Source organism: Streptomyces sp. NPDC050548 (genome assembly GCF_044457385.1).
GTDB lineage: Bacteria > Actinomycetota > Actinomycetes > Streptomycetales > Streptomycetaceae > Streptomyces.
The window spans coordinates 368568-482612 of record NZ_JBITGV010000005.1 but is presented as its reverse complement, the minus strand read 5'-3'; the positions used below and the strand labels follow the sequence as shown (position 1 = coordinate 482612).

The 114045-nt window shown below is 70.8% G+C and carries 99 protein-coding genes and 1 pseudogene (1 of these 100 cut by a window edge); 44 read left to right on the top strand and 56 right to left on the bottom strand.

Annotated features, from left to right (window positions below; genetic code table 11):
* Both ACIBJH_RS17805 and ACIBJH_RS17800 read left to right on the top strand, forming a co-directional pair.
* Nucleotides 1–28, top strand: partial view of a family 43 glycosylhydrolase gene (locus ACIBJH_RS17805; RefSeq protein WP_399117776.1) — the final stretch only. 1043 nt of this gene lie to the left of the window's left edge; only the last 28 of its 1071 coding nucleotides appear in the window; its start codon lies beyond the left edge, outside the window; the stop codon is at nucleotides 26–28.
* Nucleotide 29: 1 nt separating this feature from the next.
* Entirely contained in the window at nucleotides 30–1442 is a 1413-nt protein-coding gene (locus tag ACIBJH_RS17800; RefSeq protein ID WP_399117775.1) for an RICIN domain-containing protein, read from the top strand.
* Nucleotides 1443–1450: 8 nt separating this feature from the next.
* Here the strand turns inward: ACIBJH_RS17800 and ACIBJH_RS17795 are convergent, their stop codons facing one another.
* Nucleotides 1451–2524: a pectinesterase family protein gene (locus ACIBJH_RS17795; RefSeq protein ID WP_399117774.1), complete on the bottom strand. Its 1074-nt coding sequence runs from the start codon at nucleotides 2522–2524 to the stop codon at nucleotides 1451–1453.
* Between the two features lie 39 nt (nucleotides 2525–2563).
* A complete protein-coding gene (locus ACIBJH_RS17790; protein ID WP_399117773.1) occupies nucleotides 2564–4243 on the bottom strand; it encodes a rhamnogalacturonan lyase B N-terminal domain-containing protein in 1680 nt (559 codons plus the stop codon).
* A gap of 187 nt (nucleotides 4244–4430) precedes the next feature.
* On the opposite strand from ACIBJH_RS17790, the gene ACIBJH_RS17785 reads away from it, so the two are divergent.
* Entirely contained in the window at nucleotides 4431–5474 is a 1044-nt protein-coding gene (locus ACIBJH_RS17785; RefSeq protein ID WP_399117772.1) for a rhamnogalacturonan acetylesterase, read from the top strand.
* A gap of 87 nt (nucleotides 5475–5561) precedes the next feature.
* Complete coding sequence (locus ACIBJH_RS17780) at nucleotides 5562–7268, top strand: DUF2264 domain-containing protein (protein ID WP_399117771.1); 1707 nt, start codon at nucleotides 5562–5564, stop codon at nucleotides 7266–7268.
* On the opposite strand, the gene ACIBJH_RS17775 is transcribed toward ACIBJH_RS17780, so the two are convergent.
* The gene (locus ACIBJH_RS17775) at nucleotides 7213–8787 is read right to left on the bottom strand and encodes a hypothetical protein (RefSeq protein WP_399117770.1); all 1575 of its coding nucleotides are present in this window, start codon (nucleotides 8785–8787) and stop codon (nucleotides 7213–7215) included. The genes ACIBJH_RS17780 and ACIBJH_RS17775 overlap by 56 nt on opposite strands.
* 170 nt (nucleotides 8788–8957) lie before the next feature.
* Between ACIBJH_RS17775 and ACIBJH_RS17770 the strand changes: the two genes are divergently transcribed.
* Entirely contained in the window at nucleotides 8958–9380 is a 423-nt protein-coding gene (locus ACIBJH_RS17770; protein ID WP_399117823.1) for an NUDIX hydrolase, read from the top strand.
* Here the strand turns inward: ACIBJH_RS17770 and ACIBJH_RS17765 are convergent.
* The 3 genes from ACIBJH_RS17765 to ACIBJH_RS17755 all read right to left on the bottom strand — a co-directional run bounded on the left by ACIBJH_RS17765 (nucleotide 9367) and on the right by ACIBJH_RS17755 (nucleotide 12290).
* Entirely contained in the window at nucleotides 9367–10092 is a 726-nt protein-coding gene (locus ACIBJH_RS17765) for a hypothetical protein (protein WP_399117769.1), read from the bottom strand. The genes ACIBJH_RS17770 and ACIBJH_RS17765 overlap by 14 nt on opposite strands.
* A 22-nt stretch (nucleotides 10093–10114) precedes the next feature.
* A complete protein-coding gene (locus ACIBJH_RS17760) occupies nucleotides 10115–11458 on the bottom strand; it encodes a hypothetical protein (RefSeq protein ID WP_399117768.1) in 1344 nt (447 codons plus the stop codon).
* A gap of 250 nt (nucleotides 11459–11708) precedes the next feature.
* Nucleotides 11709–12290, bottom strand: coding sequence for a TetR-like C-terminal domain-containing protein (locus ACIBJH_RS17755; protein ID WP_399117767.1), 582 nt, complete (start codon nucleotides 12288–12290; stop codon nucleotides 11709–11711).
* 126 nt (nucleotides 12291–12416) lie between these two features.
* Here ACIBJH_RS17755 and ACIBJH_RS17750 point away from each other — a divergent pair, with 126 nt between their 5' ends.
* The 3 genes from ACIBJH_RS17750 to ACIBJH_RS17740 all read left to right on the top strand — a co-directional run bounded on the left by ACIBJH_RS17750 (nucleotide 12417) and on the right by ACIBJH_RS17740 (nucleotide 15669).
* A complete protein-coding gene (locus ACIBJH_RS17750) occupies nucleotides 12417–13697 on the top strand; it encodes a YhgE/Pip domain-containing protein (RefSeq protein WP_399117766.1) in 1281 nt (426 codons plus the stop codon).
* Between the two features lie 65 nt (nucleotides 13698–13762).
* Nucleotides 13763–14380, top strand: a complete 618-nt coding sequence (locus ACIBJH_RS17745) for an ArsR/SmtB family transcription factor (protein WP_399117765.1) — start codon at nucleotides 13763–13765, stop codon at nucleotides 14378–14380.
* A complete protein-coding gene (locus ACIBJH_RS17740) occupies nucleotides 14377–15669 on the top strand; it encodes an MFS transporter (RefSeq protein ID WP_399117764.1) in 1293 nt (430 codons plus the stop codon). Before ACIBJH_RS17745 ends, ACIBJH_RS17740 begins: the two co-directional genes overlap by 4 nt.
* Nucleotides 15670–15791: 122 nt before the next feature.
* Here the strand turns inward: ACIBJH_RS17740 and ACIBJH_RS17735 are convergent, their stop codons facing one another.
* From ACIBJH_RS17735 to ACIBJH_RS17665, 15 genes and pseudogenes are all read right to left on the bottom strand, one after another.
* The gene (locus tag ACIBJH_RS17735) at nucleotides 15792–16286 is read right to left on the bottom strand and encodes a hypothetical protein (RefSeq protein WP_399117763.1); all 495 of its coding nucleotides are present in this window, start codon (nucleotides 16284–16286) and stop codon (nucleotides 15792–15794) included.
* A pseudogene (locus ACIBJH_RS17730) lies at nucleotides 16283–16852 on the bottom strand (SigE family RNA polymerase sigma factor). Before ACIBJH_RS17730 ends, ACIBJH_RS17735 begins: the two are co-directional and overlap by 4 nt.
* A gap of 90 nt (nucleotides 16853–16942) precedes the next feature.
* Nucleotides 16943–17749 carry an ABC transporter permease gene (locus ACIBJH_RS17725; protein WP_399117762.1) on the bottom strand — a complete coding sequence of 269 codons (807 nt, stop codon included), beginning with the start codon at nucleotides 17747–17749 and terminating at the stop codon, nucleotides 16943–16945.
* A complete protein-coding gene (locus tag ACIBJH_RS17720) occupies nucleotides 17749–18552 on the bottom strand; it encodes an ABC transporter permease (protein WP_399117761.1) in 804 nt (267 codons plus the stop codon). Before ACIBJH_RS17720 ends, ACIBJH_RS17725 begins: the two co-directional genes overlap by 1 nt.
* Nucleotide 18553: 1 nt before the next feature.
* Nucleotides 18554–19582 (bottom strand): ATP-binding cassette domain-containing protein, encoded by a 1029-nt coding sequence (locus ACIBJH_RS17715; RefSeq protein WP_399117760.1) that lies wholly within the window; start codon nucleotides 19580–19582, stop codon nucleotides 18554–18556.
* Nucleotides 19583–19616: 34 nt separating this feature from the next.
* A complete protein-coding gene (locus ACIBJH_RS17710; protein ID WP_399117759.1) occupies nucleotides 19617–20774 on the bottom strand; it encodes an MFS transporter in 1158 nt (385 codons plus the stop codon).
* Nucleotides 20771–23626, bottom strand: coding sequence for a glycoside hydrolase family 2 TIM barrel-domain containing protein (locus ACIBJH_RS17705; protein WP_399117758.1), 2856 nt, complete (start codon nucleotides 23624–23626; stop codon nucleotides 20771–20773). Before ACIBJH_RS17705 ends, ACIBJH_RS17710 begins: the two co-directional genes overlap by 4 nt.
* A gap of 27 nt (nucleotides 23627–23653) precedes the next feature.
* A complete protein-coding gene (locus tag ACIBJH_RS17700; RefSeq protein ID WP_399117757.1) occupies nucleotides 23654–24520 on the bottom strand; it encodes a carbohydrate ABC transporter permease in 867 nt (288 codons plus the stop codon).
* A complete protein-coding gene (locus tag ACIBJH_RS17695; RefSeq protein ID WP_399117756.1) occupies nucleotides 24517–25485 on the bottom strand; it encodes a carbohydrate ABC transporter permease in 969 nt (322 codons plus the stop codon). Before ACIBJH_RS17695 ends, ACIBJH_RS17700 begins: the two co-directional genes overlap by 4 nt.
* A gap of 21 nt (nucleotides 25486–25506) precedes the next feature.
* On the bottom strand, nucleotides 25507–26772 hold the full coding sequence (locus tag ACIBJH_RS17690; RefSeq protein ID WP_399117755.1) for an ABC transporter substrate-binding protein: 1266 nt from the start codon (nucleotides 26770–26772) through the stop codon (nucleotides 25507–25509).
* A gap of 213 nt (nucleotides 26773–26985) precedes the next feature.
* Nucleotides 26986–28842, bottom strand: coding sequence for a glycoside hydrolase (locus tag ACIBJH_RS17685; protein ID WP_399117822.1), 1857 nt, complete (start codon nucleotides 28840–28842; stop codon nucleotides 26986–26988).
* An 11-nt stretch (nucleotides 28843–28853) separates the two neighbouring features.
* Complete coding sequence (locus tag ACIBJH_RS17680; protein WP_399117754.1) at nucleotides 28854–30098, bottom strand: ROK family transcriptional regulator; 1245 nt, start codon at nucleotides 30096–30098, stop codon at nucleotides 28854–28856.
* 176 nt (nucleotides 30099–30274) lie between these two features.
* The gene (locus tag ACIBJH_RS17675; protein ID WP_399117753.1) at nucleotides 30275–31519 is read right to left on the bottom strand and encodes an FAD-binding protein; all 1245 of its coding nucleotides are present in this window, start codon (nucleotides 31517–31519) and stop codon (nucleotides 30275–30277) included.
* On the bottom strand, nucleotides 31516–31842 hold the full coding sequence (locus ACIBJH_RS17670; RefSeq protein WP_200714388.1) for a hypothetical protein: 327 nt from the start codon (nucleotides 31840–31842) through the stop codon (nucleotides 31516–31518). Before ACIBJH_RS17670 ends, ACIBJH_RS17675 begins: the two co-directional genes overlap by 4 nt.
* 5 nt (nucleotides 31843–31847) lie before the next feature.
* Nucleotides 31848–32387, bottom strand: coding sequence for a TetR/AcrR family transcriptional regulator (locus tag ACIBJH_RS17665; protein ID WP_399117752.1), 540 nt, complete (start codon nucleotides 32385–32387; stop codon nucleotides 31848–31850).
* Between the two features lie 127 nt (nucleotides 32388–32514).
* Between ACIBJH_RS17665 and ACIBJH_RS17660 the strand changes: the two genes are divergently transcribed.
* From ACIBJH_RS17660 to ACIBJH_RS17630, 7 genes are all read left to right on the top strand, one after another.
* Complete coding sequence (locus ACIBJH_RS17660; protein WP_399117751.1) at nucleotides 32515–33174, top strand: pyridoxamine 5'-phosphate oxidase family protein; 660 nt, start codon at nucleotides 32515–32517, stop codon at nucleotides 33172–33174.
* 277 nt (nucleotides 33175–33451) lie between these two features.
* Nucleotides 33452–34771: a radical SAM protein gene (locus ACIBJH_RS17655; protein ID WP_399117750.1), complete on the top strand. Its 1320-nt coding sequence runs from the start codon at nucleotides 33452–33454 to the stop codon at nucleotides 34769–34771.
* Between the two features lie 214 nt (nucleotides 34772–34985).
* Nucleotides 34986–36482 (top strand): cellulose-binding domain-containing protein, encoded by a 1497-nt coding sequence (locus ACIBJH_RS17650; RefSeq protein ID WP_399117749.1) that lies wholly within the window; start codon nucleotides 34986–34988, stop codon nucleotides 36480–36482.
* A gap of 153 nt (nucleotides 36483–36635) precedes the next feature.
* Nucleotides 36636–37079 carry a MarR family winged helix-turn-helix transcriptional regulator gene (locus tag ACIBJH_RS17645; protein WP_399117748.1) on the top strand — a complete coding sequence of 148 codons (444 nt, stop codon included), beginning with the start codon at nucleotides 36636–36638 and terminating at the stop codon, nucleotides 37077–37079.
* Between the two features lie 380 nt (nucleotides 37080–37459).
* Nucleotides 37460–38059 carry an isochorismatase family protein gene (locus tag ACIBJH_RS17640; RefSeq protein ID WP_399117747.1) on the top strand — a complete coding sequence of 200 codons (600 nt, stop codon included), beginning with the start codon at nucleotides 37460–37462 and terminating at the stop codon, nucleotides 38057–38059.
* A complete protein-coding gene (locus ACIBJH_RS17635) occupies nucleotides 38056–38619 on the top strand; it encodes a YbhB/YbcL family Raf kinase inhibitor-like protein (protein WP_399117746.1) in 564 nt (187 codons plus the stop codon). Before ACIBJH_RS17640 ends, ACIBJH_RS17635 begins: the two co-directional genes overlap by 4 nt.
* Nucleotides 38620–38758: 139 nt before the next feature.
* A complete protein-coding gene (locus ACIBJH_RS17630) occupies nucleotides 38759–39751 on the top strand; it encodes an Ig-like domain-containing protein (RefSeq protein WP_399117745.1) in 993 nt (330 codons plus the stop codon).
* Here ACIBJH_RS17630 and ACIBJH_RS17625 read toward each other — a convergent pair.
* The 6 genes from ACIBJH_RS17625 to ACIBJH_RS17600 are packed head-to-tail and all read right to left on the bottom strand — an operon-like array spanning nucleotide 39735 to nucleotide 46851.
* Nucleotides 39735–40967 carry an MFS transporter gene (locus ACIBJH_RS17625; RefSeq protein WP_399117744.1) on the bottom strand — a complete coding sequence of 411 codons (1233 nt, stop codon included), beginning with the start codon at nucleotides 40965–40967 and terminating at the stop codon, nucleotides 39735–39737. The genes ACIBJH_RS17630 and ACIBJH_RS17625 overlap by 17 nt on opposite strands.
* On the bottom strand, nucleotides 40964–42193 hold the full coding sequence (locus tag ACIBJH_RS17620) for an ATP-grasp domain-containing protein (RefSeq protein WP_399117743.1): 1230 nt from the start codon (nucleotides 42191–42193) through the stop codon (nucleotides 40964–40966). Before ACIBJH_RS17620 ends, ACIBJH_RS17625 begins: the two co-directional genes overlap by 4 nt.
* Nucleotides 42194–42252: 59 nt before the next feature.
* Nucleotides 42253–43335 (bottom strand): hypothetical protein, encoded by a 1083-nt coding sequence (locus tag ACIBJH_RS17615; protein ID WP_399117742.1) that lies wholly within the window; start codon nucleotides 43333–43335, stop codon nucleotides 42253–42255.
* Nucleotides 43332–45179 (bottom strand): B12-binding domain-containing radical SAM protein, encoded by a 1848-nt coding sequence (locus tag ACIBJH_RS17610; protein ID WP_399117741.1) that lies wholly within the window; start codon nucleotides 45177–45179, stop codon nucleotides 43332–43334. The genes ACIBJH_RS17615 and ACIBJH_RS17610 overlap by 4 nt, the downstream gene beginning before the upstream one ends.
* A complete protein-coding gene (locus ACIBJH_RS17605) occupies nucleotides 45176–46072 on the bottom strand; it encodes a homocysteine S-methyltransferase family protein (RefSeq protein ID WP_399117740.1) in 897 nt (298 codons plus the stop codon). Before ACIBJH_RS17605 ends, ACIBJH_RS17610 begins: the two co-directional genes overlap by 4 nt.
* Nucleotides 46069–46851: a hypothetical protein gene (locus tag ACIBJH_RS17600; RefSeq protein WP_399117739.1), complete on the bottom strand. Its 783-nt coding sequence runs from the start codon at nucleotides 46849–46851 to the stop codon at nucleotides 46069–46071. Before ACIBJH_RS17600 ends, ACIBJH_RS17605 begins: the two co-directional genes overlap by 4 nt.
* Nucleotides 46852–47051: 200 nt before the next feature.
* Between ACIBJH_RS17600 and ACIBJH_RS17595 the strand changes: the two genes are divergently transcribed.
* Nucleotides 47052–47558, top strand: coding sequence for a response regulator transcription factor (locus tag ACIBJH_RS17595; protein ID WP_399117738.1), 507 nt, complete (start codon nucleotides 47052–47054; stop codon nucleotides 47556–47558).
* A 145-nt stretch (nucleotides 47559–47703) separates the two neighbouring features.
* Nucleotides 47704–50781, top strand: coding sequence for a BTAD domain-containing putative transcriptional regulator (locus ACIBJH_RS17590; protein WP_399117737.1), 3078 nt, complete (start codon nucleotides 47704–47706; stop codon nucleotides 50779–50781).
* Here the strand turns inward: ACIBJH_RS17590 and ACIBJH_RS17585 are convergent.
* From ACIBJH_RS17585 to ACIBJH_RS17530, 12 genes are all read right to left on the bottom strand, one after another.
* Nucleotides 50771–50926 (bottom strand): hypothetical protein, encoded by a 156-nt coding sequence (locus ACIBJH_RS17585; RefSeq protein WP_399117736.1) that lies wholly within the window; start codon nucleotides 50924–50926, stop codon nucleotides 50771–50773. The two genes, ACIBJH_RS17590 and ACIBJH_RS17585, sit on opposite strands and share 11 nt — an antisense overlap.
* Before the next feature lie 90 nt (nucleotides 50927–51016).
* Nucleotides 51017–52153 (bottom strand): acetyl-CoA carboxylase biotin carboxylase subunit family protein, encoded by a 1137-nt coding sequence (locus tag ACIBJH_RS17580; protein WP_399117735.1) that lies wholly within the window; start codon nucleotides 52151–52153, stop codon nucleotides 51017–51019.
* A 47-nt stretch (nucleotides 52154–52200) separates the two neighbouring features.
* Nucleotides 52201–52683: an SAM-dependent methyltransferase gene (locus ACIBJH_RS17575; RefSeq protein WP_399117734.1), complete on the bottom strand. Its 483-nt coding sequence runs from the start codon at nucleotides 52681–52683 to the stop codon at nucleotides 52201–52203.
* A 31-nt stretch (nucleotides 52684–52714) separates the two neighbouring features.
* On the bottom strand, nucleotides 52715–54010 hold the full coding sequence (locus tag ACIBJH_RS17570; protein ID WP_399117733.1) for an ATP-grasp domain-containing protein: 1296 nt from the start codon (nucleotides 54008–54010) through the stop codon (nucleotides 52715–52717).
* Between the two features lie 28 nt (nucleotides 54011–54038).
* The gene (locus ACIBJH_RS17565) at nucleotides 54039–54788 is read right to left on the bottom strand and encodes a class I SAM-dependent methyltransferase (RefSeq protein ID WP_399117732.1); all 750 of its coding nucleotides are present in this window, start codon (nucleotides 54786–54788) and stop codon (nucleotides 54039–54041) included.
* 30 nt (nucleotides 54789–54818) lie between these two features.
* The gene (locus ACIBJH_RS17560) at nucleotides 54819–56141 is read right to left on the bottom strand and encodes a hypothetical protein (RefSeq protein WP_399117731.1); all 1323 of its coding nucleotides are present in this window, start codon (nucleotides 56139–56141) and stop codon (nucleotides 54819–54821) included.
* Nucleotides 56135–57205 (bottom strand): PLP-dependent transferase, encoded by a 1071-nt coding sequence (locus ACIBJH_RS17555; protein ID WP_399117730.1) that lies wholly within the window; start codon nucleotides 57203–57205, stop codon nucleotides 56135–56137. Before ACIBJH_RS17555 ends, ACIBJH_RS17560 begins: the two co-directional genes overlap by 7 nt.
* Before the next feature lie 2 nt (nucleotides 57206–57207).
* Nucleotides 57208–58680 carry a radical SAM protein gene (locus ACIBJH_RS17550; protein WP_399117729.1) on the bottom strand — a complete coding sequence of 491 codons (1473 nt, stop codon included), beginning with the start codon at nucleotides 58678–58680 and terminating at the stop codon, nucleotides 57208–57210.
* Between the two features lie 70 nt (nucleotides 58681–58750).
* Nucleotides 58751–59257 (bottom strand): SAM-dependent methyltransferase, encoded by a 507-nt coding sequence (locus ACIBJH_RS17545; protein WP_399117728.1) that lies wholly within the window; start codon nucleotides 59255–59257, stop codon nucleotides 58751–58753.
* Between the two features lie 32 nt (nucleotides 59258–59289).
* Nucleotides 59290–60378 carry a thioesterase domain-containing protein gene (locus ACIBJH_RS17540; protein WP_399117727.1) on the bottom strand — a complete coding sequence of 363 codons (1089 nt, stop codon included), beginning with the start codon at nucleotides 60376–60378 and terminating at the stop codon, nucleotides 59290–59292.
* A gap of 58 nt (nucleotides 60379–60436) precedes the next feature.
* Nucleotides 60437–61675 (bottom strand): MFS transporter, encoded by a 1239-nt coding sequence (locus ACIBJH_RS17535; RefSeq protein ID WP_399117726.1) that lies wholly within the window; start codon nucleotides 61673–61675, stop codon nucleotides 60437–60439.
* Complete coding sequence (locus ACIBJH_RS17530) at nucleotides 61672–62421, bottom strand: alpha/beta fold hydrolase (protein ID WP_399117725.1); 750 nt, start codon at nucleotides 62419–62421, stop codon at nucleotides 61672–61674. Before ACIBJH_RS17530 ends, ACIBJH_RS17535 begins: the two co-directional genes overlap by 4 nt.
* Before the next feature lie 196 nt (nucleotides 62422–62617).
* Here ACIBJH_RS17530 and ACIBJH_RS17525 point away from each other — a divergent pair, with 196 nt between their 5' ends.
* From ACIBJH_RS17525 to metK, 3 genes are all read left to right on the top strand, one after another.
* On the top strand, nucleotides 62618–64138 hold the full coding sequence (locus tag ACIBJH_RS17525) for an amino acid adenylation domain-containing protein (RefSeq protein WP_399117724.1): 1521 nt from the start codon (nucleotides 62618–62620) through the stop codon (nucleotides 64136–64138).
* Between the two features lie 442 nt (nucleotides 64139–64580).
* Nucleotides 64581–65036: an SAM-dependent methyltransferase gene (locus tag ACIBJH_RS17520; RefSeq protein WP_399117821.1), complete on the top strand. Its 456-nt coding sequence runs from the start codon at nucleotides 64581–64583 to the stop codon at nucleotides 65034–65036.
* 8 nt (nucleotides 65037–65044) lie between these two features.
* On the top strand, nucleotides 65045–66253 hold the full coding sequence (metK, locus tag ACIBJH_RS17515; protein ID WP_399117723.1) for a methionine adenosyltransferase: 1209 nt from the start codon (nucleotides 65045–65047) through the stop codon (nucleotides 66251–66253).
* Nucleotides 66254–66314: 61 nt separating this feature from the next.
* Here the strand turns inward: metK and ACIBJH_RS17510 are convergent, their stop codons facing one another.
* Nucleotides 66315–67214, bottom strand: a complete 900-nt coding sequence (locus ACIBJH_RS17510) for a LacI family DNA-binding transcriptional regulator (protein WP_399117722.1) — start codon at nucleotides 67212–67214, stop codon at nucleotides 66315–66317.
* A gap of 116 nt (nucleotides 67215–67330) precedes the next feature.
* On the opposite strand from ACIBJH_RS17510, the gene ACIBJH_RS17505 reads away from it, so the two are divergent.
* From ACIBJH_RS17505 to ACIBJH_RS17470, 8 genes are all read left to right on the top strand, one after another.
* Nucleotides 67331–67861, top strand: a complete 531-nt coding sequence (locus ACIBJH_RS17505; protein WP_399117721.1) for a dihydropteroate synthase — start codon at nucleotides 67331–67333, stop codon at nucleotides 67859–67861.
* A 122-nt stretch (nucleotides 67862–67983) separates the two neighbouring features.
* Nucleotides 67984–69324, top strand: a complete 1341-nt coding sequence (locus ACIBJH_RS17500) for an aminomethyl transferase family protein (RefSeq protein ID WP_399117720.1) — start codon at nucleotides 67984–67986, stop codon at nucleotides 69322–69324.
* Between the two features lie 153 nt (nucleotides 69325–69477).
* On the top strand, nucleotides 69478–70350 hold the full coding sequence (locus tag ACIBJH_RS17495) for a methylenetetrahydrofolate reductase (protein ID WP_399117719.1): 873 nt from the start codon (nucleotides 69478–69480) through the stop codon (nucleotides 70348–70350).
* Nucleotides 70347–71255: a formyltetrahydrofolate deformylase gene (gene purU / locus ACIBJH_RS17490; protein WP_399117718.1), complete on the top strand. Its 909-nt coding sequence runs from the start codon at nucleotides 70347–70349 to the stop codon at nucleotides 71253–71255. Before ACIBJH_RS17495 ends, purU begins: the two co-directional genes overlap by 4 nt.
* 197 nt (nucleotides 71256–71452) lie before the next feature.
* Entirely contained in the window at nucleotides 71453–72316 is an 864-nt protein-coding gene (locus tag ACIBJH_RS17485; RefSeq protein ID WP_399117717.1) for a bifunctional 5,10-methylenetetrahydrofolate dehydrogenase/5,10-methenyltetrahydrofolate cyclohydrolase, read from the top strand.
* 375 nt (nucleotides 72317–72691) lie between these two features.
* The gene (rsgA, locus tag ACIBJH_RS17480; protein WP_399117820.1) at nucleotides 72692–73759 is read left to right on the top strand and encodes a ribosome small subunit-dependent GTPase A; all 1068 of its coding nucleotides are present in this window, start codon (nucleotides 72692–72694) and stop codon (nucleotides 73757–73759) included.
* 112 nt (nucleotides 73760–73871) lie between these two features.
* Nucleotides 73872–75299, top strand: a complete 1428-nt coding sequence (locus ACIBJH_RS17475) for a bifunctional transcriptional activator/DNA repair enzyme AdaA (RefSeq protein ID WP_399117716.1) — start codon at nucleotides 73872–73874, stop codon at nucleotides 75297–75299.
* The gene (locus tag ACIBJH_RS17470; RefSeq protein ID WP_399117715.1) at nucleotides 75296–75781 is read left to right on the top strand and encodes a methylated-DNA--[protein]-cysteine S-methyltransferase; all 486 of its coding nucleotides are present in this window, start codon (nucleotides 75296–75298) and stop codon (nucleotides 75779–75781) included. Before ACIBJH_RS17475 ends, ACIBJH_RS17470 begins: the two co-directional genes overlap by 4 nt.
* Here the strand turns inward: ACIBJH_RS17470 and ACIBJH_RS17465 are convergent.
* Nucleotides 75778–76149: a PPOX class F420-dependent oxidoreductase gene (locus ACIBJH_RS17465; RefSeq protein WP_399117714.1), complete on the bottom strand. Its 372-nt coding sequence runs from the start codon at nucleotides 76147–76149 to the stop codon at nucleotides 75778–75780. The two genes, ACIBJH_RS17470 and ACIBJH_RS17465, sit on opposite strands and share 4 nt — an antisense overlap.
* A 172-nt stretch (nucleotides 76150–76321) precedes the next feature.
* Between ACIBJH_RS17465 and ACIBJH_RS17460 the strand changes: the two genes are divergently transcribed.
* Nucleotides 76322–77542, top strand: a complete 1221-nt coding sequence (locus ACIBJH_RS17460) for an SGNH/GDSL hydrolase family protein (protein WP_399117713.1) — start codon at nucleotides 76322–76324, stop codon at nucleotides 77540–77542.
* A gap of 13 nt (nucleotides 77543–77555) precedes the next feature.
* Here ACIBJH_RS17460 and ACIBJH_RS17455 read toward each other — a convergent pair whose 3' ends face one another.
* Together ACIBJH_RS17455 and ACIBJH_RS17450 are read right to left on the bottom strand one after the other, a co-directional pair.
* A complete protein-coding gene (locus tag ACIBJH_RS17455; RefSeq protein WP_399117712.1) occupies nucleotides 77556–78038 on the bottom strand; it encodes a DUF456 domain-containing protein in 483 nt (160 codons plus the stop codon).
* A gap of 36 nt (nucleotides 78039–78074) precedes the next feature.
* Nucleotides 78075–79055, bottom strand: coding sequence for a helix-turn-helix transcriptional regulator (locus ACIBJH_RS17450; protein WP_399117711.1), 981 nt, complete (start codon nucleotides 79053–79055; stop codon nucleotides 78075–78077).
* A gap of 471 nt (nucleotides 79056–79526) precedes the next feature.
* Between ACIBJH_RS17450 and ACIBJH_RS17445 the strand changes: the two genes are divergently transcribed.
* Complete coding sequence (locus ACIBJH_RS17445) at nucleotides 79527–81689, top strand: protein phosphatase 2C domain-containing protein (protein ID WP_399117710.1); 2163 nt, start codon at nucleotides 79527–79529, stop codon at nucleotides 81687–81689.
* A gap of 73 nt (nucleotides 81690–81762) precedes the next feature.
* Entirely contained in the window at nucleotides 81763–83505 is a 1743-nt protein-coding gene (locus ACIBJH_RS17440; protein ID WP_399117709.1) for a pyruvate dehydrogenase, read from the top strand.
* On the opposite strand, the gene ACIBJH_RS17435 is transcribed toward ACIBJH_RS17440, so the two are convergent.
* Nucleotides 83502–84581, bottom strand: a complete 1080-nt coding sequence (locus ACIBJH_RS17435) for a helix-turn-helix domain-containing protein (RefSeq protein WP_399117708.1) — start codon at nucleotides 84579–84581, stop codon at nucleotides 83502–83504. The genes ACIBJH_RS17440 and ACIBJH_RS17435 overlap by 4 nt on opposite strands.
* 183 nt (nucleotides 84582–84764) lie before the next feature.
* On the opposite strand from ACIBJH_RS17435, the gene ACIBJH_RS17430 reads away from it, so the two are divergent.
* Together ACIBJH_RS17430 and ACIBJH_RS17425 are read left to right on the top strand one after the other, a co-directional pair.
* Nucleotides 84765–85235, top strand: coding sequence for a hypothetical protein (locus tag ACIBJH_RS17430; RefSeq protein ID WP_399117707.1), 471 nt, complete (start codon nucleotides 84765–84767; stop codon nucleotides 85233–85235).
* A 446-nt stretch (nucleotides 85236–85681) separates the two neighbouring features.
* The gene (locus ACIBJH_RS17425) at nucleotides 85682–86134 is read left to right on the top strand and encodes an ATP-binding protein (protein ID WP_262056427.1); all 453 of its coding nucleotides are present in this window, start codon (nucleotides 85682–85684) and stop codon (nucleotides 86132–86134) included.
* An 81-nt stretch (nucleotides 86135–86215) separates the two neighbouring features.
* Here the strand turns inward: ACIBJH_RS17425 and ACIBJH_RS17420 are convergent, their stop codons facing one another.
* On the bottom strand, nucleotides 86216–87247 hold the full coding sequence (locus tag ACIBJH_RS17420; protein WP_399117706.1) for a DUF2637 domain-containing protein: 1032 nt from the start codon (nucleotides 87245–87247) through the stop codon (nucleotides 86216–86218).
* Between the two features lie 302 nt (nucleotides 87248–87549).
* Nucleotides 87550–88398 carry a (2Fe-2S)-binding protein gene (locus tag ACIBJH_RS17415; protein WP_399117705.1) on the bottom strand — a complete coding sequence of 283 codons (849 nt, stop codon included), beginning with the start codon at nucleotides 88396–88398 and terminating at the stop codon, nucleotides 87550–87552.
* A gap of 157 nt (nucleotides 88399–88555) precedes the next feature.
* On the opposite strand from ACIBJH_RS17415, the gene ACIBJH_RS17410 reads away from it, so the two are divergent.
* Nucleotides 88556–89368 carry a GntR family transcriptional regulator gene (locus ACIBJH_RS17410; protein ID WP_399117704.1) on the top strand — a complete coding sequence of 271 codons (813 nt, stop codon included), beginning with the start codon at nucleotides 88556–88558 and terminating at the stop codon, nucleotides 89366–89368.
* Between the two features lie 128 nt (nucleotides 89369–89496).
* Nucleotides 89497–89766 carry a hypothetical protein gene (locus ACIBJH_RS17405; RefSeq protein ID WP_399117703.1) on the top strand — a complete coding sequence of 90 codons (270 nt, stop codon included), beginning with the start codon at nucleotides 89497–89499 and terminating at the stop codon, nucleotides 89764–89766.
* A gap of 1 nt (nucleotide 89767) precedes the next feature.
* Here ACIBJH_RS17405 and ACIBJH_RS17400 read toward each other — a convergent pair whose 3' ends face one another.
* Together ACIBJH_RS17400 and ACIBJH_RS17395 are read right to left on the bottom strand one after the other, a co-directional pair.
* Nucleotides 89768–90535, bottom strand: a complete 768-nt coding sequence (locus ACIBJH_RS17400; protein ID WP_399117702.1) for a hypothetical protein — start codon at nucleotides 90533–90535, stop codon at nucleotides 89768–89770.
* 143 nt (nucleotides 90536–90678) lie between these two features.
* Complete coding sequence (locus tag ACIBJH_RS17395; protein ID WP_399117701.1) at nucleotides 90679–92352, bottom strand: PucR family transcriptional regulator; 1674 nt, start codon at nucleotides 92350–92352, stop codon at nucleotides 90679–90681.
* Nucleotides 92353–92663: 311 nt separating this feature from the next.
* On the opposite strand from ACIBJH_RS17395, the gene ACIBJH_RS17390 reads away from it, so the two are divergent.
* The 5 genes from ACIBJH_RS17390 to ACIBJH_RS17370 all read left to right on the top strand — a co-directional run bounded on the left by ACIBJH_RS17390 (nucleotide 92664) and on the right by ACIBJH_RS17370 (nucleotide 99296).
* A complete protein-coding gene (locus ACIBJH_RS17390; RefSeq protein ID WP_399117700.1) occupies nucleotides 92664–93554 on the top strand; it encodes an FAD binding domain-containing protein in 891 nt (296 codons plus the stop codon).
* On the top strand, nucleotides 93554–94126 hold the full coding sequence (locus tag ACIBJH_RS17385; protein ID WP_399117699.1) for a (2Fe-2S)-binding protein: 573 nt from the start codon (nucleotides 93554–93556) through the stop codon (nucleotides 94124–94126). Before ACIBJH_RS17390 ends, ACIBJH_RS17385 begins: the two co-directional genes overlap by 1 nt.
* Nucleotide 94127: 1 nt before the next feature.
* Nucleotides 94128–96524 carry a xanthine dehydrogenase family protein molybdopterin-binding subunit gene (locus tag ACIBJH_RS17380; protein ID WP_399117698.1) on the top strand — a complete coding sequence of 799 codons (2397 nt, stop codon included), beginning with the start codon at nucleotides 94128–94130 and terminating at the stop codon, nucleotides 96522–96524.
* A 113-nt stretch (nucleotides 96525–96637) separates the two neighbouring features.
* Nucleotides 96638–98098 carry an NCS2 family permease gene (locus ACIBJH_RS17375; RefSeq protein ID WP_399117697.1) on the top strand — a complete coding sequence of 487 codons (1461 nt, stop codon included), beginning with the start codon at nucleotides 96638–96640 and terminating at the stop codon, nucleotides 98096–98098.
* Between the two features lie 46 nt (nucleotides 98099–98144).
* Entirely contained in the window at nucleotides 98145–99296 is a 1152-nt protein-coding gene (locus tag ACIBJH_RS17370; RefSeq protein ID WP_399117696.1) for an XdhC family protein, read from the top strand.
* Here ACIBJH_RS17370 and ACIBJH_RS17365 read toward each other — a convergent pair.
* Nucleotides 99223–99669: a hypothetical protein gene (locus ACIBJH_RS17365; RefSeq protein WP_399117819.1), complete on the bottom strand. Its 447-nt coding sequence runs from the start codon at nucleotides 99667–99669 to the stop codon at nucleotides 99223–99225. The two genes, ACIBJH_RS17370 and ACIBJH_RS17365, sit on opposite strands and share 74 nt — an antisense overlap.
* 125 nt (nucleotides 99670–99794) lie before the next feature.
* Between ACIBJH_RS17365 and ACIBJH_RS17360 the strand changes: the two genes are divergently transcribed.
* Complete coding sequence (locus ACIBJH_RS17360) at nucleotides 99795–100436, top strand: LysE family translocator (RefSeq protein WP_399117695.1); 642 nt, start codon at nucleotides 99795–99797, stop codon at nucleotides 100434–100436.
* On the opposite strand, the gene ACIBJH_RS17355 is transcribed toward ACIBJH_RS17360, so the two are convergent.
* Genes ACIBJH_RS17355 through ACIBJH_RS17340 form a run of 4 tightly spaced genes read right to left on the bottom strand, consistent with a single transcriptional unit; the run spans nucleotide 100344 to nucleotide 104600 of the window.
* Nucleotides 100344–101465, bottom strand: a complete 1122-nt coding sequence (locus ACIBJH_RS17355; RefSeq protein ID WP_399117694.1) for a hypothetical protein — start codon at nucleotides 101463–101465, stop codon at nucleotides 100344–100346. The two genes, ACIBJH_RS17360 and ACIBJH_RS17355, sit on opposite strands and share 93 nt — an antisense overlap.
* Nucleotide 101466: 1 nt before the next feature.
* Nucleotides 101467–102447, bottom strand: coding sequence for an AAA family ATPase (locus ACIBJH_RS17350; protein ID WP_399117693.1), 981 nt, complete (start codon nucleotides 102445–102447; stop codon nucleotides 101467–101469).
* Entirely contained in the window at nucleotides 102444–103733 is a 1290-nt protein-coding gene (locus ACIBJH_RS17345; RefSeq protein ID WP_399117692.1) for a toll/interleukin-1 receptor domain-containing protein, read from the bottom strand. The genes ACIBJH_RS17350 and ACIBJH_RS17345 overlap by 4 nt, the downstream gene beginning before the upstream one ends.
* 12 nt (nucleotides 103734–103745) lie before the next feature.
* Nucleotides 103746–104600, bottom strand: coding sequence for a DUF4231 domain-containing protein (locus ACIBJH_RS17340; protein WP_399117691.1), 855 nt, complete (start codon nucleotides 104598–104600; stop codon nucleotides 103746–103748).
* A gap of 91 nt (nucleotides 104601–104691) precedes the next feature.
* Between ACIBJH_RS17340 and ACIBJH_RS17335 the strand changes: the two genes are divergently transcribed.
* On the top strand, nucleotides 104692–109509 hold the full coding sequence (locus tag ACIBJH_RS17335; protein ID WP_399117690.1) for a DNA/RNA helicase domain-containing protein: 4818 nt from the start codon (nucleotides 104692–104694) through the stop codon (nucleotides 109507–109509).
* A gap of 4 nt (nucleotides 109510–109513) precedes the next feature.
* On the opposite strand, the gene ACIBJH_RS17330 is transcribed toward ACIBJH_RS17335, so the two are convergent.
* On the bottom strand, nucleotides 109514–109954 hold the full coding sequence (locus ACIBJH_RS17330; RefSeq protein WP_399117689.1) for an SRPBCC family protein: 441 nt from the start codon (nucleotides 109952–109954) through the stop codon (nucleotides 109514–109516).
* A 114-nt stretch (nucleotides 109955–110068) separates the two neighbouring features.
* Between ACIBJH_RS17330 and ACIBJH_RS17325 the strand changes: the two genes are divergently transcribed.
* Together ACIBJH_RS17325 and ACIBJH_RS17320 are read left to right on the top strand one after the other, a co-directional pair.
* Nucleotides 110069–111082 (top strand): DUF2278 family protein, encoded by a 1014-nt coding sequence (locus tag ACIBJH_RS17325; protein WP_399117688.1) that lies wholly within the window; start codon nucleotides 110069–110071, stop codon nucleotides 111080–111082.
* Between the two features lie 87 nt (nucleotides 111083–111169).
* On the top strand, nucleotides 111170–112384 hold the full coding sequence (locus ACIBJH_RS17320; protein ID WP_399117687.1) for a cytochrome P450: 1215 nt from the start codon (nucleotides 111170–111172) through the stop codon (nucleotides 112382–112384).
* Between the two features lie 22 nt (nucleotides 112385–112406).
* Here the strand turns inward: ACIBJH_RS17320 and ACIBJH_RS17315 are convergent, their stop codons facing one another.
* Both ACIBJH_RS17315 and ACIBJH_RS17310 read right to left on the bottom strand, forming a co-directional pair.
* Nucleotides 112407–113141: a polysaccharide deacetylase family protein gene (locus tag ACIBJH_RS17315; RefSeq protein ID WP_399117818.1), complete on the bottom strand. Its 735-nt coding sequence runs from the start codon at nucleotides 113139–113141 to the stop codon at nucleotides 112407–112409.
* A gap of 144 nt (nucleotides 113142–113285) precedes the next feature.
* Nucleotides 113286–113864, bottom strand: a complete 579-nt coding sequence (locus tag ACIBJH_RS17310; protein ID WP_399117686.1) for a histidine phosphatase family protein — start codon at nucleotides 113862–113864, stop codon at nucleotides 113286–113288.
* Nucleotides 113865–114045 lie beyond the last annotated feature (181 nt).

Sequence of the window (114045 nt, the reverse complement as noted above, 5' to 3'; positions counted from 1 at the left end):
GGCCGACACGGTGAAGGAGAGTGTGTGAGATGAGACGTGCGTACGCCATCCTGCTCGCCCTGGTCTGCGTCCTGGCCGCCGCCCTGGCGACGGCGGGCCCGGCCCAGGCCGCCGCCCAGACCATCACCAACGGCGTTCAGTTCACGGACACTTCGGGCAACGCCCTGCACGCGCACGGCGGCGGGGTGATCAAGGTCGGCAGCTACTACTACTGGTTCGGCGAGGACCGCAACGCCGACAACACCTTCAAGTACGTGGACGCCTACCGCTCCACCGACCTGAAGAACTGGGAGTTCCGCAACCACGTCCTGACCCAGTCCAGCGCCTCCGAACTCGGCACCGCCTACATCGAGCGGCCGAAGGTCATCTACAACGCGTCCACCGGCCAGTTCGTGATGTGGATGCACAAGGAGAACGGCGTCGACTACAGCGAGGCCAGGGCCGCCGTCGCCGTCTCCTCGACCGTGGACGGCAGTTACACCTACCAGGGCAGCTTCCAGCCGCTCGGCGACAACATGTCCCGGGACATCACGACCTTCGTCGACACCGACGGCACCGCCTACATGGTCTCCGCCGCCAACGAGAACTACGACCTGCACATCTACAAGCTCACCGCCGACTACACCGCCATCGACAGCCTGGTCGCCAACCCGTGGGTCGGCGGACACCGCGAGGCACCGGCCCTCTTCAAGCGCAACGGCGTCTACTTCATGCTGACTTCGGCCGCCACCGGCTGGAGCGCCAACCAGCAGCAGTACGCCACCGCCACCAGCATCACCGGCCCCTGGACGGCCTTCACCAACGTCGGCGACTCCACGGCATACAACTCGCAGACCGCCTACGTCCTCCCGATCACGGGGACTTCGGGCACCTCCTACCTCTACATGGGCGACCGCTGGGGCAACTCCTTCGGCGGCACGGTCAACGACTCCCGTTACGTCTGGCTGCCGTTGACCTTCCCGACCACCACCTCGATGTCCATGGCGTCCTGGTACCCGGAGGTGTCGATCGACACGGCCGCCGGCACGATCACCGGGACGAGCGCGACGTACAACACGCTCATCGCCCGCAACAGCGCCAAGTGCGCGGACGTACCGAACCAGTCCCTGTGGCAGGGCATCGCGATCAGCCAGTACACCTGCAACAGCGGCACCAACCAGAAGTGGTGGTTCAAGGACCTCGGCACCGGCTACTACGAACTCATGGGCCGGGGCAGCTCGTTGTGCCTCCAGGAGAACTCGACCAACGTCACCCAGGAGAACTGCACCGGCGCCACGACCCAGCAGTGGAGCCTGACCACGTCCGGCAGCTACGTCCTGGTCAAGGCGAGGACCAGCGGCGAGTGTCTCGACGTGAACGGCGCGTCCACCGCCAACTCCGCCGCGATCATCACGTACACGTGCAGCGGGGCGACCAACCAGCAGTGGACGCGCGGTAGTTGAGAGACCGATTACCGGACCGGACTCCAGCCGTCCGTGCCCGCCAGATACTTCTGGGCCGTGTAGTTCGCGGCCTGGGAGTCGGTGAGCTGCGGGCGGTTGGAGTTCACCGTGGCGCCCGCGCCGGTGTTCTTGTACTCGAAGAAGCGGGCGTTCTTCCAGGAGTAGCCGCTCATGTCCGTCCAGGGCCCGGCGACCTTCACGGCGGCGGGCAACGAGGTCTGGCGGACGACCAGTTGGCCGACCGCGTCCGCCGTCGGGTGCCAAGGGCGGCCCAGGTAGTACGTGTTGGCCGCCGCCGAGCTGGTGATCGAACTGCCGGTGACCAGGAGGCCGTACGTCTTCGCGGAGCTGGTGTTGGGCGCCGACAGGAAGCCGTTGAGACCGCCCGCCGCCGCGCCCGAGTTGCGCAGCTGGATGTTGACACGGTCGTAGACGGCGGTGGCGTTGCCGAAGACGAAGTCCACGTCGCCCGATATGAACGACGAGTAGAAGTACTGCCGGTACTGGCCGGTCGACGAGGGCGACCAGTTCAGGACGGTGTCCTGGCGGCTGATGAACCGGTCGTTGGTGAAGGTCTGCCGGTCGCCCTGCGCGGTGATCGCGACGGCCTGCGTGTCCGTGATGTCGGGGTGGGCCGCCTTGTCGAAGGTGTTCTGGACGGTGATCCCGGTGACGGTGAGACCACTCGCCGAGAACGTGGCCACCGAACTCCCCAGCGTCCCGTACTTGTTGCCACTGGCGTCGGTGTAACCGGCGGCCCGGTCATAGGTGATGACGACGTCCTCGGCGTTGCCGGTGGCGCCTTGGATGGTCAACCCGGTCTTCCCGGAAGGGACGTTGACGATCTCCGCGTACGTGCCCTTCGCGACGGAGATCGTGTCTCCGGCGGCCGCCGCGTTCACGGCGGCCTGCACGGTGGTGAAGCGGCCCGAACCGTCCTTGGCGACGGTGATGACGGTGGCGGCCCGTGCCTGGGTCACCAGCGACACCACGACCAGCCCGAGGGCGGCCGCGGCACCGGTCGCCACGGCGGCGGCTCGACGCCGGGCGGGGGAGCGGCGATGCGTGTTCGGCTCAGTCATGCCTACCAGTCGCCGTCCCCCGCCCGGAAGTTGCCGCCCCTAGGCGAGAAGGTCGATCGCGTCGATCGACGTGCCGGCGCTCAGGAACGACGTCGATCCCGAGCCGCTCGCCACATAGATCTTCAGCGTGTTGTAGGCGCTCGCGTCCGTCAGCCAGGCGGACGCGGGGACGCTGTACGTGAACGTGTTGTTGTTGCCCCGGTAGGAGCCCACGGTCAGCGACCGGGTGCTCGGCTGGGTGGGCGGCGACGGGACGGCCGAGGTCCAGGTGTCGTTGACCACGATCTGCGGCCGGCCGTTCGCGTATGCCGTCGTCACGCCGATGCGCAGGGTGTGCGCGGCGGCGAGCTGAGCGGCCGTCAGCCTGAAGTACACCATGATGCCGCTGTTGACGTCCTTCCACAGATAGCAGGGGAACGCCGAGGTCTCCGTCCCGCTGCCGATCACGACATTGCCGGTCCAGGACGCGGCCCGTACGTCCGAGGGATGCGCGTACGTCATCAGGTCCGCGTTCTTGAACCCGCCCGGTGTGCCGTCCCAGTTGCCGATCCGCCAGATCGCGCTCGCGTTGGACGGGTCGTTCGAGGAGGGGATCGCGATGCTGTTCAGCGTCGTCGTGCCGCCCGCCGTGACCGCCACCGACCCGGTGTGGACGGCGAGTTCACCCTTGAACACGGTCAACATGTAGGTCCCCGGCAGGACTCCGGCGATGGAGAAGTAGCCGTCCGAGGCCCGCGCCGAACCCCAGTACTGGGCCGCCGAGTTGGCGAGCCCGACCGTGTACGCGTACGCCGTGTCCCGCCCGGTGATCCCCACGCCCGCCACCCGGCCCCTGCCGCTCGCGGCCGTGTACCCGGAGATGCCGAGCGAATCGGCCCACGAGGTGGTGAGGTTGGCGTGGTAGAGCGAGGACGCGGGCGCGCCGCCGTCCGTGAACGCGATGACGTACGGCCCCTGGAGACCGAAGCGCTGAGCCTCCGTCTGGTTCTCGCCGTAGTACAGGATCTCGTACAACCCGCCGCCGTCCGCGCTCTGGTGGCGCAGCAGGGAGCGGTAGAACGGGCCGCCGGACGCCTTCTCGTGGTTGCTGCGCACGACCCACAGGCCGACGCTGCCGGTGGTCCAGCCGATGTAGTCGTAGTCGATGACGCGGTTCTTCGAGTAGTGCTTGGAGCGGGTCTGGCCGTCGGACTTCGCGAAGACGTCGGCGGACTCGATGGTGGTCGGCGCGTAAGTGTAGGAATCCGGCTGGTCGTTGAGGAACAGGCCGGCCTTGACGCGCACGATGTAGCGGGTCGCGCTGACCGAGGTGTCGGCCTTGTTGGTCCACAGGTAGACGTTGTTCTCGCCGCTGCGGGCCGCGTAGTAGTGCTTCAGGGTGCCGTGCGTGACGGAGATCAGGATGGTCGTGCCGGACTGCGCGATCGTCACCGTGGACGCGCCGAGGCCGGACTCCACATGCGAGTTCATGCCGCCGTAGCCCTGGTACTCGGTGCCCTTGTAGACCAGCGAGGTCAGATCGCCGTTCGTCTTGCTGACCTCGAAGACGAGACTCGCGCCGGTGTCGACGACGTAGTTCGAGCCGTCGTCGGTGTAGCCGAAGCTCGCGGCCGAGGCGGTCTCGGCGAGCGGCCCGGCGAGCGCCGCCGTACCGGCCACGGCCGCCGTGCCGAGGACGAAGGTGCGGCGACGGACCGGTCTGTTCACAGAACCGGACATGGGGGTGCCTCCTTCGGGAGGTGGGGGTGCGGGTGCTTTGGAGGGTGACAGTTGAATCGATTTCGCGAAAGGGCTTTCGCAGCCTGGGAGTCGGTGAGGAAAGGAAATCCGGCACGGGTCTAGAAAGCGCTTGTCCGGAGCGGTACGGTCCACCGCCAGGCCATGTCGTCGGACGGAGGAGCCACGGATGAGACGTTTCAACATCGCCCTGCTGGCCGCGGTGACCCTGAGCACCGCCCTGTCGGCCGCCCCCGCACAGGCCCACGACCGCACGCCCCCGCTCGGCATCGCCAACTGCACCGCCACCGCCTGCCACTTCGACGTCCCGCCCGGCACCTACGACGTGACGGTCCGCCTCGGCGGCGAGAGCGCGGCGAGCACGGCCGTCACCGCCGAGACCCGGCGCTCCCTGCTCCCCGAGACGGCCACCGCCGCCGGGCAGACCGTGACCCGCAGCTTCACCGTGAACGTCCGCACCCCCGAGGGCGAACCCACCGGCCCCGACGGCACCCCCGGCCTCGACCTCACCCTCGGCGGCGCCGCTCCCGCCCTCGCCGACATCAGGGTCACCCCCGCCCGCCGTGCCCACCAGATCATCCTGATCGGCGACTCCACGGTCTGCGACCAACCGGGCGACCCGTATTCCGGCTGGGGCCAACAGCTCCCGCAGTTCCTGCGCAAGGGCGTGTCCGTCGCCAACTACGCCGATTCCGGGGAGAGTACGGTCACCTACCTGGAGAATCCCTTGCTCTGGGGCACGGTTGAGCCGCTGATCCGCCCCGGTGACCTGGTCCTCGTCCAGCTCGCCCACAACGACAAGACGACCGACGAGGCCACCTACCGGGCGAACTTGGAAACCCTTGTAACGGGTATACGGGACATGGGCGGTCGTCCGGTTCTGGTGACACCGATCGTCCGACGCTGGTTCAATGCCGACGGCACACTGAACAACGGCACAGCACTGCTGGTGAACGGACTCGGCGTGGACCTGCCGGGCGTCATCCGCTCGGTCGCCGCCGCCGAGGGGGTAACACTGATCGATCTCACGGCGCAGACCAAGGCGCTGGTGGAATCGCTGGGAGTGGAAGGCTCCAAGGCGATCTATCTCTACAACGAGAAAAAGGACAACACGCACACCTCCGTGCACGGTGCCACGGTGTACGCGGGCCTGGTCCGCGACGCACTCGTCGCCGGGCATCTGCTGCCGGAGGACCGGGTACGGGTGGGTTGAGACCCGAAAGACCCCTGGGGCGTTCCGACCGGAACCGGGGCGCCCCAGGCTTCACCCGCCGCACCCGTCGCCCGTGAGAGTGAGCCGATGCAACTGCCCGCCGACGACCGCGTGTTGAGCCCCCGCACCGGCTACACCCGGGCCCACTGGGAGACGGCCGCCGACGCCCTCCTCGCCGCCGTGGAGCCCTACGCCACCGAGGACCGCGCGCTCTACCACCTCCCCGGCACGCACACCAGCTGGTCCGGCAGGCTCTCCGACGGCCTGGAGGGCTACGCCCGCACACTCCTGCTGGCCGCCTTCCGCCGCGACGAGACGGCCCTGGAACGCTACGCCGACGGACTCGCCGCGGGAGTCGCGGGCGTCTGGCCCCGCATCGAGGACCGCGGCCAGCCCCTGGTCGAGGCGGCCTCGATCGCCCTCGCCCTACGCCTCACCCGCCCCCTCCTCTGGGATCGCCTCGACGAGCCCGTACGACAGCGCGCGGCGGCCTGGCTGGCAGACGCCCTCACCGCCCAACCCTGGCCCTGCAACTGGGAGTTGTTCCCCGTCACGGTCGGCGGCTTCCTCCAGGAGATCGGCCACGAACCCGACGCCTCCGGCAAGGCGATCGACCGGGGCCTGTCGCGCATCGAGGACTGGTACGTCGGCGACGGCTGGTACACCGACGGCGACGGCCGCAAGTTCGACTACTACAACGGCTGGGCCATGCACCTGTACCCGGTCCTGCACGCCTGGCTCGCCGACGACACCCGACTCCTCGACCTCTACGGCACCCGCCTGGAACGCCATCTCGCCGACTACGCCCGCCTGTTCGGCACCGACGGCGCCCCCATGCACCAGGGCCGCTCCCTCACCTACCGCTTCGCGACGACGGCTCCGCTGTGGCTCGGTGTGCTGACGGGCCGCACACCACTGGCCCCGGGTGAGACCCGACGGCTGGCCTCCGGGGCGCTCCGCTACTTCCTCGACCGGGGCGCGGTGGACGACCGCGGCCTGCTGACCCTCGGCTGGCACGGCCCCAACGAGGCGGTCCTGCAAGGCTATTCGGGCCCCGCGTCCCCGTACTGGGCCGGCAAGGGATTCCTCGGCCTGCTTCTCCCACCGGACCACGAGGTCTGGACGGCGGTCGAGGAACCGGGCCCGACGGAACGAACGGACGCGACCAGGGCGATCGCCCCCGCCAACTGGCTTCTCCAGTCGACGAGTTCGGACGGCCTGGTCCGCCTCCACAACCACGGCAGCGAGGACGTCCGCTACGACCCGTACTACACGCGCCTCGCCTACTCCACGGCTACGGCGCCCTCGTCGTCCTACGACAACAGCGTGTTCGTGGGCGGGGATCCGAGCCGGACGGGGATCGTGCCGTTGGGGGTGGGGGAGGGCTTGGTGGCCTCCCGGCACACGGCGGCTTCCGGGGCCCGGGTGACCAGCGTGGTGATGGCCGAGGGTGCGGTGGAGGTGCGGGCACATCTGGTGGTGGGCGCCGCTGCCGGGACGCCGGTGCGGGTTACGGGCTGGTCGGCGGAGGACGGACTGAGCGCCGAACTCGTGTCCCTGCACGGCCTGTTGGACGGTGAGGGTGTCGTCGGTGACGGGCCCACCCTGTTCGTCGTCCTGGTCCGGCTCACCGGTGAGCCGGACCCCCGTCCCCTCGCGGAACTGGTGTCCGTGGAGGTCGACGGGGATCACGGCGTGTCCGTTCGCTGGGCCGGCGGCGGGCGCGTGAACTACCGGTTCACGGAGTCAGCCGGGCGATCCGGAGGCTCGTGGCGGTCGGTGACGCCCCGGTGAGCGGGCTCGCGTAGGTCGGGGTGACCGGTGCGTACGCCCAGGTCAGTGTGCCGTTCTTGAGGACCGCCATGTCACCGGTGATCCGGGCGCTCACCACCTTGTCCGCGCTCTGGAACTTGCCGTTCCAGTCGATGAGCCGCAGGTGGGTGCCCGTGAAGGTGCCGGTGCAGGTGCCGGCCGCGCACTTGGCGCCCTTCAGGGACTCCCAGGAGACCAGGAGGCGGTCCTTGCCGTACGGGGCGATGTGCACGTTGACGTTCTCGGTGCCGGCCGCGCTCGTGAGGTAAATCGCCTTGCCGGGGCCGGAGTTGCGGTTCGCCATGAAGGCGACGGCGACCTGGTGGGTGCTCGTCTTCGGGGTGACCGTCCAGCCGCGCCCGCTGGAGTCGGCGGAGTTCTTCTTGGCCGAGGCGGCACCGCGGGAGGCGAAGGCGGTGGCGTACCGGCCGCTCGCCGACTTCACCAGGTCACCCGTGCGGCCGGGGAAGGTACCACCGCAGTACCCTGCCCAGCACTGCTCGCGCTGCACGACCGGCGCCACGTCCGGGGCGCCGATCCCGGTGGAGACGAACAGACCCGAGCGCCAGTCGTCGAAGCAGAGCGAGGTGAACGCGCCGGTGGTCTCCGCGTGCAGCGCGATGCCCTCGTTGTGGCTGCAGCCCCAGCTCCAACCACCGCTCAGCTTCGCGCCCTTGGCGCTGATGTACGCCAACTTGTCGCCGAAGTGGCCGTCCGCGAAGCCGCCCGCGCCGTGCACCACGAAGTACGCGCCGTACTTGCTGCCGTTCCAGGTGAGTTGGCCGTCGAGACCGGGGGAGGTGTCGTTGGAGGCGGTGCCGGTGAGCTTGGTGCGGAAGGTCTGCCTGCCGTTCGTGTAGCGGATGATCGCGGCGGCCGTCTCCTTCCACTTGTTGGTGTCGGCCACCCGGGTGAGCAGCGCGAAACCGTCGTTGTGCGCGACCAGACCGCCGACCTCCTTGGCACCCTTGACGACCGTGTCGGCGCCCGAGCGCACTCCGGCGGTGTTCAGTGGGGTGACATGGACTCCGTCGGCGGCCGGCCAGGCCACGCGCAGGGTGCCGTTGGGTGCCACGGCCGTGGTGGTGCGGGTCCACTGGCGGGTGTTGTTGTAACCGGCCGTCAGATAGGGGAACTTGGCGGCGAGCGCCACCGTGGTACTGGTCGGGGTGAGCGTGCCGGTCACGGTCTTGGCGGCGGCGGCCGGGGTCTTCGCGACCGCCTTCGGGGTGGACTTCGCGGGGGAGGCGGTCGGGGTCGTCGTGGCCGCGGTGGATGCGGAGCCGTCGGTGCCGGCGTCGTTGGACGGGGAGGCCGAGGTGGTCGTCGTCCCGGCCGCGGTCGAGGTGCCGCTTCCGCTGCTGCCGCTGTCCGTCGCCGCGGTCGCGTACCACGCGCCGCCCAGCAGGGCCGCGACGGCGAGCGAGCCCGCGAGCGGCTTGCGGGCGATGCGGCGGGGCTCGCGGCGACGGTGCGAAGTGGTGCGTCTTGCGTTGGTCATGCCCCCAAGTCGCCGCCCGCGCGAAGGAGGTTGCCGTGGTGCCTGTCGCAATGTTCTGGAGGTGAGACCGGCTCCACAGACCGGGCGGGCGGATCCTGGTACGTTGGATGCTTTCCTGGGTATCAGACCCTTTGGACTCATCTCCGGCGAGGGACCGAGGAACCATGACCATGGACCCCGGCGAGAAGCGGCTGGCCGCTGCCGTCGTGATGGACGACGACGGGTGCGTGCTTCTGGTGCGCCGCAGCGCGACCGAGCGATTCCTGCCCCGGGTGTGGGGCGTCCCCTGCGGGAAGCTGGAGCCGGACGAGCGGTCCGAGGACGGCGCGCTGCGCGAGCTGAAGGAAGAGACCGGGCTCCTCGGCGAGATCGTCCGCAAGATCGGTGAATCGTCCTTCGTCAGCGAGTATCAGGGCCGCGAGACCAAGAACTGGCAGGACAACTTCCTGGTCAGGCCGCTGACCCGGGACATCACTCTCCCCGAGCCCGATCAGGCGTACCGCTGGCTGCGGCCCTCCGAGCTGGCCGACTCCGGCCTCGACATCGACGCGTACAACCTGGACGTCGTACAACAGGCCCTCACGAACTTCTGAGCGACTCCGCGAGATCGTTCAACGCGCCGAGATAGTCCTTCACATCGAGCGGCACCTTCGCCACCGCGCCCGGATGCGGGCCCGCGGCCGTGAACACGTCGGTGTGGCGCCGCCGTTCGGCCCCCGTCTCCAAGAACAACGTCACCGTCGGTGCGTCCGTGTCGCACCAGGCCCGGTGCAGGACATTCGCCGGCAGGGCGTAGGCGCTGCCCGCCGCGTACTGGCCCACATGCGTCAGCCGCAGCCGCGCCGGTCCCGTCGGCCGCAGCGTCCAGTCGGCACTGCGCTCGGCGAGGGACTCCTCGTACCGGTCCGCAGTGATCCCACCGTCGCCACGCGCCTCGTACAGCTCCATCGCGAGCCGCCCCCGCACCACGTAAGAGGCAAGCGGGGAACGGTGGTTGTGGATGTCCTCCGCGCCGATCGCCGCCGCGTCGGGATGCCAGAGGTGCGCGCGCAGCATGTGGCGGGGGCCGCCGTCGATCAGCAACAGCTTGTCGAAGCCCAGGACATGACGGTACGACAGCCCGGCGCAGTGCTCGGGATCGCCCTCGCCGGAGGCGAGTTCGGCCACCAGCTCCAACAGCCGCTCGGGAGAGCCCAGTTCGGCGATGACGGCACGGGCCGCGGTCACCGTCTCGTGGTCGGACAGGTCGCCGTCCAGCGCCTCGGTCAGCAGCCGTCGCGCCGCCAGGATCTGCCGACCACCCATGCACTCACTCCCCGACTCGCCCTCACACCGGCCTCGTTCGAGTATCCGGCGTATCCGGTCTGTACATCCATACGGCATGTGCGCGCAGCGCCGAAAGCCCTTGATAGGTCATCCAGATCGGTTGGCGCAGTTCTTCCGTCGTCGTGAACATGGACCCGTCCCGGCTCCAGGACCAGATCCCGTCGGTCTGTGCCGCCCACACCGCGCCCGCCGCCCCGTTCAGCCGCTCCTGCCAGGCCTCCTCCAGGCCGTCCTGCCGGGCGATCTCCAGGGCGCCGGGGGTGAGCAGGGCGCGCAGGATCCAACTCGCGGTGAAATGGCGGACGTTCAGCACCTCGTGGTGCGAGGAGTCGTCCGGGTGACGGCGGCGCACCTCCTCCCGCAGGTTCGCCAGATCGGCGCAGGCGTCGTGCGTGGTCGCCGGGCAGGCCAGCAGCCAGCGCACCCCGTCCTCGCGCGCCGCACGCTCCACCGGCCCCTCGCCCAGTACCCGGGCCGCCCGGTCCAGGGCCACCACGGCCTGCGCGGTGTGCACGGCGGAGGGCTGCGCGGGCTGCCGGACGACGGGTCGGCCCGGGTGCGCGGGCCACGGCAGTGCCGACAGGCGGTGGCTCCAGCAGCGGCGGTGCTGGCGCTGCGGGTCGGAGAGCGCGCCGTCGACCAGGGCCTCCCGCAGCACGGGAAGGATCGGCGCGTCCGGTGCCGCGCGCAGCAGCCCCCGCATCACGGTGGTCACGACATGGGTCAACGCCCGCCCCGTACTGTCGAGTTCGGGCGTGAACCCGGCCTCGCAGCGTGCCACCTCGTCCGCCAGCCGCTCCCGCGAGGCACCCGCCCGGGCCAGCGCGCCCAGCACCATCGCGGTGACCTCAGGGCGGGCCACCGCCCCCTGCGAACGTGCCGACCAGCCGCCGCCCTGCAACCGCAGCCGCCACAGCGTGTCGATGAGATCGCCGGTGTGCAGCCGTCCGTCCGGCACGCCCAGGTCCAGCACGATGTGCAGGCCGTACGCCGTGGCCAGCGAGGTCGGCCGGGCCGGGCCGTCCATCTCCAGGAGGGAGTGCGGCCAGCCGATGAGACGGCCGCGCACCGGGTCGTCGACCTCGGCGACCTGGGCGACGAGGGTGTCGTAGGCCGAACCGAACACCTGTGGCAGCGGGCCGGGGACGGCCGGTGCCGGGGGAGCGGGGGCGGTGAGCGGTGCGGGGCCGGCCGTGCGGGCCCGGAGCAGGGCCGCCGCCAGCCAGGTCATCCCGGCGGTGGCGAGGCCGCTCAGCCCGGAGATCAGATACTTGGCGGGCGCGCCGTCGATCGAGTCGGGCAGCACCTCGAACAGGAACTGGAACACCGCGTATCCGGCGGCCACGCACCCGAACCGGCCGAGCCAGCCCACGAACCGGGCCGGCGGACTCCCGCCCGGCGGCACCGGACCGGGCGCGCCTGGCGTTCCCGGCGTTCCCGGCGTTCTCAAGGGACCACGTCCGAGCTGCTGTTGAGACAAGTCGCGCTCCCTCCCCCCCAGGGTGGCACGTGGCATTCGCGAAGCTTCCAGTCTAAGTGGTCAGCGATGCGCCTGGGGCGCGGACCGGAACCACCGTCTCCGTGAGCCGTCTCCGTCAGCCGTCCGCGGCTTCGCGCGGCCAGTGCGTCAGGGCCGTGTGCAGCGCGTCGACCACCCGCTCCCACGACCGCCGCACATCACGCGGCGCACCGAAGCCTCCGGTGGACTCCAGGGCGCAGTAGCCGTGGAACGTACTGCGCAACAGGCGTACGGCGTCGGTGAGATCGGGTTCCTCCAGGCCGTAGGCGCGCAGCAGGCCGTAGGTGATGTCGGCGGTGCGGCGCAGGGCGGGGGAGGCGGCGACCAGGGACTGGTCGATACGGATCTGGGTGGCCGCGTACCGGCCCGGGTGCGCCAGCGCGTAGGCGCGGTACGCGTCGGCGAACGCGGCCAGCGCGTCCCGGCCGGAGCGGCCCTCGACCGCGACGGCGATCCGGTCGACCAGCTCGCCGCCCGCGAGGAACGCGACCCGGGTGCGCAGGTCCTGGAGGTTCCTGACGTGCGAGTACAGGCTCGCGTCCTTCACGCCGAAGCCGCGGGCCAGCGCGGACAGGCTGACGTTCTCGAAGCCGACCTCGTCGGCGAGGTCGGCCGCCGCCGCCACGACCCGGTCGGCGGTGAGTCCCGCACGCGGCACCGTGGACCACCACCTCTCCGTGACCTGCGAAAACCGAGGAGGCCAGAGTAGTCGCAGGCAACAAGTGGGACGTCCGCCGTGTTTCCACACCGCCACCGCCGGATTCCGGCACCAGACTTGACCACCATGGACGACGACTCCGGCACCCCCGCCCCCACCGGCCTCCGCGCCACCGCACTCCTCGGCCGCCCCAAGCTGTGGCTCATCCCCACCGTGCTGACCGGCCTGCTCGCTTTCCTGCTGTCCCTCCTCTACATGGGCGGCATCGTCAACCCCAACCGCGAGCTGAACGACCTGCCCATCGCCCTCGTCAACAGCGACACGGGCAACCCGCTCCCCGGCCAGCGGCAGAACCTGGGCACCCAGATCGCCCACTCCATCGTCACCGACACCAGCAGCCGCGCGGCCGGCTGGCGCCAACTCACCAGAGCCCAGGCCCAGCAGGAACTCGACTCCGGCAAGGTCTACGGCGCTCTTGTCATCCCCGCTGGCTTCACGGACTCCGTCGCCGCGCTGACGACCACGAACGCCACCGCCCGGCCCACGATCACCGTGCTCACCAACCCCGGCAAGGGCAGCCTCGGCTCGTCCCTCGCGAGCAAGATCTCGACGACCGCGGCCCAGCAGGCCTCCCTGACCATCGGCAAACAGCTCATGGCGGCGGCCACGAAGGCCGACTCCACGCAGAAGCTGCTGCTGGCCGACCCGGTGCGGATCGCCACCCAGGTCGGCCACCCCATCGGCAACAACAGCGGGATCGGCCTGACCGCCTTCTACTACACCCTGCTGCTGGTCCTGGCCGGTTTCATGGGCGGCAACGTCATCAGCAACGGCGTCGACACGGCCCTCGGCTACGCCGACAACGAGATCGGCCCCTGGCACACCCGCCGCCCCACGGTCCCGATCAACCGCACCCAGACCCTCCTCCTGAAGATGGTCATGACGGCCGGCATCACCCTCCTCAGCGTCTCCCTGATCATGCTCGCCAGCGTCAGCATCCTCGGCATGGACGCCACGCACATCCCGCTCCTGTGGATCTACTCCTACTGCGCGGCCCTCGCCGTCGGCATCGGCGTGCAGGCCATCAACGCCGCGTTCGGCGGGATCGGCCAGCTGGTCTCCATGTTCGTCTTCATCGTCCTGGGCCTCCCCTCCTCCGGTGCCACCGTCCCCCTCCAGGCCGTCCCCGGCTTCTACCGTTTCCTCTCCCACTTCGAGCCCATGCGCCAACTCAGTGACGGAGTAAGGGCGATCCTCTACTTCGACGCCCGCGGCGACGCGGGCCTCACCCGCGCCTGGACCATGATCGGCGTCGGTGCGGCGATCGGCCTGCTCTTCGGTTTCGCGATGGTCCAGTACTACGACAGGAAGGGGCACAAGCGGCTGACCCCGCAGCCGATGGCCTGAGGGTCGACTGGACGGCCAGATCTGAGAGTTGACTCTCAGGATTTCTGAGAGAACACTCTCAGACCATGGATGCCGGCAATCGCTTCGGCGACATGGAGATATCCGACCCGAAGACCATGCGGGCACTGGCCCACCCCGTGCGGCTCGCCATCCTCGAACGCCTTCAGCGCTACGGCCCGGCCACCGCCTCCCGGCTCTCGCCGCACGTGGGTGCCACCCCGTCCGTCACCAGCTGGCATCTGCGCCATCTCGCCGGCTTCGGCCTGGTCCGCGATGCCGAGGGTGGGACGGACCGGCGGGAGCGGCGCTGGGCGGCGGTGGCGCGGGGCTTCCGGTTCGAGATGCCGGAGGACACCGATGACGCGGAGGGGTGGTCGGCCGCGCGGGTGCTGGCCCGGGAGATGTTCGCGCGCAACGCCGACCTGCCCCTGCGCTGGCTCACCGAGACGGCGCCCGGCCTTGAGCCGGAATGGTCGAGGCTGGCTGCCGCGAACAACACCCGGATCGTGGTCACGGCAGCTGAACTGGCCGCGCTGAAGGACGCGTTGGAGGCACTGATCGCGCCGTACGTCATCCGCGAACCGGACCGACGGCCACCGGACGGCCGGGATGTCCGCCTGCTGATGTACGCGCTGCCGGAAGCGGCGGGTGACGAGGCCCCTGACACGGACCCGGCGGAGTGAGCGGCCGTCGGATCACTCGGCCCGCGCCGGACTCGCTGTGGCGGGATCGCCGTTTCGTACGGTTCTGGTGCGGGCAGTCCGTCTCCCAGTTCGGCGACCGCATCTCCGAACTGGCCCTGCCCCTCATAGCGGTTGGCGCGCTGCGGGCCTCCGCGAACCAGGTCGCCTGGCTGACCGCACTGGCCTGGACCCCGAACCTGCTCGGCCTGTTCCTCGGCGCCTGGGTCGACCACCGCCCCGGCAAACGCCAACTCATGCTGCTGGCCGACCTGTTCCGAGCGGCCGTACTGCTCACGCTCCCGATCGCCTACGCACTCGGCACGGTGACGCTGGGGCAGCTGTACACGGTGGCGCTGCTGACCGGCACGGCGGCGGTCGTGTTCAACACGGCCTACTCGTCCTTCTTCGCCCACCTCGTACCGCCGACGGCGTACGTCGAGGCGAACAGCAGGCTCAGCGCGAGCAGATCCGCGTCCTTCGTCGCGGGCCCCGCGATCGGCGGTGTCCTGGTCCAGGCGCTGACGGCACCGGTCGCGGTGCTTGCCGACGCGCTGTCGTTCGTGGTGTCGGGGCTGCTGATCGGGCGCACGCGGGTCGACGAACCCACGAACACCGAGGCGGCCGGCCCTTCTCTGCTGCGGCGGGCGAAGGAGGGCCTGGCCTTCGTGCTGGGCGATCCCGTCATGCGGGCGGGCCTCCTCTGCGCCACCACCCTCAACTTCTTCACGTTCCTCTCGGGCACCGGCCTGCTGGTCCTCTTCGCCGACCGGGTGCTCCAACTGACGCCCGGAGCCATCGGGTTGGCGTTCGGAGCGGGCGCAACGGGCGGCCTGTTTGGTGCGCTGGCGTCCCCCGCGATCGCCCGCCGGATCGGCGTCGGCCGCGGCATCGTCATGGGAGCCGTCCTGTTCCCGGCCCCTTTCGCCCTCGTCGCGGCGGCGACCGGATCGACCTGGGCCCGCCTCGGCATCCTGGGCGCCGCCGAGTTCCTCTCCGCCTTCGGCGTCATGCTCTTCGACGTCAACCTCAACTCGCTCCAGGCATCGGTTGTCCCGGACAACCTGCGCAGCCGCGTGGCCGGTGCGTACAGCACGGTCAACTACGGGATACGCCCGCTCGGCGCGCTGGCCGGCGGCGGGCTCGCCACCCTGCTCGGCCTGAGGGTCACCTTGACGGTCGTCGGGGTCGGGGGAGTGCTGTCGGTGCTGTGGTTGCTTGCTTCGCCGATACCGGGGATACGGGTGCTGGGACAAGGATCGACCGCGGAGGTCGTCAGCCATCCGGAGTGACCGAGGCGCAGCGGCCCAACCCCTCTGGTGGCAAAGGGACTTCACCGGTCCTGAGCGGCTCGCGCGCGCACGCCCAGGACCGGGCCCTCAACCGGTCGAACCGATCGAACCGGTCGACTCCGTCAGCCCGCGCAGAGCTTCACGTTCACCGTGTCGCCCTTGACCACGATCTTCGGGCTGTGGGGAGTGAGCTCGACGACCGAGGCCGGTTTGCAGCCGGGGCTGACCATCTTGACGATCGTGCCGAGCTTGAGCTGGGCCTTCTCGAACTGGCCCTTCGCCGTGGCCAGGTCCTGGCCCGTGAGGTCGACCGCGATGGGCTCCTTGGTGAGGCCGCCCAGGAGGAAGGTGGCCTTCGCGTGGTCGACGGTGGTGGCGGCCGGCGTCGTCTGCGAGGTGCTGCCGGAGATGGAGGCCAGTGCCGTGCCGCCGCCGGCCGCGATCAGGACCGCGGAGAAAGCGGCGACGAGGGTGGTCCGCCTGCGGCGGGTGCGGTGGACCATGCCGACCGTGTCGAAGGCCGGGGAGTCGGTGGAGCGCGCGAAGTCGTTCATGGCGTTGATGAGTTCCTCTTCGAAAGGTGTGCAGCCGGAGGACCGCGGGTCGTACGAACTCATCGGGTTCCTTCCGTGAGCTGCTGTGGTGAAGGGGCGGAGAGTGCGGGGAACTGGCTTCTCAACTGCCCGATTCCGCGGGCCAGTTGGGAACGGACGGTGCTCTGCGAGATCTTCAGGTCCGCCGCTGTCTCGGCGTCGGACAGATCGTGGAAGTACCGCAGCACCACCACCGTCCGCATCCGCATGGGCAGTCGCTGCAGAGCGCGCACCAACTGGTCACGGCTGTCGATCCGTCCGTACTCGTCACCCGGCGCGGCAGGCTCGCCGTCGACCGGGTGCTGAGCAGTACGGCGGAATCTTCGCCAGCGGTCGTTGGCGAGGTTGACCATGATCCGTCGTACGTACGCGTCCGGGGCGTCCTTGGCGCTGATGGTGCGCCACTTGCGGCAGGCCCGTTCCAGGGTCTCCTGGACCAGGTCCTCGGCCGCGTCGCGGCTGCCCGTCAGGACGAAAGCGCCCCGGAACAGCGCGGCCGACCGGGCGGCGACGAATCCATGGAAGTCTCCCTCCGCCGATCCAACTCCGTTGTCTCCCGCGTCCGTTGCCTACTTGGCTGCCAGATCCACACGCTCCTCCCTTCCTGTCACCCCTCCTCGACGGGAAAGCCCATGGATCTGCTGCACGGGTCTTGAGTGACGTGAGTCACTCCATCGCGGTCATCCGTTCACCCCCGTGTAGTTGCTGAGGCTCCACCGCCACAGCAGCCGCGCCCCGAGATATGCCAGCAGGCCCACGAGGGGTGAGCCCGCCGCCAGCCAGTACGGCACCCCGATGTCGTGGCCGTGCCCGGTGAGGACGGCCGCCGGGAGGAAGGCGACGAACGCGAGCGGAAGGCCGTAGGTGAGGAAGCCGCCGACCGCGCGGGGCAGGACGTTGAGCGGGTAGTTGCCGAAGGTGCCGAGGAGGTCCTCGATCCAGCGGCTCCAGTAGTCCGCGGACGGGAAGCGGAGGGAGGCGGAGGCCACGGTCGTGAAGAGGGCCGCTTCCACGAGCATGCCGCCGATGAGCGCGGCGATCAGATACGCGATCCGGCCCGCCGTCCAGTCGAGGTGGCTGCGGCTGAGCGCGCCGACCATGAGGCCGCCCGCCACCGTGAGGTCGCCGATCGCGTTGGTGGGGAAGTACTCCAGCTGCGCCTGGCGGTGGACCGGCATCGGCCGCACCAGGTAGATGTCGATGCGGCCTTCCTGGATGTACCGGCCGAGGCCGTGCATACGGCCCAGGAACAGCACCATCAGCCCGTGCGCCATCATCCGGGTCGCCGGGATCAGCAGCACGTCCGAGCTGTCCCAGCCGCCCATTCCGGAGAACCGGGTGAGCAGCACCGTCGCGAACACGATCACCGACACCTGCCAGATCGCGCCGATCGCGATCATCAGCAGGAACTCGGTGCGATATTCCAGCTGGGCACGGAAGTTGAGGCGCGTGATGCGCCATACGATCCGGACGGCTCTCACACGCATCAACCTCCTTGGGCCACGACCCGGCGGGCGGCGCGCCGCCACAGGAACCGGGTGAACAGGGACAGGACCGTCACCCAGACCGCCTGCAGGGCGAGTTGGGCGCCCGCGTCGGACAGCGGGATGCGGCCCACGTAGATCGAGAGCGGGACACTGAGCGTCGCCTGGAACGGCAGGAAGCGGCTCATCGTGATGAACCAGTCCGGGAAGTACCACAGCGGCGCGTACACACCGGACAGCAGGTTCTGCGCGAAGATCAGGATGAGCATCGCGGCCCCGTTGCGGAGCGTCCAGAAGCACAACTGGTCGATGATGAGCATGACGTAGTAGAGGACCAGCTGGCCCAGCAGCATGCTCAGTGCGAACACCCCTGCCACCGCTGGTGACTCGGGGGGTTCCACGACCCCCGCCGCGAGGCAGACGACATATCCCGTCAGTGCCCAGGCCAGTCCGTACAGCTGCTCGCCGAACGCTCGGAGCGCGTAGTAGCGCTGGGGCGCCAGCGGGCGCAGATACCAGTAGATGATCGTGCCGAAGTGCATGTGCTGCATGACTGTGTCCCGGCCCGCGTACTGGTCCAACTCCCGCAGCCGGGAGGCGAGTACGGCCAGTACGGCGTACGTCACCGCCTGGTCGCGGGTGAGTCCCGCGGTGGTGCCGGTCTGGGAGTACAGGCCGCGCCACAGGGACGCCACCAGCACGATCTGCACCGTCAGCCGGAGCAGGGCGGCGGTGATGCGGGGCGGGGCGAGGAGTTCGCCGAGCGGGGTGACACGGGCGGCGCGCCAGGCGTGCAGGGCGGCCATCTCAGGTCTCCTCTGCGCGCGGGCCGGCCTGGACGTACGCGGCCCGCATCACGTCCTCCAACTCGGCCTCGTCCATGGCGATCTCCGTGACCTCGTACCGCTCGATGACCTGTTTCAGCGCCTGGTGGACTGTCGGCCCCTCGCTCCCGTCCGGGCCGAAGACGAGCTGCGGTCCGTCCCGCCGCACCAGCGCGATGCCCGGCAGGGACACCGCCTCGGCGTGCGCGTCGGCCAGCGTCGCGCGGATCTGCCAGGTCGAGCCGAACTTGCGGCGGATCTCGTCGAGGGTGCCGTCCAGCACCAGTCGGCCGTGGTTGATGAGGACGACCCGCTCGGCGAGCCGGGCCACCTCCGTCATGTCGTGCGTGGTCAGCAGGACCGTACGGCCGCGCTCCTCCACCTGATGGCGCAGGAACTCCCGCACCTGCTCCTTCACGACCACGTCCATGCCGATGGTCGGCTCGTCGAGGAAGACGACCGGCGGGTCGTGCAGCAGCGCGGCGGCCAGGTCGCAGCGGACGCGCTGGCCGAGGGAGAGATGACGGACGCGGGTGTCCCAGAAGGAGGACAGTTCGAGGAGGTCGTCGAACTCCCGCAGGCGGGCCGCGTGTTGGGCCTTCGGCACCTCGTAGATGTCCCGCAGGATCGAGAACGACTCGCGCACCGGCAGGTCCCACCACAGCTGGGTGCGCTGCCCGAACACCGCCCCGATGTTACGGGCGTTGCGCTCCCGCTCCTGGTACGGCACCACGCCCGCGACCCTGGCCTCCCCGGAGGTGGGCGTCAGGATGCCGGTGAGGATCTTGATGGTGGTGGACTTGCCGGCGCCGTTCGGGCCCAGCAGGGCGAGGAGTTCACCCGGGGCGACATCGAACGAGACGTCGGAGACGGCGTACTTGGGTACGCGGTCCGGATTGACGAGCGAGCGCAGGCCGCCGACGAAGCCGGGGCGGCGGACAGTGGTGTGGAAGGTGCGGGACAGCCCCCGGACCTCGATCTGGTTCGCCGTTCGCGTGTTGCTCGCGTTCACTCGATCAACTTTCGCGTGAGCAGGAACAGGGCCTTCATGATGCGGACCTCCTAGTCAGTCGGATCAGCCGGAGCGTCGCCAGCAGCGACGCGCCCGACATCGCGGTCAACAACCAGGGCACCGCGTGGATCCCGGCGGCCTCGATCCCGACGCCGAGCAGCGGTGGAGCCGCCACCCCGCCGACGTTCGAGGCCGCCATCACCCACGCCCCGGCCCGCTCGGCCTGGGGGAGCGCCCTGTTGAGCCAGGAAAGTCCCGTCGGGAAGACCGGTGCGATGAACAAGCCAACACCGGCGTACGCCACCGGTGCCACTCCTTTAACCAGCGTCAACAGCAGACACACCGTCATCCCGACCGCGCACACCGCGAGGATGCGCTCGGGGGAGTACCGCAGGGTGATCGGGACGACGAGGAAGCGGCCCGCCGTCATCATCAGCCAGTAGACGGAGGTCGCCGACGCCGCGACGGCCGCCGTGTAGCCGACCGTCTCCAGATGCGTGGGCTCCCAGCCGCCGACGCTCGCCTCGACCGCCACGTTGAGGATGTAGAGGACGAGGAAGCCGACGAGGACCCGCGACAGGCCCAGGCCGACGCCTCCCATCTCTGCTGGTGGATCGTCAGATACACGTGTACGTACGCCACTTGGGCCCGCGAACGCCAGCACCGCCGCCAGTGCCGCGCACACCCCGAACGCGTACGGATAGTCGTCCGGGCCGAGCCACGCCACCATGACCGGGCCGAGCACCGCGCCGATGCCGTAGTGGGCGTTGAGCACATTCAGCATGGCCGTGGAACGGTTGCCGAAGCCGACGGCGAAGAGCTGGTTGAGGCCGTAGTCGATGCCGCCGAAGCCGAGCCCGCACAGGAACGCGGCGGCCAGGGCCAGGGGCCAGTTCGGCGCCAGCGCGAAACCCGCGCCGCCCACCGCCATCAGGCCGTAACCCCACACCAGCAGCGCCCTGTTGCTGATCCGGGAGTGGATCGCGTTGAAGGCGAGCACACCGGCGACCCCGCCCGCGAAGTGCAGGCTCAGGCCGAGCCCGGCGGCGGACGGGGAGAGCCCGAACTCGTGGCGCAGGCCCGGTATCGCGGGGCCGTAGAGGGCCTGGATCATGCCGATGAGGACGAAGCCGACGCAGGACGCGACCGCGGCCGACCGGCTGAAGAGTCGGCCGGCCACAGGTGATGTCACGGCCGCGCCGAGAACACGAAGGAGAATTCGGCGGGTTCGGCGTTCAGGAAGTACTGCGGGAGCGGGCCCGGGCCGCAGGACTGCGAACCGATGCCGTGCTGCCCGTGATCGAGGTTCACCCACACTGTGTCGCCGGGCGTGAGGTCCGTACGGTGGGCGGCGGCGTCCAGCTGTTCCGTCGTCCAGCGGCGGGCCGTGAACCAGAACTCCGGGTCGCCGTCGATCCGCAGCCCGCCCAGCTCCGCCCAACGGACGTCCGCGCGGGCGCCGTTCTCCTGCGGGCGGACGTAGGGGGTCTGGAGGTCGTCGACCGTGGACACCCAACGGCCCAGCTGCGAGGCCGACTTGGTGTCCGGGTAGCCCTCGCCGGGTCCGCCGCCGAACCACTTCACCCGGTCGGCGCTCGCGTCGAGTCCGAAGCGGATGCCGAGCCTGGGCAGCGGTACGGTCCAGTCGCCCTCGGGTGCCACGGACACCGTCAGCCGCAGCCGCTCGCCGTCCGAGGTCCAGCGGTACACCGTGGCGAGCCCGATCTCCCAGGCGGCGGGTGCCACCCGGGTGCGTACGGTCAGCGCGTCCTCGCCCGACTCCACGCCGTCCAGGCGGTGCCGCATCCGGTGCAGGCCCAACTTGCGCCAGAGCAGGCCGCGGCGGATGTCCGTCTGCCAGGACGCGCCGTCGTCGTTGTCGGTGGTCGCCCGCCACACGTCCAGCCGGAGACCGGTGACGTCCACCGCGCCGATCGACTTCAACTCGCCGGTACGGGCGTCGAAGGAGGCCGGGCCGAGAGTGATCCGCCGCTCGCCGAGGACGGGAGCGGAGGTGGCGGAGACGTACGGCGACGGGCGCGCCGAGACCGGGATCCGGCCCCAGCCCACCACATGGCCGGCGGGAGCCCACGCAGTGTCGGCCGCCAGCAACGCCCTTACGGTCCACTGGGATTCGGCGCCCTCGGACTCCACGGGCGGTGCGGGCAGCTTCACGTCGGCCGACTCGCCGGGTGCGAGCGGCGGCACCGTCAGCGGGCCCGACTCGACCGTCTCGCCGTCCACTTGGTAGGACCACTGGAAGGCGAATGCGGACAGGTCGGCGAAGTCGTGCTTGTTGGTGATCCGTACGGAGCCGTCGTCGGGGCTGCCGACGGAGACCGGCTCGACGACCTTCTTGTACTCGATCAGGCCGGGGGAGGGGACGCGGTCCGGGAAGAGCAGGCCGTCGCAGACGAAGTTCCCGTCGTGCAGCTCCTCGCCGAAGTCGCCGCCGTAGGCGAAGCCGTGGCGCTCGTCCTTGATGCCGTGGTCGATCCACTCCCAGATGAAGCCGCCCTGGAGCCGGTCGTACGACTCGAAGAGGCGCTGGTAGTCGGCGAGTCCGCCGGGGCCGTTGCCCATGGCGTGGCCGTACTCGCAGAGGATGAAAGGGAGTTGACGGCGTTTGTGGGTGCCGCCGTCCAGGTCCTGGCCGATGCGCTCGACCTCGGCGTGGGAGGCGTACATCCGTGAATGGACGTCCGTGTCACGGCAGTCGATGTCGCCCTCGTAGTGCACGAGACGTGAGCGGTCACGGGCGTGGATCCACTCGGCCATGGCGGTGAGGCCGCGGCCGGTGCCGGCCTCGTTGCCCAGCGACCAGACGACGATCGACGGGTGGTTCTTGTCCCGTTCGACCATGCGGGCGGCGCGGTCCAGCAGGGCCGGGGTCCAGCGGTCGTCGTCAACGGGGTTGTCGCGCCAGGCCTGTTCGGTGAAGCCGTGGGTTTCGAGGTCGCACTCGTCGATGACCCACAGGCCGTACTCGTCGCACAGGTCGAGGAAGGCCGGGTGCGGCGGATAGTGCGAGGTGCGGACGGCGTTGATGTTGTGCCGCTTCATCAGCAGCACGTCCTCGCGCATGGTCTCCAGGTCGAGGGCGCGGCCCTTCTCGGGGTGCCACTCGTGGCGGTTGACGCCCTTGAAGAGGATCGCCCTTCCGTTGACCTTGATCAGGCCGTCGGAGAGTTCGACGGTCCGGAAGCCGATGCGGAGCGGGACGCGTTCGCCCTCCGTCGTCAGCAACCCGTCGTACAGGTAGGGGAGTTCGGCCGTCCAGGGCCGCACCGGCATGGTGACCGACTCGCCGGTCGCGACATCGATGTCCAGCGCGGGCACGGTGATCCGGCCGTCGACGTCGGAGTCGACGCGCAGGGTGCCCGCGCCGCCGAGGTGGTCGTAGGAGGCGTGCACGAAGAAGTCGAGGGCGCTGCCCGGCGGGCGGTGCAGCAGGGTGACGTCACGGAAGATGCCGGGCAGCCACCACTGGTCCTGGTCCTCCAGGTACGAGCCCGCCGACCACTGGTGGACACGGACGGCCAGCACGTTGCCGCCGGGCTTGAGCAGGTGTCCGACCGCGAACTCGTGCGGCAGCCGGGACCCCTTGAACTCCCCGATGTCCGTGCCGTTCAGCCAGATCCGGGCGCAGGACTCCACGCCGTCGAAGCGGAGCACCGCCCCGCCGTCCGAGGGCCACTCGGACGGCAGGTCGAAGACGCGCAGATGGTCGCCTGTCGGGTTCTCGGTCGGGACGTGCGGCGGGTCGACCGGGAAGGGGTAGAGGTGGTTGGTGTAGATGGGGGAGCCGTGTCCTTGCAGGACCCAGTGGCCGGGGACCGTGACCTCGGCCCAGTCCCCGGCGTCGTAGCCCTCCTCGGCGAACGAGTCGTCCTCGGCGTCGGCCGTCGCCGACACACGAAGACGCCAACTACCGTTGAGGGAGAGTGACTTCGCGTCCGAGGACGCGTACCGGGCGCGGGGCGGGAGAGCGCCGCTGCCCGGTGAGACGTCCTCGATGTAGTCGGCGGCGGTGCTGGAAGTCATCGGTCTCCAGGTCGTGAGATGCGGGTGTCAGCCCTTGATTCCGGTCTGCGCGATCCCCTGCACCAGCCAGCGCTGGAGGAAGAGGAACACGAACACCAGGGGCAGGATCGAGAAGGCGGTGGCCATGAAGATGAGGTGGTAGTTGACGGTCTGGCTCGTCATGTACGAGGAGAGCGCCACCTGGACGGTCCAGGAACTGGGGTCCTGGCCGATGACCAGGGGCCACAGGAAGGCGTTCCAGCCGCTGATGAAGGTGATCGTGGCGATCGCCGCGAAGAAGTTCAGCGAGTTGGGCACGACGATCCGCCAGTACGCGCCCCAGTAGCCGAGTCCGTCCACGCGTGCCGCCTCCTCCAGCTCCTTGGGGAACCCCAGGAAGTACTGCCGGAAGAGGAAGCAGGTGAAACCACTGAAGAGGCCCGGGATGATGAGGCCCCGGTAGGTGTCGACCCAGCCGAGGGAGGAGACGAGCACGAAGCTGGGTACGAAGGTGACGGACGTCGGCACCATCAGGGTCGCGAGAACGGCGTAGAAGACCTTGTTGGAGTGCTTGTAGGGGATACGGGCCAGGCCGTATCCCGCCAGTGAGCAGATCAGCAGAATGCCGGCGGTCACCAGGACGGCGACGACCAGCGAGTTCCACAGGGACTGGCCGAAGTCGACCAAGGTGTCGGTGAACAGCTCGTGGATGTTGCCCCACTGGAAGGAGGGCAGCAACTTCCAGTTCTCGCCCGTGATCTCCGGGTCCGTGGAGAGCGCGTTGCGGACGATCAGGTAGAAGGGGATCAGAAACAGGAGCGCGGCGATGCTGACGGAGACGTAGAGCCCCGTGTTGCTGAGGACGCCGCCGCGCTTCCTGCGCTTCTTGCCCAACTGCGGTGCGGTGGTCGTCACTTGGCTTCCTCCGCCCGTCCGAAGCCCATGATCCTGCCCTGGAACAGGGTGACGACGCAGATCAGCACCGTCAGGATGACCGCGCCCGCGCTGCCCGCGCCGTAGTCCTGGCCCGAGCCCAGAGCGGTCTTGTAGAGGACCATGAGGGGTGTCTGGCCCCAAGTGGCCCTGGTGGTGATGATGTTGAAGAACTCGTCGAAGGCCTGGTAGGCGGCGACGAGCAACAGCAGGATCACCGCGGTCGAGGTGGCCCGCAACTGCGGCAGCGTGATGAAGCGGAACGTCTGCCAGCCGGGCTTGGCCCCGTCGATCGCGGCGGCCTCGTACAGCTCCGGCGGGACGTTCTGCAGCGCCGCCAGGAAGAGGATCATGTAGAAACCGGCCTGCAGCCACAGGCGTACGGTCACGATGACCAGCCAGTACCAGGGCGGGCTCGGGTTGGACACCCAGGCGATGTTGCCGACACCGAACCAGCCGACCACGGTGTTGGCGAGTCCGAAGCGGACGCCGTTGAAGAGGGACATCTTCCAGATCAGCGCGGCGGCGACATAGCTGCACGCGGTCGGCAGGAAGAACACGGACCGGAAGAACGCCCGCATGAACCGCAGTCGGTTCACCAGCAGGGCGAGACCCAGCGAGAGCGCCCACGTGGTGGGCACGATGAACGCGGCGAAGACCGTGAAGGTCACCAGTGAGCCGGTGAAGTCGCTGTTCGTCAGCATCTGCCGGTAGTTGTCGAACCCGATGAAGTGACTCGGCGTCACGGTGAAGCGGGCGTCGAAGAAGCTGAGCCAGATGCTCCATCCGATCGGGACGAAGACGAAGACGACCAGGCCGATGAGGAACGGCCCGGTGAAGATCCAGAAGTTGAGGGTGCTGTTGGCCCTGAGACCCCGCCGCGGCCGGGCCTTGGAGGCCTGGGCCGGGGCGGGGTGGGCGACCCCGCGTGTGGTGGTGGTCGACATGTCGTGGTCCGTCCGCCCGGCCTATCCGAAGAGCTTCTTGAGCTCGCGGTTGATCGTCTTGTCGGCCTTGTCGAGGGCGGCCTCGGGGTCACCGCCCTTTCGGACGGAGTCGGAGATGATGCCGTCCCAGGCGCTGTACATGGCCTGGGTCCAGCTGATGTTGTCGAAGTGGCCGTAGGTGTTGAACAGCTTCACGCCCTCGGCGGGCAGGCCCGTCTTGAGCTTGTCGGCCTGCGCGGCGATCGATGTGCGCGGCGGGATGTGGAATCCGTAGGAGGTGGCGAAGTCCTCCTGGTCCTTCTTCTGGTCGATCCACAGCCACTTCACGTACTCCTTGGCTGCGTCCACGTCACTGCCCTTGGCGTTGACGAACATCGACCAGCCGCCGTTGTAGACCGAGGGCCTTCCGTTGCTGCCGACCTTCGGGAAGGGGAAGATCCCGAGGTCGTCGCCGAGGGCCTTCTGCATGACGGGCATGGCCCACATGCCGCAGAACTGCATGGCGCACAGTCCCTGGTCGAGCGCCGACGGGTCCCAGTAGTCGGCCGGGGCGTCGAGCAACAGGTGGCCACTGGTGAACAGTTGGCGGAGCTGGCGCAGGCCGCCGACGACCTCGTCGGTGTGGTAGCCGATCTCGTTCTTCGCGGTGAGGGGCTCGGCGCCGGCCGACCAGACCAGCGGCAGTTCGATGGCGTGCAGGTCGTTGCCGAGGAAGAGGCCCTTGACCTTGGAAGTGGTCAACTTGGCGGCGGCCTCGATGAGTTCGTCCATCGTGGTCGGGACGGCGACCTTGGCCTTCTCCAGCATCGACTTGCGGTAGAAGAAGAACTGCGGGTCGTCGATCATCCGGACGCCGTAGATCTTTCCGTCGACCGTGTGCGAGGCGATGTCGGCCGGATTGAAGTCGTCCTTGACCGGGTTGATGATGTCGCTCAGGTCGGCGACCTGTCCGCTCTTGACCAGCTGGATCTGCGGGTGGAACTCGAAGACGTCGGGTGCCTGCTTGGTGAGCAGGGCCGAGAAGAGCTTGGTCTCGTAGTCGGCACTGGTGATCCACTGCGTGGTCACGTTGGCCTTCGAGTACCCCTTGGCGTACCGCTTGACGGCCTGTTCGACTCCGGCCTCGCCGTAGGCGTGGAAGTACTGGCTCAGGTTCTTGCCCGAACCGGAGCCCCCTCCCCGCCCGTTGTTGCCGCCGCACGCGGCCAGCGTGCCGGCCGCGGCCATTCCCGCTGCCGCCCGGAATATCGATCGGCGGGACCAGTTGCTGTTGCTCATTGCCGACATGGTGACGTCCTTGTCTCTCGCGCGGCTGCGGCTCCACGGCTCAGCTGCCCGTGGCTGAATTCGAGGTGCGGAGCGGGACGTTAACCTTCGCCTAAGCCTTCGGCAAGGGGTTGGACGAAGCCTGTTCGAAGCGTTGTGCAACGTTCGGAATCCCGGACGTGACGATGGTGCGGGCCGCCGAGCGGCGGGCCCGCACCAGGTGTCAGACGGTCATCAGCCCTTCGACCAGGCCTCGTTGGCCCCGCCGTTGCAGCTGTAGAGGATCACTTTGCTGCCGTCGGCGGTCGCCTGACCGCTCACGTCGAGACACTTCCCGGATGCCTCGCTGAGGATCTGCCCGTTGGCGTTCAGCAGCCACCGCTGGCTTGGATCACCCGTGAAGTCCGTGGCGGTCGTCAGCCCCGAACTCCCCACCGTCAGATACCCGTTGGCCCCCTTCAGGCCACCCTTCGCGTCGTACGACCACGACTGCCCGGCCCCGCCCGTGCAGGTGCCGATCGCGGCCCCCGAGGTGTCGGCCGTCAGGCACTTCCCGGACTGACCGCCCCGCAGGGCACCGGTGATCGCCGTCGAACTCCCTTGGCCCTTGCGGGGTTTCTGGTCGAGGACGTACGTCGTGATCGAGCGGGCGGCGAGGGTCGTGGAGACCGTGGAGCCACTCACGTCCGGCTTGGCGACCTTCGCCCAGTTCTCCGTGGCCGAGGTCCGCACCGCCTGCGTCGCCCGCACCGGCACCTTGCTGTTGAAGTGCAGATTCAGCGAAGTGTCCGTGGTGTTCTGGTTGTTGACCACGACGACCCACTTGCCGTCCCGGTCGTACGAGGTCACCTCGACACCGCTCGGCGCGCCCGTCACGTTGTGCGCGACCGAGCCCGGCCGCACGAACTTGCTGTACTGGCCCAGCGCGTAGTACCGCTTGGTGAAGTACAGGGTCTGGTTGCCGTCCGTCGCGTAGTCGGGGTCGTAGTAGATCAGCCCGTCGTTCCAGCCGACGTCGTTGCGCGCGGCCGGGTCCGTGCCGTAACCGCTGGCGAGGGCCACCCACCACTGGAACGCCGAGTCGTGTGCGCTCGCGAAGTCCTTGTACATGATCCGGGACATCAGCAGGGCGTTGTCGATGGTCGGGTCGTACTCCTGGTTCCAGCCCGTGGTGCCCTTGCCGAAGCAGCAGATCTCGGTGGCCCAGGAGGGCTTGCCGACCGTCTTCGCCGTCTCGTAGACATTGCCCAACTGGCCGTCGTTCGGGTTGTTGTACGTGTGATGTGCCAGCTCGGACACGTACTGCGCGGTGTCCGGCTGCGCGATCCACTGCGGGACCTCGGTGCTGAAGCTCACCGTGCTGCTCGACTCGTCGGCGATGATGCTCGTCCGCTGCTTCCGGGCCCGCTGCTCGGCGCCCAACGCCCGTACGATGTCGTCGCGTTGGTCGACGGTGACCTGCATCCCCTCCTGGCCGCAGTCGCCGAAGTTGTTGTTGGGCTCGTTGAAGGGGCTGATGTAGTCGAACTTCGCGCCCTGCTTCGCGAAGTGGGCGGTGACGTCGGCGATGTACTTCGCGAAGTCGCCCTCGTTCTCGGCCTTCAACTGGCCGCCGCAGCTCTGCCCGTTGGTCGTCCACTGCGCGGGCGCGCTGTTCACGAAGCCGATCAGGTCCTGCACGCCGTACTTCGCGGCGTACTTGAGGAAGGTCTGCCCGCCCTTGTCCTTGCTCCAGTCGTAGGTGCCGTCGGCGTTCAGGAAGTCCTGGGCGGCACGGGCCGGGGTGGTGACCGCGGCGCCACCGCCGCCGATGTTGTAGCGGTAGGAGGAGAGGTCCAACCCCTTCTCCGAGAACAGGAGTTGGGCGACCCGGGCCTGTACCTCGGGTTTGAAGTACTGGAGGTCGTTGACCCACCAGGCGCCGGACGCGCCGATGTTGTCGATGGTCTGGGCCGCGTGGGGGGAGACCTCCGCCGGTGCGACGCCGTCGGCGTTCGCGGGCGGCGCGGATATCAGGGCCCCGGTGACGGCGAGCGCGGCTGCCGCTGTCGCGAGGATCGATCTCCTGGGGTGGGGCTGGGTCACGTGCATCCCTTCCGTCGTCATGAAGGTGGTGCGGTACGGCTCCTTGCCTGGGTGGTGCGCTTGCCATTCCTCTGCCCAACCGACTGAAGTGCCCCTTCGAGCGCGAAAGTTGCCGCTCCCAGGCACGCCGGATCGGTGGGGATGGGGGAGAGGACGATCTCGGTGGCGGCGAACGGCCGCCCGAGCGCGTGCCGTTGGACGGCCTCGCGCACTTCGTGCAGCAGGGGTTCCCCGAGCTTGCGGGCCACCCAGCTGCTGAGCACGACCACTTCGGGGTTGAGGACGTTGACCAGGTTGGCGATGCCCGCGCCGACGTAACGGGCCGTCTCCCGTACGACCTTGAGGGCCACGGGATCGTTCGCGGCCACGGCGCGGGCCAGCGCGTCGATCGTGGCCGTCTGGTCCTCGGGGTGCAGCAGCGGGCTCTGCGGGCTCAACTCCCGCAGATTCAGCATGATTCCGGGCGCGCCGACATAGGCCTCCACGCAGCCGTGGTTGCCGCAGCGGCACAGCCGTCCGTCCAGGACGAGCGTGGTGTGACCCCACTCGCCGGCACTGTTGCTCACCCCGCGGTACAGCCCGCCGCCCAGCGCGAGCCCGGCGCCGACCCCGGTCCCGAGGTTGACCACCACCGCGTCCCCGCGTCCGCGCGCCGCCCCGAACCACATCTCGGCGACCGCACCGGCCCGTAGCGGATTGTCCAGGTAGAGCGGGTAGGCGATGACCTCGGACAGCAGGTCCAGCAACGGGACGTCGTGCCAGTCCCAGTTGGGCGCGTACTCCGAGACGCCGGTCTTGCGGTCCACCTGACCCGGCACGCTCACCCCGACGCCGAGGACGCGCGCCGCCTCGACTCCGGCCTGCGCGACCACCGCCCCGACGGCGGCGGCGACATGGCCGACCACCTGCTCCGGACGGCTCTCGCCGGGCCGCATGTCCTCGTCGGCGCGGGCCAGGACGTTCAACGCCAGGTCGAACAGCTCGACGTGGACGTACGTCTCCGCGATGTCGACGCCGATCAACGCGCCCCCCGACGCGTTGACCGCGACCAGACCCCGGGGGCGGCCCCCCGCCGAGTCCTCGAACCCGACCTCGGTGATCATCCGCAGGTCCAGCAGCTCACCGACGAGCGTGGCCACCGTGGCCAGGCTCAGCCCGGTCGCGGCGGCCAACTCCTGCCGGGAGGTGGGTGATTGGGCGATGATCTGACGCAGCACCTCGTAGCGGTTCGCGGTGCGGATGTCACGTGATGTGCGCTTCACCGGAGGTGCCCCACCCTTTTCTGCCGTCATGCCGGGGCACGACGGCTCCGGCGCGCGGCAAGGCTATGGGCTGCGGGTGACGTTCGACAAGGGGTTAGGAAAGGGGCTATACAAAGTCACCCACCCGGTCGTCGGCCCGGTCCTCCGCCGGGCCGCCCGCCGAGTCGTGGACCGGGTCAGTCACCGATGACGTCCCGGACGAATGCGTTCGCGAACGCGCCCCGCGGGTCGAGGTCCCGCGCCAGCGCCGCGAAGTCGCCGAGCCGCGGATAGCGCCCGCGCAGCACCTCCGCCGGGGTGGTGAACACCTTCCCCCAGTGCGGCCGCGCGTCGAAGCCGTCCAGCGCCTCCTCCAGCCGCCGCACCACCGGCAGCACCGCCGCCGTGTCCTCGATCCAGGTGAAGTGCAGCGCCACCGTGTCCCGACCGTACGACGGGCTCAGCCACTGCGCGTCGGCGGCGACCGTCCGCACCTCGCAGATCTGCAGTACACCGGCGACCGTCTCCCGGATCCCGTCGACCGCATACAGCGCGTCGTATGCGGTCGACCGCGGCAGCAGATACTCCGACTGCAGCTCCGCCCCGCTGCTCGGGGTGAACTCCGCCCGGAAGTGCGGCAGCCGCTCGTGCCAGGGCCCCGGCACCCCCAGCTGCTCGGTGGTGTTGACCGCGGGCATCCCCGGCACCGGGTGCAGCGCCTTCGTCGCGGGCGCGGCCCACGGGAAGTCCACCGGCGCCTGGTCGGTGCGCCGCTTCAGCCACACCTGGCGGAAGCCCGGCTCCCGCCAGTCGGTGAACAGGCTCACGCTGTACGCCGAGGCCGCCACCGTCTCGAAGTCCAGCCCGGCGAGCGGCAGTTCGGTGAAGACATGCTGTTCGACCTCGAAGGCCGGCTCCAGGTCGAGGGTGAGCGAGGTGACGACACCGAGCGCGCCGAGCGAGGTCACGGCGCCGTCGAAACGGTCGTCGCCGCGTGCGATGGTCACCGTCGAGCCGTCCGCCGTGACGATCTCTACCTCGCGGACGGCCGCCGCGAGCGAGCCGTTGCGGATGCCGGAACCATGGGTGCCGGTCGCCACCGAACCGGCCACCGAAATGTGCGGCAGGGACGCCATGTTGGGCAGCGCGAGCCCGTGCTCGGCGACCCGGCGGGCCAGCTCCGCGTACCGGACGCCGCCCGACACCCGTACCGTCCGGGCCGTCGTGTCCACGTCGAACTCGGCAGGCAGTGCGGCGATCGACAGCAGGGTGCCGTCCGGGCCCGGCTCGGCGATCTCGTTGAAGGAGTGGCCGCTGCCCAGCACCCGCACCCGCGCGCTCTCGGCCACGAGGGTCCTGAGCGCGTCGAGTGTGCGCGGGCGGTGGAGTTCCTTCGCCGCGTAGGTGATGTTGCCGGCCCAGTTGGTGACCGTCTCCGTCATGCCTGCCGTCCCTCCGGGAGCGTGCCCTTGCGTGTTCTGCCCCAGGGGTCGGTGCGCCACAGTCGGGCGTGGATCAGCCCGACCAGGAGGACTCCTGCTGCTGCCGCAGCATAAGTCGGCAGCGGATGCGCCCGCGTATCGGTGTAGTGCCAGCAGACGGCCGCCGCGACGATCAGCACCCAGCCGGAGAGGACGTTGGCGACGGCGGAGGGGCGGAACGGGCCGGGGCTGATGCTCTCTCCCGTGCTGCCCATCACGTAGTAGGGGAGCCCGTCTCCCGCGCAGAAGCCTGCCGCGAGACCGAGGGCGAGCGTACCGATCATGGTGCTCAACTCCTTTGACGTGGTGCGGTGCCGAGGCCGCTCATCACGAGGTCGACCAGACGGCGCAGGCGGCGGCGGAGTACCTCCGGGGTGCCCTCGGACCCGCCGATGCCGACGGTCGCGGCGAGCAGGAGTTCGGCGGTCTCCCGGGGCTCCGGAACTTCGTGGAGCAGGTCGACCAGCGCGTCGACCAGCCGGTCCTCGACCGAGGTCAGCCCCATCGCGGCGGCCTCCGCGATCAGCTCCTGCCGGAATCCCGCCTCGGTGACGCCGATCGCCGTCTCCAGCTTCACCGAGAGCACACCGTGGACCTGGTCGGCCGGTGTCCCCCCGGCGTCGCGGGCGCGGTGGGCCGCGTCCGTCATGAGGTCGGTGACGCGGGCGGCGACGGCGGCGAAGATGTCCTGCTTGTTGGTGAAGTGCTGGTACAGCGCGGGCCGGGACACGTCCGCGGCCCGCGCGACGAGTTCCATCGAGGTCTGCCGGAACCCGTACCGGCTGAAGACCTCGACGGCCGCTGTGACAATGTCGTCCCGCTTGCTCATGCTGACAATTCTGACGAGAAATGTCAGATTCGTCAATGCTTCGGATTTCGTTGTTACGGTGTCTTCACGGTGCGGTATTCAAAATTGATATGGCCTTTGAGGTGCCATATCGGTAGTCTCCGGCGTTATGACCGACCGCCTGCCCGAGACCGACCTCACCCGCCACCGCCGACTCCGCGAACAGGGCAGCCTCGACCGTGCCGACCTGGACGCGATCCTGGACGCCGGTTTCGTCTGCCATCTCGGGGTCGTGATCGAGGGGCGGCCCGTCGTCGTACCCACGGTGTACGGGAGGGACGGACGGCGGCTGTATCTGCACGGGTCCGTCGCGAGTCGTAGCCTCGCGGGCGGAGCGCCCGTGTGTGTCACCGTCACGCATGTCGACGGGCTGGTGCTGGCCAGGTCCGTCTTCGAGCACGGCGTGAACTACCGCAGCGCGATGATCCACGGGGTGCCTCGCAAGGTCACCGACCCCGACGAGAAGCTGGCCGGCCTGCGCCGCCTGACCGAACACGCGACGCCGGGGCAGTGGTCGTACGCCAGGCGGCCGAACCGCAAGGAACTCGCCGCCACCACGCTGCTCGTCCTCTCGCTGGAGGAGGCCTCCGTCAAGATCCGCACCGGCGGGCCCGACGACGGGGACGGACCCGACGCGGAACTGGGCCTGTGGGCCGGGACGCTCCCGCTGACCTCGACCTGGGGCACGCCCGTGCCCGACCCCGTGCTGCCGACGGGCATCCCGGTACCGGACCACATCGCGCGCCGCGAAGGGGCGGGGCAGAGCTGACCCGGCCCGTGGCGCTGAGCGGCCCGACTTGCCCAATCCCGCCCACCCCATGCCCTCAGGGGCGCGGGGCCATGACATTTGCGGCTCCGCCGCGGGGCGCGCCCAGCCACAACGCACCCCGCACCCCGCACCCCGCAAACAACCCGAGCCCCCCCTGGCCCGGCCCGCCGCGCCCCGCACCACACCGCGCCCCCCGCTCCCACCCCCGAACCGCCGGAGGCATACCGTGAGGAGTCGTACGTCTGAGCAGGGCGCGCGCGTCGGGAGGAGATACGGGATGGGCAGCCGCACCGCACTGGTCGAGGATCTGATGGAGCGCTTTCCGCATGTGCCGCGGGAAGCCGTCTTCAAGGAGGACCTGCTGCGCGGGGGTGTCGCCTTCGACCCGTCCGCGCTGAGTGACAACGAGGGCGGCGAGGTCAAGCCGAAGTCGTACTTCATCTTCTCCTTCGACCACGGCACCCTGCCGGAGCTGGGCGAGGCCGCGCTGCGCCGCCCGCCGGAGGAGATCATCCTCACCGGTGGCCCGTACGACCTGAGGCGGACGGTCGTCTCCGTGCGGGTGAATCCGACCTCGCCGTACCGGGTGGCCTCCGACGAGGACGGGGTCCTCGGGCTCTATCTCGACGGGAAGCGGATCGCGGACGTCGGGGTGCCGCCGATGCCGGAGTACTACAAGCACAAGCTCGCCAACGGGAAGTCCGTCATGGAGGTGGCCCCGACGATCCAGTGGGGCTACCTGATCTATCTGACCGTCTTCCGGGTCTGCCAGTACTTCGGCGCCAAGGAGGAGTGCCAGTACTGCGACATCAACCACAACTGGCGCCAGCACAAGGCCGCCGGTCGACCGTACACAGGAGTCAAGGACGTCGAGGAGGTCCTCGAAGCCCTGGAGATCATCGACCGCTACGACACCGCGAAGGTGTCGACCGCCTACACCCTCACCGGCGGCGCGATCACCAAGACGGTCGCCGGGCGCGACGAGGCCGACTTCTACGGCCACTACGCCAAGGCCATCGAGGAGCGCTTCCCGGGCCGCTGGATCGGCAAGGTCGTGGCGCAGGCGCTGCCGAAGGACGACGTACAGCGCTTCAAGGACTACGGCGTGCAGATCTACCACCCCAACTACGAGGTGTGGGACGAGTATCTGTTCAAGCTGCACTGCCCGGGCAAGGAGCGCTACGTCGGCCGCGACGAGTGGCACAAGCGCATCCTCGACTCCGCCGAGATCTTCGGCGCGCGCAACGTGATCCCCAACTTCGTGGCCGGCGTGGAGATGGCGGAGCCCTTCGGCTTCAAGACCGTCGACGAGGCGATCGCCTCCACCACCGAGGGCCTGCGCTTCTTCATGTCGCAGGGCATCACCCCCCGCTTCACCACCTGGTGCCCCGAACCGACGACCCCGCTCGGCAAGGCCAACCCGCAGGGCGCGCCGCTGGAGTACCACATCCGGCTGCTTGAGGCGTACCGCGCCACGATGGAGGACTTCGGGCTCAAGTCCCCGCCCGGATACGGCGAACCGGGCCCCGGCCGCGCGGTCTTCTCCGTCAGTTCCTTCATGGACAGCCTGCCCGCCGAGGAGCCCGCGCCTTTGTAAGGTAACGGTGTGGACAACTCCTGCGGCGGGTGAGACGGGAGGGGCTCGGACACGTACAACTGCACAGAGGCGACTGACGGTTACCGTAATTGAATACCCGGCTTGTCAGTTGTGTGGGACCCGTGAAAGGCTCTGGCCCTGTCACGAGGCAGCCCCCCTCCAACTTGCTTACTGTCAGAGCTAGTTGGCCGTCATTCGTGGATGCAGGAGACCCATGCCCGACCTGCCGACTCCTCAGGACGCCGCTGAGGCCGCGCTGTTCACCGAGTGCTGGGACGCCGTGCTGTCCTACGCCGACCTGTGCACGTCCGGCGCCGACTCGGCCACCGAGCTGGCGAGCGAGGCCTTCGCACTGGGCATACAGGAGGCCCGGTCCGCCGGCTCCGGCCCGATGCGCGGACCGATCCGGCGCGTCCTGCCGGTGATACCGCTGCTGCTGACCGCCGTACGGACCACGGCCGCGGAGTGGGAGTTCGCCGGGCGGGGGCACCGGCTCGACCCCGACCTGCGGCTGTGGCTCAACTCGGAGAAGGCGGCCCGCTTCCACGGCATGCCGTTGCAGCGGCCGATCGCCCTGCGCGGTTTGCGGGATCTCCAGGAGCCGGACGCGGCGCTGCTGTGGCTGGCCGAGGTCGAGGCGCTGCCGCTGACCGTCGTGGCCCGCCGCCTCGGCCTGGACCCGGCGATCATCTCCGGTGAACTCGCCCAGGTGCGCGGCCTGTTCAGGGACCGCTGCCACCGCAACCACCTCGACTCACCGATGGCCGCGGAGTGCCGCAGCTACGCCCGGCTGCTCGACGCGGTCACCCGGTCGCCGTCCGCCGACACCCCCGAGGACCTCTCGCGCCACCTCGCCACCTGCGTGCAGTGCGCGGAGGCCGCCGCGTGTCTGCGACTGCAGGGCGGCGGACTGCCGTCGGCCCTCGCGGGCGGAGTGATCGGCTGGGGCGGGCTCGCCTACCTGGAACGCCGCCGCCGGGCCGCAGAGGTACGGCTCGGTGCCGGGCGCCCGGTGGCCGAGCTGGAGGCGGGGGGGTCGAGGGAGGGCGCGAGCAAGGCGCGGCTCGTCCGCAACAGTCTGCTCGTCGCCGCCGTCCTCCTCTCGTTCGTGGCGCTCGGGGTGTCGATGATGCCGATGGGCGGCTCCGGGCACGAGAACACGGCCAGCGACGACGCCGACAGCCGGCCGGTGCTCGACCCCGGCTCCACCGTGGCCTCCGTCGGCACGCACCCGTCGAGCACGCCGTCCACGTCCGGCCGGCCGACGGCGAGCGACAGCACGGCGTCCGCCGCGCCCGGCGACAAGAACCCCGACACGGAACCCCAGGGCACCGCCTCGGCCACCGCGAGCGACTCGCCCGCGCCGACCACCAGCGCGCCGGCCCAGCCGCCCGCCGCGGCGAGCTGCGACGCCACCTACGACCTGGTCGGCCAGTGGAACGACGGTTTCCAGGCCACGGTCACCGTCACCACCACCAAAGCCCTCGACAACTGGCGGGTCGCCTGGTCCTACGGCGACGGCCAGCAGGTCACGCAGATGTGGGACGCGAGCGTCGCCCAGGACGGCTCCCGGGTCACCGCCACCGCCGCCGACTACAACAAGAACGTCGCCGCGAACGGCAGCCTCACCTTCGGCTTCCTCGGGACCTGGAACAACAGCGAGAACTCCGCGCCGTCCGGCTTCACGCTCAACGGGGCTGCTTGCGACTAGTCCTGACGGTGAGTCAGGTAAATGTGTGCGACTGACGGGGGACCCTGGAAACAGGGTCCCCCGAGTGCGTGCGGGGTCGGTTCGGGAGCGCGTGCGACCGGCTGCCGCGGCACCGCAATTTACTAAGGCAGGTTGATAAAGTAGCCTTAGTGTATGAGTGGCAGAGACCTTGACCCCGAAGCCGTCGCCTCGGCCCTGCTGGCGAGTATCGGCGTGCTGGTGCGACGGGTGCGCCAAGTGCCCGTCGAGGGCGGGCTGACGATGCCCGAGCGGGCCGCCCTGGCACAGCTGGACCGCAGCGGCCCCACCACCTCCTCGGCGCTGGCCCGCGACGCGCAGATCACCGCGCAGGCCATGGGAGCGACGCTGAGCGCGCTGCGGACCCGAGGTCTGGTCGAGCGCCGTCCGGACCCGGAGGACGGGCGGCGCGCGGTGCTGACGGTGACCGACGCGGGCAAGCAGGCGCTGCGGAACAAGCGCAACGCGCGCGCCGAACTCCTCGGCCGGGCCCTGACCGGCGGCACGTTCACCCCGACCGAGCTGGAGCAACTCGCCGCAGCCGCACCGCTGTTGGAGCGACTGGCCGGGAAGATCTGACGCCGACGCCCGCGGAGGCAGCACGCAATGACGAAACCTCCCAGGACGCGCACCCCGCGCCGTCCGGCCGGCGGATCCGGTCACAGAAGATCCACGGCGACCGCTCGATACCGGTGAGCGGGGCGTGGTGCGTGCAGCCGCAAGGCGGAGGAGACGTTGACATCAGCGACATCAGCGGCCCCGCCACGGGCGACGCGGTGGGGGAGCGCGTGCCGCGCCTCGCGTCCGCGACAGGATCCGCCGGACAGGGCCTGAGCGCCCAGGATCACGAACATCCGCCACTGCCACGCCTCCCGGACCAGGAAGACCCGCCGCCACCAAGCCCCACGTGCCCGGACGGACAGTCCGGCGGCCGGGACCACCACAGGAGAGACACCCCCGTGCCACTGACAACGATCGACCCCACACCCGCACTTGTCGTGATCGACCTCCAGAAGGGCATCGTCTCGGCGCTCGCCGACACGGCCCGGCAGGCCGCCGCCACCGTCGACCGGGCGGCCCACCTGGCCACCGAGTTCCGGCGGCACGGCCTGCCCGTCGTCCTGGTCAACGTCACCGGCCGCGCGCCGGGCCGTACGGACACCGGACGGTCCGCGAGCAGCAGGGACACCGGACGGTCCGTGAACGGCCCCGCGCCGTCGGCCGGTTGGGCCGAGTTCGTCGACGAACTCGGTGTCCGGCCGACCGACCACCTGCTCACCAAGCGGCGGCGCAGCGCCTTCCACGACACCGGTCTCGACACCCTCCTGCGGGACCTGGGCGCCACACAGATCGTGCTCGCCGGCATCTCGACCGGTTCGGGTGTCGAATCGACCGCGCGCTCGGCCTCCGACCACGGCTATCACGTCGTCCTGGCCACCGACGCCATGACGGACCCGGACCCCGAGACCCATCGGCACAGCGTCGAGCGCGTCTTCCCCAAGCTCGGCGAGACCACGACGACCGCCGAGGTCGTAGCCATGCTGGAGGCGACACGATGACCCTGCTCGGCCGACTCCTGAACAACCGCAGAGCGGGCGAGACCCACACCGCGTGGAACCAGCCCCACCTGCGGGGCCCCGAGTCACTGACCCTCACCAGCCAGGACTTCGACGACGGCACCACCATGCCGCTGCGGAACTGCGCGAAACACATCGGCGGCACCGACCTGTCCCCCCACCTGGCCTGGACCCCGCCCCCACCCGGCACGGCCCAACTCCTCCTGGTCGTCGAGGACATCGACGTCCCGCTGGCCAAGCCCGCCGTCCACTGCCTGGCCCTGATCGACCCGGCGGCCGGACAGCTGGAGCCCGGCGCCCTGTCCGCGCGACACCCAGGCCCCGGGGTGCGGGTGTTGCGTTCCACCGTCGGACGCGGCTACCACGGCCCGGCGCCCATCAAGGGCCACGGCCCGCACCACTACGTCTTCCAGCTGGTCGCCCTCCAGACCCCTCTCGACGGCGCCACACCGTTGGACCGGGTACGCCCCCGCGCCCTCCTGCCCACCGTCCCCGCGCCCGTCCTCGGCCGAGCCCGTCTGACCGGCGTCTTCGAACGCTGACTCCGGTACGGCGAATCCGCATACACAGCGAATCTTGGGACACGTTTTACGTGGCAGACGAAACTGCTGCCCCCGGGGTAACCGTCTGACATGGAGTCGGGTCCGTCAGGGCCGCAGCAACGAGAGAGTGGGGCACGTCGTGGGACGGCGCAAGGGCAGCATAGGGATCGCACTCGTCACAGGTGTGGTGCTGGTGGGCGCGAGTGCCTGCGGCGGGGGCGGCAGCACCAACGCGAGCGGGAGCGGGGACGACGCGAAGGCGTCGGACAAGCCCAGCGCGAGTGCCTCGCCGTCGCCGACGAAGCCCGCGGGCCCGCCGATGCTGCTGGACACGATCACCCCGCAGACGGGAACCACGGTCGGCGTGGCCATGCCGATCTCGGTGATCTTCACCAACCCGGTGGCGGCCAAGGCGCACGCCACGGTCGAGAAGCACATGAAGGTGAGCGCCTCGCAGTCGGTGGTCGGCGCCTGGCACTGGATGGGCGACCGGCGCGCCGACTGGCGCCCGAAGACGTACTGGCCCTCCGGTACGACGGTGAAGATCGACGCGGACATGACGGGCGTCAGCAACGGCAACGGCCGCTACGGCGTGCACAACTACACCCACACCTTCAAGATCGGCGACGATGTGCGCGCCGATGTCTCGGTTACCAACCACACCATGAAGGTGACCAAGAACGGCGCGGCCGTGCGCACCCTGTCGATCAACGCGGGCAGCGCCGAGTTCCCGACGTGGGACGGCACGATGGCCGTCATCGACAAGCAGAAGAAGGTCCACATGACCTCCTGCAGCGTCGGCATCAGCTGCGACAAGGGCAGCCCCAACTACTACGACCTGACGCTGCCCTGGGACATCCACCTCACCCAGTCCGGCACCTACGTCCACTACTCGACCGGCGACCCGAACCCGGGCAGCGGCAGCGCGCGCGGCTCGCACGGCTGCGTCCACCTCTCCCTCGCCGACGCCGAGTGGTTCTACGGCCAGGTCAAGCAGGGCGACCCCGTCACCATCACCGGCTCCCCCCGAGGCAAGGCCCCGGCCGACAACGGCTACGCCGACTTCAACCTGGACTGGAGCCAGTGGCTCGCGGGCAGCGGCTCGGGCGAGGGGACTACGGCGACACTGTGACGGGTCGCTCCGCACGGGCGAGCCTCGCGCTGAGCACCGCGCCCAGGAGGGCCACGGCCGTGAAGGCGATCCAGAGGGCGGACGCCGAGGTGAGGAGCAGCCAGGCTCCCGCGACCGGGACGACCACGGAGGCGATGGACCAGGACGCCTGGTAGACCGCCATGCAGGAGGCCTCCGTGCCCGGTGCCGCGAGTTCCGCCGCGTAGCCGTCGCTGGTCGGCGCGATCACGATCTCGCCGAGCGTGTACACGGTCATCGAGGCGAGCGCCACGCAGACGGCGACCGCCGGAAGCACCGTGTCCCGCAGGGGGGAGACCAGCGCGAACCCCAGCCCGGAGGCGGCGTACAGGGCGCCGCCCAGGGACAGCATCCGGGGAGCGGCGCGGTCCGCGGTGCGTTTCACCAACGACTGCTGGAACAGCACCACGAGCGCGCCGTTCATGGCCAGCACGGCGCCGGCCGTCCAGCCGTACAGGCGGGCGTCGTCGACCAGGTAGAGACCGATGAACGTCGACACCACCGTGGCGCACACCGCGAAGCACGTCTTGGCGGCGGTCAGCAGCGCGAAGCCGGGCAGGCGCAGCACCTGCCGGGCTCCGGCAGTCGCGGTGTCGGCAGGCGTCCGCGCGGGCGCGTCGGCCTCCGGCCCCGCCTGCCCTCGCAGCCGTATCAGTACGGCGGTGGTGACGGCGAAGCTGGCCGCGTTGATCAGCGCGATCAGCCGCAGGCCGGCCGTGCTGTGCGCCGAGGCCAGCACGCCGCCGGCGAGGGACCCCAGGCACAGGCCGACGTTCCGGGCCCAGCCCACGGTGCCGAACGCGCGCCGGGACGCGGGCCCGCGGGCCAGGCGGGCGATCGTGGCGCCGAGCGACACCCACACCGCCTTGTCGAGCACGGCGGACAGGGCCAGCGCGCCGACGGCCAGCGGGGCGGGCAGCGTCAGCGCGTAGACGGAGAACAGCACGGTGCGTACGGCGTTGCCCAGGATCAGCGAGCGCAGATGACCCACCGACTGCACCAGGCGCCCCAGGGCCGCGCTCGACCCGATCAGGGCCAGGTTCACCACGGTGAGCGTGCCGCCGACGGACGCGACGCCGAGGTGCTGCACCCGCACGAAGTACAGCAGCGCGAAGGGCATGAACATCCCCGAGCCGACCGCGTCGACGATCATCGCGGTCACGAACAGCCGGGGCAGCGGCCCGTCCGTACGGCTCATGCGTCGGGCAGTTTGGTCAGCCCCAGCAGGGCGAGCAGCCGGGAGTTCGCCTCGGCCAGCTGTGCCAGGGTCTCGCCGCGGTCCGGTCCGCTGCCCAGGACGTAGCCGGCCCGCCACCAGTTGGCGTCCACCCCGGTGAGGGTCGTGCCGGGCGCCAGCAGGCGCTCCGCGTGGGTGACGAGCGGGAGCCCCGCGCGCACCCCGGCCATCGTGGGGGCGTCCGCGACGGTTCCGGTGGCGGCCACGAACTCGACCGCCGCGACCTGCGGGGTGGTGCCGGGCCGCGTCCGCACGGGGTCGGCCTCGCCGAGCGCGACGGAGAGCGCCGCGTCGTAGAGGTCGAGTCCGGTGGCGCGCAGCAGTACGTCGCTGATCAGTCCGCCGGCCGGCCGGAAGGCGATCTCGATCAGGTGCCACCGGTCGCCGTCGCGCTTGGCCTCCAGGTGGAGCACGGCGCTGTCGATGTCCAGCGCCCTCGCCACGCTGTCGACGAAGTCCCGGGCCGACGGGCCGAGTTCGCGCTGCACAGCGGGGTCGATCACATGCCGTGTCTCGACGAAGGACGGCGGCGCGGTGCAGGTCTTCTCGGTGACGCCGACGAACAGGGTGCGCCCCGCCGACACCACGGCTTCCAGGGAGAGTTCCGGCCCCGGCACGAAGTGTTCGACCAGCGCCCGCGGCTGACCGGTGGTGGACATCACGGCCGACAGCGCGGCGGGCAGTGCCGCGGGGTCGGCCACCCGCCGGATCCCGAGGCTGGCCGCGCCGTCGACGGGCTTGACGACGACCTCGCCGGACGGAGCCGACCGCAGCAGCTCCGCGGCCTCTGCGGGGTCCGCGGTGAGCACGAACGGCAGCCCGGCGCCGGTGCCGGCCAGCCGACGCCGCACATCGGCCTTGTGGGCGAGTTCCTCCGCCACCGCCGGTCCGGCGCCGGGCAGGCCCCACTCCTTCGCGAGGCGGGCCGCTATCCGGGTGCCCCAGTCGTTGAAGGCGAGGACGCCGTCGACCCTGCCCTCGAACGACTTGAGGCGGTCCAGGTCCGGCCCCGGGTCCTGATGGTCGGTCAGTTGCCAGGCGTGGTTCTCGGTGGCCAGCCGGTCGTAGCGGGAGTAGGCGGTCTCGTCCACGAGGACCGTGTCGACACCCCTGCGCTCGGCCACCGCGAAGAAGCGTTCACGCAGTGGTCCGATGCCGATGACCAGGACGGTGGGACGTGCGTTCAAGGCGATCTCTTCCTTCGTGAGGGGTTCGGGTTCCGGGTGGCACGAGTGGTGCGGGTTCGTCAGACGGCCAGAGCCGTGTCCGTACGGCGCAGCAGCGCACGGTGGGCGGGAGCGCTGGGCGGTACGGCACTCAGCAGCGGCTGTGCCACAGCACCCCTGTACAGCTTGGCAGTCGGGGTTCCCGTGCTGAGCAGCACACCGCGGGCTCCGTGGCCGCGGGCCAGCCGCATCGGCAGATGGTAGGCGACGTGGAAGTACGCGCCGATCTCCGCGCTTCCGGGGCCGAGCCCGACCATGCGCGGCAGCACCTCACGGGCGCCCAGCACCACGGTCGAACTGGCCACGGCCGTTCCGTGGCGGTCCCGTACGAGGATCACGCAGTAGCGGGGGCCGAAGGCTTCCCGGAGGCGCTCGTTCACGCGCAGCAGCCGTGCCGGATCGCCCGGGAGACCGTGCTTCTCGTCCGAGCACGCCTCCAGCCGCGCGACCTCCCGCTGGATCTCCTCGGTCGGGTCGCCCTGGTGGATCTCGGCGGTCGCACCGGCCTCCGCCAGGGACGTCGACTCCCGCCGCAGCCTGCGTCGTCGGTGTGCGGAGAAGCCCGCGAGGTAGGAGTCCTCGTCCGCTCCGACGTCCGGGATCCGGAAGTAGCGGTCGGTGACGCCCACGCTCCAGCCGCGCTCCCGCAGCCGCGGCAGCACGGGGCTGTCCTCGTCGAGATGCAGAAAGCTGAGCAGTCGCCCCTGCGCGCCCGCGTACTCCTCAAGGGCGGTCACCAGGGCGTCCGCGTCGAACTCGGCACCGTCCGCGGGGAAGACGGACGGCCCGTAGCCGAGGGCGCACACGTTCAACTGGCGCAGCCCCTCGGCCCTGGCCTCCTTGACGTCCGCCTCGGGCTGGTCCACGGCGCGGCCCCTACCGGCGGACACATCGGTGCAGTTCATCCGGGAGAAACCGGAGTGGTCGTCCTGGACGCGCACCGCGCAGGCGGCTCCGGCTCCGGGGACCTCCAGAAAACGCACACCGTCCTCGGGCCACCGGTTCGCGGTGAGCCAGGCGCGCGAGGCCCGGGGGTCCGCCGGATCGGGGTTCCAGTAGCCGGCGGGCAGACCGTCCGCCGCCGTGTACTGACGGACCGTCACATCGCCACCGCTTCCACTCCGTTGCGCACATGACCCCACCGCACCCGCGTCTCCCGGTGGATCCGCCAGATGTTGTCCTCCGTCAGCAGCCGGGAGACGACACCGGGATAGGCCTCTTCGAAGAAGGAGTACGGCGGGGGGACCTCGACACCCTGGGAACCGTAGTCCAGGCGGTCGTCCATCCCGTGCCGTCGGGTGATCTCCGTGCCCGGGTGGTACGTCAGGATGTTCGGGCTGGCGAGCATGAGGTAGCCGTCGTCGATCAGCCGGCCCACCTCCTCTATGGTCTCGGCGATGCTGTTCTCGTCCTCGCCGTCCAGCCCGAACAGGACCGAGCTGCCGACGCGGATCCCGGCCTCGCGCAACAGCCCGAGCGCCAGACGCACGCGTTCCTTCCACGGGGTGCCGCGCCGCACGTTCTTGTGGACGTGCCGCATCACCTGCTCGGACATGCTCTCGATACCCAGATAGACGTAGGTGCAGCCCGCCTCGCGCATCCGGGCCAGGCCCGCCCGTACGATCTCGGACTTCGGGCCGGTGAGCACATCGACGGTGAGCTGGGCACCCCACTGCAGAACGGCCAGGCCGCGGTCGATCTGCCGTGCCTCGGCCAGGGCGGTACAGAACTCCTTGACGCGCGGCCAGGAGCCGGACCAGAAGATCGAGTCGTCGAAGAAGGCGGCCTCGGCACCGTATTCGACGTACTCCCTCAGCCGCTCCACCATGCGCTCGGCATCGCCGGGCGCCGACCGCCTGACCTGGCCGAGCAGCGCGGACTCCGAGCAGAAGGTGCACCGCATCGGGCAGGTGCCCGAGACGAGGACGTGGGCGCAGCGGGACGTCGTACCGTCCTCACGGGTGAAGATCGGGAACCGGGAGCGGATCAGGAACGGCGCGTACGGAGACGGCTCCTGTTCCGCCGGGACGGGCGGGCCCTCCACCCGGAAGGCCGTCCAGCCGGCGGCGCCGTGGACGAGGATGCTGCCCCGCCCGTACTCCTGTCCTCCCTCGGCGGCCATCCGCTCCAGCTCGCCGGCGACCTGCTGTGCGGTGGCCGTGCGGGTCGCCAGGTCCATGGAACGGGCGACGGCCCGCAGGGTGAGGTCGAGCAGAGGGCCGCCGTCACCGCTCACGACGACGTCCACCGGGGCCGGCTCGGGCCGCCGCGCGCCGACGACGGTGGAACTGGGCGCGAGATACACCTCGGTGGGCTGCTGCTGGCGCACCGTCTCGTCCGCGTGCCGTCCGCCCATCACCACAAGGGAGCCGGGACACTCCGCCTTGACCAGGGCGGCGATCTCCAGGGCGTAGCGGTGGGCGGGGGAGACGGCGCTGATCAGGACGACGGAGGGGCGGCGCCGGCGCAGCAGGCCGACGAGGTCGGCGCGGGTGCGGGGGGTCCAGGTCCGGGGATCGAAGACGGTGTCGTCGGTCGTCCGCACCTCGGTCTCCTGGCGGCGGGACACGTCCGGCCGCTCCTTCTTGCCGGGCAGACGGGGCCACAACGGACACAGGTCGTTGTACACGTCGGCCGGGCCGAAGGGATCGGCGAACGAGGCCGTCGCCCGCGCCATGGGGTAACTCAGCGCCGAATAAAGGGCCATGGGATCGCCCGGATACGCGACGTCGTTGTCCTGGTCGGTGATCACCGGCGCGAGAATGGCCAGCACCCCGAACGCGCGCACCGCCCCGGCGGCCTCGAACCCGGCCTCGCGCACCTCGGCCCGCAGCCGGTGGCGCCGGGCGCGCAGTACGGGGTTGTCCCGCGTCGCGGTGGCGGTGCCGTGGCCGCCGATGTGCAGAAGGGCGGGCCCGAAAGTCGCTCGTACCTGAATGCTCGTCACGCCGCCGCCTCTTCCTTCCACTTGTCCGCCAGGGCACTGATGTGCGCGGGCGCCGTTCCGCAACAGCCGCCGACGAAGCCGAGCCCGAACTCCACCGCCCAGCCGTGCGCCAGGTCGGCGAACACCGCGGGCGACAGGGCCGGCGGGAGGGTGCGCTCGCTGTGCTCCCACCGGTCGAGCGCCGTCCGGTCCTCCAGGTTGGGATAGACGCCGACGGGCACACCGAGGCCGTCGAGCCGGTCCAGCGCGCGCGGGACGGCCGTGCGGGGCAGGCAGTTGGCCGCCACCGCACTCGCCCCGGCGTCGACACAGGCCAGCGCGGCCTCGCGGAGCGCGTCACCGTCGGGGAGGGTGGCCCCGTCCGTGACGACGAAACTCACCCAGGTCCGCAGCCCGCGCCGGACCGCGGCCTCGACCGCGATCACGGCCTCGCGGCGCGTGCACTGCGTCTCCACGAGAACGAGGTCGGCCCCGGAGTCCGCGAGGACGCCGGCCATCCAGCCGTGCTCGCTGGCGAGGGCGTCCTCGTCCGGGGTGAGCGCCGGGGTGTAGCAGTCCTCGACGGGCGCGACGGAGGCGGCCACCAGGGCGTGCGGTGTTCCGGCGACCCGGCGGGCCCGTACGGCACAGGTCACGGCCCGGCGCACGTAGTCCGCCTGTTCGGCCTCGGGCACGCCCATGCGGGACAGGGCCCGGGTGTTGGTGCGGAAGGTGTTGGCGGTGACGAGGTCGCTGCCGCTCGCCAGGAACTCCGCGTGCACCTTCACCAGCGCGTCCGTCCCGGCCGGGTCGCGCAGCGGCGCGCTGGTGAGCCACGGCGCGAGCATGGGGATGCCGGCCGCCTGGAGGCCGGTGGCGGTACCGCCGTCGAGGATCCTGGGGAGGGGGCTCACGCGCTCTCCCCGAGATTCCGCGAGGTGGTCTCCGCGCTGCCCCAGGCCAGGAACTCGTCGACCCATTCGGCGGGCATCAGATTGATCTTCTGGTCGGCGAACGGGCGCTGCTGAGGCGGGATCCAGTCCTCGTCGCCGCGGCACGGGACCGAGCCGTCGGGCCTGACGATGTGCGGGCCGTAGTAGAACCAGGCGATCTGTCCCACGAACTCGTTCAGCACCGCTCTGTGGATGCCGGGGGAGAACATCCGCAGATGCGCGTGGGCCACGGAGAGTTCACCGCGGAGATTGAAGGGGGCGCGCATGAGGTAGTGCCCGAAATAGTCGTGGGTGGCGCGCAGTACGTCATTGCGGAGGGCCGGGGTGCCGTCGATCTCGGTGCCCGACTGCGACAGGAGGGGGTTGTCGGGATCCTCGTAGCCCTCGGGACCGTGTCCGTGCTCCGTGGGGAACACATAGAGGTCCTCGCCGGCGTCCAGGGCCGCGCAGAGTTCGCGGGAGGCTCCGTAGGGCTGCCCGGAGTTCCGGAAGTAGCGCACCTTCAGCCCCATGTCCGTCATACAGGCGAGCTGGGCGCGGGCCTCCTCCGCCATCCGCAGGTACTGGCCGCGGGCGTCGGGATCATTGGGGAGGCTCTGTTGTTCGTGAAATCGCTGCGCTATTTTCCGCACCAGACGTTCCGGAACGCCGGGCGCCCGGAATTCGGAACCCACCCATTTCTCTTCCAGATTGGCGCGGCGGAGATAGTGCCGAGAGACCTCGCGAACGTCGACGACCATGAGAAAACCCCCGTGATATCCGTTTCGTGAACGGAGCGACAGCCCTTGGTGCGGCGGATTCCATGGTTGCCGCAGGGCGGTGCGGGGGCATGCCGCAGGAACCGGTGACACCGTTTCGGGGGACGCCGCCGCGCCCGCGTGAAGGGGGGACGGGAACGCGGCGGGACCGAATCGGGAAGCCGCGGGCGGATGTTGAGCACATGCGAACTGCGATTTGTGAGCGACAGCCGTTGGTTCTCATGGGCCTGGCGCACCTGCTGAGTGCCCAGTCGTCCTGCGAAGTGGTGTTCACCTCGGCCGACGCGCTTCCCGGGGCCGGGGACCGGATCGATGTCCTGGTCGTCGGGGAGAGCGTGGCGGCCGGCCTGCCGGAGACATGGACGCGGTCCGGCGCCGGGGACGGGACGCCGGACGTGGTGGTGGTGCGGGCGGACGCGACCGCGGAGGAGGTGCTGCGGTCGGTGTCCGAGGCGGTGGCGCGCTCGTCCACGGCGTCCGCGGCGGACCGCCCGGCGGCCGCGTTGTCACCGCGGGAGCAGGAGGTACTGCGTTTCATCGCGCTGGGAATGACCCATGGACAGGTGGCCCGGCGTATCGGGATCAGCCATCACACGGTGGACACCTACGTCAAGCGAGTACGGTCGAAGTTCAGCGTCGGAAACAAGGCCGAACTCACGCGAATCGCACTCGGCTTGATGCCACTTTGAATCAACCTTTACCCGCCCCGGGACCCTGTGACCAACGCCGTACCATTCGCCCCCCAAACCTCTTATGATCGCGAGGCGAGGCTCTAACCGGGCCTCTGTAGAGCCCCTACCAGGGCTTTCTGCATGACGGGGGGACAGAGCATCCATGTCCGAACAGGGAGACGGAGCACTGCGGTTCAACATCCTCGGGCCGCTGGAGGGATGGCTGGGCGACACCCGGCTGCGCCTGGGCGGAGCGATCCAGGAGCGGGTTCTGGTGACCCTGCTGCTCGAACCCGGCAGGGTGGTACCGGTGTCACGCCTGGTGCAGGCCGCGTGGGACGACGATCCACCGGCGACCGCCACGCACCAGATACGCAAGGCCGTCGCCGATCTGCGCCGGCGCCTGCCGGACGGCGGCAGAGTGGTCGTCACCGAAGGACCGGGCTACCGGGCGATGGTGACCGACACCGAACTGGATCTGACGGAATTCGGGACCCACATCCGCGAAGCCGGCCGCGCGGTCGCCGAGGGCAGGTCCCCGGAGGCCGTGGAAGCACTGCGCCGGGCGCTCGCGCTGTGGCGCGGGCCTGTCATGGCGGACACGGGAGGCGCCGTGATCCAGGCCGTCGCCACCGCGCTCGACGAGCGCCGGCTGGCCGCCGCCGAGCAGTTCTTCGAACTGCGCCTCGGTCTCGGCGAGGCGTCCGAGCTGATCGGTGACCTCCGGGACCTCATCGCCCGCAACCCCTTGCGCGAGACCCTGCGGGGCCAGCTGATCCTGGCGCTGTACCGCACCGGCTGTCAGGCGCAGGCACTCCAGGAGTACCAGAAGGTCCGGGAACTGCTGCTGGAGGAACTCGGGATCGACCCCGGACCGAGACTGACCGATCTGCACGCCGCGATCCTGCGCGAGGCCCCCGAACTGGGCGTCCCCGGGCTGCTGTTGCCGCCGCCGCCCGAGCCGCCGGCACAGTCCGCCGCTTCCGCCGCCGCCCCACGGACCGACCGGCCCGCACCCCCGTGCACCCTGCCCTGCGACCTCTCGGACTTCACCGGCCGGAAGCGGGAACTGGACGCGCTGGTCGACCGCATCAACGGCGGTGGCGAGGCAGGACAGCGACGCAGCCCGATCGTGGCGATCGACGGGATGGGCGGCAGCGGCAAGACCTCCCTCGTCGTCCGCGCGGCCCACCAGGTGGCCGCGGACTTCCCGGACGGTCAGCTCCACCTCGACCTGCGCGGCTTCACCCCCGGCGAGCCGCCCGTCTCGCCGGCCACCGCACTCGACGTACTGCTCAGGGCGCTCGGCACCCCGGGTGACCGAATACCCGACGACCTCCAGGGCCGCACCGCGCTGTGGCGCTCCCAACTGGCCGAGCGGCGGCTGCTGTTGCTGATCGACAACGTCATCGACGTCGGCCAGGTACTCCCCCTGCTGCCCGTCTCGCACGGCTGTCTGGTCCTGATCACCAGCCGGGCCAGGCTCGTCGACCTCGACGGGGCCGAGTGGGTCTCCATCGGCCCGATGTCCCACGAGGACAGCACGCTGCTGATCGAGGAAGTACTCGGTACTACGCGCGTCGCCGCCGAGTCGGAGGCGACGGCCGAACTGGTCCACCTCTGCGGCCGTCTGCCGCTGGCGCTGCGCATCGTCGCCGCCCGGCTGCGCAACCGGCCGCGGTGGACCGTGGAGTACATGGTCGACCGGCTGCGCGACGAGACGCGTCGGCTGGAGGAGCTGAGCGCGGGGGAACGCAGCGTCGCGGCCTCCCTGCGGCTCTCGTACCAGATCATGGACGAGGAACACCGCATCGCCCTGCGCATCCTGGGCCTGCACCCCGGCGCCGACATCGACGTGTACGCGGCGGCCGCCCTGCTGGGCACGGGCCGGCACGACGCGGAGAACGTACTGGAACGGCTGCTGGACGTGCACCTGCTGGAGCAACCCGCCATCGGCCTCTACCGGTTCCACGACCTGGTGCGCAACTTCGCGCAGAGCCAGTGCGGTCCGGACACCGCGCGGGACGACACCGCGGCCGTCCGACGGCTGCTCGACTACTACGTCACGATCACCGAGACCGCGTGCGAGCTGCTCTTCAGCGGCCGCAAGCGCCGCTCCACCGGCATCCCTCCCTACCCCGGCGACCAGCCGCTGTTCGTGGACGCGGCGCGCACCGGCCGCTGGTTCGACCGGGAGCACGGGAACCTGACCGCGGCGATATCCCTCGCGTACCGCTCCGGCCTCGACCGCCACACGGTGTGTCTCGCCCGCAACATCGTCTTCAGGCTCAACGCCCGAGGACAGTTCCAGGAGTTCAGGGACGTCGGCCGGATCGCCGTCGAGGCCGCCCGGAGGCTGGAGGACGTCGGCCTGCTGAGCGTCAGCCTGTCCAATCTCGGCGTCGCCTGCTGGAAACTCGGGCACTTCGAGGAGGGCCTTGAGGTGGCCACGGAGGCACGTGACGTCGCCGTCCGCCTCCGTGACCAGCACACCGAGGCACACGGTGAGTCCACGATCGGACTGCTGCTGACCGTGCTCGGACGGCACCCCGAGGCGCTGCTGCATCTGGAACGCGCCCTCGCCCTGGAACGGGAGTTGGACATTCCGCGGGCCGAGGCCGAGACGCTCACCAACCTCAGCACCCTGTACGCGCAGTGGGGCAGATGCGAGGAGGCGGCCACCGCCGCGCGGCGGGCCCTGGAACTCCACCGGACCTTCGAGTACCGCGACAACCACGTGATGGCGCTGACCGATCTGGCCTTCGCCCATCTCGGCCTCGGCGAGTACGAGGACGCCCGCGTGTGCCTCGAAGAGGCCCGCGCCATGTGCGACTCCACGAGCCCGCCGGGAGATGTCGCGCTGGCGCTGGCCCTGTCCGCGGAGGTCGACGAGTGTCTGGGCCGCCGCTCGGACGCGGCCGACTACGCGCGCCGGGCGCTGGAGCTGGCGCGGATGAGCGGCAGCCCGACGCGACAGGCGAAGGTCGAGAACCTCATCGGCGGTTTCTGCCGGCGGAGGAACGAGCACGAGAGGGCCCTGTCGCTCCACGCCCACGCCCATGAACTCGCCACCGCCATCCAGTACCGGGCGGAGAGCGCACGGGCGTTGCACGGGATGGCCTGCGCGGAGGAAGCACTCGGTGACACGGCCCGGGCCCTTGAACACCGGGGCGCGGCGGCGGAGTTGCTCGACTCCATGGGCTGTCGCGCGCCGCTTGTCGACGACCGGGTCAGGACGTGACCGACGTGGGTCCCTGATTGTCCGCGACGACGTGGTGGGCGGTGTGGTGAGAGGCGGTCGCGCCGGAGCCGGCCGTCGCTCCCACGCCGAGAACCAGGGCCGCCGCCGAGAGGGCGCCGACGAGCGTGGTCAGCAGTGTGCGCATGTTTCTCCTTGGTGACGGTTGCCGCTTGAGGTGACGTCGTCATGCTCGTCGCGGCCCTTCCCGTCCCGGTCCCGTCTCGTTACCGCCTCCTCACCCCTGCGTCGGTGCCGCCTCGCGCAGGGTGTCCCACCTCCGCCGTACGGCGGCGAGCCGATCGCCGACCTCCTGGCGGGAACCGCCGTGGACGACGACCTCGACGTGCTCGGAGCCGTCCGCGTCGGCCTCCGCCACCCGGACGTCGTCGACGTGGTCCAGCGCGCCGATGACGTCCAGGGCTGCCGCCAGGTCCGCTCCGCGATGGCTCAGGGGCAGGCGGGCGAGGGCCGCCGGCCGGCCGGGCGCCGGATGCCGCCGCGGTGATCCGCACAGTGCCGCCAGGACGTCCTCCTCCGGGACCCGGCCGGTGGACGCCCGCAGCAGGCGGCGGATCGGCCGCGGGCCCAATCGTGCCTTCGAAGCGGCGATCCGGGGGCCGTCCGCGGTGACGACCACCTGGGTGTGGGCGGGCCCCGACTGGAGCCCCGCCAGATCCAGCAGCGCCCGTACCGCGGTCCGGATCTCCGCCGTGGCCGCCTCGGACAGGGCCGCCGGATGCAGCAGACCGGCACCGGCGTACGTCCCGGTGGTCATCCCGGTCACCTCGTGCATGCCCTCGCAGGTGAGCGTGTCCACGCTGACCCGGGGTCCGGACAGGAACTCCTCGACCAGATGAGGCCCGGCGGGGGCGTCGGCCACCCATTTCTCCAGGTCGTCCCGGTTCCGTACGACGGTGGTCCCCGGCACCGGGCCGGCCTTCACGGCCACGGGCAGCGGGAAGTCCTCGACGAGCGCGCGTACGGCCTCCACCGTGGCGGCCGGCTCGGCCCGGACGACGGACACCCCGCTCTGATTGAGGATCCGCCGCATGACCGCGGGATCACGGAGTCTGCGCAGGGGCTCCGCCCGCGCCGGTGACAGTTCCCGCAGGGCCCGCTCGACGGCGAGGTGCAGCACCTCCGAGTCACCGAGGTACACGATGTGCGGGATCTCGTGCGTGCGAGCGGTCCGCACCAGGGCGGAGTGCAGCGCGTCCACGTCGTCCAGGTCCACGGACAGCCGTCGATCGGTGCCGGGGGCGGCGGTCCCCGGACACTCGACCGACCAGGTGTCGCAGCCCGCGGTCGTCGCCGCCGCACGTAACCCGGCGTCCGGGTCCAGGAGCAGCACCCGCCGTCGATTCACCGTCACCGCCTCCCTTTCTGTGTCCCGCACCTGCTTCCGGAGGAGCGGATCTGTCAGTAGTAGTGGCGCATGATGTCGGTGGCCCAGGGGGGTTGGGTGGTGGGGTCCTGGGGGCCGAATTCGTGCATGTAGGGCTTGATGTCGAGGACGGGGGTGTCGTGGACGGCGTCGAGGCCCTGGACGTGGAGGTCGAGTCCGTCGGTGTGCAGGAGGCGGCAGCGGGAGACGCCGAGGCGGTTGGGGCGGTTCTTGCCGCGCTGGGCGAAGATGCCGACCAAAGGCCAGTCGGTGTTGCCGCGGGGATGGCGGGCACCGGTCTCGATCTTCTCCACGGGGACGCGGTCGAAGTGGTAGACGACCTCCAGGTGGGAGAAGGCGTCCAACCCCGCCAGCGCGTCCGGTCCGAACAGGGTCCCGTCCAGCCGGATCACCGCCTGCACCCCGCCCCAGTCGTCGTCCCGCACCTCCTCCCGGCCACCGACCACCCGACCCACCGGAACCGACACCACCCCGGCCGAGGTGCTGTTCTCAGACATCTTGCTGTGCCTTTCGTCGGAGGATCATGTGTCACGCGGCGCCCGAGCGTACTGCAGGGGCGGGTGTGACGCCGTACCAGAAGAGTTCCATGCGGTCCCGCAACAGCCCCAGGAGTTCCCGGAGTTGGGCGTGGTCCGGGGCCGTTCCGTAGACCACGCCGATGGCGCCGAGCGTGCCTTCGCGCCAGTCGCCGGGGCGGCCGTCCGATGCGGAGACCTCGACCAGATCGACGCCGGGGAGTTCCTCCAGCGTCCCGACGAGCGAGAGCGGTCCCGGGGTCACCGGGTCCGCGGGCGGGATCAGCAGGTACTGGAAGGCCACCGGGTCGGGTCCCCGCCCCGGCAGCAGGGGTTCCGGCACCGACACGGGGAGCCCCAGCGCCAGTCGCAGCGCCGCCGCCACCATGTCGTACCCCGCGCGGCGTTGCACGATCTCGGCCACGAAGCCGCCGAGCCGCCCGTTGACCTCGATGATCCGCGGACCGTCGGCGGTGAGCTTGACCTCGGTGTGGGTGATGCCGTGCCGGATGCCGAGCGCCCGTACCGCGGCCTGTTCGAGCGCTACGACGTCCGCCGCGAGGGCGGCCGGGACCGGCGCGGGCAGGATGTGCCCGGTCTCCCTGAACGGCGGGACGAGCGGGGGCTTTCCGGTGACGGCGACGGTCCGGGGCTCGCCGTCGACGATCAGGGACTCGACGGAGACGTAGTCGCCCCACCCCCGGTCCGCGTGCCCGGGATCCCCCCGCAGGTACTCCTCCAGGACGAAGTCCCTGGGCGCGTTCCCGGTGAACTCCGCCAGCCGGTGCCGGCACTCGTCGGCCGATCCGATCAGGCAGGTGTCCACGCTGCCCGCCCCGTGCCGCGGCTTGAGCACCGCGGGCGTGCCCGTGACCGCGACGGCGGCGGCGCAGTCGTCCGGATGCCGGAGCAGGACACACCTCGTGTGCTGTACGCCGTGGTCCGCCAGGACGCGCCGCTGGCGGAACTTGTCGGTGAGGGCGTCGACGGTCCCGGCGGAGTGGAAGCGCAGCCCACAGCGGGCGGCCACCGCCGCGGTGAGCCGCAGCCGGCGTTCGCTGAAGGTGACGATGCCGTCCGGAGACAGCCCCGCGGCGAGCCGGCCCACCTCCTCGGCGCCGAGGCCGGTGATGTCCACGACGTCGGCGTGCGCCGCGACCTGGCCCAACTCGGCCTTGAGCGCCGGGTGTTCCGGCTCGCACAGAAAGACGACCCGGCACAGCCGCCGCGCCGCCGACAGAACGCGCAGCGGACCGGCGGAACCCTGGTCGTGGACGACCAGGAGCGTGGGGAGAGCGGAGTCTCGCACGGGGGGTGCCTCCGAGACGGACGGGCCCCTAGGCCCGGCGGGCGGTGATGTTCAGACGGACGTAGTCCACGACCGGTTCGGGGAGGCGGGCGGCGACCGCGTGGACGAACTCCTCGTGGTCGGCCTCGGGGAGGCGGTCCAGGTGGGAGCCGAGGACCACGGTGGCCAGGTAGCTCCACAGCTGCTCGCCCGGATCCAGCCGTGCCGGGTCGGGCAGGAGGTTGACCTCGATGTCGGTGAACCCGGCGTTCCGCAGCCGCTCGGTGGTCTCCTCGACGCCGGCGAAGTACCAGACCTTCTCCTTCTCGGCCGGCGCGCCGAGCACCTCCTCGACGGCGGCGTTGATCTTCGAGACGTTGCCCTGACCCCCGCACTCCGCGACGAACTGCCCACCGGGCCGCAGGTGTTGGGCGAGGTTGTCGAACAGCGCGGCATGGTCGGTGATCCAGTGGAACGTGGCGACGCTGGTGATCGCGTCGACCTGGCCGGCGACCGGCAGGGGCTTGGTGAGGTCGGCCTGTACGACTTCGACCCGGTCGAGGCGGTCGGCCAGTTTCACCCGGAGCTGTTCGAGCATCCGGCCTGAACCGTCGACCCCGATCACCCGGCCCTCCGGCACCAGGTCGAGCAGCGAGGCCGTGTCGCGCCCCGTGCCGCAGCCGGCGTCGAGGACGGTCTCACCGCCCTTGAGGTTCAGCCGGCCGAGGGTGCGCTTGCCCCACCCCTGGTGCGGCAGGGGAAGCGAGTCGTACGTCTTGGCGTCCCATTCACGGGGCACGGTGCTGCTCCTTCATGTCGTTCGCGCGGGTCACGCGGTGGTGGGGTTCGGGTCGACGCGTACGCCGTCGAGGACGAGACCGACCTCGATCGGGTGGGCGTCCCTGACCAGCCGCAGGGCGTCTCCCTCGGCGAGCCAGCGGCGCACGGCCCCGACAGGGTCCGGGCCGCACGGGTCGGCGGGCAGCAGCTGGACGAGGATGTTGCGCAGTCCGGCCGGGGAGTCGTCGGCGGAGTAGGGCCCGCGCAGGTCGACACGGCCGGAGGTGTGGACCGAGGCGGTCGGCCCGTCCGGGCCCGGAGTGTCCGGGGCCGTGTAGCCGAGTGCCTCCGCCGCCAGAGCGGTCAGCACGTACTCCTGGGCGCTCGGCGCGAGATCGGCGCCGAAGAGCTGCTTGGGCTGGTCGGACTCGGCCTGTGCGCCGTCGACCTCGGCGAGCACATGGGTGCCCACCTCCCACATCACCCGGGCCGCGCGCCGCCGGGCCGACCCGCCCGGCTCGGCGCCGGCCGGGACCGGTCGGCGGGTGAGGTGTATGTCCGTGTGCGGGGTCTGTTCGGTGGGGAGGTTTTCGTCGGTGGGTTGCTGGGTCGGCCTGCCGGGTTCGGTCGCGGCGGGGGCCGGTTCGCGTGGTGCGGTGGCCGTGTGCGGGGTCTGTTCGGTGGGGAGGTTTTCGTCGGTGGGTTGCTGGGTCGGCCTGCCGGGTTCGGTCGCGGCGGGGGCCGGTTCGCGTGGTGCGGTGGCCGTGCGGGGGGTCTGTTCGGTGGGGAGGTTTTCGTCGGTGGGTCGCCGGGCCGGCCCGCCCGGTTCGGCCCCGGCCGGGACCGGACGACTGGTGAGGTGCACGTCCTGGGCGGTCTGCACGACGGCCTTGATCTCGTTGGGCTCCGCGAGCGTGTGATGGGCACTGCCCCGCTCGCGCGCCGCCGCGACCGCGCGCCGGGCCTGCTCGACGGAGACGTCCCCGTCGATCCGAATCTCGTACGACAGCGCGGCCGGCCCGCCGTCCGAGCCGAACTCGACGCAGGGCAGCACCTCGACGAGGGCGGGACCGCACCCTTCGCCGGTCAGATGGGTGACGACGCTGTCCGTCACGGACGCGCCGAGCGCGACCAGCAGGGACCCGACCGGATCGAGGCAGTCGCCGCCGGCGGACGGGCCCCAGCGCTGCTCGATGCCGAAGGCCCGGGCGACCCTGGTGGACCCCAGCCGCATCGGTTCGGTGTGCACCCGGCAGCGGTCGGGGGACGTGGGGTGGGCCACCACGCCGATGCTGAGCTGTGCCTCCCACGAGTCCTCGCGGATCTGTTCGGCCAGGGCCTGCCTGGCGCGCAGATCGATGCCGTTCAGCATCGTTCTCCTCCGTTCCCGTTCCCGTTCCCGCTCTCGGCGAGGCAGGCGTCCAGGGCGCGCCGGAGCGCGCGCAGCAGCCCGTCGCAGTCCTCGACGCCCACCGACAGCCGCACCAACTGCCGGGAGACACCGGCCTCGCGGCGCACCCGCTCGCTCAGGTGGGCATGGGTGGTGCGGGCCGGGAGCCGGGCCGCGGTGGCCAGTGCCGTGCCGTCCGAGCGGCAGGCGTTCAGCACTCCGGAGAGGTCCCGGATCTCGGGCCGGACCTCGAAGGACAGCAGTCCGCCGAAGCCCTGATGGGTCTCCAGGGCCCAGGGCGCCTCGTCGAACGACGGACGGTGCACCCTCTGTACGGCGGGGTGTGCGCGCAGTGCCTCGGCGACGCGCTCAGCGTCCCGCCGCTGGGCCGCCAGGCGCAGTTGCAGGGTGGGCAGGGAGCGTTCCAACAGGTGCGCCGACCAGTTGTCGACCTCGCCGCCGAAGCGCGCGCACTGCGCCTGGATCCGCGGCAGATACCGGCCGATGCCGGTCACCAGCGCGGCCTCGACGTCGCCCCAGGCGTCCAGATAGGGGGACGTGTTCTCGACGACGACCACGGCGCCGGTCTCCAGGGGCCGCAGCTGGGCGGGCGAGAGGGCGGTGTTGTCGACGACCAGCAGCAGGTCGTTCATCTGGGCGTGGATGGCGATGTCGTTGAGCGGATACAGACGCATCAGCGGATCGCTCAGGGACTGCGTGTACACGACCTGGGTCGCGGGTTCCACGGCCGTCGTCACCGCGTCCAGATCGGTGCAGTCGACGAAGGTGACCGTCCGTCCGAGGCCGGTGAGTTCCTCGGTCAGGACACCGCGCAGGGGGTCGCAGGTCTGGTCCGAGGCGACGATGTGGCCCCCCGGATTGGTCAGCGCGAGCAGTACGGCCGTCGTGGCGGCCACATGGCCGGGCACGAGCAGTGCCGTGTCGGCTCCGTGCAGGGCGGCGAACGCGTCCTCGACCCTGCGCCTGGCTCCGCGGGAGTCCGGCGACGCGGCGGACGGCGCGGTCGTCTCAGTGGTCTGTCGCATGGTCACCGCCGGCACACGGGCGCGTCGGAGAGGCCGATGCGCTGGTGGAAGTAGTGGAAGATGATCTCCTCGTGCAGCGCCTCGCCGTCCAGGGTCGGCTTCAGCGCGGTGCCGCCGTCGACCTTCTCGACGAGCCCGCGCTCCAGGAGTTCGGCGAACGCGGAGGCGAAGGGCTCCATGGTGAGCAGGTCGGCACCGAAGCGCTGCCGGTAGCGGTCGAGGACGATCGGCTGGTTGGCCTTGAAGTTGAAGCCGAGCGCGGTGCCGATGGCCTTGTGCCCGGAGAGCCGCCGGCCGAAGTTGAGCGGCAGGCCCTCGTTGTTCTGCATGAAGGAGACGTACTTGCTGATGTCGGTGACGTTGTGCGTCTGGAGGAACTCCTCCTGGTCACCGGTCAGCCAGCCGTAGGCCCCGGGACCGTACGCGATCATGGTGTTGTAGTGCTCCCATTTGTTCTTCGACGTCTGCGGGATGTTTCCGCCCTCGTACGTCCCCGGGCGGCTCCACCAGCCGCAGGGGCTCGGGTAGTACCCCTGCTCCAGCAGGACCTCGACGGCTTCCTGCCGCATCGCGTACGTCGAGTCCAGGTCCGGGAACCGGCCCTCGGTGATGAGGCGTTCACGGACGGCGGGGTTGTTCCAGACCGCCCGGTTGCCGATGCCCATCTCCTCGCGGTCGGCGTTGCGCAGCCGGTAGATGGTGATGGTCGGGACACCGAGATCGGTGAGGATCCGCATGTCGCGGCGGACCGACTCCGGGGTCTGGTACGGCAGTCCGAACATCATGTCGACGTTGAAGGGGCAGCCCGTCGCCAGCAGGTTCTCCACGGCCTCGACGGACTGGGCCGAGGAGTGCCGGCGCTTGGTGAAGTCGTTCACCTCGTCCTGCAGGGACTGCACCCCGAGGCTGAACCGGTTGAAGCCCAACTCCCGTGCTGTCTCCAGGTGATGGCGCTGGAAGTTCTCGGGGTTGCCCTCGATGTTGAACTCGACGTTGTCCGCGAGGTCGTAGTTCTCGCGCACGTGCCGGACCAACGGCTCGATGAAGTCAGGGCTGTTGAGCAGGAGGGCCGCGGTGCCGCCGCCGATGTAGAAGGACTCGACGGACGCCCGGGGTATCCAGTCGAAGCGGTCCAGATAGCGGCGGGACTCCTCGATCAGCAGCTCGGACCAGAGGCTCAGCGCGGAGTCCTCCTTGCCGCGTGGCACCAGCCGTTTCACGTAGTTGCAGAAATGACAGATGTAGTTGCACAGCGGCAGGTGGAAGTACAGGTGCGCCGGGAGCCCCGCCCCGGGGAACGCGCCGTACTCGGCGGCGAGTTCGTCGCTGCCGAGCCGGTCGCCCTCGTTCGAGGTGACGTTGATGTTGTACTCGTCGCGAGGGATCTGCAGCTGCGGGTTGCGGTCGAGGAGGCGGCCGAGGTTCAGTTCGAGATCGACCGGGGTGGAGCCGTTGCCGGTGGTGAGGATGGACATGGTGGTCTCCTTGGCTGTGGACGGAACCCGTACCGGCTTGTGGCCGGAGCAGGGCAAGAAGCCGAAAGCGTCAGAAGTAGTAGGCGGACATCGCCTCGTGGAGCCATGCGGGTTCCCGCACGGCCCCGCTGTCCGGCTGGAAGAGCCGCTGGTACGGCTTGACGTCGAGGACCGGGGTGCCGTCCAGTGCGTCGAGTGCGCGTACGTGCAGGGTGAGGCCGTCTACTCGGACCAGTTCGCAGCGGGAGACGCCGAGCCGGTTGGGGCGTTCCTTGAGCCGCTGGGCGAGGATGCCGAGCCGTGGCAGGTCGGTACGGCCCCTGGGGTGGACCGCTCCGGTGACCGCGTCCGACTCGGGGACGAGATGGAAGTGGAAGACCACTTCGAGATGCGAGAACTGCTCCAGACCGGTCACGGCCTCGGGCCGCAGCACGGTGGGGTCCAGTTCGATGAGCGAGGTGACCCCGCCCCAGTGATCGTGCCGGGGCATGGCGCGGGGGGAGCGGACGACACCGATCGGCCGGACGGTGTAGGAGGTGGGGGGCGCGTCGGGTTCCTGTGCCTGCTGTCGGGACATGGTGCGGGCGTTTCCTTTCCGGACGAGGACGGTCAGGTCAGGGGCGTGACCGTGTCCAGGAGGTCGACCTGCTCGCGCAGCCGGCGGCCCAGGACCTCGACCTGGCCGGGCTCGACCATCGTGAAGTGGTCGCCCGGCACGTCGCAGACCACCGCGCGGGCGGCGACGTCCCCCCACCCGAGGTCGTCGGGGAGCGTGCCGCCCTCCAGGGAGCGGTCCGTCACGCGGAAGACGGTGACGGTGCCGTCGTAGGGCTTGATCCGGTAGGCCGCGAGGGCGTCGAGGTTGAACTGGTACATGTCGATCATGCGGCGCAGCCGGTCGGCGTCGAAGTCGGCGGGCATCGTGCCCGCGGCGACGGCCCGCCGCACCAGTTCCGCGGCCCGGGTGTCGGGGTCGAGACCGCGCAGCCAGTCGATGTCCAGGTCCAGCTTGAGTCCGCGCCAGAGCAGGGCCCGCAGGGCGAAGTCCGGGTCACCGCTGGGTTCGACGGTGATCCGGGTGTCGAGCAGCCCGACGAGGCCGACCCGCTCGCCCCGTTCCCGCAGCCGGCGGGCGGTCTCGTAGGCCAGCAGGCCGCCCATGGAGTAGCCGATCAGATTCCATTCGACGCCCTCGGGATGGACACCGCGCAGCTGCTCGATGAAGGCTTCGGAGATCTCCTCGATCGAGGAGAGGGGTTCCTCGCCGGGCAGCAGACCGACCGACTGCACGGCCCAGAACGGCTGGTCGCGTCCCATGGCGCGGGCGATCGGCGGATACAGCAGCACGGTCCCGGACACCGGCGGCAGGGCGTAGACGGGGCTGCCGCCCGAACCGGCCTGGATGCGCACCAGTTGGCCCGGACGGTCCGCAGTGCCGCGGCGGACGATCTCGGCCAGCTCCGCGACGGTGGCCGCGGACAGCAGGTCGGCGGCGCTCAGATCGACCTGGAAGAGCCTGCGCACCTCCACGGTGAGCCTGATGGCGAGCAGCGAGTGGCCGCCCAGCGAGAAGAAGTCGTCGTGGATGCCGATGTCCGTGCGGTTGAGCAACCTGCGCCACACATCGGACAGTTGGAGCTCGATGCCGTCACGGCCGAGGCCGGTGGACGGCACGGTGGTGGATTCCCGGTTGACCATCGTGTTTCCCCCATCGGGTGGTGTCGGTTGTACGGCGCCCCGAGGCGCCCCGCAGCGCTCAGACGGCGGTGACCGGCGTCGCACCGGCCGCGTCCGCGGTGGCCCGGCGCCGCTGGGCCCACCGCACGGCCGGTGCCATCGACAGTCCGCCGGCCAGGAACACCGCGCCGAGCACCAGCCAGCCGGGCCTGCCCCAGTCGATGAGGAGCAGGGTCAGCGAGACCGGCCCGAACATCTGGACGGCGGCGATCCCGGTGTTGAACAGGCCCTGGTACTGGCCCTGTTTGTCCGCGGGGGCGAGTTCGTAGCCGATCAGCCAGGAGCCCGCCGACTGCACCATCTCGCCGTGGACGTGCAGGGCCGCGGCCACCACGAGCACCGCCGTCGCCGTCACCGCACCGCGGCCGGCCGACAGGGCGAAGGCGGCGCAGCAGGCGAGCAGGACGACACCCGCCACCCGGAAGGCGCGGACCGCCGGTTCCAGGGCGTCGATCTTCTTGGTGACGGGCACCTGAAGGGCCACGACGGCAAGGGTGTTGAACAGCAGCAGCACGGCGGTGAGCGAGTGCGGTGCGTCGGTGCGCAACGCGATCCACAGCGGGAGGATCACCTCCAGGATCGGGATGTGCAGCAGCATCACCATGTTGATCAGGGCGAGGACCGCGTAGGGAGTGTCGCGCAGCACCGCCAGGCGCGGCTCACCCGGCGCTCGCTCCGGCGAGGGCGGCACCGCGGGCAGCCGCAGGAACAGCAGTCCGCACACGACGAAGCTCAACGCGTTCCCGGCGAACGTGAGTTGATAGGCCGCCTTGGTGTCCCACAGCAGGGCAAGACCGCCCAGCGCGGCCCCCGCCGACACCCCGGCGTTGGTGACCACCCGGACCTTGGCGCGGACGCGCACCAGACTCTCGCCGCTCAGCACCGCCGGGATCAGCGCCTGCCGCGCCGCGTGCGCACCGCGCTCGAAGAGCGCGTACAGGAAGGCGATCACGACGAACAAGGGGTACGAGTCGGTCGTGAGGTACGCGGCGGTGGCGAGGCCGGCCAGGATCAGGAGCGCCGCCGCGGTGCCGCGCGGGCCCCTGCGGTCGGCGAGATGGCCGAAGGGGACTCCGGCGAAGAGGCCCGCGACTCCGGCGATGCTGAGTCCGAGGCCCAGTTCGGCCGGCGAGAAACCCACGATCCGGATGAAGTAGAGCGCGGAACACGTCAGGAACACGCCGTTTCCGACGGAGTTGGCGAGTGTGCCGAGCACCAGGGTGCGCGCGGGCCCCTCCTCGATGAAGGAGGATTTCATGGCGTTTCTTTCTTCTCGTGGGACGCGGGGAATCGGTCGCCGTAGAAATCGCGCATCGCGGAGGTGATCTCGTCCGTATTGCGGTGGCAATCGGCGTGGGAGCCCCGGATGAATTCCAGTCGCAGGGCCGCGCTGTCGCGCCGGGACAGGCGCTCCCGCTCGTCGGCCAGGATGTTCCGGCTCTCCTCGGCCGCCAGCACCAGGACGGGAATGCCCAGCCGCTCCAGCAGATCCGGCAGATGTCCGAAGTCGTAGGTCCAGCGCAGCAGACTTCCCTCGGCCCACTCGTCCGCCACGTGCAGGGCGGGGTGCGCGTCGAAGGACTGGTCGATCACGACCAGGCTGCGGACCCGGGACGCACCCCAGGTGACCGCCGAGACGGCCGCCACCAGGCCGCCGTACGAGTAGCCCACCAGGTGCAGTTCGCCGGGGAGGGCGTCGGCGAAGCGGTGCACATCGGCGGCGAAGTCCAGCACCGAGTAACCCCAGTCGGGCCGGTGGCTGTCGCCGTGGGCGCGCAGGGAGGGGTGGACGGCCACCGAGCCCGGCGGGCAGAGCGCGTCGCCGACCGGCCGCAACTGCCCCTTGTCACCGCCGAATCCGTGCAGCAGCAGCATGCTTCCCGGCGCTCCGCCGGCTCCTGGCAGCCCGGGGACGGCGTCGTAGTCCAGCAGCTCTATGCCGCTGCCGTGTCCTGCCAGAAGCGGTCTGGGAAGAACGCGTGCTTCCTGTTTGACGGCCCTCATCGCACAAACCCCCTCGAATGTCCGGCCGACCCGGCCCCAGTAAGGTTCACGATCGATGGCCCGTGAAGTCAACGCCGGTCGCCGTCCCCGGAATCGGGTACGTGACACCAGGTATGAGGGGCCCGTATATCTGCTGTGGGCTGCCGGGAATTCGGCCGCCCAGGGTTTTCCCACCGGCAGATCTGGAGGGCCTTCCATGGGAGTCGGACTCATACACCAGGCCGTCGCGCACCAGGCCCGGACGGCGCCGGAGGCCCTCGCGGTGGTGGACGGCGACATCCGCCTCGACTACGCGACGCTCGACGCGGTCGCGGACGACTGGGCGGGGCACCTGGCAGCGGCCGGGGCCGGGCCGGGCACGCTGATCCCGGTGCAACTGCCGCGCTCCGCCCGGTTGTACGCCGCGTTGCTCGCGGTGCTCAAGTGCGGCGCCGGCTACGCGGCCCTGGACCCCAGATGGCCGCGCGAGCGGGTCGACGACGTACTGCGGCAGCTGGACGCCCCTGTGCTGGTGACGGACCTGGAGGAGATGTCCGCGCGGCAGCAGGTGTGGCGGCCCCCGGCCGAACTGTCGGCTCCCACCGGCGGGACTGACGGCTTCCGCGCGTACGAAGGACCGGCCGACACGGCCGCGACGGTCTTCTTCACCTCCGGCACCAGCGGCACCCCCAAGGGCGTGGTGTCACCGCACGCGGCCACCACACGTCTCTTCACACCGGACGGGCCGCTCGCCCTCGGCCCCGGCACCGTCATGCTGCAGGCCGCCCCGGCGTCCTGGGACGCCTTCTCCCTCGAACTGTGGGGCATGCTCACGACCGGCGGCACCTGCGTCACGGCCAGGGACGACTACCTCCTGCCCGACACACTGCGGCACGCGATCGACACCTGCGGGGTCGACACCGGCTGGCTGACGGCCTCCCTCTTCAACCTCTTCACCGAGATCGACCCCGACTGCTTCCAGGACCTGCGACGCCTCTACATCGGCGGCGAGAAGCTGTCGACCGCCCACGTCGGCGCCTTCCTCGACCGGCACCCCGGCATCCGGCTGCTCAACGGCTATGGCCCGGTGGAGAGTTGTGTGTTCGCCACCGTCCATCCCATCGCCGCACCCGACTGCGCCGCGGAGTACGGCGTCCCCATCGGCCGCGAGGTCCCCGGCACCGCGGTGCACGTACTGGACGACACCGGCGCGGTCTGCCCACCCGGTGCCGTGGGCGAACTGTGCGTCAGCGGGACCGGACTGGCGCTGGGCTATCTCGGCGACCCGGCCCTGACCGCAGCCCGCTTCCAGGAAGCCCGGATCGCCGAAGCGCACCTACGTGTCTACCGGACGGGCGACCGCGGTTTCCGCGACGCCGACGGTGTCCTCCACTTCACCGGCCGCACCGACCGGCAGGTCAAGATCCGCGGCTACCGCATCGAGCCCGAGGAGATCGAGGCGCACGCGGCCGGACTGCCCGGGATCACACACTGCGTGGCCGTCCCCGTCCCCGGACGACTGGGCACCTACGAACGGCTCGCGCTCTTCTACACCTCCGCCGCCGAGGACTCCGACCGCACCGACGCCACGGACGACTCCGTGCTGCTGCGCCGTTCGCTCGGCCGGCTGTTGCCCGCCCACGCGGTGCCGGACGTCGTACAGCGGGTGGACCGCCTGCCGGTCACCGCCAACGGCAAGGTCGACCGCTCCGAACTCCTGGCCCTGCTCCCGGCCTGACCGTTTCCCCCTCGCATGCCCCGACTGAGAAGCCGCCCCCCCAGAGAGGCCCTGTCCCATGCCCGTCATCACCCTCATGTCGCCCGACCCGAGCCCGGGCGGCACCGGCCTGGCTCAGGTCGCCAAAGCGGTCACCGGGCTGCTGCGCATTCCGGCGGAGCACTGCTGGGTGACCTGGCAGCAGCTGGACGCCGACGCGTCGCACCGCCCGGAGTGGCAGCGCGCGGCCGCGGGCTCGCGCGCCCCCATCGGCTTCGTCACCTGCAAGGAGACGTACCCGCAGGAGACCGTGGAGCGGCTGTTGCGGCTGCTGCGCGACGAGCTGAGCACGCTGCTCGGTGTGCCCGGCGACGAGGTCTATCTCGCTGTCCACCGCGCCGTACCGGGCGAGTTGCTGATCCGGGGAGACGTCTGGACGGGAGACGAACAGCGCCCGGCCGGGGTGGTGTCGGTTCCGGTGGGTCGGGTGGTCGGTGGCCGGGAGGAGGTGCGGGACGACGACTGGGGCGGGGTGCAGGCGGTGATCCGGCTGGACGGGACCCTGTTCGGACCGGACGCGCTGGCGGGGTTGGACGCCTTCTCCCACCTGGAGGTCGTCTACCACTTCGACCGCGTCCCGGTGGAGAAGATCGAGACCGGTGCCCGCCATCCCCGCGGGAACACCGACTGGCCTTTGGTCGGCATCTTCGCCCAGCGCGGCAAGAACCGCCCCAACCGCCTCGGCGTCTCCCGCTGCCGCCTCCTGCACACCGACGGACTCGACCTCCACGTCCAGGGCCTCGACGCCGTCCACGACACCCCCGTCCTCGACATCAAGCCCTACATGCACGAATTCGGCCCCCAGGACCCCACCACCCAACCCCCCTGGGCCACCGACATCATGCGCCACTACTACTGAGGAGCCCCGTGTCCCGTCGCCTGTTCACTTCGGAGTCAGTGACCGAAGGCCACCCCGACAAGATCGCCGACCAGATCAGCGACACCGTTCTCGACGCGTTGCTCAAGGAGGACCCGCTGTCCCGGGTCGCCGTGGAGACGCTCGTGACCACGGGTCTGGTGCATGTCGCGGGCGAGGTGACGACCACCGCGTACGCCCCGATCGCCGCACTCGTGCGCGGCAAGATCCTCCAGATCGGCTACGACAGCTCGCTCAAGGGCTTCGACGGCACCTCCTGCGGGGTCTCCGTGTCTCTCGGCACCCAGTCGGCGGACATCGCGCAGGGCGTGGACAGCGCGTACGAGTCGCGGGTCGGGGCGTCCGCCGACGGGGCGGCCGACGAGCTGGACCGGCAGGGCGCCGGCGACCAGGGGCTGATGTTCGGCTACGCCTGCGACGAGACGCCCGAGCTGATGCCGCTGCCGATCATGCTGGCCCACCGCCTGGCCCGCCGGCTGGCCGAGGTCCGCAAGGACGGGACGCTGCCCTACCTGCGGCCCGACGGCAAGACCCAGGTCACCGTCGAGTACGACGGCGACCGCCCGGTCCGGCTGGACACCGTGGTCGTCTCCACCCAGCACGCCGCCGGCACCGACCTCGACTCGACCCTGGTCCCGGACATCCACGAGTGCGTCGTCGAACCCGAACTGGCCTCGCTCGACATCGACACCCGGGGCTACCGCCTGCTCGTCAACCCGACCGGCCGCTTCGAGATCGGCGGCCCCATGGGCGACGCCGGCCTGACCGGCCGGAAGATCATCATCGACACCTACGGCGGCATGGCCCGCCACGGAGGCGGCGCCTTCTCCGGCAAGGACCCGTCCAAGGTCGACCGCAGCGCCGCGTACGCGATGCGCTGGGTCGCGAAGACCGTCGTGGCGGCCGGGCTGGCCCGCCGTGCCGAGGTACAGGTGGCGTACGCGATCGGCAAGGCCGAGCCGGTCGGCCTCTTCGTCGAGACCTTCGGCACGGAGACGGTGCCCGTCACCCGGATCCAGGACGCGGTGACCGAGGTCTTCGACCTGCGGCCGGCCGCGATCATCAGGGACCTGGACCTCCTGCGGCCGATCTATGCGCAGACCGCCGTCTACGGCCACTTCGGCCGGGAGCTGCCCGACTTCACCTGGGAGCGCACCGACCGGGCCGACCGCCTCCGAACGGCAGCCGGAACCGCTTGAGGAACCGGACCGACGCCGTCAAGATCTGCGCTTTCCAGGTCGGTTCCGTGGACCCGCCCCCTCAGGTCGACTCGCGGACGACGACCCGCGCGGGCGGGGGCTCAAGCCCACTGGTGTCGAGTCCCAGGGCGAGCCGGGCGCTGAACCGGCCGTGGGCCTCGCCGTCGACGTTGATCGTGGTCAGCGAGGGGACGACGTGTTCGCCGTAGCCGTTGTCGTCGAAGCCGATCACGGCCGTGTCGTCCGGCACGCGCCGGTCCAGGTCGCGCAGGGCGGTGAGGACGCGCAGGGCCACGTCGTCGTTGAAGCCGGCGATCGCGGTCACCGCGGGGGCCCGGGAGAGGAGTGCGCCGACGGCGTCGGCGCAGGCGGACCGGTCGCGGGGGGCGATGAAGGAGACCGGAGTGGGGATGCCGAGGTTCCGCGCCGCGTGTTCGGTGAAGCGGAGGCGGGCCGCGGCGAGCGGTGACTCGGTGTCCGGCAGTGCCAGCGCGATGTGGGTGTGGCCGTGGTCGACGAGGTGGCGGAGCTGGAGCGCGGTGTGGGCGGCCAGGCCGTTGCGCCAGCCGCCTCCCAGGTCGTCGAGGGCGTGACCGGTCAGGTACGTCTCGCCGAAGCGGATCACCGCGCGGGGGACGATGGCGTCGAGGACCTGCTGCGTGGACTGCTCGGTGTGGTGGCCGTGCCGGACCAGGAGGACGTGGTCGTGGGCGGCGAGTTCCGCGTCGAGTCCGTGGATGTAGCTGCGGGAGTACGCGCCTTCCATGCCCGCGTCGATGTTCAGGACGACCACCCGGGAGGATCCTTCGCGCAGCGCTCTCGCCACGCCGTGCGGAACGTAGCCGAGAGTTCGGGCCGCCTCCTTCACCCGGTCGCGGGTGGCGGCCGAGATCGTCTGATGCGGGTCGTCGTTGAGGACGAAGCTGACGGTGGCGCGGGAAACACCGCTCGCCGCGGCCACGTCGTTCAGCGTGACTCTTCTGGAAGTCCCCATCACCCCTGCTCTGACGTTGTCGTGTCCACCTGCGTCCCGGCGACCCGGCGTTCACATTGTAAGGAGACCGACGGGAGCCGAACGTGACGCCGGACTCGTTCGCCGACGGTGGTCGCCACGCCGGGACCGGACCGGCCGTGGAACGGGACCTGAGCCTCGCCGAGGAGGGCGCCGACCTGGTCGACGTGGGCGGCGAGTCCACCCGGCCGGGGGCCGAACCCGTCCCGGTGGAGGCGGAGTTGGCCCGTGTGGTGCCGGTGGTGCGGGAGCTGGTGCGTGCGGAGGTGGCCGTCAGTGTGGACACCCTGCACGCGGCGGTCGCCCGCGCCACGATCGAGGCCGGCGCCTGCATGGTCAACGACGTCAGCGGCGGGCCGGCGGATCCCGCCATGGCCACCGTCGTCGCGGCGGCCGGGGTGCCGTACGTGGCGATGCACCGGCGTGCGCCCAGCCGTGAGATGGACCGCCACTCGGACTACGGCGATGTCGTACGCGGTCTGTGTGGCCGCCGCCTGGGCGGGCGACCGCCGAATCTCGGAGTCCGGAGACCGTCGTGTGGAGTCAGCAATGAATGCGCTGCACGCGTCTCGTCAAGCTCCAAACGCGTCTGCTAGCTTGCGCTAGATCGTTCTAGCGATCCCCCTTTTTTCTCCCGAAGTGAGTCGGTCATGACGGGCGAGCCGCGTCACTAGATCGATTTAGCTCTGTAGGGGAGATGGCTTTGAGAGGAGCCGCAATGGCAATCCCCAGTCTTCAGGACGGCATCGACAAGGCCGGTTCGCCCATCGGTCTGCTGTGGCAGCCGAACGCCGAACCGTGGACCCCGGAGGTGGTCGAGCGGGAGTACGTCGGCTGGCGCCAGGAGCAGGCGGCCTGGCACGAGGGCGTCGCACTGCTCAACCTCTCGCACCACATGTACGACCTGTGGATCGAGGGCCCCGACGCCACCCGGGTGCTGGCCGAGTACGGCGCCAACAACTTCGAGAAGTTCGCGATCGGCCAGGCCAAGCAGTACGTACCGGTCACCCGCGACGGCAAGATCGTCACCGACGGCATCCTCCTGCGGCGCGCCGAGAACAAGTACCTCCTCAGCGGTGTCCCCGCCGCCCAGCACTGGGTGCAGTACCACGCGGAGAAGGGCGGCTACGACGTCGGCTTCGAGACCGACACGTCCTCCGCCTTCCGGCCCGGCGGCGGTGACCCCAAGCTCTTCCGCTACCAGATCCAGGGCCCGCTGGCACTGGAACTGATCGAGAACGTCTTCGGCGGCCCGCTGCCGGAGACCAAGTTCTTCCACTCCACGCCGGTCACCCTGCACGGCCGGTCCTTCGAGGCACTGCGCCACGGCATGGCCGGGCAGGCGGGCTACGAGTTCATCGGCCCCTGGGAGCACGCCGCGTACGTGCACGAGGCGTTCCTCAAGGCCGGTGAACCGCTGGGCCTGGTGCAGGTCGGCGCGCTGGCGTACACCACGCCGAGTGTGGAGAGCGGCTGGATCCCCTCGCCGGTCCCGGGCATCTACGTCGACCCCGAACTCGCGGAATACCGTGCCTGGCTGCCGCTGTTCGGCATCGAGGGCAAGCGCCCGCTCAACGGCAGCTACTTCTCGGAAGACATCGAGGACTTCTACGTCTCCCCGTACGAACTGGGCTACGGCCGGCTGATCCACTTCGGGCACGACTTCCACGGCCGCGACGCCCTGCTCAAGGCGAAGGACGAGCCCCGCCGCACCAAGGTCACCCTGGTGCTCGACGCCGACGACGTGCGCCGAGTCGTCGGCGGGGGAGAGGACCCCGGCTTCGTCCTCACGTACGCCCGCCACCGGGTGGAGACCCCGGCCGGCCTGGTCGGCGCGACCATGCAGACGGCGTCGATCGACCCCGTCGGCACGGTGCTGGCGCAGACCCTGATCGACTCCGCGCACGCGGAGCCCGGCACCGAGGTGACCGTGGTCTGGGGCGAGCACCCGGGCCCCGGTACCGACCCCGAGGCCGACCTCGGGTTCCCGCGCATCCGCGCCACGGTTCAGGTCAGTCCGTTCGACCAGCACGCGCGCACGGAGTACCGGCGCGGGTAGCTCCGCGGGTGGCTCCGCGGGTGGCTCCGCCGGATGCCGGTGCGTTGTCTGCGGGTCCGGTGGGGGCTGGGCGCGCAGTTCCCCGCGCCCCTGCGGGGCGCACCGCGCCCGGCCGCCCACCGCCCCCGCCCTCCCCTATCGACAAGGAGCACGATGAACCCCCTCAGTACGGCCTCGGCGGCGGTGAGCACATCGCTGCTGGACGACTTCTCCCTGGAGATGACGGGCAAGGACGTCCCGAAACTGGAAGAGGCCCGGCACTCCATCCCGCAGGGCACCCGCATCAACGTCACGTTCCTCGGCAACGAGAACCTCGAACTGCGCCTGGCGGCCTCCCGGGCGGTGAAACGCCTCGGCTTCGTTCCGGTACCGCACATCTCCGCCCGACGCCTGGGCTCGCAGGCCGAGTTCGAGGAGTTCCTCGCCGGCCTGAGGGCCGACGGCACCTGCGCCGACGTCTTCACCGTCGGCGGCGACCCCGCCCGCCCCGAGGGCCCCTACGAGGACTCGCTCGCCCTCATCGAGACGGGACTGCTACGGGAGTACGGCGTCCGGCACATCGGCATCAGCGGCTACCCGGAGGGCCACCCGGACATCGCCGGGGACGTGCTGTGGTCCGCGCTCCGCGAGAAGAGCGCGTCCATCGCCGAGCAGGAACTCGACGGCAGCGTCATCACCCAGTTCGGCTTCGACGTCGATCCCGTCCTGGCCTGGCTGGAGAAGGTCCGTGCGGAGGGCATCACGCTTCCCGTCCGGATCGGCGTCCCCGGACCGGCCGGCGTACGACGTCTGATGTCGTACGCCACCCGGTTCGGCGTCGGCACCGGCGCCTCCATCGCCAAGAAGTACGGCCTGTCCATCACGAACCTGATGGGCACCGCAGGCCCGGACAAGTTCCTGCGCGCACTCGCGGACGGCTACGACCCGGCCCGCCACGGAGACATGAAGATCCACTTCTACACCTTCGGCGGCCTGCGGGCCACGTCCGAATGGATCGCCCAGTTCAGGAAGGACAACCTCGTATGACCGTCACGCAGGCCGCACCCACCGGCACGGTCACGAAGACCGGAGGAGCGGGGCACCAGGCGTCGCTGATCGTCCAGGGCGCCGACGCCACCGGCATCGTCGCGGCCGTGACCTCGGTCCTCGGCCGGCACGGCGCCAACATCGTGTCCCTCGACCAGTACTCCGACAACCCGCAGGGCGGCGCCTTCTTCCAGCGCACGGTGTTCGGCCTGGAGGGACTGCGGGCCGCGCTGCCCGGCCTGCGCGCCGACTTCGACAAGGAGCTGGTGAAGCCGTACGGCCTCAGCTGCATCCTGCGCGACCTGTCCGTGCCGAAGCGGGTGGCGATCTTCGCCTCGAAGTCCGACCACTGCCTGCTCGACCTGCTGTGGCGCCACCGGCAGGGCCAACTCCCGGTCAGCATCGCCATGGTGGTCTCCAACCACCCCGACACCGCGGAGGAGGTACGCGGCTTCGGCATCCCCTTCTTCCACGTCCCGTCCATGGGCGCGGACAAGTCGGCCGCCGAGGCGGAACACCTGCGGCTGCTCAAGGACAACGTCGACTTCGTCGTCCTCGCCCGCTACATGCAGATCCTCTCCGGCGACTTCATCGAGCAGGTCGGCGTGCCGATCATCAACATCCACCACTCCTTCCTGCCCGCCTTCATCGGCGCCGGTCCCTACGCCAAGGCCAAGGAGCGTGGCGTGAAACTGGTGGGCGCCACCGCCCACTACGTCACGGAGGACCTCGACGAGGGCCCGATCATCGAGCAGGACGTGGTGCGGGTCAGCCACGCCCACACGGCCGCCGACCTCACCCGTCGCGGCGCCGACGTGGAACGCGCCGTCCTTTCCCGCGCGGTGCTGTGGCACGCCGAGGACCGGGTCATCCGCAACGGCAGGCACACCATCGTCTTCGTCTGAACCCGCGCGGACCGACCGGGACGGCGGACACGGCGGGCCGACACGTCTGTCGCACGCGATCCCGCCGGGGTGCTCACCGTCCCCCCGGTTCCGGCTCCGATTCCGGTGCCTTGCACCCGCGGTCGGCCGACCGCGCCCCAGGTACGCAGTCCGCCGCGACGAGTGGCACGTTCACCAGCAGAAAGCGGTTCGTCCTCATGACAACCACCATCGACGGTGCCCGGATCGCGCGTGACATCCGGGCCCGGGTCGCCGAACGGGTCGCCGAGACCGCGGCCTTGGGACGGGTGCCAGGTCTGGCGACCGTCCTGGTCGGCGACGACCCGGCCAGCGCGGTCTACGTCGCCGCGAAACGCCGCGCCATCCGCGAGGCCGGTATGCGCGACATCCACCGACACCTCTCCCAGTACGCCTCCGGGGACGAAGTCGCCGCGGTCATCGACGAGTTGGCGGCCGAGCCGGACGTCTCCGGAATCCTGCTCCAACTCCCTCTGCCCGCCCACCTCGACGCCGCGACCCTGATCGACCGGATCCCCGCGGCCAAGGACGTCGACGGTCTGACCACGGCCAGCGCGGGCCTACTGGCCCGCGGCGAACGAGGACTGCGCCCCTGCACACCGAGCGGCGTCATCGAACTCCTCGACACCGAGGGCATCGAACTCAGGGGCACGTGCGTCGCCGTCGTCGGCTGGGGCGAACTCGTCGGCCGCCCCCTGGCCCAGTTGCTGCTGCGACGCGGCGCCACGGTGACGGTCGCCCACGAGTTCACCGCCGACCTGGCCGCCGTCACCCGCCCCGCGGACATCGTCGTCGTGGCCACCGGAGTCCGGGGCCTTGTCGGACCCGAACACGTCAAGCCCGGCGCCACCGTCATCGACGTCGGTATCCACCGCACCCCCGAGGGCCTGACCGGCGATGTCCGCGCCGCCGAACTCGACGGTGTCGCCGGCCGCATCACGCCCGTACCGGGCGGGGTGGGCCCGATGACCATCGCCATGCTGTTGGCCAACACCCTTCGCGCGGCCGAGTGGAACCCTGTGCCCAACACCGTTCCCGTATAGGCGAGTTGTCCGGTCGGCGGGCCGGGGCGGTGCTGCGAGCCCGCGCTGTTCGCCCGCCCGTGCTGTGGGTGCTCCGTAATTCGGTGGCGTCGCCGCCCGCACCCCTTCTAGGATCGGTGCTGTTCGAGCGGCAACTTCACGTTGCCGCCGGTGATTTGGCTTGTGCTGTGGGAGGTGTGACCGATGGCTGTCTCTGTGATGGGCGCTGCCCGCATCCGGAAGTTCATCAAGTCCACTCCCGTGGCCTCCGGCTGACCTCTCCTTTCTTCCCGCGTCTGTGAGCGCGGTGCCGGGGCCACCCTTGTGAAGGGTCACCCCTTGTCTTTCTCTTCTCTCCCGGGTTCGTTCTCGTCGTCTTCCTCTTCCGTGCATCCGTTGCAGCCGTACGGCTGGGACGCGGAGTGGGAGGCCGAGTTCGCCCCGTTCGCCGGGCAGGGTCTGCTGCCCGGTCGTGTCGTACGGGTCGACCGTGGCCTGTGCGATGTCGTCACGTCGGGCGGTACGGTCCGTGCCGACACCGAGTTCGTCGTCCCCCGTGATCCGATGAAGGTCGTGTGCACGGGTGACTGGGTCGCCGTCGACCCCGAGGGCGGTGACCCGCGCTATGTGCGGGCACTCCTGCCGCGTCGTACCGCCTTCGTGCGTTCCACCTCCTCCAAGCGGTCCGAGGGGCAGATCCTCGCGGCCAATGTCGACCACGCGATCGTCGCCGTACCGCTGACCGGGGACCTCGACCTCGGGCGGATCGAACGGTTCCTCGCGCTCGCCTGGGAGTCCGGTGCGCAGCCCGTCGTCGTGCTCACCAAGGCCGACCTCGTGCCGGACGCGGTGACGTTGTCGTATCTCGTCCAGGACGTGGAGACCGCGGCGCCGGGCGTGCCGGTGTTCAGTGTCAGTGCCGCGACCGGGGAGGGCATCGACGTGCTCGCCGCGGTCGCCGCCGGTGGTACGTCCGTGCTGCTCGGGCAGTCCGGTGCCGGCAAGTCGACGCTCGCCAACGCGCTGCTCGGCGAGGACGTGATGGACGTGCAGGCGACGCGTGACGTGGACGGCAAGGGCCGTCATACGACCACCACGCGCAACCTGCTCGCCCTGCCCGGCGGCGGTGTCCTGATCGACACACCGGGGCTGCGCGGTGTCGGACTGTGGGACGCGCAGACCGGGGTCGGGCAGGTGTTCGCCGAGATCGAGGAACTGTCGGGACAGTGCCGGTTCCAGGACTGCGCCCACATCGCGGAACCGGGGTGCGCGGTACTGGCCGCCGTCGAGTCGGGCGAGCTGCCCGAGCGGCGGCTCGACAGCTACCGCAAGCTCATGCGCGAGAACCAGTGGATCGTCGCCAAGACCGACGCCCGGCTCAGGGCCGAACTGCGGCGCGACTGGAAGCGGAAGGGGGCGGAGGGGAAGGCGGCCATGGAGGCGAAGCGGGGGCGCTGGGCCTAGCGACCCGGTCCGGCTCCGCTTCGGCTCGGCCCGACCGGTCCGACGCCGCGTCAACGCCACGTCCGATTTCCGCCAGCCCCACCCCCGGGGATGGCGGAGACTGGAGGGCGTGATGGACGAAGACACCAGGTACGAGGCCGTACGGAGCCGGGACGCCCGGTTCGACGGCGAGTTCTTCTTCGGCGTCGCGACCACCGGGATCTACTGCCGGCCCAGCTGTCCGGCGGTGACTCCGAAGCGGCGCAACGTGCGGTTCTTCATGACGGCCGCCGCCGCGCAGGGCTCGGGGTTCCGGGCCTGCCGGCGGTGCCGCCCGGACGCGGTGCCGGGGTCGGCCGAGTGGAACGTGCGCGCCGATGTCGTGGGCCGCGCCATGCGGCTGATCGGCGACGGAGTGGTGGACCGCGAGGGCGTCGCCGGTCTCGCCGTACGGCTCGGATACAGCGCACGGCAGGTCCAACGGCAGCTCACCGCCGAACTCGGCGCCGGCCCCGTCGCCCTCGCCCGGGCCCAACGGGCGCACAGCGCACGGGTGTTGGTGCAGACCACCGACCTGCCGATCACGGAGATCGCGTTCGCGTCCGGGTTCGCCAGCGTGCGCCAGTTCAACGACACGATCCGTGCCGTGTACGCGTCGACCCCCAGTGAGCTGCGCACCAACGCGCCCCAGCCGGCGGCAAAGGAGCTGGACATTACACCGGTCAACGGGACCGGCCCGGCCACCGAGCCCTCCGCCGGAATCCCGCTGCGGCTCGCGCACCGGGGCCCGTACCAGTCCGCCGCCGTCTTCGACCTGCTGCAACGCGAGGCCGTTCCCGGCATCGAGGAAGTCACCGGCACCCCCGGCCGCCGCACCTACCGCCGTACCCTCCGCCTCCCCTACGGCACCGGGATCGTCGCCGTCGACGAACGCCTCGGCACCCTCAAGGGCCGCCCCCATACCGGCGGTTGGCTCGACGCCCGCCTCCACCTCACCGACCACCGCGACCTGACCACCGCCGTACAGCGGCTACGGCGTCTCTTCGACCTCGACGCCGACCCGTACGCCGTCGACGAGCGGCTCGGGGGCGATCCCCGGCTCGGCCCACTCGTCGCCGCCCGGCCGGGGCTGCGTTCACCGGGCGCCGCCGATCCGGAGGAGTTGGCCGTGCGGGCGCTGGTGGGGCGGGCGGAGGCCGAGCGGCTGGTGCGGCGTTACGGCAGGACGCTGGACGCGCCGTCCGGCAGCCTCACCCACCTCTTCCCCGAACCGTCCGTGCTGGCAGAGGCCTTGTCCGCCGAGCCCCTGGTCGGCCGCCTCGTCACCGCCCTCGCCGACGGCACCGTACGACTCGACGTCGGCGCCGACCGCGACGACGCTCAAGCCGCCCTGCTCGCGCTGCCCGGCATGGACGCCGCCACGGTCGCCGTCATCCGCGCCCGCGCCCTCGGCGACCCCGACGTGGCACCGCCCGGTGCCGACGTCCCGGACGCCTGGCGCCCCTGGCGTTCCTACGCCGTACAACACCTGCTCGCAGCAGGGGAGTTGGAGTTGCCATGACCATCCGCTGGACGAGTTTCGAGAGCCCCTTGGGACAGTTGCTCCTCACCGCCGACGACAACGGCGCCCTCACCTCCCTCTCCGTCCCCGGCCAGAAGGGCGGTCGTGCCGTCCGGCCGGAGTGGCGGCGGGACCCCGGCCCCTTCCGTACGGCCGGCGAACAGCTCGCCTACTACTTCGCCGGTGAACTCAAGGAATTCCAGCTGGAGTTCCACACCTCCGGCACGGAGTTCCGGGAGCGGGTGTGGAGCGCGCTCGACTCCGTTCCGTACGGCGCGACGACGACGTACGGCGACATCGCGGCCCGGATCGGCGCGTCCCGGGCCGCCGTTCGGGCCGTGGGCGGGGCGATCGGCGCCAACCCGCTGCTGGTCGTCCGCCCCTGTCACCGGGTGATCGGCGCCGACGGATCACTCACGGGCTACGCGGGCGGCCTCGACCGGAAGGTACAACTGCTGACCTTGGAGCACGTGTTGGTCTAGCCGGCCTCCAACCCCCAACTGTGGATCCGCCGCGGATGAATGCGAATCACCTCCTCGCTCATGTGCGGCCCCAACTCGTGCGGGCCGACGAGGAGTTCGGCCTCGCCGCGGATGTCGATACCGCGTACCCGCCACGGGCTGACGCTGACGATGTCGTCCACGACCAGCGCGACCTTCGGGTTCGCCCGCAGGTTGCGCCACTTCTTCGTCGTACCCATCGCATACCCGCCCACCAGGATCGTGCCGTCGTCCTGCGGGAAGAAGCCGACGGGGTTGGCCTGCGGCTGGCCGTGGGGGTCGACGGTGGCCAGTCGCCCCAGCCGTTGCGACTTGAGGTACGCGCGCTCGGCCTCGGTGAATTCGGTCATGCCCGCAGCCAAACACGCCCGCCCGCCCACCGCATCGGCTTCAGGGACCAGGACTTCCGCCCTACTCCGGACAGGCGGATACGGCGGCGGCCACCGGTGATGCTCCGCCGTCCGCCCCGCTCCGCGTGCCACGGTCGCCTCCTCGTGATCGGCGGGGAGAGGCGGAGCGCTCATGATCGGAGCCGGACGGATCGGCGTGGCACTGCTGGCAGTGGTGTTGGGGGCGGGAGTGGGCGTCGGGCAGGGCACGGCGGCGGCCGGGGCCCCTGCCCCGGAGCCGTCCGACACCTGGACCGGGAGCTGGGAGGCCGCACCCTCCGGGACCACCACGGGTCGTCCCGGCGCCTCCTTCCGCAATGTCGTGCACCTCAGCGTCGGCGGCGACGCCGTCCGCGTCCGGCTCACCAACCGGCTCGGTACCGCCCCCCTCCGCCTCGACACGGTGACCGTCGCCCTCCGTGGGACCGGTCCGGACGCCGTGCCCGGCTCGATGCGCACCGCCACCTTCAAAGGCGCCGGCACGGTCACGATCCCGGCGGGCGAGGACCTCGTCACCGACGCCGTCCCGCTCGCCGTACCCGCCGCGGCGGACCTGCTTGTCACGGTCCACACGCCCGACGACTCCGGCCCCGCGACCTACCACCGCGCCGCCGGGCAGACCAACTACCGCACCCCGAGCGGAAATTGGGCCGCCGACAGCGACGGAGCCGCGTACACGACGACCACCACCTCCTGGTACTACGTCACCGGCGTCGACGTCCTCGACGCCCCGGCGGCCGGCAGCGTCGTCGCCTTCGGCGACTCCCTCACCGACGGCAACGGCTCCACCCGCGACGCCAACCACCGCTGGCCCGACCGACTCGCCGAGCGCCTCGCCGCCCTGCCCCCGTACCGCCGCCTCGGCGTCCTCAACGCCGGGATCTCCGGCAACCGTCTGCTGCGCGACGACACCGGGCCGAGCGCCCTGACCCGGCTCGACGCGGACGCCCTGTCGCGGTCGGGCGTGCGGGTGCTGATCGTCATGGAGGGCATCAACGACATCAAGGGCACCCCGAACGCCACCGACCCCGACGCCTTCGAGACCGCCTACCGCACCCTCGTCACCCGCGCCCACGCCCACGGCATCCGCGTCATCGGCGCGACCCTCACGCCGTACGGCGGCAACAGCGCGTACACGGCGGCGCGGGAGGGCGTACGGCAGGCGGTCAACGCCTTCATCCGGGCCGGGGCCGGCGGGCTCTTCGACGCGGTCGTCGACTTCGACGCCACCGTCCGCGACCCGGAGCAGCCGCAGCGGATCCGCCCCGCCTACGACCCCGGCGACCATCTCCACTTCAACGACGCCGGCATGCGCGCCCTCGCCGACACGGTCGACCTCACCACGCTGACGTAGGCACACGGACGCGTCAGCCCCAGATCGTGGCGCCCAGCCACGCCCCCGCGATCAGCAGGCAGGTGAACAGCTCGGTCAGCACGCTGGAGCCGCCCGAGCGCATCGCCGTACGCAGGGAGGCCATGGCCTCGGCGTGCCGGCCGAGCCGTAGACGTTCGTGGAGGTAGATCCCGGCCATGAAGCCGGGGACCGCGCCGACCACGGGAAGCAGCAGGAAGCCCAGCAACGCGCCGGTCCCCGCGTACACCCCCATCCGGGGGGTGGCTCCGCTCGCGCGCAACCGGCGGGGCGGCAGCGCCCAGCGCACCACCTGGGAGAGGAGCAGGGCGGCCGTGGCGCCCACGAGGACACCCCAGGAGACCGGCTGCGGATCCTTCAGCGCCCACCACAGGACCGCGGCCCACACCAGCCACGACCCCGGCACGCCGGGCACCAGGACTCCGCACAGGCCGAGCAGGATGACGACGCCGACCAGCAGGAGTTCAGCCACTCCCATCTGCCCAGCCTGCGGGATCCCGGGGGAAAACGCAGGTCAGTAACGGGTCACCCAGCCCCGTTCGTAGGCGTGCCAGCCCAGTTGCAGCCGGGTCGTCACCCCGGTCAGCTCCATCAGCCGCTTCACCCGGCGCTGGACTGTCCTGAGGCCCAGATCGAGCTGTTTCGCCACGCTCGCGTCGGTCAGCCCGGCCAGCAGCAGGGACAGCACCTCCAGGTCGGTGCCGTCGGGGCCGTCCGGCTCCTGCTCGGCGGCGCCGGACGCGCCCAGGCGCAGCGGGAGCGCGTCCCGCCAGACCGACTCGAAGAGCCCGCAGAGCAGTTCCAGCAGGCCGCTCGCGTGCACGACGAGCGCGGCGGGTTCGGTGGTGGCCGAGCTGAGCGGCACCAGCGCGAGGGTCCGGTCGGCGATCACCAGCTTGGTCGGCACCTTGTCCACCACCCGCACCTGCTCGCCGCGGCCGAGCGCGGCGGCCAGTTCGGTGGGCCCGTCCGGCAGGTCGAGCACCGCGCGTTCGAGGACGACCCGGTAGCGGACCCCGCGTCCGGCGGCCTGCTCCTCCGCGTCGTTCTCCATGCCGGTGACGGCGACCGGGTTCCCGGTGACCAGCGCGCACACCTCGTCGCTCGCGCCGAGCTGGAGCTGCAGAAACCGCCGGGTGACGGCCGCGGCCCCGGTCACCACCTCCACCAGATCGTGTACGGCGGTCTCGGCGGCGGCCGCCCGGTACTCCTCGGCGAGCAGCGCGGCGGCCAGTTCGGCCTTCTCCAGTTCGTGGCGCTGCTGGGTGAGCAGTGCGCCCAGGGCGACCCCGGGCGGGGCGGCGACCCAGCGGCCCGGGCGGGCCGAGGACTGGGCGGCGAGTCCGTGCAGTTCCAGGCGGCGCAGGGCGCGCTCGGTGTCGTACTCCCCGATGGTCAGCCGGCGGGCGAGATCGGGCACGTCGGCGGCGCCGACGGACACCAGCGCCCGGTACGCCGACTCGTGCGCCTCGTCCAGGCCTATCGCTCCCAGCATCAGGTTCCGCCCCTCCCCGAAGACCCAACCGCGCGGGCCGTGGCGGAAACCGGCCACGGCGCGAACCCGCCTCCGCACATCATCGCCGTACCACCCGCCACTCTGCCAAGGTTGCGCAACCGAGGCATCAACACCCGTCCGCAATGCCTGGATTGGGCTTGTTCGGCCTGCGGATTCGCGCCCGGAGCAACTCATAGGGGAGTCGGGCGCGCATCACAGCGGGCCTTCAGGAAGGCAAGCCACACTCGGGGCCGGACGGGCCGGATCCGCGACGGGATTCGGTCACTCGGTCGTCGCCGGGCGGTTCTCCCGTGGGGGGTGGAACCGCCCGGCGGCTCTGTGCTGTCCTGAACAGCCCTGTGGCGGACGGGTGTTCGGAATGTCATCCGACACGCCGTTCGAGAAGGGGCGCGCACCGGATTTTCCTGACGCCCCGTTTTCATCCGGCCCGCGCGGTGGACAATTAGGGGCATGAGCCAGCAGGGGGGAAAGCCGCCCGGTCACGAGGACGACTGGTGGGGCCAGCTGTACGACGACTCCACCGACGACACGGGGCCCACGGCCGCGGCCGACTCCCTGGAGGACCGGTTCGCCTCGGCGGCCGGAACCGTGGACGAGGGCGCGCGTGCGGTGCCGGGTCGTGCGGACGAGGGCGTGCGTCCCGCGCCAGGGACCGCGGATGAGAGCGTGAGTCCGGTGTCGCGGGCTGCGGGGGAGGATCCGCGTCCCGCGCCGGGGACTGCGGGCGGGAGTGCGCGTTCAGTGCCCGGGACCGTGGACGAGGGCGCGAGTCCGGGTTCGTGGACTGCGGGTGCGGGCGTACGTCCGGTACCGGGGATCACGGGCGAGGGCGCGCGCCCAGCGTCCGGAGCTGTGGGTGAGGGTCCGCGTCCGGCGGTGCCTGGGCCCGTGGGTGAGGGTCCGGGTCCGGCGGTGCCTGGGCCCGTGGGTGAGGGTCCGGGTCCGGCGGTGCCTGGGCCCGTGGGTGAGGGTCCGCGTTCGGCGGTGCCTGGGCCTGTGGGCGAAGGCCCGGGTCCGGCGGTGCCTGGGCCCGTGGGTGAGGGTCCGCGTCCGGCAGCACCCGGGCCTGTGGGCGAAGGCCCGGGTCCGGCGGTGCCTGGGCCCGTGGGTGAGGGTCCGCGTTCGGCGGTGCCTGGGCCTGTGGGCGAAGGCTCGCGTCCGGCGGTACCCGGGCCCGTGGGTGAGGGTCCGCGTCCGGCGCCGCCTGGGCCTGTGGGTGAAGGCTCGCGTCCGGCAGCGCCCGGGCCCGTAGGCGAGGGCCCGCGTCCAGTGGCCGGCTCGGGGGTTCCCGTGCCGCGTGCCGGTGCCGGCGGTTCCCGTCCGGGCGGTGCGGCGGACGCCGACGCGTCGGGCCACCGTCCGACCACGACCACGACCACGACCACGACCGCGGCCACGGGCGACGACAGCTCGCCCTCTCCGGCCGCGCGGGGCGTCGGCACGGCCCCGCCCCTCGGCGCATCGCCGTTCCCGCCGCCACCGCCACCGATCAGCCCCGCCCCGCCCGCCCCGCAGCGCCTCCGCGGAGACGCCCCGCTCGCCCCGCCCGCCTATCCGCCGCCCCCGGCCGCCCTCACCGGCCCGCCCCCGAACCTCCCCGCCCTCTCACAGCCGACCCCGCCGCCCACCACACCCCCGCCCGCATCGCTCACCCTCGACTACGTCGGCTCCGGTCCCCCCACCTACGACGCCGAGCCCACCGCCCTGCCGCCCGCCGATCCGGACGACCTGGACGATCTGGTCGCGGACACCGTGCTGGACGGGGCGCGGTACGGGAGCAGTACGCTGCGGGCCGCTTCCGTGCGGGGGGACTCCGCACGGTTCCGGGGTGAGCCGCGCAGGGACTCGTTGCTGACCGCGCGGTTCGGGGTCGGGGACCAGGCTCTGGTGCTGGTCGCGATGGCGACCGGGGCGCGGGCCACACCGGGAGCGCACCGGGCCGCCGCCGAGGCCTGTCACTGGATCGGGCGGGCCGTCGGACGCAGTCACGCCCGGCTGGCGGAGGACATCCGGGCCGCCCGGCGCGGTGATCTCAAGTCCGGCCTGCACCGGCTCACCGACCGCAGCCTCGGCAAACTCCGTGCCAGCGCCGCCGAACAGGGCATCGACCCGGACGAGTACGCGGCCACCCTGCGCTGTCTCCTCCTCCCCGCGGACCCGGAGTGCCGTACCCGCGTCTTCTTCGGTGTCGGCCCCGGCGGTCTGTTCCGGCTGCGCGACGGGGAGTGGCAGGACATCGAGCCCACCGCGGGCGAGGCGGCCGGCGAGGCCGTCGTCGGCTTCGGTTCGCAGCCCGCCGAGACTCCCGAGGGAGACCGGCTCACCATGGACCTCGGCATCCCGACCCCGCCGAGTCCGTACGAACCGGCCCCCGAACCGCCCCGCGAACCCTTCCGCTTCCGTGCCTCGGTCGCCCGCCCCGGTGACACGCTCCTCATGTGCACGGGCGGCCTCGCAGACCCGCTGCGCGGCGAGCCCGAGCTGTCCGCCCATCTGGCGGGCCGGTGGTCGGCCGCCGTCCCGCCCGGTCTGGCCGCGTTCCTCGCCGACACCCAAGTGCGGGTCAAGGGTTATGCAGACGACCGCACGGCCGCCGCCGTTTGGGAGGCGTGAGGCCTCGGGCTGTGAATTCATGGAACCCAGAGGGATCCGCAGTACACCGGAAACCGAAGGGCACGCGAGAACCATGGCCAAGCAGAACGTTGCCGAACAGTTCGTCGACATCCTCGTCCGCGCCGGAGTCAAGCGCCTCTACGGCGTCGTCGGCGACAGCCTCAACCCGGTCGTCGACGCGATCCGCCGCAACTCCGCCATCGACTGGATCCACGTACGGCACGAGGAGACCGCCGCCTTCGCGGCCGGCGCGGAAGCGCAGATAACCGGGAAGCTCGCGGCCTGCGCCGGCTCCTGCGGCCCCGGCAACCTCCACCTCATCAACGGCCTCTACGACGCCCACCGTTCCATGGCCCCGGTCCTCGCCCTCGCCTCGCAGATCCCGTCCAGCGAGATCGGCCTCGGCTACTTCCAGGAGACCCACCCGGAGCGGCTCTTCCAGGAGTGCAGTCACTACAGCGAACTGATCTCCAGCCCCAAGCAGATGCCCCGCCTCCTGCAGACCGCCATCCAGCACGCGGTCGGCCAGTCCGGCGTCAGCGTCGTCTCCCTCCCGGGCGACATCGCCGCCGAGCCCGCCCCGGAGAAGGCTGCCGAGACCGCCCTCGTCACCTCCCGCCCCTCCGTCCGCCCGGGCGACGCCGAGATCGAGAAGCTCGTCGAGATGATCGACGAGGCGGACAAGGTCACCCTCTTCTGCGGCAGCGGTACGGCGGGCGCGCACGCCGAGGTGATGGAGTTCGCCGGGAAGATCAAGTCCCCGATCGGCCACGCCCTTCGGGGCAAGGAATGGATCCAGTACGACAACCCGTACGACGTCGGCATGAGCGGACTGCTCGGCTACGGCGCCGCCTACGAGGCCACCCACGAGTGCGACCTGCTGATCCTCATCGGCACCGACTTCCCGTACAACGCGTTCCTGCCCGACGACGTGAAGATCGCCCAGATCGACGTACGGCCCGAACACCTGGGCCGGCGCTCGAAGTTGGACCTCGCGGTGTGGGGCGACGCGAAGGAGACGCTGCGCTGTCTCATCCCCCGGGTGAAGCCGAAGGGGGACCGGAAGTTCCTCGACCGGATGCTCAAGAAGCACGCCGACGCGCTGGAGGGGGTCGTCAAGGCGTACACGCGGAAGGTCGAGAAGCAGGTTCCGATCCATCCCGAGTACGTGGCCTCCGTACTCGACGAACTGGCTGACGAGGACGCCGTGTTCACCGTCGACACGGGCATGTGCAATGTGTGGGCCGCCCGCTACATCACGCCCAACGGCCGCCGTCGCGTGATCGGTTCGTTCTCCCACGGGTCGATGGCGAACGCGCTGCCCATGGCGATCGGCGCCCAGTTCACCGACACCGAGCGGCAGGTCATCTCGATGTCCGGCGACGGAGGATTCTCCATGCTGATGGGCGACTTCCTCACCCTCGTCCAGTACGACCTGCCGGTGAAGGTCGTCCTGTTCAACAACTCCTCTCTGGGAATGGTCGAGCTGGAGATGCTGGTCGCCGGTCTCCCGTCCTACGGCACCACCAACAAGAACCCCGACTTCGCCGCCGTGGCCCGTGCCTGCGGTGCCTACGGTGTGCGGGTCGAGAAGCCCAAGGACCTGGCGGGCGCGCTGAAGTCGGCCTTGAAGCACAAGGGTCCGGCGCTCGTCGACGTCGTCACCGACCCCAACGCGCTGTCCATCCCGCCGAAGATCAGCGCCGAGATGGTGACGGGCTTCGCGCTGTCGGCGTCAAAGATCGTGCTGGACGGGGGAGTTGGGCGGATGCTCCAGATGGCCCGCTCCAACATCCGTAACGCGCGCGGACTCTAACCGTCGTACGGCGCCCAGCCCTTGGCCGAGTACCAGTAGTGCGGCAGGCCCTTGATGCTCGTCGTGCGGAACGGCCTGCCGTGGTCGTCGATGCGGAGGGTGCCGGTGCGGCCCTGGGAGGACCAGCCGAGTTCCAGGTACCAACGGCAGTCGCAGGTCTGGGTCCTGGCCTTGACGAGCAGTACCTCCGGGTCCTGCGCGGAGACCTTGTAGGGCAGGTGCACCGCGGGGACCGGCGTGCCCAGGTCGCTCCCGGCGACCGGGCGGGCCAGAGGGCGGTCGGCATCCAGGTCCACCCCGAAGTAGCGGGGGCTGACCTCGCCGCCGCAGCCCTGGTCCATGGCGTAGGCGGTGCCTTGGACGGGGGCGGCCCGGCCCACGACCCGCACGCGCAGCGACTCCAGGACGACCGCCGTGGTCGTCCGCCCCTGCACCGAGATCTCGACGTCGGTCTCCCGCCCGTGCACCGCGCGCTGCTGCGCCGCCCAGGTCCCGGCGTCCTCCGGGGCCGGGGGCGGCGGAACCCGCGCGGGTGAGGTCTCGACGACGTAGTCGTGGCTGCAATGGATGGCCCACGCCTGGGAGTCGGCGGTCCAGGCGAGAGGTGCGGGAGCTGCGGGAGGTGTGGACGGTGCGGCCTTGGGCTTGGTGGTGTCGTGGGTGGAGATCGCCGACACGCTGCCCCACACCGCGAGCATCACGCACACCACGGCGACGGTGAGCGTGAGCCGCCGTCGGTACCAGGGTCCGGGCGCCGGCGCGGGGACTTCCTCCGGCTCCGGTTCGGGGACCGGCTTTTCGGCGGGCCGGGGCCGCTGCCGGGCCGCCACCGCCAGGATCCAGTACCGGTGCAGCCGCAGCCGTTCCTCCGGTGTCGCCCCGCACAGGCCGGCGAACCGCTCCACGGGGGCGAAGTCGAGGGGGACCGCCTCGCCGACGCAGTAGCGGTGCAGGGTCGAGGCGTTCATGTTCAGGCGGCGGGCCAACTGACTGTAGCTGCGGTCCGTGCGGTCCTTCAGCCGGCGCAGCAGCGCCGCGAACTCCTCGACATCCTTGTCGTCGCCCTCGCCCGACACCGTTCCCCCGTGCGCGCCGCGTCCCGGGACGGCATCCCAGGCACTCCACATATGAGGAGGTCAGCGGGGGTGGGACGGTTCCACCGTCGCGGGTTCGGTGTCGGTCATTGCGGTCGTCCGGGCCGCGCGCCGAAGCTCTGAGCGACCACACCGCACGGCACCGAACCGAAACGGGGAACCCACGTGAACAGCAAGAAGGCCACGCGCCGCACCGCCCTCGCCGCCGGCCTCGCCCTCGCCCTCGGGCTGGGCGTGGCGGCCCAGGCCTCGGCCGGCGGCCCGCGCACCGTCAGCGGCTCACCGTCCGACAACATCACGCGCATCGCCGACTTCTACGGCGCCTACATCGACGCCGAGAGCGACCTCGACAACGGCGGCGGCAAGCTCGCCCGGCAGCTGCGCGCGTACTACCTCACGCCCGCCTACCTCAAGAAGCTGACGGCCTGGGAGGACAGGAACCACGCGGACGGCGTCCTCCAGGCGCAGAACACGCCCCTCAAGTGGAAGGTCACCGACAACGGCACCGCCGACTACACCGAGGCCGTCATCACCCTGACCTGGGGCGGCGGTGACACCACCAGGCTGATCGTCGACATGACCCGTACGACCCACAAGATCTTCCACATCGGCACGAAGGGCATCGGCAGCAAGTAGGCACCCTTGCCGAACGGTTGATTCCGGCCAGATTCATGAAGCGTGAGCCATCGGGGGACCAACCGCCCCACGCCTTCGCGGACTACGGCCGGATCGACAGCCCGGAATCGGCAGTCGGTGCGATCGCCGGTGGTCAGGACGGCACGAGGTGTCTGGTCCCGGCGTCCGACGCCATGACATCGCGGGGGTGGACGTCCCGGCCGGCCCGCCCGCGCCGCATGCTCCCTACGGTGGCCGTTCGATCGCACGGACGTCAACGGCCCCGATTCCTCCGCCCCGCCGGATTCGGCCCAACCATGGCCGAACACCTGGTCGTTGACGATTAGACATGACTGGCCCGTTCCGGACGAGGGCATGGATCCCCGTGAACATGTTCGAGCAGGAGGGGAACCGGAAAACCGGCGCAGGCGGGGGTCATGAAGAGGCAAGCACGAGGGGGCGGTCCCATGGCGGTCGGGGCCTCCTCGGCGAAAACGGTGGAGGAAACGGCCGACAGCGCCATGGAACCGGCGCAGTCGCCTCAACTGAGGCGCAGACTCGGACGCGCGGACCTGCGGGCGGTGCCCGAAGCACGCAGGGCGTTGCGTGAACTGTTACGGCACTGGGGGAGGCCGGGACGATCGGAGATAGCGGAACTGCTCACGAGTGAACTCGTCACCAACGCGCTGATCCACACCGACCACGACGCCGTGCTGACGGCGACGGTCGGACCGCGTGGACTGCGCGTGGAGGTACGGGACTTCGTGGCACGGAGGCCCAGACTGCGCGCACCGATCGCCGACGACGGTACGCACGGGCGGGGCCTGGTCCTGGTGCAGTCCCTCGCGGACGCCTGGGGAGTGTCGTCCCACGGGGTGGGCAAGTCCGTCTGGTTCGAACTCGATTCGGACGCGGCATGAGCAACGGGACGGGGACGGCGTCCAGTTGGACTCCGTCCCCGTCCCGTTGTCGCCCGGTCCCGGACCTCGTGGTCCCGGATCTCAGCCGAACTGCTGCTCCAGGTCCTTGAGTTTGCGCTCAAGGGAGTCGAGCCGCGGCAGTGCCATGGTGTCGTCCTCCGCGGTGAGGTCGACGGTTATCGGGTCAGATGCCCCGCGGACTGGCTGGAGTGAGGGACGCGTGCGAACTGGCAGCGGTTCTCCGGTCGATAGAGCAGGCTCCGCGGAAGGCTGAGCGGAGCCGCGCTCCAGGGCCTGCGGTTCCGGCGTCCGGCGGCCGATGAGGCCGCGCTGGCCCCGGCTTATGGCCTTGAGCTGGGCCCGCTCGATCCGCTGCTGGTCGCGGCGGCGCAGTCGGGTCTCTTCCTTCTTCGCCTTGTCCTCGCGCACCTCGTCGACCGCCTCGTCCAGGCTGCGGACGTTCTCCAGGAGCATCAGCGACCAGGCGCTGTAGGTCTCACGGGGGGCCCGCAGCCAGCGGACGATACGGATCTGCGGCAGCGGACGCGGCACGAGACCCTGCTCGCGCAGCGCGGCACGGCGGGTCTGCTTCAGCGCGCGGTCGAACAGGACCGCGGCCGACAGGGACATGCCGGAGAAGAACTGCGGAGCGCCCGCGTGGTCGACACCCCTGGGCGCGTGCACCCAGTTGAACCAGGCGGCAGCGGCCGCGAACGTCCATACGAGTATGCGGGAGCCGAGGGCCGCGTCACCGTGGCTGGCCTCGCGGACCGCGAGGACGGAGCAGAACATGGCCGCGCCGTCGAGGCCGAACGGGACCAGGTACTCCCAGCCGTCGGTGAGGCCGAGGTTCTCCTGGCCGAAGCCGACCAGTCCGTGGAAGGAGAGTGCCGCGGCGACCGCCGCACAGCAGAACAGAAGGACGTAGGAGGCGATGCCGTATATGGCCTCCTTGCGCCTGCGGCGCTCCTCCGTGCGCTCCCACGAGTCGTCTTTCGCGTGCTCCCCGCCGGACCGCTTGCTCCGCGCGAGCACCGCAACCGCCGCCAGCATGCCCAGGAGCAGTACGGCGCCGGGAAGCAGCCAGTTAAGCGATATGTCGGTCAGTCTCATCTGGGGTCCCTTGCATTGGGATAGGGCGTAACGCCCGCCATAGTGGCCCAATCCCAACGGCCCTCAGGCGTTTTCGGGGCAAGAGGCCGCCAAGGAGGTGCAAGGGGATGCCCAGGGCGGCTTTCTGCTCGAACTGCCGCTTGAGGGGCGGGAGTTGAGTTCGAATAAGACTACCCGTACGGGTGGTTCCACGGAAAGTTCCTGCGACAAGTGAGGAAGTTGTGAAGCACCTGTAACCGGGCGGGCGTCTCGTTCGCGGTGATCCTAGCGGGCCCGGAAACGGGCCTCGCACTGAGGGTCCCTCAACTCGCGGCGGCGGCCAGCAGTTTGGTGACCCGCTCCGCCTCGCAGGTGCGCGGGCAGGTCGGGCAGGCGTCCAGCGCGTCCAGCGTGTAGTACATGCAGCAGCTCGCCCGGTCCCGGGTCGGCAGCGCCTCGCCGTTCGGACCGGTGACCTCGCGGAACGCGGCCGAACCGACGTACGGCTTGGTGGCGCCGGGCAGCAGGCGCTCCAACTCCCGTACCGCGCGCGGCTGTTCGCCGAAGAGATCGGCGACGTACCAGATCCCCTCCACGACCTCGTCGGTCGCCATGCCCCACAGCGCGCGGCCCCGCCGCCGCATCCGCGGGCCGAAGCCGGCCAGCAGGGGCTCCATGTGCTCGGCGACCGCGGCCCGCACCTCCGCGCGCAGCGCCTCGTCGTCGGCGACCACTCGCGCACCGGGCAGCGCCGCCGCCGGGTCGCCGGGCAGGCAGGCGAACGAGTCGGTGCGCACGACCAGGTGGCCCATGTCGAGGCCCTCGGCGGTGCGGTCGTATGTGACGTGGTTCACGGGGAGGCGGGGGACCCGGCGGTGCAGGAACCAGGGCACGGTGAACAGGAGGCAGGCCGGCCAGGCGTAGCGGTGCAGGCCGAAGGTGGCTATGGCGTCCGGGCGGCCCGGCCGGCCGTGGTCGCGCAGGACCTGGGCGTCGTCCCAGGCCAGGAATGCCTCCAGGTCGGCTCCGCCGGCGGCGAGCCCGGCCGCCGGGGCCCAGCCGCCACCGCTGGGGAGCGGTTGTTCCAGGGGGAGTTCGGTGATCGCGAGCCCGGGGACGACCTCGGTGAGGCGGGCGTACGAGTCCGCTACGGCCGAAGAGGGCAGGGGCATGCCGGGACCACCGATTCACCGTTGGTTTAAAGGTAAGGCTTACCTTACCCACCCCTTCTGTAATTTGAACTAGTCCGATCTGCGCCTAAGGTGCTTGACGGACGAGTAACAAGCAGCCGTAATGACCCCAAGTACCGACACGTCCGGAGGAGGACCCGTGAAGCAGGGCGCGCAGGGCTCCGCCGGGACCGGCATACCGGACCCGCGTACCCGAGGGGCCCGGGTGCCGCCGCAGTCGCAGCCTCGCGCCGCCGACGTGGACCGGGACCGGGGTCGGGCGGACGGCACCGACGCCGTGCGCGGCGAGCACACCCACAGCGAGACACCGTTCCCGCGCCCCCGGCAGACCCTCCAGCGGCCCTCCGTGCGCGGGCAGATACTCGACGCCCTGCGCACCGCGCTCGTCGGCGGGGAACTGACCCCCGGCGAGGTCTACTCCGCGCCCGCCCTCGGCGACCGGTTCGGCGTCTCCGCCACGCCCGTGCGCGAAGCGATGCAGCAGCTCGCCACCGAGGGTGCCGTCGAGGTCGTGCCGAACCGGGGTTTCCGCGTCGTCGAGCGGGGCGCCAGGGAACTCGCCGAACTGGCGGAGATCCGCGCCCTGATCGAGGTCCCCGTGATGCTGCGGCTCGCCCGTACGGTGCCCACCGCCCGCTGGGCCGACCTCCGCCCGCTGGCCGAGGGGACCGTACGCGCCGCGTCCTCCGGGTGCCGGGCGACCTACGCCGAGTCCGACCGGGCCTTCCACCGCGCGGTCCTCGCCCTCTCCGGCAACGAACAGCTCGTCCACCTCGCCGAGGACCTGCACCGCCGCACCCAGTGGCCGCTGGCCGGCGGTCCGGTTCCGCGCGGACGCGCCGACCTGGTGGCCGACGCGGCCGAACACCTCGCGCTGGTCGAGGCGTTGGGCGCGGGGCAGTGGGACGTGGCGCAGTCACTGGTGCGGGAGCACTTCGCGGGCGCCGAGTGACACCGAATATGTGACTCCGGTCACGAGCGGGTCCGGGTCCGGCGACCGAGGGCCCCGGCGGGAACCCGCCCGGCCGACGGTGACGTGCCCCACGGAAAGGGATGTCCGTTCCGTGGGGGAGAGCGCCGATGTTTCCGAATCCCGGCCAGCAGGCCGCACAGCAGGCCGCGCAGCGAGGTGCCGAACAGTCCGCACGCCGGGCCGCGGAGGACGGGATGCGGGCCGCGCAGGCGGGAGCCCGGCGCGGCCACTCTCCTTCCCGCGGCGGCCTGTTGAGCTTCCTGCTGCTCGTCGCCGTCGTGGTGCTGGTCGCGCGCGACCCCGAACTCCGGGCGTCCGTCCTGCACTTCGTCCACCACGTCGTGAACGTCGTCCAGAACCGGACCGACGGCTCCTGACCTACGCCGTGGCCGCCCCGGGCGCGGGTACCGCCAACTGCCGTGCCAGCCACGTCGGTACACCGCCGAGCAGCCGGAACAGCCGCCGCGCCTCCTCGCGCAGCCGGGACGCCTCCGGCTCGGCCTCCGCGTCCGCGAGCGACGCGAGGGCCGGTGCCGTACCGACGAGGTAGCCCAACTCCTCCCGGATGCGCAGCGATTCGGCGAAGCCGTGCCGGGCCTCCGCCAACTCCCCGTCCCGCAGGGCGAGTCCGGCCAGGTGCCGCCAGGTGAACGACAGCAGCAGCGGGTCGGCGTGATCGGCGGCCCCCGCGTGGGCGCGCCGGTACGCGGCCCGCGCGGCCTGCGGCGAACGCGCCAGGTTCTCCGCGAGCAGCCCCCGCCGGAAGTCCAGCAGCGCCCGCCCGCCGCCGCCCGGCGGGATCAGCGCCGCCGCCCGCCCGAGCGCGGCCCGCGCCTCGTCGGCCCGGTCCCGGACGCCGTGCAGCGTGGCCGCGTAGGCGAGGTATCCGCGTTCGCAGGCCGCCGCGCCCCGCTCGTCGTCGCTGTGGGCCAGTGCCTCGGCCGTCCGCAGCGCGTCGTCGGCCTCTTCCCAGCCCTGCTCGGTGTAGAGGCACCGCTCCACGAACAGGGCGGTCCGCTGGAGAGCCGTCGCAGCGGTGTCGGGCCGCAGCAGCGCCGCCGCGTCGACCCAGCAGGCCCGCGAGCGCAGCCGCCACACCGCGGTCTGGAGGGGATCGTCACCAGCGGTCGTTCCGTTCCCAGACATGGCGGAATGCGCCACGTTGCCCTCCCCGAGCACACCATTGAGCTGTTGAGTGGTGGCCGCATCTCAGCACGGATCAGGCGGCCCGGCCAAGGGGGTGGGTGAAAGAATTCACAAAGTCGTGGGATCGGATCGGGGCCGCCGGGTCAGCTCATCCGCAGTGCCAGGAAGAAATCCAGCTTGTCCTCAAGGCGCGAGAGGTCCCGACTCGTCAACTGCTCGATCCTGCCGACCCGGTAGCGCAGCGTGTTGACATGCAGGTGCAGCCGGGTCGCACAGCGCGTCCAGGAACCGTCGCACTCCAGGAACGCCTCCAGCGTCGGAATCAGCTCCGCGCGGTGCCTGCGGTCGTAGTCGCGCAGCGGGTCGAGGAGCCGCGCGGTGAACGCCCGCCGCACGTCGTCCGGCACGAAGGGCAGGAGCAGCACGTGCGAGGCCAGCTCCTGGTGCCCCGCCGCGCACACCCGCCCCGGCCGCGCCGCCGCCACCCGCCGCGCGTGCCGCGCCTCCTCCAGCGCCCCGCGCAGCCCCTCCGCCGAGTGCACGGCCGCGCTCACCCCGAGCGTCACCCGCCCGTCGTCGTCGAGGCCGGCCGACAGCGGATCCCGTACGGCCTCCAGGAGCACGTCCGCGTGGAGCCCGGACTCGGAGCCGTCGTGCTCCGCCGACACCGCGGGCAGCGGTACGAGCGCGATCGCCTCGTCGCCCGAGTGGGCCACGGCGATCCGGTCGGAGGGCTCAGGACCCGTGGTCAGCGGATCGACCAGGATCTCCTCAAGGAGCGACTGGGCGACCGGCCCGGCCTCGATGTCGGCGCCGTCCCACTCGACCCGGGCGACGACCACCTGCCAGTGCGGGGCGGCACCCAGCCCGGGCAGCAGAACGGGCGCGGCGACCCGCAGCCGCGCGGCGATCTCGGCCGGCGCGGCACCCGTCTGGACCAGCTCCAGGACCTCCTGCGCGAGCCGTCTGCGGACCGTGCGCGCCGCGTCCCGCCGGTCCCGCTCGACCGCGATCAGCTGGGTGACGCCCTGCAACAGGTCCAGCCGTTCGTCCGGCCAGTCCCCGGCGTCCGCCTCGACGGCCAGCAGCCAGTCCGACAGCACCGTCTCGCGCACGTCCCGCGAGCCCTGCGGGGACCGTCCGCTGCTGCGGATCGGGAACAGGGAGTACGTCGCCGACCCCAGCGCCAGCCGGTGCGGCCCCCGACGGCCCGTGCGGGCGGCGGCCAGATGCTCGGCGGCCAGCTTGGCGCACACGTCCACGGGCAGCGCGGCCCCCGCCACCTTCGAGCCCGCGATCAGCCGCCCGGTCGGCGACAGCACCCAGGCCCGCAGATCGAGGTCGGAGCCGAGCAGGTCCAGGACCACGTCCGGGCCGCCGCCCGCCGGGCCCGAGGTCATCATCCGGCGGTGCCGGTCCACCACGGCCGCCAGATCACCGGCCCGCTCACCCGACACCTGCCGTACGACATGCTCGGTGATCGTCGCGAACGCCACCGACTCGTTGACCGCGAACAGCGGCAGCCGGTGCTTGGCGCAGGCGGTCACGAGGTCGTCCGGGATGTCGCCGAGCTCGGCCTCGCCGGCGGCCAGCGCGGCCACCCCCGCGGACACCAGGAGCCGTACGAACGGCTCGGAGTCGGCGGGATTCCGGCGCCAGGCAAGACCGGTCAGGACCAGCTCGCCGCCGGAGAGATAGCGGCTGGGGTCCCGCAGGTCGGTGGTCATCACCCCGCGTACCGTGCGGTCCAGCTCGTCCGCCCCGCCGAGCAGCCGCAGCCCCAGCGCATCGGTGTCCAGAAGTGCGCGCAGCCGCATCGCCGTCGCCGCCGTTCTTTGTCTAGAAAACTACGATGAACCATGAGGTGCTGTGGTTGAGGAGCCGTGCGGGGCTGTTTCCCACGTTTCCACAGGGAATCGGAGGGGTTACTGATGACCTCCGTTCATACGAATCTACAAGATGCCCGCGCTGGCCAGCCAACTCCTTCATGGTTTCCGTGACTGACCCACAGGAGCACGGCCCTGTGTACTGACCCCACGCTGCATTAACAGCGCATGAACGAGCCGGGCCCGCCGCACACGAACTGGCTTGATCCGTACGACCCACGAGACGAAGAAGAGAGCCGGTCATGGACTTCCTTCGCCCCGCAAGCTGGGAGGAGGCGCTCGCCGCGAAGGCCGAGCACCCCACCGCAGTACCGATCGCGGGCGGCACCGATGTGATGGTCGAGATCAACTTCGACCACCGCCGGCCCGAGTACCTGCTCGATCTCAACCGCATCGGTGATCTCTACGAGTGGGAGGTCGGCGCGGACAGCGTGCGGCTCGGGGCCTCGGTCCCGTACACCCGGATCATGGAGCACCTGCGCACCGAGCTGCCGGGCCTCTCCCTCGCCTCGCACACGGTCGCCTCCCCGCAGATCCGCAACCGCGGCGGCGTCGGCGGCAACCTCGGCACCGCCTCCCCGGCCGGCGACGCCCACCCCGCGCTCCTCGCGGCCGGCGCCGAGGTCGAGGCCGAGTCGGTGCGCGGCACCCGCCTCATCCCGATCGACGAGTTCTACACCGGCGTGAAGCGCAACGCCCTCGCGCCCGACGAGCTGATCCGCGCCGTCCACATCAAGAAGGCGGACGGCCCGCAGCAGTACTCGAAGGTCGGTACCCGGAACGCCATGGTGATCGCCGTCTGCGCCTTCGGTCTGGCGCTGCACCCCGCCACCCGCACGGTCCGCACCGGCATCGGATCGGCCGCGCCGACACCCGTCCGGGCGAAGGCGGCCGAGGAATTCCTGAACGCGGCGCTCGACGAGGGCGGCTTCTGGGACAACGGCCGGATCATCACCCCGTCGGTCGCCAAGCAGTTCGCGGACCTGTGCTCCGCCGCCTGCAACCCGATCGACGACGTCCGGGGCACCGCGAGCTACCGCCGCCACGCGGTCGGCATCATGGCCCGCCGCACCCTGACCTGGACCTGGGAGTCCTACCGCGGCACCGCCGCCCGCTCGGAGGGAGTCGCCTGATGCGCGTCAATTTCACGGTCAACGGCCGCCCGCAGGAAGCGGACGACGTGTGGGAGGGCGAGTCCCTGCTGTACGTGCTGCGCGAGCGGATGGGGCTGCCTGGTTCGAAGAACGCGTGCGAGCAGGGCGAGTGCGGTTCCTGCACGGTCCGGCTGGACGGCGTTCCGGTGTGTTCGTGTCTGGTCGCCGCCGGGCAGGTCGAGGGCCGCGAGGTCGTCACCGTCGAGGGGCTCGCGGACTACGCCGCGCAGCGCTCCTGCGGAACAGCCGCCTGCGGTACGTCACTTGACGAGGCCAAGGACTGGAAAGCGAAACCGCTCGACTCGCAGACCGGCGAGGGCACCCAACTCGCCCCCATCCAGCAGGCGTTCATCGACGCCGGTGCCGTCCAGTGCGGCTTCTGCACCCCCGGTCTCCTCGTCGCCGCCGACGAGATGCTGGAGCACAACCCGAACCCGACCGACGCGGACATCCGCGAGGCGCTCTCGGGCAACCTGTGCCGCTGCACCGGCTACGAGAAGATCATGGACGCGGTCCGCCTGGCGGCCGCCCGGCAGGGAGAGGCGGTCTGACATGCCCGTAAAAGGCACCCCCATCGGCACTCCCGCCAAGGTCACCCAGGGTTCGAATACCAAGGGCGGCATCGGCGAGTCCACGCTCCGCCCGGACGGCACCCTCAAGGTCACCGGCGAGTTCGCGTACTCCTCCGACATGTGGCACGAGGACATGCTCTGGGGCCAGATCCTGCGCTCCCCGGTCGCCCACGCCGAGATCGTCTCCATCGACACGGTCGAGGCGCTCAAGACCCCCGGCGTCTACGCCGTCATGACCTACGACGACCTCCCGACCGACGTGAAGAACTACGGCCTGGAGATCCAGGACACCCCGGTCCTCGCGCACGGCAAGGTCCGCCACCACGGCGAGCCGGTCGCGATCGTCGCCGCCGACCACCCCGAGACCGCACGCCGTGCGGCCGCGAAGATCAAGGTCGAGTACCACGAACTCCCGGTCATCACCGACGAGTTGTCCGCGACCGCCCCGGACGCGATCCTCGTCCACGAGAACCGCGACGACCACCACATCGGCCACGTCCCGCACCCCAACATCGTGCACCGGCAGCCGATCGTCCGCGGAGACGTCGAATCCGCCCGCGAGCGCGCCGACTTCATCGTCGAGGGCGAGTACACCTTCGGCATGCAGGACCAGGCGTTCCTGGGCCCGGAGTCAGGGCTCGCCGTACCCGCCGAGGACGGCGGCGTCGACCTCTACATCGCCACCCAGTGGCTGCACTCCGACCTGCGTCAGATCGCCCCCGTCCTCGGCCTGCCCGAGGACAAGGTCCGGATGACGCTCTCCGGCGTCGGCGGCGCGTTCGGCGGACGCGAGGACCTGTCGATGCAGATCCACGCCTGCCTGCTGGCACTGCGCACCGGCAAACCCGTGAAGATCGTCTACAACCGCTTCGAGTCCTTCTTCGGCCACGTCCACCGCCACCCCGCCAAGCTCCACTACGAGCACGGCGCCACGAAGGACGGCAAGCTCACCCACCTCAAGGCCCGCATCGTCCTGGACGGCGGCGCCTACGCGTCGGCCTCCCCGGCGGTCGTAGGAAACGCCTCTTCGCTCGGCGCCGGACCGTACGTCATCGACAACGTCGACATCGAGGCCATCGCGCTCTACACCAACAACCCGCCCTGCGGCGCGATGCGCGGCTTCGGCGCGGTCCAGGCGTGCTTCGCCTACGAGGCCCAGATGGACAAGCTCGCCGACAAGGTGGGCATGGACCGCGTCGCGTTCCGTCAGCTCAACGCGATGGAACAGGGCACGGTCATGCCGACCGGTCAGGTCGTCGACTCGCCGGCCCCGGTCGCCGAACTCCTGCGCCGCGTCAAGGCGATGCCCATGCCCCCGGAGCAGCAGTGGCTCGCCGCCGGAGAGGCCGCCGACGTACGGCAGTTGCCCGGCGGTCTGTCCAACACCACGCACGGCGAAGGCGTCGTACGAGGCGTCGGCTACGCGGTCGGCATCAAGAACGTCGGCTTCTCCGAGGGCTTCGACGACTACTCGACGGCCAAGGTCCGCCTGGAAGTTGTCGGCGGTGAGCCCGTCGCCGTCGTGCACACCGCGATGGCGGAGGTCGGCCAGGGCGGGGTCACCGTCCACGCGCAGATCGCCCGCACCGAGCTGGGCGTCACCCAGGTGACCATCAACCCGGCGGACACACAGGTGGGTTCGGCCGGTTCGACCTCCGCGTCCCGGCAGACGTACGTCACCGGCGGCGCCGTCAAGAACTCCTGCGAGCTGGTCCGCGAGAAGGTCCTGGAGATGGGCCGCCGCAAGCTCGGCACCTACCACCCGGCCTGGGCCACCGCCGAACTCCTGCTGGAGGGCGGCAAGGTGGTCACCGACGCGGGCGAGGTCCTCGCCGATCTCGTCGACGTCCTCGAAGGCGAGGCCGTGGAGATCGAGGCCGAGTGGCGCCACCGCCCCACCGAGGCCTTCGACCTCCGCACCGGACAGGGCTTCGGCCACGTCCAGTACACCTTCGCCGCGCACCGCGCCGTCGTCGAGGTCGACACCGAACTCGGCCTGGTGAAGGTCATCGAGCTGGCCTGCGCGCAGGACGTCGGCAAGGCGCTCAACCCGCTGTCCGTGATCGGCCAGATCCAGGGCGGTACGACCCAGGGTCTCGGCATCGCGGTCATGGAGGAGATCATCGTCGACCCGAAGACCGCGAAGGTGCGCAACCCCTCCTTCACGGACTATCTCATCCCCACCATCCTCGACACGCCGACCATTCCGGTCGATGTGCTCGAACTCGCCGACGAGCACGCCCCGTACGGGCTGCGCGGCATCGGCGAGGCACCCACCCTGTCGTCGACTCCCGCCGTACTCGCGGCGATTCGGAACGCGACCGGGCTGGAACTGAACAGGACACCGGTACGCCCGGAGCACCTCACCGGTATGTGACCCTCCGGGTCCCCTTGTTCGTCTCGGGCCGTCCCCCGGGTCGTCCATCCCAAATCCCGCGCACCGCCGACGGCGGATGGCGGGTGCCCCTGTGAACCTTGGGAGATGGCCCCATGACCCAGCAGTCCCTGGAACCCAGGACCGCCGCCGAAGACGCGGGTGAAGGAACCCGCGTCCCGGCCGGCCGGTCCTGGCTCGACCGTTACTTCCACATATCCCGGCGGGGATCGACCGTCGCGCGCGAGGTGCGCGGCGGAGTCACCACCTTCATGGCGATGGCGTACATCCTGCTGCTCAACCCCCTGATCCTGTCCGGCAAGGACGTCGCGGGGGACACGCTCGGCCAGAAGGGCCTGATCACCGCGACCGCGTTCGCGGCGGCCCTCACCACGCTCCTGATGGGCTTCGTCGGCAAGGTGCCGCTGGCCCTCGCCGCCGGGCTCTCCGTCTCCGGAGTGCTCTCCTCGCAGGTCGCCCCGCAGATGACCTGGCCGCAGGCGATGGGCATGTGCGTGGTCTACGGCGTGGTCATCATGCTGCTCGTCGTCACCGGACTGCGTGAGCTGATCATGAACGCGATCCCGCTCGCCCTGAAACACGGCATCACGATGGGCATCGGCCTGTTCATCGCCCTCATCGGCTTCTACAAGTCGGGCTTCGTGCACCAGGGCAAGGCGACGCCCGTCACCCTCGGCCCGGCGGGTGAACTCGCGGGCTGGCCCGTCCTGTTGTTCGCCGGCACCCTGCTCCTCATCTTCATGCTCCAGGCCCGCAACCTGCCCGGCGCCATCCTCATCGGCATCATCACCGGCACGGTCGTCGCCGCGATCCTGAACGCCGCCGGAGTCATCGACCCCAAGCAGTGGGCGAGCGGCGCCGCCCCCGAACTCCACGGCAGCGCGGTCTCGACGCCCGACTTCTCGCTCTTCGGCCATGTGGAGTTCGGCGGTTGGGGCAAGGTCGGCGCCATGACGGTCGGCATGATCGTGTTCACGCTCGTGCTGGCCGGCTTCTTCGACGCGATGGCCACCATCATCGGCGTCGGCACGGAAGCGAAACTCGCCGACGACAAGGGCCGGATGCCCGGCCTGTCCAAGGCGCTGTTCATCGACGGCGCCGGCGGCGCGATCGGCGGTGTCGCGGGCGGCTCCGGCCAGACGGTCTTCATCGAATCGGCGACGGGAGTCGGGGAAGGCGCGCGAACGGGCCTCGCCTCGGTCGTCACCGGACTCTTCTTCGCCGCCTGCCTGTTCTTCACCCCGCTCACCGCGATCGTCCCCCAGGAGGTCGCGTCCGCCGCCCTGGTCGTCATCGGCTCGATGATGCTGATGAACGCCCGGCACGTGGACTGGGCCGACCGGGCCACCGCGATTCCCGTGTTCCTGACGGTGGTTGTGATGCCGTTCACATACAGCATCACGGCGGGCGTCTCCGCCGGAGTCATCTCGTACGTCGCCATCAAGACCGCCCAGGGCAAGGCACGCGAGATCGGCGCCTTCATGTGGGGCCTGACGGTCATCTTCCTGGTGTACTTCGCCCTCCACCCGATCGAGGGCTGGCTCGGCGTCCACTAGCCGACGCCGCAACTCCCCTTCCCCGCAACCCCGTTAGGAGACCGAGATGCTGGACATCGCCGAAGAGCTGCACCGGTGGGTCGAGCAGGGCCGCGACTTCGCCGTCGCCACCGTGGTGGCCGTCGGCGGCAGCGCACCCCGCCAGCCGGGCGCCGCCCTCGCGGTGGACGCAGACGGTACGGCGATCGGCTCGGTCTCCGGGGGCTGCGTGGAAGGCGCGGTCTACGACCTGTGCCAACAGGCGCTCACCGACGGCGAAACAGTCCTGGAGCGCTTCGGCTACAGCGACGAGGACGCCTTCGCCGTGGGCCTCACCTGCGGCGGAGTCATCGACATCCTCGTGACACCGGTACGGGCCGGCGACCCCGCCCGCCCGGTGATCACCGCCGCCCTCTCGACCGCGACGAGCGGTGGGGCGGCGGCACTGGCCCGGATCGTCCAGGGCCCGACTCACCTGCGGGGCCGCGCACTTGTCGTCCACCCCGACGGCTCCTACGACGGCGGCTTCGGCGCCCACCCCGAACTGGACCGTACGGTCGCCGCCGAGGCCATCGCCCAGCTGGACGCCGGCCGCACCGGCACCGTCGAGATCGGCGAGCAGGGTTCCCGCTGCGGGGCCCCGCTCACCGTCCTGGTCGAGTCCTCGGTGCCGCCGCCCCGGATGATCGTGTTCGGCGCGATCGACTTCGCCTCCGCGCTGGTCCGCATCGGCAAGTTCCTCGGCTACCGCGTGACGGTGTGCGACGCCCGCCCCGTCTTCGCGACCAGGGCCCGCTTCCCGGAGGCGGACGAGATCGTCGTCGAGTGGCCCCACAAGTACCTGGGGCGCACGGACGTCGACGCCCGTACCGTCCTGTGCGTCCTCACCCACGACGCCAAGTTCGACGTACCGCTGCTCCAACTCGCCCTGCGCCTCCCGGTGGCGTACGTCGGCGCGATGGGCTCCCGCCGCACCCACCTCGACCGCAACGAGCGGCTGCGCGAAGTCGGCGTCACGGAACTGGAGTTGGCGCGACTGAGGTCCCCGATCGGCCTCGACCTCGGCGCCCGGACCCCGGAGGAGACGGCCCTGTCGATCGCCTCCGAGATCGTCGCCAACCGGCGCGGCGGCAGCGGGATTTCACTCACCGGCGCGCACACCCCGATCCACCACGACGCGACCTCGCTGCCCGCCCGGCGGATCGGCTCGGTGGCCTGAACTCCCGCTGCCAGCACGGCAGAACGGGCCGGTCCGTGCGTACGGAGAACGCCGTGTCGCCCGCCACCGCCACCAGGGCGTCCTTGACGAGCAGGGCGTACGGGACGGTGTCGAACCGGTTGGCGAAGCAGAGGGTGTGGGACTTCGGCGAGAGCACAGGCGCCGGAAGGTTCTCGATCTCCGTCGCCCGCTGCCACAGCTGCTTGCCGTCGCTCGCGCGCACGGCGGTGACCGCGACCTGCCGCCCCGAGGCCGACCGCCCCAGATACCCGACCCCCATCCCGCCGCTGCCGAGCCGGTCTCCCCGCACACAGCCGCCAATGGACTCCGCATCCCCGCGGTGCAGCGCCTTCGGCCGGTCACCTTTCCCGATTCCCGCGCCCGCAAGGGCCGTTCAGCACCATCACACCAAAGCGTGCGCACCTGTCGGCGGACACCGCCGCCGGGGGAGCGGGAAATGGGTTGCGGGCCCGGGGCGGTCCCACCTTCCATGGGCACATGGTGTCCACCGACCGACTGCTCGCCTTCGCGGCCCTGTCCTTCCTGCTGATCATCGTGCCCGGCCCCAGCGTGCTGTTCGTGATCGGCCGGGCGCTGGCCCACGGCCGCCGCGCCGCGCTGACCACCGTGCTGGGCAACACGTTCGGCGCCTACCTCCTCGTCGTGGCGGTCGCCCTCGGCATCGGCTCGCTGGTGGAACGCTCGGTGCTCGTCTTCACCGCGCTCAAGCTCGCCGGCGCCGCCTACCTGATGTACCTCGGAGTGAAGGCCTGGCGCCGACGCGGTTCGCTGCGGGCCGCGTTCACCGGCGAGGAGGCGCCCCCGCACAGCGGCCTGCGCACCCTCTGGGAGGGCTTCGCCGTCGGGGTCGCCAACCCCAAGACGATCGTGTTCTTCGCCGCCGTACTGCCCCAGTTCGTGGACCGCGAACACGGCCATGTGACGGCCCAGATGCTGCTGCTCGGCCTGGTCTTCAACCTCATCGCCGTGGCCTCGGACAGCGTGTGGGGGCTGGTCGCCGCGACCGCGCGGGACTGGTTCGCACGGTCACCGGGGCGGCTGTCCGCGGTGGGCGGGGTGGGCGGGCTGACGATGATCGGGCTGGGCGTGACGGTGGCGGTCACCGGCCGCAAGGACTGAGTCCCGGACGAGGGCGTCGCCCTGACGGACGTAGGGGCGGCTTCGGGCGGCCGGGCCGCCGTGCATCCGGACCCAGCCGACCGTGGTGGTGCGGTCCCAGGGCACCATACGGACCAGACGGGTGGCCCAGTCGGGCCAACGCGACGGGGGATACGGCACGAACACGACGGCCGTGCACCGCGCCCGGGCGAGCAGCGAGAAGAAGCGCTCCCACGCGGCGCGACCGCCCCGGGAGGGGTGCGGGGGGCCGCCGATGCCGAGGTCGCTGAGGATGAGCACCCGGGTCCCGGGCGGCGGAGGAGCGTACTCGCACCAGGTCCAACGGGCCTCCAGCCCCGTACCACGGAGGGGGGAGTCCTCGAAATGGAGCACCTCCGTGGCCTCCCGGCCGACGGTGCCGGCGATGAGGGCGGCGAGTTCGTCCTGGTCGCGCTGGAAGAGCTGCATGTTCGGCCCGCGGTCCACCAGCACCTGCGCCCCGAAGCGGAGCGTCGCCGCGGGCAGCCGGGGCAGGGTGCGCAGGGGCAGCCCCCTGGCGAGCCGGGCCACGGCCCGCTCGATGTCCACGTCCCGGTCGGCCTCGTGGCGCGACACCGCGGCCTGGATGATCGCGCGCGCCGAGCGGGGCGCCAGGAGGGGGCGGTACGGCGCCGGATGCGTGACGCGTGACGCGGGCGGCAGCGACGGGGTGGCCCACACGGTCGGTGTCCGCGGCTCGCGGGCGACGGGCGTGAGAAGTTGCGGGCCCTCGCCGGACGAAGCGAGGTCGGTGACCGGGGACGTACGACGGTGGAGCGGGCGGTCCGAGGCGCCCGTCTCACCGTCGGACGGCGGGTCCGCATAAGGGAGTTGGGGCTGCTCGTCCTCGGCCTCGCCGTCCTGCGGGGTGGTCCGGCCCGTTTCTCCCACGGGGGTCAACCCGAGCAGATCGGCGACGGCGCGCAGGGTCTCCGGATCCGAGGCACCGACGGCGGCGACCGCCCGGGCGAGGTCCCCGAGCCAGATGCCGGGCGACCGCGAGGACGCCACTTCAGGCCTCCGGCTGCTGGGACTTGAGCAGAGTGAGTTCCTTGAGCTGCTCCCAGCGCGGGTCCCCGGTGTCGATCGCGAGTTGTTTGCAGGCGTGGAGAGCGTCGAGGAACTCGGCGGTGTTGGGCGGACGCATGCCCTTGTCCCGGGCCTGGGCGCGCGTGGTCAGCAGGGCCCCGGCGAGTTCCTCGGTGAGGGACCGGTCATCCGGTGTGAACTCCCCGTAGGCCACGCGGAAATGAGCCTCGGCGATCCGCATCAGACGCGGCCCGTCCGGTGCCTCCAGGGCAAGGACCACACAACGGCGGAGGAAGGCCTGGGGGAGTTCCCGCTCCTCGTTGGTGGTGATGATCACGAGATGCCCGCCTCCGGGGGCGGTCGGCTCCCGGCGGATCACCTGTCCGGTCTCCTGCACCAGGAACCATTCCGAACCCAGCGGAACCAGAAGGCTGTTGGGCATGTCCGGGTCCGCCTTGTCGATCTCGTCGATCAGGACGACGGAACCGTCCGGCGAGCGAAGCACGTTGAGCTCCCAGAAGGGGTCGACGCGCCCGCGCCCGTTACCGTCGCCGGCCGCCGACCGGGGGTCGAACGCCCACCACAGCGAGCCTGGCGTCACATAGTCCTCGTCCCGGAGCTCGACGGTCGGCCCCGTCTCGTGCGCGTCGCGTCCCGCTCCGGCCGCGCGTACCTGCGCGTCGCTGAGCCGCCGCACCTGGTCGTACGTCCACAGCAGGTCCTTGCCGGCCGTACGCGAAGTGACCACGTGCTCGTAGTAACGCCAGCCGCGGTCCTGGGCGATGTAGGGCGCCAGGGACGATTTGCCGGAACCGGGTTCCCCGCGCAGCAGCAGGGGGCGTCCCGTGGCCAACGCGACCTTCACGGCGAGATCGATCCGGTCGGACATGATGTAGACGGAGTCGGCCCGTAGATCGGGCGCGCGCCGGCTGCGCGGTTCGGGGGTCGGGTCTTCACCGCTCATGCGCTGGCCTCCAGGCCTTTCAGACGATCGGGCAGGCCCCGCAGCTCGTGGGTGAGCTGGTAGCCCAGACTTTCCTCGTCCTCGGTGAGGTCGGGCAGGACCACGAGGTCCTTGAACCGCGGTGCGAGCCTGGCCCGGCTCGGATCGCACTCGTCGGACAGCAGCACGATCAGCAGCCACGGGAACAGCTGGTGCAGCCGGGTCACGAGTTCCTCGACCAACCCCGGCCGTACTCTGTGGACGTCGAGGATCAGACAGTGCAGGAAGTTCTCGCGCGGCCGGAAGTTGCGGTGGTCCTGCCAGGGCGGGGCGACCAGGACCCGGCGCACGGCCTCCACACACTGAGCGGCCAGGTCGTCCAGGGCGTCCTCTCCCATCGGGATGCCGCCGGCGGTGTGGAAGCGGTAGTACATGATCTGTCGGCACATGGCGCGATCCACGTACTGCCCGGCGGTGTCGGCTCCGCGCGCGTTCAGCGCCACGAGACGTTTGACGGCCAGCCCGTCGGGAGGCAGCAGCCGCCGGGCCGCCTCACCGTCGATCCAGGCCGGCGTGAGGAGTGTGATGAGCGAGGCGAGATCGTCACGGCTCAGCCGCCGCTTCCGCGCGATCTCGTGTACGGCCTCTCGGAGCCTCGTGACGGAAGCCGTGGCCAGCAGATGATGGGCGAGGAACTGCCCCGCGCCGACGTGCGCGTCCAACAGGTGCAGATCCTGCTCCTCGATACCCAGCGCCCGCCCCGTGGCCCGCAGCGTGTCAGGGGCGTCGGACGTGTCCAGCAGCGCCGCGACATCCTCGATCCAGTTGCGCATGTGATCGGTTTCGAGTCCTACGGCGGGCAGGTCGGCGAACTCGGCGAGCACGGCCACGCTGAGCCTGCGGGCGTACTCCGCGTCGTTCTCGCCGTCCTCACGCGGCAGGCGGACGAACTCCAGCGGGAGGATGTCACCGAAGCCGGCCTTCTTCAGCTGATCCGTCGTCACATTCCCGATCAGGACGGGAAGAACGCGCAGGGACGGCCACAGGGCGCGCCGCCACATCAGGATGTTGACCTCACGGCGCACCCAGTCCGATTCGAGCGCCGCTTCGTTCAACAGGACCACAGCCGCATGGCAGTCGGCCATCCACCGCATCAACTGCAGACACCACTCCCGGCCTTTGCGCAGGGCCTGGGTGTCCACCTTGACGCGGTAGTTCATGGCGCTGAGGCCGCCGACGATCCGCCCGCGGACCGCCCCGGCCAGCCGATCGCCCTTCGAGCTGTGACTGATGAACACGTCGATCATGTCCTGCGCGCCTTACGCCGTCGTCCACTTCACCATCCAGGCGTCGTTCTGCACCGAGATGATGTCCTCGCATGCGGCGACGAACGCGTCCTCGTCGGCCTCGGTGGGCGCCGACAGATCGGTACGGCTCATCAGCAGCACCCTCAACTCGTTTGCCGTACGCGTGTATTCGAGTTCCTGGTAGCCGTACTTCGAGGCCGCCCCATGAGCGGTCACGGCGGTGGCCATGGTCGCGCAGACCGCGACCCACACCCCGGCTCCGTCGATCGCGAAGGCGCCCGCCGTCGCACCGAGGGTCGCGCCGCACACGCTGAAGAACACTTCGAGCCGGCGGACGACGGCGACGCGCTCGCGCATGCGCAGAGCCTGCGGGACGTAGTACTCGTCCATCTGCTCGCGCGGGCGCAGAGTGGCGTAACTGGCGACATCCCGTACCTCGGGGAGCGGACGGTCCACGGCGATCGTGCCGTTGGTGTGCTGGACCAGGTCCTCCGCGTCGCGTTCGAGCCGGGTGAGACGGTCCTGGAGCACGACGTCACGGTCGGGGCCGCGGAAGGGGCTGACACCGGCCAGATAGCGGTAGGTGTCCGACTTCAGCGCCTCCGAGATGGCCCGTAACCGGACCCACTCCGCGGCCGGCCCCGCACCGGAGCGCACCGCGACCAGCGGAGTCGCCGCACCGGCCAGCGCGGCGACGAAGGCGAGTCCACGGCCGAGCGGGGCGGAGACGTCCATCGTCTGGGCGGAGGCGGTACCGGAGATCGCCGTGACGATGGAGAGGCCCAGAGCGAGGAGCCGCGCGCGCGAGACGGACTTCTTCTGCCGCGTGGCGGCCTGCGACCAGACGCGCTGCCGCTGCCACGTCATGGATATCAGCGTGTTCCCCCCGAGAATCCCCACGGGGGGATTCTGACGGACGGGCGTGGCCGCAGGCAAAGACTCGGACATACTCGGGTGGGTGGAGCGGAATTCGGGGGACCTGAACCTGGTGGCACTGGAGGACGTGCTGCCGTACCTGGAGACGGTGTCCGTCGACCCCTCGGCCGAGAACGAGGCCGTGGCACGCAGGTGTGCCGCGCGGGTGGTGCGGCGTGCCGCTGAGAACGACGAACTGGGCACGCCGGTAGAAGAGTTGAACCTCCTGATCGACAGGTTGGGCGATGCTCTCGTTGCGATCGCGCGGAGGCCGGGGCCCGTTCGGAGGTGGACCGAGAGTCCTTCCGAACTCGCCGACCTGATTTGGGCGCGAGTGCCGGACCGCCGACTGGTTCCGTCGGAGGAGACGGACGGCCGACGGCTCCTCGTGGAGCTCTGCTCGACTGTGTTGCTGTTCGCTGGGCGGGCCGATGGTGGGTTCGAGGCGGGGTACAGGGCGTATGTCGCCACGAGATACGCGAAGTTGACCGTCCATGGGTTCGGTCCGGAGGAGAGATCCTACGAACTGCCGTTGGAAATCGCCTATGTAGAACCAGTCGTGCAGCTGCTCCTGAGTCGGCAACGAGTCGTGCTGCGAGGCGAGGCGGGCTCGGGCAAGACGACGGCACTTCAGTGGCTTGCGATGCAGGTTGCCCAAGGCCTCCTGTACCCGCAGGAAGAACGAGACATGTTGGTTCCGTTCTTCTTCCCCCTGCGTACGCTGTTCGGACGTGGTGCGATGCCTGTGCCCGGCGAGTTCCTCTCGGCGATCGAATGCCCTCTCGCGGAACGGCAGCCCCGCGGCTGGGTCGCACGCGTCCTCGCTGAGGGGAGGGCGGTTGTTCTGCTGGACGGACTGGACGAGGTGCCTGCCGAAGAGCGGCGACGTGTCTTCGACTGGCTCGTCGAGATGCTCCGCGACTACCCTGACAACCGATGGATCATGAGCTGCCGTCCCACGGCGGTTCCCGAGCGAGGCTTCCAGGGCTTCGGCGACCTGGTCCTGCCTCCTCTGACGGTGGCTGGTACGGAGAACTTCGTACGGACGTGGTACCGCGCGCGGCTCGCGACAGGTGTCGACGAGGCGGAGAATTCAGCCAACGAGGGGTCGCTCCTCGAACTGCTGCGCAGTCGGGCGGACTTGACGGAGCTAGCGAGTAATCCCCTGATGTGTGCCGTGTTGTGTTCCCTGAACATGGCAGGCATGGGCCTGCTACCCGCGGACCGCGCGTCTCTCTATTCGTGTTTCCTGGAGCTGCTGCTCCACCGGCGGGACGGAGAACGAGGCATCGTAACGCTCGCGTCGAGAGGGCTCGGGCAGGACCAACAACTCCTCTTGCTGGGGCGTTTGGCCCACTGGATGCTTCGCAACGGCATGAGCCAGATGGCGCACGACGATGTGCTGCGGCAGATCGCCCTCGTCCTGCCGAGAATGTCGACGCGTCTTGTTCCGGAGGAGATCCTCGCTCACCTCCTTGAGCGCACGGGCCTCCTCCGAAGCGACGCCTACGGGGCCGTCGAGTTCATTCACCGCTCCTTTCAGGACTTCCTCGCGGCGCGCGCCCTGGTCATCGAGGCCGACTTCCCCCTGCTGATGCGGCATGCGAACGACGACCAGTGGCGGGACGTCCTCCTGAACGCCGCGGGACTCGCCAGACCGCGTGAGCGCGGCCAACTGCTCACGGACCTCCTCGAACTCGGCGACGCCGAGCGCGAGCGTTCCGCCGCGCTGCGTCTCTACCTGCTCGTCGCGATGTGCCTAACCGAGGCAGGTGAGGTCGAACCGTCCGTCCGGCAAGCGGTCATGGACCGCATCGCCGGCTGCCTGCCACCCCGCAGTGCCGACGAGGCGACCGCCTTCGCGGCCCTCGGCCCCACCGTTCTGGCCCTCCTGCCCGAGCCCGCGGCGCTGAGCCGTGCCGAGAACCGGGCCTTCCTCGACATCCTCGTCCGGATCCCCGGGCCCGAAGCCGCAGCCGCCGCCCGGCGTCACTCGCTCCCACTACCCCCGGTGTGGCCCGCAGCGCTCCGTAGACTCCCCGAACCACCCCCAGGCGCCCGCGAGTTGGCCGTCGCCCTCAGCGTCGCGACCCGCATCGAACCGGAATTGATCCGGGCCGTACGCCTGCACGTGTTCCCCCTCCTGGACGTGGGCGACGAGGCGGACCTCTGGTTCAGCGCCTGGACGGCCGCACGGACGGCGCATGCCATGGCGCTGCGTCCCGAGCTGCTGCCCGTGCTGAGAGCCGAACTCGCGGAACGACTCGCGAGCGCCGCGCCCGACGACCCGTTCCATCGCCTCGGCGCGATCGTGACGGAGGTCCACGAGCACATCTCGCCCGCGCTCCGTGTGGAGGAACGTCTCAACTGGCTCGACGTGACAGGTGTGTTGGGCTCCAGTGACGGCGAGGCGATCGTCGGCGACCTGCTGTCGCCCGCCCTGCGTGCCCTGGTGGAGGAGCGGCGCGAGGGGGTCGCCGACTGGCTGTCCGGCGCCTGGGCCCGGCTGCCCGAAGCCGCGCGGGAGAGCGTCCGTGCCTGGCAACTGGTGACGGCCGCCGCACAGCAGGTCCCCGACGCCGGCCTGGAACAGGCGCCCGCGCCGACCGACCTGACCGCCGTCGACGTCTCGGTCATCGTCGAGTCGGTCGGGGAAGCGGTACTGACCGTGGCCAGGAACCGGGACACCCTGACCCTGGGCGCCGGCACCGGAACCGTGCAGCACACCGGGATCCTCGTGCCGGACACGGATCCCCGCGTGGTCGAGGTACTGGTCGACGAGGGCGGTACGGAGCCCGTGTTCCGTACGGTGACGGTGTCGCCGGGCGAGGCTCGCACCGTGCGTGTCGGGGACGGGCCGGTACGGCTGCGCACTCCGCGCGGTGATGTGTACGAGCTGGCTGCCGCTCCCGAGCCCCCGGTGCCCGTCCCGGACGGCGGCACGACGGGCGACGTTCTCCGACAGGAGGAGACCCGATCCGGCTGGTGCTTCCGGGTGTCGGCGGGGATGCTTGCCGCACCCGAGGTACTCGCCCGGATCGAACGGGAGGTACGCCACGCGCGGGCTGTCTCGCCTGAAGGCCCGTTGCCGCGAGGGGAGTTGGGGCAGTGGCGGGACGGACTGGGCGTGCTGGCGCGGACGCTTGTCGACGCCGGGCTCGGGGATGTCGAGGTGCTCATCGGCCAGTGCGCGGGACCGGGCGACGATCCGACGGACGTGACGCTCGCGGGCGAGCACCCGTCGACGGGGCAGCTCTCGTACGTCGTCGTCGAACTATGGGGCTGGCGGTCCCTGCTGCTGGACCGCGGAGACTCACGGTTGTGCAGGCAAAGCCGTAGCCGTTTGGAGGTCAACCCGCAGGAGCGGGCGCGGAGTCGATGGGCACAGCTCGTCGCCACGCACGATGCCCTGAGCCGCAATCCCCACAAGTTGGCCTCGGTGGTCCTCCTGCCCCAGGCGCGTGACAGGTACGTCGAGCGGATGCCACAGCCGTTGGACGGACTCGGCGTGCCGTTGTTCGTGGGGGACCAGCTCGACGACTTCAAGGAATTTCTCCAGTCCCGCCTCGCACCGATACCTGGAGCGCCGGCGGCGGACCGCTTGCTCTCCGGGCGTCTGCTGCCCCGGCAGACCGTGCTGAAAGCCGCCCTAGGCTTCGACAGAGAGCCGCCCTTCTCCGCACTCGGCGGTCAGTCGGCCGTCCTCGGCCATGCGATGTCGGCGCTGCGACGTGCGGAACGGCAGGTCGTCGTGGTGACAGGACCGGCGGGCACGGGCAAGACGGCCCTCGCCCTGATGCTGCTTGCTGAAGCCCGGCGGACGCACCCCGACGCGACGTACGCCTCCGGACTGCGCGCCTTCGCGAGCCGACTGCGGACGGCCCTGGGCGGTGGCCGGGCGGACAACGTCGACTGGGTCCGGTTTCCCTTTCATGTCATGCCACCGGACAGCGACGGCTCCGGGGCGACCGCCAGGCTTCCGCTGCTCGTCTGCGACGACGCGCAGTATGCCCGCGCCCGGTCGAACGGCCGCTACATTCCCCCGGCCGAGAGATCGGACCAGCCGGAGACCGAGCGCATGATGGACTCGGCGGACGTCTCCGTTTTCCTTGTCGACGAGACTTCGACCTGGGACCGCAACCACATCGGATCCGCCGAGCGGATTCTGCAGTCCGCGAGGGACAAGGGACTGCCGACCGTGCACGTGGAACTGCGCGGGCCGCTCCGTTTCCGTGGCAGCGCCGCATACCCCCGGTGGGTGGCGGGTCTGCTGGGCGGGGCCGACGAGGGCACCGTTTCCTGGCAACCGGACGGTCGCTACGACGTGTTGGCCGCCGACAGCCCGCAGGAGATGGAGGAGTTTCTGAGGGCGCGGCTGGATGACGGCGACTCGGTGCGGATGACGGCGGGTCTGTGCTGGCCGTGGACGGTCCCTGCCGACGAGGAGGCGTCGGACCAGACCCGAGGCGAGGTCACTGTGGGCGACTGGCGTCGGCCCTGGCAGTCACCGACCCCACCGGGCCGCTGGGCCGTGGACGCCTCCGGATTCGAGCAGATGGGCAACATCCATGGCGCGGCGGGCTTCGAGTTCGACTGGTGCGGTGTCCTTCTGGGACCCGACTTCGTGTTTCGCGACGGCCGCTGGATCACCGTACGGTCGGGCAACCAGTCCACACTGCTCAGGACCAAAGCGCTCCCGGACGCGGAAGCCGACCGCCTGATCAGAAACGCCTACCGCATCCTCCTCACGCGCGCCGCGCGAGGCGTCGTCCTCTGCTCGGCCGACCCGGAGACCCGGCAGGCGCTGCGGTCCCTCGCACCCGGGACGGCCTCCGGCCTCTCCCGTCCCGCCGGCCGGTGACGCGTCACGCCCGTCGCAACAGCCCGTTGACCGCCCGCCCGAACATCGACCGCGCCGCCCACCGCAGCGGCCCGTCGAAGAGCCGGGGCAGGAACCGCACCCGCAGCTCCTCCTGCCAGACCACGCGGCTGCGGCCCCCCGGCCCCGGCCGCACCTCGATCTCCGCCCAGCCGAGCACCACCCGCCCGCGCTTCTCCAGCCGTACGAGACCCGGCTCGTCGTCCGTGGGCGGTCGCCACACGGTGACCTCCATGCGGTCGTCGAAGGCGAGCGGGCCGAGGCCGGAGCGGGCCACGAACACGGTGCCCTCACCGGTCGGCGGCGGGGTGAGCACGGTGACCCGGGTCAGCGGGACCACATCGCCGTGGCGCGGCCACTCCGTCAACCGGCGCCACGCCTCCTCCAGGGGGAGCGGTGCCGTGCGTTCGAGACGGAAGTTGACCATGCAGGGATCGTAGAGAACGCATCGCGGTCGGCGGTACTTTCGTCGGGGGGCTCACACCCTTGGCCCAGCCGTTCATGGGCACGCAGACGTACACCACTGGGGGAGTCGGTCGTCATGCCGCTGAAGGCCTATGGCGTACTCATCACGCGCGCGGTTGACACCCGGCGTGAGGGTGCCGCCGGTACACCGCACTATCAGATCCACCTCACGGACGACGCGGGCACGCACTACCGCGCCGCCGTCAACGTCCTGTCCGCCGAGCAGCCGTCCGAGCTGCTCTACCTCGTCAGCGAGGACTTCCAACACCCGGTCACCGCCCGCCTGGAGGGCCTGCCGAGCGGTTGGAACACCCTGCTGCCCGGGCCCGGCGGCCCCAACCTCGACTTCGTGCGCGGCAATCTCTTCGACCCGGCCCAGCTGCGCACACTCCCGCCGGACGCGAGCGGTCCCGACAACGACCTCGCCGACCTCCTCGACCACTACGTACGACGCGCGGTCGACGACCCCGACGCCCGGCTGTACGTCTTCGGCGAGCGCTTCGGCCCCGAACCGACCGTCAAGGACAAGGTGTTCGGCTTCCTGCCGGGCAACGGCGTCCACGACATCCACATGAACCAGGGCAACAGCCGCCGCTTCAGCGGTGACGACGGCGTCTGGCAGGACGGCGGCATCCTGATCCACTTCCCGGCGCAGTCGCGCTGGGTGGGCATCTTCCTCGCCTTCCAGAGCCAGTCCTGGCACACCGACGACACCACCGGCCACACCCTGGAGGGCACCGACGGCAACCGCAACGAGCCCGGCGGGCAGCCCGTCCGGATCGTGGCGGCCCTGGTCAACCCCCGTGGCCCGGCACCGGAGTCGGAGAGCGTCACGCTCCTCAACGCCTCGCCCGATCCCGTCGACCTGACCGGCTGGCACGTCCGGGACCGGCTGGGCAACTCCTGCGCGGTACCGGCCTCCGGCCCGCTCGCGGCCGGCGCCCCGCTCCTCGTCCCGCTCACGGACGGCGTCCAACTCGGCAACAAGGGCGGCGAGATCACCCTCCTCGACGCGGGCGGCCTGAAGGTGCACGGCGTTTCGTACACGGCGGAGCAGGCCGCGAGGGAGGGCTGGGCCGTGGTGTTCTGACGCTGCCCGGACGCTCCCTTCCGCACCGCGTGCGCGTACGGCACCATGAGCCCGACCCGCACCGCACCACCGGCCGGAGGGTGTCCCGTGGACCGCGAACTGCACGGCAGGTTGGACGAGTTGCAGCGCGACCCGTACCCGCTCTACACCCGGGCCCGGGGGACCGAGGGCCTCACCCACGTCGCCGAACTCGACGCGTGGCTCGTCGCCCGGGACGCCGACGTCCGCGAAGTCCTGCGCCGCCCCGAGGAGTTCTCCTCGGCGGTCGCGCTACGGCCCGACGTGCTGCCGTCGCCCGCCGCGCTCGCTGTCCTCGGCGGCGGCTTCGGCGGGCGGCCGGTCGTCGTCACCGCGGACGGTTCGGAGCACCAGCGACTGCGCGCGCCCATCGTCCGCGGCCTCTCCCCGGCCCGCGTCACGGCCGTCCTGCCCTACGCCGCCGAGCGCGCCGCCGCCCTCGTCGACGCCTTCGCCGGGAACGGGCAGGTCGACCTGATGTCGGCGTACGCCCGCAGGCTCCCCGGCGAGGTGATCGGCCGGATCGTCGGCCTCGACCCCGCCGACGTGCCCGGAGTCGTCCACGGCGGCCACCGCGCCGAGGAGTTGCTGTTCCGTCCCCTGGAGGAGGCCGAGCAGGTCGCCGCGGCCCAGGACGTCGTCGCGATGCAGCACACCCTCGACCGGTACGCACGGGAGCGCTACGACCAGCCCCGCGAGGACCTCTGCTCGGAACTGGTCGCCTCCGTCGTCGAGGGCCCCCTCACCCTGGACCATCGGCACCAACTCGTCGCCGATCTCCAGAACTTGCTGATCGCCGGACACCTCACCACCACCGCGCTGATCGGTACGACCGTCCTGCATCTGCTGCGCCACCCGCGCCAGTGGGAGCTGCTGTGCGCCGAGCCCGAGCGCATCCCCGCGGCGATCGAGGAGGCGGCCCGCTACGACACCGCGCTGCAGGGCTTCCGCAGGATCACCACCCGGCCGGTCGTCCTCGCCGGTACCGAACTTCCCGCCGGGGCAACGCTGTTCATCGCCTTCGGCGCGGCCAACCGGGACGAGCGGCGCCATCCGCGCGCCGACACCTTCGACATCACCCGCTCCCCGGTCGCCCGCCACCTCGCCTTCGGCCTCGGCGTGCACGGCTGCCCGGGCTCCCAACTCGCCCGGGAGCAACTCCGGCTCACGCTGGAGGAGTTGACCCGTCGGCTGCCCGGACTGCGGCTCGCGGCAGACCGTCCGGTCACCATGCGGCCCACGATGATCCACCGTTCCCCGTACGCCCTGCACCTGACCTGGTGAGAAGAGCGGGCCCCCGGGTGACTCAGGGCCGGTAGACCTTCCCCGGCTCCGCCTTCCCGGGCGCCAGCAGCTGTGGCACGGTCACGAACACGTACCCGCGTGCCTTCAGCGCGTCGATGATGCCGGGGACGGCGGGCACGGTGCCCTGGTAGAGGTCGTGCAGCAGGATGATCCCGTCCCGGGTGGCCTGGGCGAGGACGCGCTTGGTGATGAGGGCGGAGTCGGTGGTCGCGTAGTCCTTGGCGGTCACGCTCCACAGGACCTCCGAGAGGCCCAGCTCACGGCAGATCTTGTGCACGGTGTCGTCGGTGCGGCCCTGCGGCGGACGCATCAGCGTCGGCTTCTTCCCGGTGATCCGCTCTATCGCGTCGTCCGTGCGTTCCAGTTCGCCGCGTATCTGCGCGGGCGTGATCCGGGTCAGGATCTTGTGGTCCCAGGTGTGGCTGGCCACCTCGTGCCCCTCGGCGGCCATGCGCTTCACCAGCTCCGGGTACTTCTCGATGTGCCGCTTGCCGAGCAGGAAGAAGGTCGCCGGGACCTTCTTCTCCTTCAGGATGTCGAGGAGCCGCGCCGAGTGCTCGCTCGGTCCGGCGTCGAAGGTCAGCGCGATGCACTTCGCCTCGCGGCAGTCGACTGTCCCGAACCGGGCCTGCGCGGTGGCCGACACGGCGTGTGTCCGGGCGGCGGCGGGCGAGGTCGTGTCGAGCTTGGTGCACCCGCTCGACGCGAGGCCCAGCGAGACGATCGCCACGAACATGCCGACGGCACGCAACCCGGACCGCGTTCTTTTCCTCTTCTTGCTCGAAGACCTCAGAGATGGCATGTCCAGACTATACACAGCGACTATATACGGTGTGTATAGCTGATCGGTGTGGCCGGAAAAGGGACCTCCGTGCCCGCGTCAGCGGCCCTCGGCCCCCAACTCCCGCCCGAGCCGCAGATTCCATCGCCCGGACTGTCCGCTGAGGTCGGTCGCGGTCAGCGGGGGCACGTCGAGTCGCCAGAAGGCGGGCCCGGGCACGTCGAGGACCGTGACCGCCAGGGCCCGTACGAGTTCCTGTTCCACGACCGCGAGGGTCCTGCCCTCGAAGGCCGCCGCGGCCTCCAGCCACCCGGCCGCCCGCTCGCACAGTGCCCGTACCGACTCCCCGCCGTGGGGCGCCGCGTCCGGGTCCGACAGCCAGGACAGCACCGCGTCCGGCTCCCGTGCCATCACCTCGTCGAGGGTCAGACCCCGCCAGCGGCCCATGTCGAGCCCCGCCAACTCCGGCTCGGGCACGGCCGCGAGACCGAGCGCGGACGTCGTCTCCCGGCAGCGCACGGTGGGGGAGACCAGCACCCGCTCGGCCGCCCCGAGCGAACCGGCGGCGGACTCGGCGCGGGCCCTGCCGCTCGGGTCGAGCGGACTGCCGTCGTCGAACCGGGCCTCCCGCAGGGACCGGTTCAACGCCGGTGAGATCAGGGTGATGCGGCTGGTCACTCGCTTGCTCCACTTCTCCGGACGGGGTGCACGGACATCGTCCCCCTGTACCGAGGGGGGGGGGGGGGGGGGGGGGGGGGGGGGGGGGGGCGGCGGGGCCGCGGCCCCCCGCGGGGGGGGGGGGGGTGGGGTCTGAATAGGTAGAAATAGATAAAGTGGGCCCCCCCGCGGGCGGCGGCGG

Excerpts from the sequence above, each read along its gene's own strand:
- ACIBJH_RS17445 (WP_399117710.1), top strand. The coding sequence starts at position 79,527 with ATGAGCCAGCAGGGGGGAAAGCCGCCCGGTCACGAGGACGACTGGTGG.
- ACIBJH_RS17405 (WP_399117703.1), top strand. The coding sequence starts at position 89,497 with ATGTTTCCGAATCCCGGCCAGCAGGCCGCACAGCAGGCCGCGCAGCGA.
- ACIBJH_RS17390 (WP_399117700.1), top strand. The coding sequence starts at position 92,664 with ATGGACTTCCTTCGCCCCGCAAGCTGGGAGGAGGCGCTCGCCGCGAAG.
- ACIBJH_RS17495 (WP_399117719.1), top strand. The coding sequence starts at position 69,478 with ATGAACCCCCTCAGTACGGCCTCGGCGGCGGTGAGCACATCGCTGCTG.
- ACIBJH_RS17780 (WP_399117771.1), top strand. The coding sequence starts at position 5,562 with ATGCAACTGCCCGCCGACGACCGCGTGTTGAGCCCCCGCACCGGCTAC.
- ACIBJH_RS17770 (WP_399117823.1), top strand. The coding sequence starts at position 8,958 with ATGGACCCCGGCGAGAAGCGGCTGGCCGCTGCCGTCGTGATGGACGAC.
- ACIBJH_RS17325 (WP_399117688.1), top strand. The coding sequence starts at position 110,069 with ATGCCGCTGAAGGCCTATGGCGTACTCATCACGCGCGCGGTTGACACC.
- ACIBJH_RS17550 (WP_399117729.1), bottom strand. The coding sequence starts at position 58,680 with ATGTCCATCCTCACCACCGGCAACGGCTCCACCCCGGTCGATCTCGAA.
- ACIBJH_RS17595 (WP_399117738.1), top strand. The coding sequence starts at position 47,052 with ATGCGAACTGCGATTTGTGAGCGACAGCCGTTGGTTCTCATGGGCCTG.
- ACIBJH_RS17345 (WP_399117692.1), bottom strand. The coding sequence starts at position 103,733 with ATGATCGACGTGTTCATCAGTCACAGCTCGAAGGGCGATCGGCTGGCC.
- ACIBJH_RS17695 (WP_399117756.1), bottom strand. The coding sequence starts at position 25,485 with ATGTCGACCACCACCACACGCGGGGTCGCCCACCCCGCCCCGGCCCAG.
- ACIBJH_RS17670 (WP_200714388.1), bottom strand. The coding sequence starts at position 31,842 with ATGATCGGTACGCTCGCCCTCGGTCTCGCGGCAGGCTTCTGCGCGGGA.
- ACIBJH_RS17375 (WP_399117697.1), top strand. The coding sequence starts at position 96,638 with ATGACCCAGCAGTCCCTGGAACCCAGGACCGCCGCCGAAGACGCGGGT.
- ACIBJH_RS17795 (WP_399117774.1), bottom strand. The coding sequence starts at position 2,524 with ATGACTGAGCCGAACACGCATCGCCGCTCCCCCGCCCGGCGTCGAGCC.
- ACIBJH_RS17395 (WP_399117701.1), bottom strand. The coding sequence starts at position 92,352 with ATGCGGCTGCGCGCACTTCTGGACACCGATGCGCTGGGGCTGCGGCTG.
- ACIBJH_RS17790 (WP_399117773.1), bottom strand. The coding sequence starts at position 4,243 with ATGTCCGGTTCTGTGAACAGACCGGTCCGTCGCCGCACCTTCGTCCTC.
- ACIBJH_RS17415 (WP_399117705.1), bottom strand. The coding sequence starts at position 88,398 with ATGCCCCTGCCCTCTTCGGCCGTAGCGGACTCGTACGCCCGCCTCACC.
- ACIBJH_RS17655 (WP_399117750.1), top strand. The coding sequence starts at position 33,452 with ATGGGCAGCCGCACCGCACTGGTCGAGGATCTGATGGAGCGCTTTCCG.
- ACIBJH_RS17475 (WP_399117716.1), top strand. The coding sequence starts at position 73,872 with ATGGACGAAGACACCAGGTACGAGGCCGTACGGAGCCGGGACGCCCGG.
- ACIBJH_RS17660 (WP_399117751.1), top strand. The coding sequence starts at position 32,515 with ATGACCGACCGCCTGCCCGAGACCGACCTCACCCGCCACCGCCGACTC.
- ACIBJH_RS17420 (WP_399117706.1), bottom strand. The coding sequence starts at position 87,247 with ATGAGACTGACCGACATATCGCTTAACTGGCTGCTTCCCGGCGCCGTA.
- ACIBJH_RS17360 (WP_399117695.1), top strand. The coding sequence starts at position 99,795 with ATGGTGTCCACCGACCGACTGCTCGCCTTCGCGGCCCTGTCCTTCCTG.
- ACIBJH_RS17545 (WP_399117728.1), bottom strand. The coding sequence starts at position 59,257 with ATGTCCCGACAGCAGGCACAGGAACCCGACGCGCCCCCCACCTCCTAC.
- ACIBJH_RS17485 (WP_399117717.1), top strand. The coding sequence starts at position 71,453 with ATGACAACCACCATCGACGGTGCCCGGATCGCGCGTGACATCCGGGCC.
- ACIBJH_RS17440 (WP_399117709.1), top strand. The coding sequence starts at position 81,763 with ATGGCCAAGCAGAACGTTGCCGAACAGTTCGTCGACATCCTCGTCCGC.
- ACIBJH_RS17665 (WP_399117752.1), bottom strand. The coding sequence starts at position 32,387 with ATGAGCAAGCGGGACGACATTGTCACAGCGGCCGTCGAGGTCTTCAGC.
- ACIBJH_RS17585 (WP_399117736.1), bottom strand. The coding sequence starts at position 50,926 with ATGCGCACACTGCTGACCACGCTCGTCGGCGCCCTCTCGGCGGCGGCC.
- ACIBJH_RS17765 (WP_399117769.1), bottom strand. The coding sequence starts at position 10,092 with ATGGGTGGTCGGCAGATCCTGGCGGCGCGACGGCTGCTGACCGAGGCG.
- ACIBJH_RS17685 (WP_399117822.1), bottom strand. The coding sequence starts at position 28,842 with ATGCACGTGACCCAGCCCCACCCCAGGAGATCGATCCTCGCGACAGCG.
- ACIBJH_RS17750 (WP_399117766.1), top strand. The coding sequence starts at position 12,417 with ATGGACGACGACTCCGGCACCCCCGCCCCCACCGGCCTCCGCGCCACC.
- ACIBJH_RS17470 (WP_399117715.1), top strand. The coding sequence starts at position 75,296 with ATGACCATCCGCTGGACGAGTTTCGAGAGCCCCTTGGGACAGTTGCTC.
- ACIBJH_RS17425 (WP_262056427.1), top strand. The coding sequence starts at position 85,682 with ATGGCGGTCGGGGCCTCCTCGGCGAAAACGGTGGAGGAAACGGCCGAC.
- ACIBJH_RS17455 (WP_399117712.1), bottom strand. The coding sequence starts at position 78,038 with ATGGGAGTGGCTGAACTCCTGCTGGTCGGCGTCGTCATCCTGCTCGGC.
- ACIBJH_RS17370 (WP_399117696.1), top strand. The coding sequence starts at position 98,145 with ATGCTGGACATCGCCGAAGAGCTGCACCGGTGGGTCGAGCAGGGCCGC.
- ACIBJH_RS17785 (WP_399117772.1), top strand. The coding sequence starts at position 4,431 with ATGAGACGTTTCAACATCGCCCTGCTGGCCGCGGTGACCCTGAGCACC.
- ACIBJH_RS17800 (WP_399117775.1), top strand. The coding sequence starts at position 30 with ATGAGACGTGCGTACGCCATCCTGCTCGCCCTGGTCTGCGTCCTGGCC.
- ACIBJH_RS17625 (WP_399117744.1), bottom strand. The coding sequence starts at position 40,967 with ATGAGCCGTACGGACGGGCCGCTGCCCCGGCTGTTCGTGACCGCGATG.
- ACIBJH_RS17350 (WP_399117693.1), bottom strand. The coding sequence starts at position 102,447 with ATGAGCGGTGAAGACCCGACCCCCGAACCGCGCAGCCGGCGCGCGCCC.
- purU (WP_399117718.1), top strand. The coding sequence starts at position 70,347 with ATGACCGTCACGCAGGCCGCACCCACCGGCACGGTCACGAAGACCGGA.
- ACIBJH_RS17315 (WP_399117818.1), bottom strand. The coding sequence starts at position 113,141 with ATGTTCGTGGCGATCGTCTCGCTGGGCCTCGCGTCGAGCGGGTGCACC.
- ACIBJH_RS17500 (WP_399117720.1), top strand. The coding sequence starts at position 67,984 with ATGGCAATCCCCAGTCTTCAGGACGGCATCGACAAGGCCGGTTCGCCC.
- ACIBJH_RS17560 (WP_399117731.1), bottom strand. The coding sequence starts at position 56,141 with ATGCTGAACGGCATCGATCTGCGCGCCAGGCAGGCCCTGGCCGAACAG.
- ACIBJH_RS17705 (WP_399117758.1), bottom strand. The coding sequence starts at position 23,626 with ATGACTTCCAGCACCGCCGCCGACTACATCGAGGACGTCTCACCGGGC.
- ACIBJH_RS17330 (WP_399117689.1), bottom strand. The coding sequence starts at position 109,954 with ATGGTCAACTTCCGTCTCGAACGCACGGCACCGCTCCCCCTGGAGGAG.
- ACIBJH_RS17575 (WP_399117734.1), bottom strand. The coding sequence starts at position 52,683 with ATGTCTGAGAACAGCACCTCGGCCGGGGTGGTGTCGGTTCCGGTGGGT.
- ACIBJH_RS17400 (WP_399117702.1), bottom strand. The coding sequence starts at position 90,535 with ATGTCTGGGAACGGAACGACCGCTGGTGACGATCCCCTCCAGACCGCG.
- ACIBJH_RS17540 (WP_399117727.1), bottom strand. The coding sequence starts at position 60,378 with ATGGTCAACCGGGAATCCACCACCGTGCCGTCCACCGGCCTCGGCCGT.
- ACIBJH_RS17775 (WP_399117770.1), bottom strand. The coding sequence starts at position 8,787 with ATGACCAACGCAAGACGCACCACTTCGCACCGTCGCCGCGAGCCCCGC.
- ACIBJH_RS17535 (WP_399117726.1), bottom strand. The coding sequence starts at position 61,675 with ATGAAATCCTCCTTCATCGAGGAGGGGCCCGCGCGCACCCTGGTGCTC.
- ACIBJH_RS17460 (WP_399117713.1), top strand. The coding sequence starts at position 76,322 with ATGATCGGAGCCGGACGGATCGGCGTGGCACTGCTGGCAGTGGTGTTG.
- ACIBJH_RS17590 (WP_399117737.1), top strand. The coding sequence starts at position 47,704 with ATGTCCGAACAGGGAGACGGAGCACTGCGGTTCAACATCCTCGGGCCG.
- ACIBJH_RS17385 (WP_399117699.1), top strand. The coding sequence starts at position 93,554 with ATGCGCGTCAATTTCACGGTCAACGGCCGCCCGCAGGAAGCGGACGAC.
- ACIBJH_RS17690 (WP_399117755.1), bottom strand. The coding sequence starts at position 26,772 with ATGTCGGCAATGAGCAACAGCAACTGGTCCCGCCGATCGATATTCCGG.
- ACIBJH_RS17645 (WP_399117748.1), top strand. The coding sequence starts at position 36,636 with ATGAGTGGCAGAGACCTTGACCCCGAAGCCGTCGCCTCGGCCCTGCTG.
- ACIBJH_RS17525 (WP_399117724.1), top strand. The coding sequence starts at position 62,618 with ATGGGAGTCGGACTCATACACCAGGCCGTCGCGCACCAGGCCCGGACG.
- ACIBJH_RS17555 (WP_399117730.1), bottom strand. The coding sequence starts at position 57,205 with ATGCGACAGACCACTGAGACGACCGCGCCGTCCGCCGCGTCGCCGGAC.
- ACIBJH_RS17450 (WP_399117711.1), bottom strand. The coding sequence starts at position 79,055 with ATGCTGGGAGCGATAGGCCTGGACGAGGCGCACGAGTCGGCGTACCGG.
- ACIBJH_RS17725 (WP_399117762.1), bottom strand. The coding sequence starts at position 17,749 with ATGCGTGTGAGAGCCGTCCGGATCGTATGGCGCATCACGCGCCTCAAC.
- ACIBJH_RS17675 (WP_399117753.1), bottom strand. The coding sequence starts at position 31,519 with ATGACGGAGACGGTCACCAACTGGGCCGGCAACATCACCTACGCGGCG.
- ACIBJH_RS17650 (WP_399117749.1), top strand. The coding sequence starts at position 34,986 with ATGCCCGACCTGCCGACTCCTCAGGACGCCGCTGAGGCCGCGCTGTTC.
- ACIBJH_RS17600 (WP_399117739.1), bottom strand. The coding sequence starts at position 46,851 with ATGGTCGTCGACGTTCGCGAGGTCTCTCGGCACTATCTCCGCCGCGCC.
- ACIBJH_RS17735 (WP_399117763.1), bottom strand. The coding sequence starts at position 16,286 with ATGAGTTCGTACGACCCGCGGTCCTCCGGCTGCACACCTTTCGAAGAG.
- ACIBJH_RS17720 (WP_399117761.1), bottom strand. The coding sequence starts at position 18,552 with ATGGCCGCCCTGCACGCCTGGCGCGCCGCCCGTGTCACCCCGCTCGGC.
- ACIBJH_RS17635 (WP_399117746.1), top strand. The coding sequence starts at position 38,056 with ATGACCCTGCTCGGCCGACTCCTGAACAACCGCAGAGCGGGCGAGACC.
- ACIBJH_RS17465 (WP_399117714.1), bottom strand. The coding sequence starts at position 76,149 with ATGACCGAATTCACCGAGGCCGAGCGCGCGTACCTCAAGTCGCAACGG.
- ACIBJH_RS17530 (WP_399117725.1), bottom strand. The coding sequence starts at position 62,421 with ATGAGGGCCGTCAAACAGGAAGCACGCGTTCTTCCCAGACCGCTTCTG.
- ACIBJH_RS17745 (WP_399117765.1), top strand. The coding sequence starts at position 13,763 with ATGGATGCCGGCAATCGCTTCGGCGACATGGAGATATCCGACCCGAAG.
- ACIBJH_RS17380 (WP_399117698.1), top strand. The coding sequence starts at position 94,128 with ATGCCCGTAAAAGGCACCCCCATCGGCACTCCCGCCAAGGTCACCCAG.
- ACIBJH_RS17340 (WP_399117691.1), bottom strand. The coding sequence starts at position 104,600 with ATGACGTGGCAGCGGCAGCGCGTCTGGTCGCAGGCCGCCACGCGGCAG.